The following is a 114,411-nucleotide window of genomic DNA, read 5'->3' on the forward strand; positions in this document are numbered from 1 at the left end:
GACCGGATCCAGGGCAAGGGCACCTTCGTCGCCCAGCCCAAGCTGTACCGCACGCTCCAGCTCACCTCGCACACCGAGGACATGCGGGCGCAGGGCCTCACGCCCGCCTCGCAGACGCTGGACGTCGCAGAGGTGCCCGCGGACGAGAAGCTGGCGGGCCTGCTCGGCATCGGGATCGGCGAACGGGTGCTGCGCATCGAGCGGTTGCGGCTGGCCAGCGGCGACCCGATGGCGATCGAGACGACCCACCTGTCCGTACGGCGCTTCCCCGGCCTGCGCCGCTCCCTGGCCGGCTGCCCGTCGCTGTACACGGCGCTCGCCGAGGTGTACGGCGTCCATCTCACCGAGGCCGACGAGACCATCGAGACCTCGCTGTCGACCCCGCGCGAGGCGCAGTTGCTCGGCACCGACGTGGGGCTGCCCATGCTCCTGCTGTCCCGGCACTCACGGGACGCGGAGGGCTCCCCCGTGGAGTGGGTGCGCTCGGTGTACCGGGGCTCCCGCTACAAGTTCGTCGCCGCCCTGCACCGGCCGGGTGCCCCGGTGGTCCGGCGCAGGACGGTCCCCGTGGACCGGGACGCGGGACCCGGCTGCGCCTGAAGCGGGCGGGGGCGGTCCGGGCGGTGGCCGCGGGCCGGTGAGTCGTCCGGCCGGCCCCCGCGGTGAGGGGCCGGGCGGCGGACGGGCGGGGCCGCCCGGGGTGTCACTCCTGGACGAGCCGGGGTGTCACTCCTGGACGAGCGTGATGTCCTGCCCGGTCACCGCGTGGAAGGCCGGCAGCAGCAGGAAGCCCGAGGGGCGCAGCTCCGTGAGAGTGGCCTCCACGTGCGCCGCCCCGGCATCCAGCACCTCCGAGGAGACCTGCCCGGAGTTCTCCCAGCGGTGTGCAGCACCGTCGCACCGGGCCAGGCCGCCGCCGATGTCGTACCGGACCCGGGGGTCGCCCTGGCTGACCGAGGAGCTGATGAGGACCGGGCCGGTGCCGCCGGCACAGCGGTAGGTGCCCGAGAGCGTCACCGAGCCGTCGGACGCGAGCCGGCCGACGGTGTCGACGGTGACGGTCTCGGAGGGGTCGGTGGCGGTCCCGGCGGGGGCGGCGCCGGCCGGTCCGGCGGCGGCGCACAGCAGGGCGGCGGCGCCGAGGGCCGTGACGAGTGCGGAGCGCAGGGGCATGGGAGACCTCCCGGTTGCGGTGGATTCGATGGGTTCCACCGGTACCGGGCGGCTAAGCGGGCGGGGGTGACCGTCACCCCATCGGTGGTGCGTCATGGCACCGTCCGCGCCGGCCGGGCGGGGGCACGGCGGGTGCGCGGGCCGGGTCGCCCTACGGCAGTACGGCGAACCCGTCCAGCTCGACCAGCGCCCGCTCGTCCCACAGCCGGACGACCTCCACGACGGCCATCGCGGGATAGTCACGGCCCGCCAGCCGGTGCCAGATGCCGCCCAGTTGCCGGGCGTGCGCGCGGTACGCGGCGACGTCCGTCGCGTAGACGGTGACCCGGGCCAGGTCGGCGGGGGTGCCGCCGGCCGCGCGCAGGGCGGCGAGGAGGTTGCCGAGCGCCGTCCCGAACTGCTCGGGGAGCGTGTCGCCGGTGACCTCGCCGTCGGCGTCGAGGGCGGTCTGGCCCGCGAGGAACACCACGCGGGAACCGGTCGCGACGACGGCGTGCGAGAACCCCGTGGGCGGGGACAGCTCGGGCGGGTTGACGCGCTCGGTCGTCACCGGGCCTCCTCGGGTGCCGTGGCGTACAGCTCCTTGGCGATGATGCCCCGCTGCACCTCGCTGGCGCCCTCGTAGATCCGGGGCGCGCGCACCTCGCGGTAGAGGTGTTCGAGGAGGTGGCCGCGGCGCAGGGCGCGGGCGCCGTGCAGCTGGACCGCGGTGTCGACGACGTACTGGGCGGTCTCGGTGGCGAGCAGTTTGGCCATCGCGGCGCGCCGGGGTACGTCGGCGGCTCCCGCGTCGTACGCCGAGGCCGCCGCGTACACCATCAGCCGGGCCGCCTCCGTGCGCAGCGCCATCTCGGCGACCTGGTGGGACACGGCCTGGAGATCCATCAGCCGGCCCCGGAACGCCTCGCGCCGCCTGGTGTGGACGAGGGTGGCGTCCAGCGCGGCCTGCGCCATGCCGACCGCGAAGGCGCCGACACTGGGGCGGAACAGGTTGAGGGTGCCCATGGCGACGCCGAAGCCGCGGTCGGGCTCGCCGAGCACGTCGTCGGCGGTGACGGGCACGGCGTCGAACGCGAGGGCGCCGATGGGGTGCGGGGAGATCATCTCCAGGGGACTGCCGGTGAGTCCCGGCCGGCCGGCGGGGACCAGGAAGGCGGTGACGCCCCGGGCGCCCGCGCCGGGGGTGGTGCGGGCGAAGACGGTGTAGAAGTCGGCCTCGGGGGCGTTGGAGATCCAGCACTTGGCGCCGGTGAGCCGCCAGCCGTCGCCGTCGGGTTCGGCCGCGAGGGCCAGCGCCGCCGCGTCCGAACCGGCCCCGGGCTCGCTCAGCGCGAACGCGGCGACGGCGCTGCCGTCGGCTACCCGGGGCAGCCAGTGCCCGCGCTGGGCCGGGGTGCCGTGCGCGTGCACCGGGTGGGCGCCCAGGCCCTGGAGGGCGAGGGCGGTCTCGGCCTCGGTGCAGGTCTGGGCGAGGGACTCGCGCATCAGGCACAGGTCGAGCGCGCCGGAGTCGAACAGCCGGGCGAGCAGCCCGAGCCGGCCCAGTTCGGCGAGGAGCGGCCGGTTGACGCGGCCGGGTTCGCCCCGGTCGGCGAGCGGGCGCAGCCGGCCGGCGGCCAGCGCGCGCAGCTCGGCGCACCAGGCGGCCTGTTCCGGCCGGAGCGCGAATGCGGACACTGCCGTCCCTCCCTCCGGGGAAGGACCACGAGTCCTCCCCGCGACGCCATGACGCTCGCCGCCCGGGGGCGCGCCCCCACCGACGTGCCGTCACCTTCCGAGGCGGCTTCCCGTCCCCCCATGACGTTATCGCGCACAGTTGACTGCCGTCACCAACACGATACGCTCCAGATGCGAGCCCAGAAGCCCGTCCGGACGTCTGTCACGGCAAGGGGGCGGACCGCCATGCATCGCTCGGCCCACGTCGACACGTTCACGCGCGACCACCTCCCACCGCCGCACGCCTGGCCCGAGCTGCGGTTCGACCTGCCGGAGCTGCGTTACCCCGGCCGGCTGAACTGTGCCGCGGAGCTGGTGGACCACGCCGATCCGGACCGCCCGGTGTTCCGCACCCCCGCCGGTGCCACGTGGACGTACGGCGAGCTGCGGACGCGCGTCGACCGCATCGCGCACGTCCTCACCACCGGCCTGGGCGTGGTCCCGGGCAACCGGGTCCTGCTGCGCGGCCCCACCACCCCGTGGCTCGCCGCCTGCTGGCTGGCCGTGCTGAAGGCGGGCGCCGTCGCGGTCACCGTGCTGGCCCAGCAGCGCCCGCACGAACTGGCGACCCTGTGCGGGATCGCCCGGGTGGGACACGCGCTGTGCGACATACGGGCCGTGGACGACCTGGCGCGGGCCCGGATACCCGGGCTGCGCATCACCACGTACGGCGGCGACACCCCCGACGACCTCCTGCGCCGCCCCGCGCCCGCCGCCCCGTACCCGGCGGTGGACACCGCCGCCGACGACGTCGCGCTGATCGCGTTCACCTCCGGCACGACGGGCCGCCCGAAGGGGTGCATGCACTTCCACCGGGATGTGCTGGCAACAGCCGACACCTTCTCGAAGCATGTGTTGCGCCCCCATGGGGACGACATCTTCGCGGGCAGTCCCCCGCTCGGTTTCACGTTCGGCCTCGGCGGACTGGTGGTCTTCCCCCTGCGCGCCGGCGCCAGCGCGCTCCTGCTGGAGCAGGCGGGCCCCCGGCAGCTGCTCCCCGCGATCGCCGAGCACCGGGTCTCGGTCCTGTTCACCGCGCCGACCGCCTACCGCGCCATGCTGGACGAGACGCACCGCTACGACCTGTCGTCACTGCGGCGCTGTGTGTCGGCCGGCGAGAACCTGCCCGCGGCCACCTGGCGGGCCTGGCACGCACGCACGGGCCTGCGCCTCATCAACGGCATCGGCGCCACCGAGCTGCTGCACATCTTCGTCTCCGCCGCCGACGAGCGGATCAGGCCCGGCACCCTGGGCGTGCCGGTCCCGGGCTGGCAGGCGCGCGTCCAGGACGCCGACGGCAGGCCCGTGCCCGACGGCGAGCCCGGTCTGCTCGCGGTACGCGGCCCGGTCGGCTGCCGTTATCTCGCCGACCCGCGGCAGCGGGAGTACGTCCGGGACGGCTGGAACGTCACCGGGGACACGTGTGTCCGCGAGGCCGACGGGTACTTCCGCCATATGGCCCGCGCCGACGACATGATCATCTCCGCCGGGTACAACATCGCGGGCCCCGAGGTCGAGGACGCGCTGCTGCGCCATCCGGACGTGGCCGAGACGGCGGTCGTGGGCCGCCCCGACGAGGCCCGCGGCCAGATCGCCGTGGCCTACACCGTGCTGCGGGCGGGAGCCCGGCCCGACCCGGAGGCGCTGCGCGCCTTCCTCCGCTCCGAGCTGGCGCCCTACAAGTGCCCGCGCGAGTTCGTCTTCCTCGACGCGCTGCCCCGCACGGCCACCGGCAAGGTGCAGCGGTTCCGGCTGCGCACCCACGTGACCAGCGGCGATGCCGACGACCTAAAATGATCAACGTGTCCGAGCAACACGCCCCCCGGTCCCTCATCGTCACGCTCTACGGCGCGTACGGCCGCTTCATGCCCGGCCCGGTGCCCGTCGCCGAGCTGATCCGGCTGCTGGCCGCCGTAGGGGTGGACGCGCCCTCCGTACGCTCCTCGGTGTCCCGGCTCAAACGGCGCGGCCTGCTGCTGCCGGCCCGCACCGGTTCCGGCGCCGCCGGGTACGAACTCTCCGCCGAGGCACGCCAGTTGCTGGACGACGGCGACCGGCGCGTCTACGCCGCCGCGCCCTTCGGGGACGAGGGCTGGGTGCTCGCGGTGTTCTCGGTGCCCGAGTCGGAGCGGCAGAAGCGGCACGTGCTGCGCTCCCGGCTGGCCCGGCTGGGGTTCGGCACGGCGGCCCCGGGGGTGTGGATCGCCCCGGCCCGGCTGTACGAGGAGGCGGAGCACACTTTGCGCCGGCTGCGTCTGGATCCGTATGTGGACTTCTTCCGCGGCGAGCACCTGGGCTTCGCGCCGACGGGCGATGCGGTGGCCCGCTGGTGGGACCTGGCCGCGATCGCCAAGGAGCACGAGCGGTTCCTGGACACGCACGCGCCGGTGCTGCACGCCTGGCAGCGGCGCACCGGCACCCCGCCCGAGGAGGCCTACCGGGACTACCTCCTCGTCCTGGACTCCTGGCGCCACCTCCCTTACGCCGACCCGGGCCTGCCCGCCCGGCTGCTGCCCGCCGACTGGCCGGGCGTCCGTTCCGCGGAGGTCTTCCGGGGCCTGCACGAACGGCTGCGGGACGCGGGCGCGGAGTTCGCGGGGCTGTGACCCCCGGTGTCCTCCGGCGCCGGGGCGGTGGTGCTCAGCCGCCGAGCGACAGGCGGGGCCTGGGCGCGTCGGTGCGGCCGGTGCGCGGGGGCCGGCTGCCCGCGCGGTAGGGCGCGGGCCAGCCGGCGCCGGGCCCCTCGTACCCCTGCTCGGCCGCCGCGTGCAGGGTCCAGTGCGGGTCGTACAGATGCGGGCGGGCCAGCGCGCACAGGTCGGCCCGCCCGGCCAGGATCAGGGAGTTCACGTCGTCCCAGGAGGAGATCGCGCCGACCGCGATCACCGGGACGCGCGCCTCGTGCCGGATGCGGTCGGCGAACGGCGTCTGGTACGACCGACCGAACTCCGGCCGCTCCTCGGCCACCACCTGCCCGGTGGAGACGTCGAGGGCGTCGGCGCCGTGCGCGGCGAAGGCCCGGGCGATCTCGACCGCGTCCTCGGCGGTCGTCCCGCCCTCCGCCCAGTCGGTGGCGGAGATCCGGACGGTCATGGGCCGTTCCGCCGGCCACACCGCGCGTACGGCGTCGAAGACCTCCAGCGGGAACCGCAGCCTCCGCTCCAGCGAGCCGCCGTAGGCGTCGGTGCGCCGGTTGGTGAGCGGGGACAGGAAGCCGGAGAGCAGATAGCCGTGGGCGCAGTGCAGTTCCAGCAGGTCGAAGCCGGCCCGGGCGGCCCGCCACGCGGCGGCGGCGAACTGCTCGCGTATGTCGGTCAGCTGGGCGCGCGAGAGCTCGCGCGGGACCTGGCCGTCCGGCCGGTAGGGCAGCGGCGAGGCGGCCAGCAGCGGCCAGTTGCCGTCGGGCAGCGGCTCGTCCATGCCCTCCCACATCCGCTTCGTGGAACCCTTGCGGCCGGAGTGCCCGAGCTGCACGCCGATCGCGGTGCCCGGTGCCCGCGTGTGCACGAAGTCGGTGACGCGCCGCCAGCCCTCGGCCTGCCGCCCGGTGTAGAGGCCGGCACATCCGGGGGTGATGCGGCCCTCCTCGCTGACGCACGCCATCTCGGTCATCACCAGGCCGGCTCCGCCGAGGGCGCGGGCGCCGAGGTGGACGAGGTGGAAGTCGCCGGGGAGGCCGTCGGTGGCGCAGTACGTGTCCATCGGTGACACGACGACCCGGTTGCGCAGGGTCAGGCCGCGCAGCCGGAACGGTGTGAACATCGGGGGTGTGCCGGGCGGGCAGCCGAACTCGCGCTCGACGGCACCGGTGAAGTGGGCGTCGCGCAGGCGGAGGTTGTCGTGGGTGACGCGGCGGCTGCGGGTGAGGAGGTTGAAGGCGAACTGGCGGGGCGGCTGGCGCAGGTACAGCCGCAGGTTCTCGAACCACTCCAGGCTGGCCCGGGCGGCCCGCTGGGTGGAGGCGACGACGGGCTTGCGCTCCTCCTCGTAGGCCGCCAGCGCCCTGGGGATGCCGGGCTGTTCCTCCAGGCAGGCCACGAGGGCCACGGCGTCCTCCACGGCGAGTTTGGTGCCGGAGCCGATGGAGAAGTGGGCGGTGTGGGCGGCGTCGCCGAGGAGGACGACGTTGCCGTGCGACCAGTGCTCGTTGACGACCGTGCGGAAGGTGGTCCAGGCCGGCCGGTGGGAGCGCAGGGGCCGGCCGCCGAGCGCGTCGGCGAAGATCTTGGCGCAGCGTTCGACGGACTCCTGGGGGGTGATGTCGTCGAACCCCGCCGCCCGCCAGACCTCCTCGCGCATCTCGACGATGACGGTGGAGGCGTCCGCCGCGTACGGGTAGCCGTGCAGCTGCATCACGCCGTGCTCGGTCTCGGCGACCTCGAAACGGAAGGCGTCGAAGGCCAGGTCGGCGGCGAGCCACAGGTAGCGGCAATGGTGTTCGGCCACATGGGGGCGGAACACATGGGAGTAGGCCGCGCGGACGGTGCTGTGGACACCGTCGGCGGCGATGACGAGGTCGTGTCCGGCGGCCAGGACGTCCGGGTGCGGGGCCTCGGTACGGAAGTTGATCCGCACGCCGAGGGAATGGCAGCGGGCGTGCAGGATCTCCAGGAGCCGGCGCCGTCCCAGGGCCGCGAATCCGTGTCCGCCCGAGCGGTGCCGTACGCCCCGGTGCACGACGTCGATGTCGTCCCAGCGGGTGAAGTCCCGGCCGAGGGCCTCGTGGACGACGGGGTCCGCGTGCTCCATGCCGCCCAGGGTCTCGTCGGACAGGACGACGCCGAAGCCGAAGGTGTCGTCCGGGGCGTTGCGTTCCCAGACGGTGACGTGCCGTGCGGGGTCGCGGCGTTTGAGCAGAGCGGCGGCGTAGAGGCCGCCGGGACCGCCGCCGACGACCGCTATGCGCGCGGGCCGGCCGCCCGTGACCGGTGTCCGCAGGCCGTCGGTGGCCGGTCGCGCGCTCTCCCGCGCCCCTCGGTCCGTTGCGTGCGGGGTCGGCATCACGAACTCACCTTCCCTGCCACTTCGGCGGGCGCTTCTCCGTGAACGCGGCGTGGAACTCGGCGTAGTCCGCGCCGTTCATGAGGAGGGCCTGGGTGGAGGCGTCCAGTTCCACCGACGCGGCCAGCGGCATGTCCAGCTCGGCCGTCAGCAGGGCCTTCGTCTGGGCGTGTGCCAGGGCCGGCCCGTCGGCCAGGCGGCGGGCGAGGGCCTGGGCGGCCTGGTCCGCGCGGCCCTCCTCCGTCAGTTCGCTGATCAGGCCGATGCGCTCGGCCTCGGGGGCCCGAACCGGGTCACCGAGCATGAGGAGACGGGTGGCGTGACCCAGGCCGACGACCCGGGGCAGCAGGTAGGCCGCGCCCATGTCGCCGCCGGAGAGGCCGACCCGGGTGAAGAGGAAGGCGAAGCGGGCCGAGGGGTCCGCGATCCGGAAGTCGGCCGCGAGGGCGAGGACGGCGCCGGCGCCGGCGGCGACGCCGTGGACCGCCGCGACCACCGGGAACGGGCATTCGCGGATCGCCCGCACCACCTGGCCGGTCATCCGGTTGAAGTCGAGCAGCTGGGCCGTGTCCAGGGACAGCGTGGCGCCGATGATCTCGTCCACGTCGCCGCCGGAGCAGAAGCCGCGGCCCTCGCCGGCCAGGACGAGGGCGCGCACCGCACGCTCCCGGGACAGCTGGGCGAGCAGGTCGCGCAGGTCGGCGTAGCCGCCGAAGGTGAGGGCGTTGAGCTTCTCGGGACGCGCGAGGGTGACGGTGGCGACCCCGTCGTCGAGCCGGACGCGCAGGTGTTCCCACTCGGCGGTGCGGGCGGCGGAGCCGGTGAAGGGACTCATGACGTGCGGCCTCCTAGGCGGGGCGGTGCCGTACGTTGCTCTCCCTGACGAAGTTATCACCTGTTTGTGACTGTCGTCACGGGTGCGCGACAAGCCGGGGGCCGTCACCCGGGCTCCGGGGCCCCGGACGACGCCCGGCGACGGCCCGCGGAGCCGGACCCGTACCATTTCCCACAGCCAAAGCGGGACAGCCCGCTCCACGAAACGGACTCACCTTGCCCGAACGCTCCGCCCGACCGGCCTCCTGGCGCATCGCGCTGCCGCACACCACGGCGGCGGTGCCGGTGGCCCGTGCCCTGGTGCGCACCGCGCTCACCGAGGTGGAGCACGTGACCGACCGCGACACGGCGGAGCTGCTCACGGCCGAGCTGGTGGCCAACGCGGTGGAGCACACCGCCGGGCGGGGCCCGATCGAGCTGGTGGTGGAGCTGGCGCCGACCGGCTGCCAGGTCGAGGTGCACGACCCGGACCCGGCGCCGCCCGGCCATCTGACCCGGCCGGTGATCGAGGAGCCCGACGTGTGGGACGAAGGCGGGCGCGGGCTGCTCCTGATCCGCGCCCTGAGTTCCTCGTGCGGGCACCGCCCCACCCCGTCGGGCAAGGCGGTGTGGTTCAGACTGCCTGTGGTTCCCGCTCAGCGGCGTCCGGCGTGACCGCGTCCGGCGCGGCGGCGGCCAGCGTGGAGTGCCGGCGGCCGTAGGCGCCGTAGACCAGCAGGCCGGCCGCGAGGAACACGGCGAACTGGATCCAGGTCCGCCAGCCCGTCTCGTACATCAGGTACAGGCAGAAGCCGACGCCGAGCAGCGGCGCCACGGGGTAGAGCGGCACGCGGAAGCTGCGGGTCAGGCCCGGCTCGCGGCGGCGCAGGGCCATCACGGAGATGTTGACGACGGCCATGATGGCGAGCGTGCCGATGGTGCACAGGTTCATGACGGCGTCGAGGGAGGCGAAGGCCGCCGGGACCGCGAAGACGACGGCGACGATCAGCGTGCCGGCGACGGGCGTGGACGTCCTCGGGGACACCTTCTCGAAGACGGCCGGCACGAGGCCGTCCCGGGACATCGACATCAGAATGCGGGTCTGGCCGTACATCACGGCGAGGACGACGGAGGCGATGGCGACGACCGCGCCGAAGGCGATGACACCGCCGCCGACGGCGGAGCCGGTGACCTCGTTGACAACGTAGGAGAGGGCCGCGGGCCGGCCGGCGACCTGGTCGCCGCCGATGGCGCCGATCGCCGCGACCGCGACGGCGCAGTAGAGCAGGGTGACCAGGCCCATGCAGACGAGGATCGCGACGGGCACGTCCCGGCGCGGGTTCTTCGCCTCCTCACCGGCGGTGGTGATCGCGTCGAAGCCGATGTAGGAGAAGAACGCGGCGGTGGTGCCCGCGCCGATGCCGCCGAGGCCGGCCGGGGAGAACGGGGTGAGGTTGCCGTCCTTGAAGGCGCTGTAGCCGATGGCGCAGAAGGCGAGCAGGATGGCCAGCTTGACGGCGGCCATGGCGGCGGTGGCCCGGGCGCTCTCGCGCACCCCGCGCACGAGCAGCACGGAGGCCATGGCGATGACGATCACCGCGGGGAGGTTCACGGCCCCGCCGTCGCCCGGGCCCGCCGACAGGGCGGCCGGGAGCTGCCAGCCGGTGAGGCTGTGCAGCAGCTCGTTGACGTACTGGCTCCAGCCGACCGCGACCGCCGAGATGGAGATGCCGTACTCCAGCAGCAGGCACCAGCCCACCAGGAACGCGGTGGACTCGCCGAGGCCGGCGTAGGCGAAGGAGTACGAGGAGCCGGAGACCGGGATGGCACCGCCCAGCTCCGCGAAGGAGAAAGCGGTGAAGACGCAGGTCAGTGCGGCGAGGATGAAGGAGACGACGACGGCCGGGCCGGCCTGGGCGACGGAGTCGGAGAGGCCGACGAAGATGCCGGTGCCGACGATGGCGCCGACGCCGAAGCAGATGAGCTGGAAGAGGCCCATGGTGCGCTTCAGGCCGTGCCCCTCGCGGTCGGCGCCGGATTCGGCGACGAGGACGTGCGGGGACTTGATGCGGGGAGCGGGCATGCGGGTGGTGCTCGTTTCTGGTGGTGCGGGCGCCCGTCGTACGGGCGCGGCGGCGGCCCCGGAAGGGGTGGCTCCGGGCCGCCGGCCAGGATAAGGCGGGTCAGGCGAGTGTCGCCACCAGCACCGCCTTGATCGTGTGCAGGCGGTTCTCGGCCTCGTCGAAGACGATCGAGTGCACGGACTCGAACACCTCGTCGGTCACTTCCAGGGCCGTCAGGCCGTGGCGGTCGTGGATCTCCCGGCCGATCTCGGTGCCGAGGTCGTGGAAGGCCGGCAGACAGTGCAGGAACCTGACGTCGGGGTTGCCGGTGGCGCGCAGGACGTCCATGGTGACGGCGTAGGGGGCGAGGGCGGTGATGCGCTCGCTCCACACCTCCTTGGGCTCGCCCATGGAGACCCAGACGTCGGTGGCGACGAAGTCGGCGCCCGCGACGCCCTCGGCGATCTCCTCGGTGAGGGTGATGCGGGCACCGCTGGACGCGGCCAGGTCATGGGCGCGGTCGATGATCTCCTGGGCGGGCCAGTAGGGCTTCGGGGCGACTATCCGGACATCCATGCCGAGCAGGGCGCCGGTGACCAGGTAGGAGTTGCCCATGTTGAAGCGGGCGTCGCCGAGGTAGGCGAAGGCGATCTTCCGCAGCGGCTTGGCGCTGTGCTCGGTCATGGTGAGCACGTCGGCGAGCATCTGGGTGGGGTGCCAGTCGTCGGTGAGGCCGTTGTAGACGGGCACACCGGCGTGCGCGGCCAGCTCCTCGACCTTGGCCTGGCTGTCGCCCCGGTACTCGATCCCGTCGTACATCCGGCCGAGGACCCGGGCGGTGTCCCGCACGGACTCCTTGTGCCCGATCTGCGAGCCGGAGGGTTCGAGGTAGGTGGTGTGGGCGCCCTGGTCGGCGGCGGCGACCTCGAACGCGCAGCGGGTGCGCGTCGAGGTCTTCTCGAAGATCAGCGCGATGTTCCTGCCCCGCAGGTACTGGGTCTCGGCCCCGGCCTTCTTGGCGGCCTTCAGCTCGGCGGCCAGCTCGACCAGGCCGCGGAACTCCTCCTCGGTGAAGTCCAGCTCCTTGAGGAAGTGGCGGCCGGCGAGGGCCGTCGGCACTGTCGCCATGGGGGGCGCTCCAGACGTAACGACTACGGATGACCCTGAAAGTCTATACGACCTTCCACATTTCTATACGGATTCTCGTTCGACGGGACAGCTCATGCACCGCGGGCCGCCCCGGCCCCGGCCCAGCTCACTGCCCGGGATCTCGATCACCTCGATACCGCATTTGCGCAGATGGGTGTTGGTGGTCACGTTCCGCTCGTAGGCGACGACGACCCCGGGTTCCACGGCGAGGACGTTGCAGCCGTCGTCCCACTGCTCGCGTTCGGCGGCGTGCACGTCCTGGGTGGCGGTCAGCACCCGGATCTCGCCGAGGCCGAGCGCGGCGGCGATCGCACGGTGCATGTGCTCCGGGGGATGGTCGGTGACCTTCAGCTCCCGCTCGCCGACGCCCGGTTCGATGGTGTACGAGCGGAGCATGCCGAGGCCCGCGTACTGGGTGAAGATGTCCCCGTCGACCATGGTCATCACCGTGTCCAGGTGCATGAAGGCGCGCCGCTTGGGCATGTCGAGGGCCACGATCGTGCGCGCCGAGCCGGCCGCGAACAGCTTGTGCGCGAGCATCTCGACGGCCTGCGGGGTGGTGCGCTCGCTCATGCCGATCAGGACGACGCCGCCGCCGAGCACCAGGACGTCGCCGCCCTCGATGGTGGAGGGATAGTCGGCCTGTCCCCGGGACCAGACGTGAAACGTTTCGTCACGGAACAGCGGGTGGTGCCGGTAGATCGCCTCGAAGTGCACGGTCTCGCGCTGCCGGGCGGGCCAGCGCATGGCGTTGATGGAGACGCCGTCGTAGATCCAGGCGGAGGTGTCGCGGGTGAACAGGTGGTTCGGCAGGGGACGCAGCAGGAAGTCGTCCAGGTCCATGACGTGGAAGCGGACCGAGGCCGGTTCCGCGTGCGCGTCCAGGAACTCCCGCTTGGTCATGCCCCCGACCAGCGCTTCGGCCAGCTCGGGCGGGGCCATGCCGTCGAAGGCGGCGCGCAGGTGGTCGGTGGCGAGCGGGCCGTACTCCTTCTCGTCGAAGACGCGGTCCAGGACGAGCGCGCGGGCCCCGGGGAGTGCCAGGGTCTCGGCGAGCAGGTCCCCGAAGAGGTGAACCTCGACCCCGCGGTCGCGCAGGACGTCGGCGAAGCCGTCGTGCTCGGCGCGCGCCCGGCGCACCCAGAGCACGTCGTCGAAGAGCAGGGCGTCCTTGTTGCTGGGGGTGAGCCTTTTGAGCTCCAGATCCGGCCGGTGCAGGATGACGCGGCGCAGCCGCCCGGCCTCGGAGTCGACGTGGAATCCCATGCCTCCATCCTGACCACGGAGGGCGGGGTTCACCCCCTGCCCGGCCGGATCCGCGTCGGCGTTCTTCGTCACTCCGGCCACGAGCGGTGCGCGGGGCGGCCTCAGATCGCGGTGCACGGGACCGGCCACCGCCGGATCCGCGGCGGCAGGCTCACCGCCCACCCGCCGGCGGTGAGGACCAGCCGTTCGTCGACGAGCAGTCCGAGCGCCTCGCGTCCGGCAGGGTCCAGGGCGTCCGGGGGCGTCGGCTCCAGGAGGCGGAGGAACGTGGCGACGAGAGCGGGGTGGTCCAGGGTGAGCCGCACGGCCGTGCCCCGCTCGCGGCGGTCCAGGACGGTGACGAAGTCCGGGCCGCGCCGGTGGTAGAGGATGCCGTGGCCGTAGGCCGCCCGCCAGCCCGCCTGCCCGGGGGCGGGCGAGGGGAGCGCGGTGGGCGGTGGCAGGTGGTGGAGCAGGGCGGGGTCGTACGACGGGGTGCCCGCCGCCCGCCAGTCCACGCGCAGGCCGAGGCTCTGGCACTCGCGCAGGAACCGCACCGCCTCCGCCGTCCCGCGCCCGCTGCCGCTCAGGTCCAGGGGTCCGGCCGTCTCCACCCGGTGCCCGGTGAGCCGGTGCGGCACGGTGGCGGGCAGCCCGGTCATCCGGCCCCCTCGGACAGCCGCACCGGTTCGCCCCAGGTCGGCAGGGACACGTAGGTGGCGCCGTCCCGGAACAGCAGGCCGAGCCGCAGGGCCTCCTCGGCCCAGTCCGCCAGCGCGCCGGACGGCGCCTCGTGGCCGTCGGCGGCCAGCAGCCGGTGCAGCGCGGGAACGGTCCGGCCGTCCTCCAGCCGGCGCAGGGCCGCCGCGCGCCAGCCGGTGAAGCGGTGGCCGGCGGGCGGGCGGCCGTGCCGCCGGTCGTGCACCAGCAGGTCCGCGCCGTCCTCCTCGAAGAGCAGCCGGGAGTGCGCGTGCCCGGCCCGCCAGGCGGCCACGGCCTCCCGCAGCCGCCGTTCGACCGGGCCGGTGATGCCCGCGTCCTCGGTGTCGAACAGGTAGACCAGGTCGGCGAGTTCCTCCTCGGGCAGGTCGTAGACGTGCTGGTACATCCCGGCCGGGCGGCGCTTGCCGAAGCCGAGCCGCGGATCGGTGAAGTGGGGGCTGAACCGCTCCAGCTGGATGCGGTGGGCGCCGCTGGGCGGCTGGAGGTGGACCAGGTTGGGGAGCTGGTCGATGACGGGCGTGTAGTCGTCGGCGCTCTCGCCGGGAAAGCCGTACAGCAGGTTCCAGGAGCAGGTCAGCGCGTGGTTCTCGCACTCGCGCAGCGTGCGGACGTTACGGGCGCCGGTGACCCCCTTGTCCATCAGGTCCAGGACCCGGCTGCCCAGGCTCTCGATGCCGGGCTGGATGTGCACCGTGCCGGACGCGGCGAGGAGCCCGAGCTGGTCGGGCGTGAGGTTGGACTTGACCTCGTAGTGCAGCCGCAGGTCCCAGCCGCTGCCGGCGACGCGGGGCAGGAAGTCGCGGAAGTAGGCCATGCCGATGATGTTGTCGACGGTGACCACGTCGAGGAGGCGGTGGCGGCGCACCAGCCGGTCCATCTCGGCCCACAGCCGCTCCCCCGGCTTGGCCCGGAACTCCATGGCCGTTCCGTTCAGGCCGCAGAAGGTGCAGTGGTGCTTCTCGCCCCACCAGCAGCCCCGGGCCCCCTCCACGACCAGCTTGGGGTGGATGTGCTCGCGGACCGGGGAGGCGTCCAGCGCGGCCTGCCACTGGTCGTAGTCCGGTGAGGGGATGTCGGCGGGGGCCACGGTGCGCCGGGTCTCCGTGTTGGCCCGCGCCGTGGTGCCGTCCCACCAGCACAGGCCGGGCACGTCCGCGGGTGCGGTGCCGTCGGCCAGGTGCCGTAACAGGGCGGGGAAGGCGTACTCGGCCTCGCCGCGGACCACGTGGTCGACGAAGCGGTGGTTGCGGTGCAGGGCGTGGCCCATGGGGCCCTCGCAGTTGCCGCCGCCGAAGACGACCGTCAACTCCGGGCATCTCCGCTTCAGTTCGCGGGCCAGCGCCAGGGAGGGCACGTTCTGCATGAAGGTGCTGGTGAACCCGACCACGTCCGGCTCGGCCGCCAGCACCTCGGCGGCACAGGCGTCGACGAAGGGGGCCGCGTGGGGACGCATGGCGACGGCGGTGTCGATGCGGACGTCCCGGCCGGCCGCGTAGTCCCGCAGCCGGGCCAGGCCCCAGCCGGGGTCGCCGTGGAGGACTCCGGAGAAGACCCAGTCGCCCAGGCCGTGGAAGATGCCGTCGCTGCCGACCTCCACACAGTCGCCCGGCAGCAGCCGGCCGCCGGTCCTCTCCAGCAGGAACTCCGCCCACCGCAGCGAGCCGTGGAACTCGGTCACCTCGTCGCCGGGACGCGCCTGCCGCACGATCCGGTGGAGCAGGCCCAGTTGCAGCGAGGGCAGGTCGAGCGGATGCCACGGCATGGTGACGAGGTGGACGCGCATGTTCAGCGGGTCGGCCGCTTCTCCAGGATCGCCGGCCTGCGCGTGGTGCTCTTCGGGTCCTCGCGGACCACCACCTTCTTGATCTCCACGCCCGTCACTCCCCTCACGACGCGCCAACACCCTTGTGCCGCACGGCTGTCCACCATATGGACGGCATGAGTGCGGCACAAGGGCTTTCTGCGCCGGCCCGCCTACAGGCGCGGGTCCACCGGTTCCGACTCCAGCGCCAGCACCCCGAACACCGCTTCGTGCACCCGCCACAGCGGCTCCCCGTCCGCGAGCCGGTCCAGGGCCTCCAGACCGAGGGCGTACTCGCGCAGGGCCAGGGACCGCTTGTGGTTCAGGAACCGCCCCCGCAGCCGGGCGAGGTTGTCCGGCCGGGTGTACTCGGGACCGTAGATGATCCGCAGGTACTCCCGGCCCCGGACCTTGACGCCGGGCTGCACCAGCCGTCCGTCCCGGTTGCGGACCAGCGCGCCGACCGGCTTGACGACCATGCCCTCGCCGCCCCGGCCGGTCATCTCCAGCCACCAGTCGACTCCCGCGCGAACCGACTCCGGGTCACCGGTGTCGACGTACAGCCGCCGGGTGGTCCGCAGCAGTCCGCTGCCGTCGTGCTCCACCATCCGGTCGATCAGAGCCAGTTGTCCGTCGTGCGGCAGCGTGGCGAGGCTGCGGCCCTGGGCGGCCAGGAGCTGGAAGGGGGCCAGCCGGACCCCTTCCAGGCCCTCGGTGGTCCAGCAGTAGCGGCGGTAGGCGGCGGTGAACGCGGCGGCGTCCGCCGCGCGTTCCCGCTGCCGGGCGAGCAGGCCGCCGACGTCGGCGCCGCGCGCGGCCGCCGCCTCCAGGGCGGCGAGCGCGTCCGGGAACACCGCGCCGGAGGCCGCGCCCACCGCCGCGTACTGGCTGCGCAGCAGCCCGGCGGCCTTGAGCGACCAGGGCATCAGCTCGGCGTCCACCAGCAGCCAGTCCGTGCCGAGTTCGTCCCACAGCCCGGCGTCCGTGACCGCCGAGCGCAGCCGGCCGAGGATCTCCTCCGTCATCGTCGCGTCGTCGAAGAACGGCCGCCCGGTACGGGTGTACAGCGAGCCCGTCGGCCCTGCTCCGGTGCCGAAGCGGGTGCGGGCGACGTCCGCGTCCCGGCACACCAGGGCCACGGCCCGCGAGCCCATGTGCTTCTCCTCGCACACCACCCGCGCGACCCCGTCCCGCGCGTACTGCGCGAACGCCTCCCGAGGGTGCTCCAGGTAGCCGTCCACCGCCGAGGTCGCCGTCGGCGCCATGGTCGGCGGCAGGTAGGGCAGCAGGCGCGGGTCGACCGCGAAGCGGCTCATGACCTCCAGGGCCGCCGCCGCGTTCTCCTCGCGGACCGCGACCCTGCCGGCGTGCCGGGTCTCCACGGCCCGGCGGCCGTACACGTCCGCCAGGTCCAGCGGGCGGCCGTCGTGCCCGCCGGGCGCCTCGGAGCGCAGCGGCCTCGCCGGCTCGTACCAGACCCGCTGCGCCGGTACGTCGACCAGCTCGCGCTCCGGCCAGCGCAGCGCGGTCAGCTTGCCGCCGAAGACGGCGCCGGTGTCCAGGCAGATGGTGTTGTTGAGCCAGGTCGCCTCCGGGACGGGGGTGTGCCCGTAGACCACGGCCGCCCGGCCCCGGTAGTCCTCCGCCCACGGATAGCGCACCGGCAGTCCGAATTCGTCGGTCTCCCCGGTGGTGTCGCCGTACAGGGCGTGTGAGCGGACCCGGCCCGAGGTGCGGCCGTGGTACTTCTCCGGCAGACCGGCGTGGCAGACCACGAGCCGGCCGCCGTCCAGGACGTAGTGGCTGACCAGTCCGTCGATGAACTCCCGCACCTGCGCGCGGAACTCCTCGCTCTCGCCCCGCATCTGCTCGACGGTCTCGGCGAGTCCGTGCGTGTGCCGGACCGTGCGGCCCTTGAGGTGGCGGCCGTACTTGTTCTCGTGATTGCCGGGGACGCACAGGGCGTTGCCCGACTTCACCATCGACATCACGCGGCGCAGCACGCCGGGGCTGTCCGGGCCGCGGTCGACCAGATCGCCGACGAACACCGCGGTACGGCCCCCGGGGTGGACCCCGTCGGCGTACCCCAGCTCGGCGAGCAGCGACTCCAGCTCGGCCGAGCAGCCGTGGACGTCGCCGATGATGTCGAAGGGGCCGGTGAGGTGGGTCAGGTCGTTGAAGCGCTTCTCGGTGACGACGGTGGCGTTCTCGGCCTCCTCCGCGCCACGCAGCACGTGCACCTTTCGGAAGCCCTCGCGCTCCAGCCCGCGCAGGGAGCGGCGCAGTTCGCGGATGTGCCGCTGGATGACCCGGCGGGGCAGGTCGGCGCGGTCCGTGCGGGCGGCGTTGCGCTCGGCGCACACCTCCTCCGGCACGTCCAGCACGATGGCGATGGGCAGCACGTCGTACTTCTTCGCCAGTTCGACCAGCTGCCGCCGGCTGTCCCGCTGCACGCTGGTGGCGTCCACGACGGTGCGGCGGCCGGCGGCCAGCCGCTTGCCGGCGATGTAGTGCAGGAGGTCGAAGGCGTCGCCGGAGGCGCTCTGGTCGTTCTCGTCGTCGCTGACCAGGCCGCGGCAGAAGTCGGAGGAGATCACCTCGGTCGGCTTGAAGTGCCGGCGGGCGAAGGTGGACTTGCCCGAGCCGGAGGCGCCGACGAGGACGACCAGGGAGAGGTCGGTGACGGGCAGCACCCGTCCCGTGCGGGTCTCGGTCATGCGGCCTTCGCCTCCTTCTTGTCGTCCTTGTTGTCGTCCGTGGCGGTCGCGAGGGTGAACACGGCCATCTGGGTGGGGGGCCCGACCTCGGGGTCCTCCGGTCCGACCGGGGTGAACGCGAGGTCGTAGCCGTGCCGTCCGGCCACGGCCGCCGCCCAGGCGCGGAACTCCTCACGGGTCCACTCGAAACGGTGGTCACCGTGCCGGACGTGCCCGGCGGGCAGGGTCTCCCAGCGGACGTTGTACTCGACGTTCGGGGTGGTCACCACGACCGTGCCGGGACGGGCGTGCCCGAACACGGCGTACACCAGGGCGGGCAGCCGGGGCAGGTCGAGATGCTCGATCACCTCGCTGAGCACGGCGGCGTCGTAGCCCTTGAGCCGGTTGTCGGTATAGGCCAGCGAACCCTGGACCAGCTTGACGCGGGACGCCTGCCGCTCCCCCATGCGGTCGAGCTTCAGCCGGCGGGAGGCGATGGCCAGGGCCCGTACGGACACGTCGACACCGACCACCTCGGTGAACCGCACGTCCTTCAGCAGTTCCTGCACCAGCTGGCCCTGCCCGCAGCCGAGGTCGAGCACGCGGGCGGCACCGCGGTCACGCAGGGCGGCGAGGATCGCCTCCCGGCGCCGGACGGCGAGCGGAGCCGGCTTCTCCTCGGCCTCCGCGCCGGTGTCCTCCGCGACCGCGTTGTCGATGTCCTCGACCGCGCTGTCGTCGGCCTCGGCCAGACGCACCAGCTCCAGCCGCTCCCGCGCCTGCCGGGTCAGCGACCAGCGGCGGGAGAGATAGCGGCTGGTGATCAGCTCCTGCTCCGGGTGCCCGGCCAGCCAGCCCTCGCCGGCCCGCAGCAGTTTGTCCACCTCGTCGGCGGAGACCCAGTAGTGCTTGGCGTCGTCGAGCACCGGCAGCAGGACGTACAGGTGGCGCAGTGCCTCGGCGAGGGTCAGTGTCCGCGCCTCCAGGCCGAGCCGGACGTACCGCGAGTCGCCCCACGTGGGGAACTCGGTGTCCAGGGGGACCGGCTCGGCGGTCACGCTCCAGCCGAGGGGCTCGAAGAGGCGTCGTACGAGGGCGGCGCCGCCGCGGGCCGGCAGGGCCGGTATCCCGACGCGCAGGGGCAGCGGCGTGGCCGCCCGCTCCGGGCGGGCCGCGCACACCCCCCGCAGGGCGCTGGAGAACACGTTGCTCAGCGCGACCGCGAGCAGCGAGGAGGCCGCGTAGGGGCGGTCGTTGACGTACTGCGCGAGGGCCGCGTCGGGTGCGCCGCCGCGGCCCTTGCCCTTCCCCCGCCGGACCAGCGCGACGGTATCGATCTCCAGCAGGAGCGCGGCCGTGCAGCGCTCGGCGTCCGCCTCGGGGTAGAACACGTGCGCCGTGCCGTACGAGGTGGAGAACGCCTGCGCCTTGTCGGGGTGCTTGTGCAGCAGGTACCCCAGGTCGGTGGCCGGGCTGCCGGGCGCCCCGGTGGTGGAGATCGTCACGAACATGCTGCCGAGTCTCCCGGGCCCGGGCCCCTGTGACCAGAGGTTTTCCGCACCGCGGCGGCCGGCCGGGGCAGCCCGGAGCCGGCCGCCTCGGCCCACAGGTGTCCCGTGTGATCTCCGTTATGGCCCCCGGCGCCCCGGAGCTGATGAAGTGATGCCTCGTCAACTGACCAGTGACTGAAGGGGGAACCATGACCATCGGCCAGGGAGTCCGGGTGCGCGGGAGAGCCGCCGCCGTCGTGGCGGCCGGCGCCGTCCTGGGTGCGGGGGTCCTCGCGACCGCTCCGGCCCGGGCGGCCACGCCGACGTCCGCCGCGCGGGTGGTGCGCGCCGCCGCGGCGGCGCCGCAGGTGCAGGCCCAGGGCGCGTACGCGATGGACGCGGCCACCGGCAAGCAGCTCTTCGGCAAGGCGCCGGACGGGCAGCTGCGGACCGGCTCCACCACCAAGATCATGACGGCGCTCGTGGTGCTGTCCCAACGCAACGTGGACCTCGACCGCAAGGTGAGGATCAAGAAGGAGTACACGGACTATGTCATCGACCCGGTGACCCACGCCCAGCGCTACTCCAGCGCGAACCTGATCCTCGGCGACTCGATGACGGTGCGCGACCTGCTGTACGGGCTGCTGCTCCCCTCGGGCTGCGACGCGGCGTACGCGCTCGCCGACACCTACGGGACGGGCACCACGACGGCTCAGCGCACCAAGTCCTTCATCGCCAAGATGAACGCCGAGGCCCGTGCACTCGGCTTGACGAACACCCACTTCGACGGCTTCGACGGGGTGTCCAACGGCAAGAACCACGCCTCGCCGCGTGATCTGGCCGAGCTGGCCGGGACGGCGCTGAGGAACAAGACGTTCAAGGCGGTCGTCGGCAGGAAGGTCTACGGCGACATGAAGTCCTACCGGCCCGGCGGCGGGACGCACGCGATGGAACCCTGGAAGAACACCAACACGCTGCTCGGCTCCTACCGGGGCGCGATCGGCGTGAAGACCGGCTCGGGGCCGGAGGCGAAGTTCTGCCTGGTGTTCGCCGCGACCCGCGGTTCGAGGACCGTGGTGGGCACCGTGCTCGCCGACACCTCGGTGGACCAGCGGTTCAAGGACGCGACGAAGATCCTGGACTACGGCTTCGCCCAGCGCGGCTGAGCAGGGCCGGGGGGATCACCCGATCCCCCCGGCACCGGCCGGCCCCGGGTCCGGGCTCCCCGGTACCGGGCGGGACCGTCGGGCCCCTACGACAGCTGCGACTGGACCTGGGAGGAGATCAGCTCCAGGTGGTCCAGGTCGTCGAGGTCCAGCACCTGGAGGTAGATCCGCCGCGAGCCGATCGCCGCGTACCGGCCGATCTTGTCGACGACCTCGGCCGGGGAGCCGGCCAGTCCGTTGGCCTTCAGCTCGTCCACCTCGCGGCCGATGACGGCGGCCCGCCGGGCCACCTCCCGGTCGTCCCTGCCGACGCAGACCACGAGCGCGTTGGAGTACGTCAGGTCGTCCGCGTCGCGGCCGGCCTCCACCGCGGCGGCCCGCACCCGGCCGAACTGCCGCTCGCTGTCCTCGATCGAGGCGAACGGGATGTTGAACTCGTCGGCGTAGCGGGCGGCGAGCCGGGGCGTACGGGTCGCGCCGTGACCGCCGATGAGCACCGGCACCTTCCGCTGGGCGGGCTTGGGCAGCGCGGGCGAGTCGGTGAGGTCGTAGTACGTGCCGTGGAAGTCGAAGGTCTTGCCGGCCTCGGTCGCCCACAGCCCGGTGACGATCGCCAGCTGCTCCTCCAGCCGGGCGAACTTCTCCTTCGGGAAGGGGATGCCGTACGCCTTGTGCTCCTCCTCGAACCAGCCCGCCCCCAGGCCCAGTTCGACCCGGCCGCCGGACATCTGGTCGACCTGGGCGACCTGGATCGCGAGCACGCCGGGCAGCCGGAAGGTGCCGGCCGTCATCAGGGTGCCGAGGCGGATGCGCTTGGTCTCACGGGCCAGGCCGGCCAGTGTGATCCAGGCGTCCGTGGGACCGGGCAGGCCGTGCACGCTGCCCATGCGGAGGTAGTGGTCGGAGCGGAAGAAGGCGTCGAAGCCGAGGTCCTCGGTGGCCTTGGCCACGGTGAGCAGGGTGTCGTAGGTGGCGCCCTGCTGGGGCTCGGTGAAGATTCGAAGGTCCATACACCTATCCTGCACGCCACGGGGCGCGCCGGTACCGCCCGGCAGGGCCGTACCCGGTCGGGTGAGCACCCGTCCGGACCCGCCGTCCGTTCGTCCTGCTCGTGGCGCTCGCGCCGCTCGTCGTCACAGGGCGCCGGAGGGGCTGCTCTCGTTGCCGCTCTCCCGTAACACCTCCTCCCGGGCCGCCAGTTTGCGCAGCATCTCCCGGACGCGGTCACGGGACTCGTCGGCCGCGTCGATGGCCTCCATGCACTGCCAGTACGTCGTCTCGTCGGCCGCGGCGCTGGCCAGGCCGACCAGGGCTATGCCGACCTCGCCGAGCAGGCCGCCGAGGCAGAGCAGGGTCTCGCGGGCATCGGCCAGTTCGGTGAGCTGGGCGGCGCGCAGGTCGCCGGGGTCGAGTTCGGGCGGGTCCAGGACGCCGCAGCCCCGGCCCGCCAGCTCCGTCAGCCCCAGCGCCTCGCCGCGCAGCTCCGGCGGGCCGGAGACCGCGAGGCGGCTGCCGATCGCCTGCGCCAGCGCCTGCGCCTGCCAGACCTCCGCCATCATCTCCGCCGCGTCGGCGCCGCCCGCCAGCGCACGCCTGCTCGTGAGGATGAGCCGTACCGCGTCCATCCGGTGCCCCCGTCCGTCCTCCGTGCGCTGTCGCGCCTCTATTGGGACTCTCTGTTATCCACTACCCAGCGTGAGGGGATCCGGATCGAAAAGCTAGAGGAAGACGGAAATTGTGGACAACAATTCGGATTCGGCGGGCCTTTTGACTCCGGAGAGTGATAACGGAATTTAAGACTCCGGTTGTTGCTCCTCCGGCCCCGGCACCGGGAAGCGGTGTTCGTTCCGCTCGATCTTCGCGGCCAGAGCCGCCAGCGGGTCGATGCGCAGGACCTCGCACAGTTGCAGCAGATAGGCCAGCACGTCGGCGACCTCGTCGGTGACCCGGTGCGCGGTGTCCGGGTCCGCCATCACCCCGGCGGACTCCTCCGGGGTCAGCCACTGGAAGATCTCGACCAGTTCGGAGGCCTCCACCGAGAGGGCGGCGACGAGGTTCTTGGGGGTGTGGAAGGGCTGCCAGTTGCGCACGGCGGCGAACTCGGCCAGCCTGCGCTGGAGTCCGGCGAGGTCAGGATGTTCTGTCACGGGTTCATGTGTACCACCGTGACGTCCGGGGTTCCCGTGGCCCACGAGGCGTCGCTCACCGCGGCCACGCAGCGGATGTGCCCGCGCCCGCCCATCCGCGCGGCCAGCCCCAGCAGTTCCGCGCGCTGCACCGGATCCAGGCCGCGGTCGAAACCGTCGGCCAGCACCGTGAGGGTACGCAGGGCGTCGGGCACCTCGCCCGGGGCGTCCACCTCCAGGACGCCGGGTCCGGTCAGCAGCACCAGCGTCAGCGCGAGATAGCGCAGTTCGCCGTCGCCCAGCCGGGCGAGTCCGGTGCGGAGGCCGTCGCCGCGGTCGAGCACCGCCCGGACCGTGCCGTCCGGCAGCGGCTCGGCGACCAGGTCGGCCACCGGTCCGGCGCAGCCCGCGTGCAGCGCCTCGACCAGCTGGGCGTGCCGGCGGCCGCACTCCGCGCGCGTACGCCACAGCACGTCGGCGAGGTTGTCGCAGCCGGACAGCAGCCGGCCCGAGCCCAGGGGGACGGGGGCCCGCATGGACGCGGGGCGGGGATCGCAGGGGAAGACGGAGCGCAGGGCGACGACCATCTGCTCGGCCGCGGCCAGCACATGACGCTGCCCGTCCGTCTTGCCGGCCACGCGCAGCGGCAGCAGGGCGGTACCGAGGCGGTCGTCGGGGAGCGGGGCGCGGGTCACGGGGGCGGACCCCGCGGTGTGCCAGGCGGCCTGGACGGTACGGCGGCCCGGGTCGCGCAGGGCGGTCTCCAGCAGGACGACTCCGCGCGCGGTCAGCCGCTCCCCCACGATGCGGAGCTCGGGCTCGGCCTGTACGGCGATGTCCAGCCGGACCGGGCCCTGCGCGCCGTCGGCCGTACACCCGATCCGGAAGCCCCGCCGTCCCCCGGCGTCGGGGCGCGCCCGTTCCGGTACGCGGGCGGCGGGGTCCGGGAACGCCTCGGCGAGCGAGGCGCCGCCGCCGAGCCGTGCGAGGGCCTCGTAGGCGGCCAGCGCGCTCGTCTTGCCGGACCCGCTGGGCCCCGCGAACAGGGTGACGGGTCCCAGCGGATACCCGGCGCCGCGGTGTCCGGCGAAAGCCGACAGCCGCAGTTCGGTGATCCGGGCGCGGACGTCGAGGGACGGGCGGGACGGCGCGGGAACGGTCCCGGCGGGCGCGGCGACCGCCGGAAGGGCGGCGGACACGGAAGGCACGGCCATATGCGGACCGTAAGACTCCGCCCCACCGGCGAACCGTTTCCCCACCACCCGGTTCCCACGAACGAGCGACCACCGCCCACCGACGCCCACGAGGCAGTGCTGGAACACCTGGAGCGGAAGGGGGCGACAGGGCAGACAGGGGCGGCCGGCGCACACCGACGACACCACTCGAACGACCGCCGCCCGGCTCACGGCGAGTCCCGCCGGACGGGAGCCTGCGGGCGGGATCCGACGCGCATCCCAGACCAGCCCGAGCCGCAGGCCAGCCCGAGCCGCGGGCCAACCTCCGTCGCAGGCCGACCCAACCCGTAGGTCAGCCGGCGCCCTCCATCAGGCCGCTTACCTCCGTGCCGGGCGGGGTGAGCAGGAAGACGTTGCGGTCGACGCGGTGCATGCCGCTGCCCAGGCCGAAGACGACGCCCGTGCTGAAGTCGAGGACGCGCTTGGCGACGTCCCCCTCCGCTCCGGACAGGTCGAGCAGGACCGGCGATCCCGCCATCAGCGTCTCCGCGACCTCGCGGGCGTCCGCGAAGACGTTGACACGCAGGACCACGAACCGGCGCCGGGTCTCCGTCTCGGCGTCGGGCAGTGAGCGGTGGCTCACCGCGGAGGGCCAGGCGTCCCGGCCCCGCAGTGGCACGACCTGGGCGAGCCCCTCCCACTGTTCATCGGTGACGTCGTAACGGCTCACCGGCTCCCCCTGACCTGACTCGCTTGCGATCCGTGCACCAGGCAATTCTTACGCCAAGTCACCTGTTCGGCCCAACAGCGACACGGTCCGCGACCGGCCCGGCCCCCGATCCGGGTCCCGTCTCGCGTCAGATGTGCGCATACGCCCGGTTCTTACCCGGCTCATACCCGACTCTTCACCGGCCTCCGTGCTTCGCTCACCGGTGACCGCTAGCGTGCGGTGCCGTGCACTTGGCAGAAAGACAACAGGTGGCACCCGCTCCGCGGGCTGTGCGCACGGAAGCCCCGGACGGTCCCGCGCAGTGGCACCGTGTGCTGACGCTGCTCGCCGACGTGAGCCTGTTCATCGGCACGCGGTCGGTGTGGACCCAGGCGGCCACGCACCGGCTGGTCCTCGCGGCGGTCATCTCGGTCTGCTACGCCGCGATCCTGGTGACCGGCGTGCTGGCCCTGACGGTCCGCCGGACGCGTTCACTGGCCCGCCTGGACCTGGTGGTGCTGGTGACCGCGGTGACCCTCGCGCTGTGCGCGTGGGCGCTGAACCACGCCGGCGGCGACGAGGCGGTCCTCACCACGCAGGCGGCGCGGGAGCTGGCCGGCGGCCACGCCGTGTACGGGCAGCCCTGGCCCTGGCTGTTCCACGGCCCGGGCGTCGCGCTCACCCCGACGGCCGACGGCGGGTACGACCTCACGTACGGCTATCCCCCGCTGGCCCCGCTGCTCACCGTGCCGCTGCTGTGGCTGGGCCACGGCGGCGCCCCGGCGACGGCGGCGGCCACGGCGGCGCTGATCGTGGGCGCCGTGACGCTGTGGCGGCTGCTGCCGGTGCCGTGGCGCTCGGCGGCGACGATGGTCTGCCTGGGGTTCGGCTTCCTGCCGTCGTACGCCCGCCAGGGCTATCCGGCGATCATCGGCATGGCCCTGCTGATCCCGGTGGTGGTGCGCTGGCCCCGGCTCGGCGCGCACGGCCGGCTGGGCACGGCCGGGCTGGTGCGGGCCGTGTGCCTGGGCGCGGCGTGCGCGGCCCAGCAGCTGCCGTGGTTCGTCACGCCGTTCCTGCTGGCCGGGGTGTACGCCGTGCGCCGCGGCGAACTGGGCGGGCGCCAGGCGGCGCGGGTGGTGCTGCGGATCGCCGGTACCGCGGTGCTCACCTGGCTGCTGATCAGCACGTACTTCATCGTGAGCGAGCCGGGGCCGTGGCTGCGGGGCGTCGCCCTGCCGCTGACGCAGGGCGCGGTGCTGCACGGCCAGGGCCTGGTGGGCGTCTCGCTGTACTTCACCCACGGCAGCGACCGGCTCGACTGGTACGGCCACGCGGGCATACTGCTCGCCCTGGCCCTGCTGGCGCTGTCCGTGCTCTTCGTGCGGCGGCTCGGACCGGCCGTGACGGTGCTGCCGTGGTGCGCGTTCTACCTCGCGACCCGGTCGCAGGACGGCTACTACCTGATGATGACCCCGCTGTGGCTGGCGGCGGCGGTCACCGTGCCCCTGCCGGAGTTCGCCCGCGCCTGGCAGCCGCGGCCCCGCCCGCTGGCCGGCCCGCGCCGCCGGGCCGCCCTGGCCGCGACCGCCGCCCTGCTGCTGACGCCCGCGCTGGTGAGCGCGGCGCTGGCGGTGACGGGGCGGCCGCCGCTGCGGATGGACGTCACGGCGGCCCGGCGCACCTCGCCGTACAGCGTGTCCCGGCTGACCCTGCGGGTCGCCAACACCGGCGGCGACCCGCTGACCCCGCACTACATGCTGACCACCGGCCAGGGCATGAGCCGCTACTGGTCGCTGGTGCGCGGCCCGGCCACCATCCCCGCGCACAGCACGGCGACCGTCGAACTGCGCGCCCCGTCCGGCACGTTCACGGTGTCGTCGAAGAAGACGGCCGGCCTGCGCCTGCGCGCCTTCACGGCGGACCCGCAGACGCTGTCCACCTGGAACGTACGGCGCGCGGAGCTTGGCCTCAGGCCCCCGCCCCGCTGAACCGGAACGCGGCCGGCGCCGGGCGCGCCGGGGCCGCGGGGCGTGACGTCCAGGGCGGGAGAGGCGCCGGTCACCACCGCAAGGGGAGAAACCTCACAGCCCGTGCGCCGCCCCCGGTTGTGCGGCCTGCCCTAGCATCCAGCCATGACGGTCCTGCCTGACGACGGGCTCTCACTGGCCGCCGAGTTCCCTGACGCGACACATGAGCAGTGGCAACGCCTGGTCGAGGGCGTACTGCGCAAGTCGGGCAAGGAAGTCTCGGGCGCGGCAGCTGAGGACGCCCTGTCCACGACGCTGGAGGACGGGCTGCGCACCCGGCCCCTGTACACCGCGCGCGACAGCGCGCCCGACCCCGGCCTGCCGGGCTTCTCCCCGTTCGTGCGGGGCAGCCGCCCCGAGGGCTCCCTCGCGAACGGCTGGGACGTACGGCAGCGGCACACGGCACTCGGCGACGGCACGGCGCACGCCGTGCTCGCCGACCTGGAGAACGGCGGTACGTCCCTCTGGCTGGTGCTCGGTGAGGGCGGCATCCCCGTCTCCGAGCTGGACCGCGCCCTCGACGGCGTCTACCTCGACCTGGCGCCGGTCGTCCTGGACGCGGGCCGCGACACCGAGGCGGCCGCGGAGGCGCTGCTGCGGCTGTACGCGCGCCGGGGTGTCGCCCCGGAGGCCGTGCGCGGCAACCTGGGCGGCGACCCGCTGGGCCACGAGGCCCGTACCGGCACCGCGCTGGACTTCGCGCCGTTCGCCGCGCTGGCCGCGCGCTGCGCCGAGTCCTACCCGGGCCTGCGCGCGCTGACCGTGGACGCGCTGCCGTACCACGAGGCGGGCGGCTCGGCCGCGCAGGAGCTGGGTGCCTCGCTCGCCACCGGCGTGGCCTACCTGCGGGAGCTGACCGAGGCCGGGCTCGGCGTCGAACAGGCCGTGCGGCAACTGGAGTTCCGGTACGCGGCCACCGCCGACCAGTTCCTGACCATCGCCAAGCTGCGCGCCGCGCGCCGGCTGTGGGCGCGGGTCGCCGAGGTGTGCGGGGCGCCGGACGCGGGCGCGCAGGTGCAGCACGTGGTGACCTCGCCGGTGATGATGTCCCGCCGCGACCCGTGGGTGAACATGCTCCGCACGACCGTCGCGACGCTCGCCGCGGGGGTGGGCGGCGCCGACTCCGTGACCGTGCTGCCGTTCGACCACGCGATCGGGCTGCCGGACGCGTTCGCGCGCCGGATCGCCCGCAACACCTCCTCCATCCTGATCGAGGAGTCCCACCTGGCCCGGGTCATCGACCCGGCGGGCGGCTCCTGGTACGTCGAGCGGCTGACGGACGAACTCGCCGATTCCGCCTGGCAGTTCTTCCGTTCGGTCGAGCGGGACGGCGGCCAGGCGGCCGTGCTGCGCTCGGGCCGGCTGCGCACCGACCTGGCGACGACCTGGGCCGAGCGCTCCAAGCGGCTCGCCAAGCGCCGTGAACCCATCACCGGTGTCAGCGAGTTCCCGCTGCTGTCGGAGAAGCCGGTGGAGCGCGCCCCCGCGCCCGAGCCGCCGTCCGGCGGGCTGCCGCGGGTGCGCCGCGACGAGGCCTTCGAGGAACTGCGGGCCCGCTCCGACGCCCACCTCGCGGCGACCGGCGCCCGGCCCCGGATCTTCCTCGCCACCCTCGGCTCGCCCGCCGAGTACACCGCGCGCTCGTCCTTCGCCGCCAACCTCTTCCAGGCGGGCGGCATCGAGACGGTCGCCGAGGGTCGCTTCGAGGACAGCGGCGCGAGCGAGGCGGTGCTGTGCTCCAGCGACGCCGTCTACGCCGAACGGGCCGCCGAGACCGCCCGGTCGCTGCGTGCGGCGGGTGCCCGGCACGTGACCCTGGCGGGCCGGCCGGCCGACCACGCCGGCGTCGACTCCTACGTCCACGCGGGCTGTGACGCCGTGACCGTGCTGTCCGCGACCCTCGACCGCATGGGAGTGTCCTGATGGGAATCCCCGACTTCTCCGACATCGAGCTGGGGACCCCGGTCGCCGCCGGAAGTGACGACGCGTGGCGGGCGGCCGTCGAAGACGCCACCGGTGGCGCGCCGCCGCTGTGGGAGACCCCGGAGGGCATCGGGGTCAAGCCGCTGTACACCGGCCGGGACCTGGAGGGCCTGGACTTCCTGGGCACCTACCCGGGTATCGCGCCGTACCTGCGCGGCCCGTACCCGACGATGTACGTCAACCAGCCCTGGACGATCCGCCAGTACGCGGGCTTCTCCACGGCCGAGGAGTCCAACGCGTTCTACCGGCGCAACCTGGCGGCGGGCCAGAAGGGCCTGTCGGTCGCCTTCGACCTGCCCACGCACCGCGGGTACGACAGCGACCACCCGCGCGTGACCGGTGACGTCGGCATGGCGGGCGTGGCCATCGACTCGATTCTCGACATGCGTCAGCTGTTCGACGGCATCCCGCTGGACCGGATGACCGTGTCGATGACGATGAACGGTGCCGTGCTGCCGGTGCTGGCGCTGTACATCGTGGCGGCGGAGGAACAGGGCGTACCGCCCGAGAAGCTGGCCGGGACCATCCAGAACGACATCCTCAAGGAGTTCATGGTCCGCAACACCTACATCTATCCGCCGAAGCCGTCGATGCGGATCATCTCCGACATCTTCGCCTACACCTCGCAGCGGATGCCCCGCTACAACTCCATCTCCATCTCCGGCTACCACATCCAGGAGGCCGGCGCGACGGCCGACCTGGAGCTGGCGTACACCCTCGCCGACGGCGTGGAGTACCTGCGTGCCGGGCGGGAGGCGGGCCTGGACGTGGACGCGTTCGCGCCCCGGCTGTCGTTCTTCTGGGCGATCGGCATGAACTTCTTCATGGAGGTCGCCAAGCTGCGGGCGGCGCGGCTGCTGTGGGCCAGGCTGGTCGCGCAGTTCGACCCGAAGAACGCCAAGTCGCTTTCGCTGCGCACCCATTCGCAGACCTCGGGCTGGTCGCTGACCGCGCAGGACGTCTTCAACAACGTCACGCGGACATGTGTGGAGGCGATGGCCGCGACCCAGGGCCACACCCAGTCGCTGCACACCAACGCCCTGGACGAGGCCCTCGCGCTGCCGACCGACTTCTCGGCGCGCATCGCCCGCAACACCCAGCTGCTCATCCAGCAGGAGTCGGGCACCACCCGGGTCATCGACCCGTGGGGCGGCAGCGCCTACGTCGAGCGCCTCACCTACGACCTCGCACGCAAGGCCTGGGCGCACATCCAGGAGGTCGAGCAGGCCGGCGGCATGGCGCAGGCCATCGACGCCGGCATCCCGAAGCTGCGCGTGGAGGAGGCGGCGGCCCGCACCCAGGCCCGCATCGACTCCGGGCGGCAGCCGGTGATCGGCGTCAACAAGTACCGCGTCGAGACCGACGAGCAGATCGACGTCCTCAAGGTCGACAACTCCTCCGTACGCACCCAGCAGATCGAGAAACTGCGGCGGCTGCGCGCGGAACGGGACGAACAGGCCTGCCGGGACGCCCTGGACGCGCTCACCCGGGCCGCCGACGGCACCGAGAACCTGCTGGAGCTGGCCGTGCGCGCGGCCCGCGCCAAGGCGACCGTGGGCGAGATCTCCGACGCCCTGGAGAAGGTGTACGGGCGGCACGCCGGCCAGATCCGTACGATCTCCGGCGTGTACCGCAACGAAGCAGGCCAGTCCCCGTCCGTGGACCGCACCCGTGCCCTGGTGGAGGCCTTCGAGGAGGCCGAGGGGCGCCGGCCGCGCATCCTGGTCGCCAAGATGGGCCAGGACGGCCACGACCGCGGCCAGAAGGTGATCGCGACCGCCTTCGCCGACCTCGGCTTCGACGTCGACGTCGGCCCGCTGTTCCAGACGCCGGAGGAGGTCGCCCGGCAGGCGGTGGAGGCGGACGTGCACGTGGTCGGCGTGTCCTCGCTGGCCGCCGGTCACCTCACCCTCGTCCCCGCGCTGCGCGAGCAGCTCGCCGAGGAGGGCCGCGAGGACATCATGATCGTGGTCGGCGGGGTGATCCCGCCGCAGGACGTGCCGACCCTGCTGGAGATGGGTGCCACGGCCGTGTTCCCGCCCGGGACGGTGATCCCGGACGCGGCCCACGACCTGGTCGAGCAGCTGTCGGCCTCCCTCGGCCACACCTCGTAGCGCCGATGGCAGCGATCGGTCTCGACACCTATGTGAAGGGTGTCCTCGACGGGAAGCGGGCCCTGGTGGCCCGTGCCATCACGCTCGTCGAGTCCACCCGCCCGCAGCACCGGGCGCTGGCCCAGCAGTTGCTCACCGAGCTGCTGCCGCACAGCGGCCGGGCCCGGCGGATCGGGGTGAGCGGCGTGCCCGGTGTCGGCAAGTCGACGTTCATCGACGCGTTCGGGACGCTGCTGACCTCGCTGGGGCACCGGGTCGCCGTCCTCGCCGTGGACCCGTCCTCCACCCGCACCGGCGGTTCCATCCTGGGTGACAAGACCCGGATGGAACGGCTGGCGGTGGACCCGGACGCCTTCGTCCGGCCCTCCCCCAGCGCGGGCACGCTGGGCGGCGTCGCCAAGGCCACCCGGGAGTCGATGGTGGTCATGGAGGCGGCCGGCTACGACGTGATCCTCGTGGAGACCGTCGGCGTGGGCCAGTCGGAGACGGCGGTCGCGGGCATGGTCGACTCCTTCCTGCTGCTGACGCTGGCCCGCACCGGCGACCAGCTCCAGGGCATCAAGAAGGGCGTCCTGGAACTGGCCGACGTCATCGCCGTCAACAAGGCGGACGGCCCGCACGAGCGCGACGCGCGGGCCGCGGCCCGGGAACTGGCGGGCGCGCTGCGGCTGATGCACGGCAAGGACGCGTTCTGGACGCCGCCGGTGCTGCACTGTAGCGCCCGGGAGTCCATGGGTCTGGACACGGTGTGGGAGCGACTGGAGCAGCACCGTACGCTGCTGGACTCCACCGGGCGGCTGGCCGCCAAGCGGCGGGACCAGCAGATCGAGTGGACCTGGGCGATGGTCCGCGACGAACTGCTCGGCCGGCTGTACGCCGACCCGGCGGTGCGCGCGACCGCGCCCGGCCTCGAACGGCAGGTCAGGGAGGGGCGGTTGACGGCGACCCTGGCCGCGGAACGCATCCTCGCGACCTTCGAGGACCGCACCGCTTCCCCGACGGAGGACTGAACCGACCGGCCCGGCCCGGCCCGGCCCGGAGGGAGCCTGGCCGGGCGTACCGTCGGTGCCGTACCGCGGCAGCCGCCGGACGGCCGACGCAGGAGGACCGACCTCGTGACGACCCGTGTCACCCTGATCGCGCCGGCGACGACCCCCTCCCTGCGGCGGGCCCGTTTCGACGACGGCGACTCGCTCGACGGCGCGGGGGCGGCCGAGGCCGGGGCGGCGGCGGAGCACGTGCCCGCCGCCGGGCAGGTCCTCACCTCCCCCAGCACCCGCTGCCGGGAGACGGCGTCGGCGCTCGGCCTCGACGCCATCCAGGCGGCGGAACTCGCCGGACTGGACGTGGGCCGGTGGCGGGGCCGGATGCTGGCGGACGTCGGTGGTGCCGAACCGGCGGCGCTGGCCCGCTGGCTGGCCGATCCGGACGCGGTACCGCACGGCGGCGCCTCGGTGCGGGACCTGTGCGAGCGCGTCGGACGCTGGCTGGAGCGGTGCGGCCGCACCGGCGGACGGACGGTGGCCGTGGTGGAGCCGGAGGTGGTCCGCGCGGTGGTGGTGCACGTCCTGGACGTGCCGTTGGCCGCGTTCTGGCGGCTGGACGTGCCGCCGCTCACGGCGACGGAGGTCACCGGCCGGTCCGGGCGCTGGAATCTGCGGCTCGGCCACCCGCTCGGCACCGCGTCCGGCCGCTGACGCCGCCCGCTGACGCCGCCCGCTGACGCCGTCCGCTGTCCGCCGTCCGCCGTTCGCTGTCCGCCGTTCGCTGTCCGCCGTCGGGAACGCGGAGAGGGCCCCTCGGACGGGTCCGAGAAGCCCTCTCGCGTCCGGTGGTGGTTCAGTGTGGTGCGGCGACCGGCCGCCCGGCGGCGGACGGTGCGGGCTCCGGGTGCAGCAGCCGTTGGGCGAACTCGCCGAAGAGCAGGCCGAAACCGGCCCACAGGACGGCCTGGACGGCCAGCGCGGAGAGACGGAACCGCCACAGCAGGGCGGCCGGGAAGTCCTTCGGCACCTCGTTGACGGCCGGCAGGAAGGCGTAGGCCAGTGCCGTCATGAAGGCGAAGGCGGCCACCGCGGCGACGGTGGCGTACCAGGTGCCCAGCCGGGGTGCGAGCCGCTTGCCCAGGAGGGTGGCGGCGACCGCGAGGAGCACGCCGAGCAGCATCATCAGGACGTACAGGCCGGTCCGCCTGCCGATGGTGCCGGGGTCACCGACGGAGGGCGGGTTGGCCGGGTACTTCAGGAACGGCACGACGTACACGGCGAGCAGCGCGCAGCCCGACAGCAGCAGCGCGATCGCCCGCGGGGAGAAGCGGCCGACGCGGCCGAGCGCGAAGCAGAAGGCGAGCGCGGCGATGCCGCCGAACGCGACCCCGTAGACGAGGACGCCGGTGGCGAGGCCGGCGGTGGACTGCACGGAGCGGGAGACGGCTTCCGCCCCGTGCGTGTGGGAGTGGGCGTCCTCGAAGCCGATCGCGCTGTCGACGCTCGGCTCGCCGAGGAAGTAGGCGGTGAGCAGGGCGAGCACGCCGGCGGCCAGGCCGGCGAGCATGCCCCGCACGAGGAGGTTCCTCACCGTCGCGGAGTTCATGGATGGGGGCGTCCCTCGCGTCAGTGGCAGGGGAAGCCGAGCAGATGGCGGGCGTCGTGCACCCACTCGTGGACGTCCGTGCCGTCGAACACGGAGGTGGCGCCCTGTTCGGCGCCGACGAAGTACAGCAGGACGAGCATGAGAATGCCGAAGAAGACCGCCCACGGAGCGATGGCCTTCAGCGGCAGTTTCGCCGGTACGGCAGGGATGGTGGCTGTCGGCCGGGCGACGGTCTGCGCCATGGCAGGACCTCCTCTGGGAGTTCGCGTCCCATCTCGGTGGTGCACAGGACGACGGCCACGGGTCTGACTCACGAACACCCGGAGGCTCTCGCATACAGTGGCGCGACCGTGCCGGAGTTCCACCGGCTTCCGTCGACCGTCGTCGATTCGGACCGACCGTACCGCCTGGTGCCCGTACGGCCAAGGGCGCACTCCCGGCGGACGGGCGGCCGGACGCCGTCGCCCGCGGCATCGGCGTACGCCCCTCGGCCGTACGACGCGACCGGCCGGGGCGAGTCACAGGTGCAGCCCCACATGGTTCACGATCAGGCGCTTGCCCTCGGGATCCAGGGCGAAGTAGATGCGTCCGGCCTCGTTGGGCGACACGGCGTCCCGGACCTTGATGTGCGGCAGCCCGTCCCGGCGCTTGTCCTCGAACGTGAAGTAGCGCTTGTCCTTGTTCTTGCTCAGCTTCTCGTCGCTGTTCGCGAACCTCAGCCCGTGCTGGTCGTAGAACCACTGGTCGAGCCGGGGCCGCTTGCCGGGCTTGGTGTACAGGTCCATCGCGGCCTGCGCGAGGGCGATCAGCTGGTCGGTCATCTCCTCGGGATACGGGTACTGGGAGGCCTTCCAGGCGCGCGCCGCCCGCACCGTGAACACGATGCGCTCCTCCGACGTCCTGGCGAGAGCCTCGAACGTCGGTACGGCGTCGGGGCCCAGGACCGGGATCCCGTGCCAGACGTCCGGCTCGGCGGCCTGTCCGCTCCCGCCCCGCGACAGGTCCAGGTACAGGTTCTTCCAGTAGTCCCGGTCCTGGCGCAGCGCCTCGGCGGCGGTGGCCTCGGACTGCGCCTTGTCACGGTCCTCCATACAGCTCTGGGCCATGTCCTCCCACGACCTGGCGTCCTCCTCCAGCTGCCGCGCGCGTTCCTTCAGCGCCTGGAGTTCGGCGGTCGTGTCGCCGGCCGCCTGCGCGCGCGACAGCCGCTCTGCGGCTCTGCGTGCCCCCTCCCGGTACGAGGCCTGCCGTGCCCGCTCCCACGCCGTGTCACTGCCCCGGGCGATGACGGAGAGATGGGCCAGCGACGGCATCAGCCGCCTGCTCACGAAGGACGGCTGGGACATCTGCTCCCGCGAGTAGGCGGGATGTTCCAGGCCGAGGTTGGGCCAGACCAGCCGGGCCCCGCCGCTGGGGACGGCCACCTGTTCGTGGACCCGGCGCACGGCCTGCGCGGTGACGTAGTTGAGCGTCACGACCTGGGCCAGTCCGGCGAGTTGTCCCGAGGCGTCGGCCGCCGTGGTCCAGGCCGCCTGGTCCCGGGGGTGCATCAGCAGGATGGGAAGGCGTGTGCTCAGCGCGAGCGACTCCAGCAGCACGGCAGCGTGCCCGGGTTCCCGGATCCGCTCGTACCGCCCGGTGGCGCGCTGGCCGAGCACCCGCACATCGAGTTCGCCGTCCGCCAGCACCGCGCGCAGCAGCTGGGGACGTCTGAGCCGCGGGCTCTGCACCGGCGCGATCCAGCCGTCGGGGATCTCCCTGCCCATGACGACCCGGAGTCCCCCGCCGCCGTCCTCCGTCCGGGAGACCGTGACGCGGGTGACGAACTGCGCCGGGCCGTCGGACAGCGGCTGGTGGATGGTCATCCGCAGCGCGCGGGCGCGCTCGTCGCCCGCCACGGACCAGCTCACCTGCCGTTCGCCCTGCCCGGGAACCTTGCTGGTGAGCACCGCCCGCCCGGCGCGGTCGAGATCCGCGGGGTACGGGGCCGGTAACCGGCCACGGTCACCGAGCCAGGCGGCGAGATGGTCGCGGAGCCGCTCGTACACGTGTCCCGGCCACCGGGCGGACCGGGCGTCCTGGACGTCGAAAGCGACGGCATACAGCACCTGCACGGTGGCTCCCCTCGGCCCCGGACGCCCCGGTGAGCGGACCGGGTCCCCCCTCGAACACGGTCAGGGCATCGCTTGAGGGGTCACCGTAGTACCGCCGCACCCGACCGGCCATGACTTCGCAGCGCTCAGCGTCCCTCACGATCGGTGCCCGGGTTCCGCGGGGGCGCCGGGGAGCGTCGCGGGACCGGCGGAAAACGATCGTCGCGGGCTGTCCGGCGTGCGTGCACGGCCACGGATCATGCAACCCTCTGCGACGGCGCGGTGTTTTAGTCCGTACCAAGTCCCACCCGGCTGGGCCGGCTCCTGGTACGCCGGTCCACGCATGCCAGTGTTGTCGAGGAAGGAAACAGTGATGAGCGATTTCGAGGCGCTGACGGCGCTCCAGCTCGCTGAACTCGTTCGTTCCCGGACCGTGTCACCGGTGGAAGTGGTGCAGAACTCCCTGGACCGCATCGAGCGGCTCAACCCCGCGGTCAACGCGTTCGTCACGGTCTGTGCCGACCAGGCGCTCGCCACCGCCAAGGAAGCCGAGCGGGCCGTGCTGTCCGGAGCCGAGCTGGGTCCGCTGCACGGCGTGCCCATCGGCGTGAAGGACCTGGACCCCGTCGCGGGCGTGCGCGTCACCCGCGGGTCGAAGATCTTCGCGGAGGAGGTCGCCCAGGACACGATCCTGTGCGTCGAGCGGCTGACCGACGCCGGCGCCATCGTGGTCGGCAAGACGAACACACCGGAGTTCGGGTTCAAGGCCACCACGGACAGCGCCCTGCTCGGGCCGGCGTCCACGCCGTTCAACCTGACGATGAACGCGGGCGGCTCCTCCGGCGGCAGCGCGGCGGCCGTCGCGACGGGCATGGTCCCGCTGGCGCAGGGCTCGGACGCGGGCGGTTCGCTGCGCGTACCCGGAGCCTTCTGCGGTGTCTTCACCATGATGACGACCTTCGGGCGGGTGGCGGTGCCGGCCCGGCCCAACGCGTTCCGCCGCCTCAACCCGATGGTCTGCTACGCGCCGCTGGCCAGGACCGTGGACGACGCCGTCCTGGGACTCGACCTGATGTCGGGCCCGCATCCCCGCGACCCCTACTCCTTCCCGGTGGGTGAGCCGCTGGCCGCGGCGCTCTCGCCGTCGCTGGCCGGGATGCGGATCGCCTACACGCCCGACCTCGGCGGATACCCGGTCGAGCCGGAGGTCGAAGCGCTGGTGCGGGCCGCGCTGCCCGCCCTGGAGGAGGCCGGCGCGGAGATCGTGGAGGTGGACTTCCGGCTGCCGCTCCCCGCCGCCGAGCTGACCAGGATGTGGCGCCGCTACCTGTCGATGGCCCACGCGGAGTCCGCCGAGATCAGCCTGCGGCAGGGCATCGACCTGCTGGGCGAGCAGGGCCGCGTCGTGGACCCCGGCTATCTGGACAGCGTCCGCACCGGCGCCGCGCTGAGCGCGGTGGACTTCCGCCTCGGCGACCTCGTGCGCACCCAGGTGCTGGACGCGTTCGAGGACCTCTTCGACGGCTACGACCTGATCGTCAGCCCGGTGAACTGTGTGGCGGGCATCCCCAACGACACCACGCGCACCACCGTCGGCCCCCGCCAGGTCAACGGCCAGGACACCGACCCGTTCGTCGGCTGGTCCATGACGAGTCCGTACAACCTGATCGGCAGCCCCGCGGCCACGGTCCCGGTGGGCCGGGCGGCCAACGGCGTCCCCGTCGGCATGCAGCTCGCGGCCCGCCGGCACCACGACGCGGCCGTCGTCCGCGGTGCCGCCGCCTGCCAGCAGCACCTCGACTGGCAGCACCTGTACCAGGAGTTCGACCCGGCGCTCACCGCCCGGTGACGTCCCGGCCGGCCACTGTGCCCCACACCCGCCCCCCAGGGACAAGGATGGTTGACACCGATGACCGCACGACCTGCCGGCGCTGAGCCGGTCCGCGCCGCGCTGTTCGATCTCGACGGCACGCTCGTGGCCACCGAGCACCGCAGCCGTGCCGCGTGGACCAGGCTGTTCCGCGCCCACGGGCTGGAGGTCGACGACGCTCTGCTGGCCACCTTCGTCGGCCGCCGTGGCCAGGAGGCGCTGGCCGACCATGTGCACCGCTTCCCCGGCGGTTCCGTCCCCGACCTCTTCGAGGAGGCCGTCGGCTACCTCAACGGCCCCGACATCCCGCCGCCCTATCCCGTACCGGGGGCCGAGGTGCTGGTGAAGAAGCTGCACGCCGAGGGGGTGCCGATGGCCGTGGTCACCTCCGGGCTGCGCGAACACGCCCGCGCGCTGCTCGACCACGTGGGCGGCGCGGGCCAGTTCACCGCGCTGATCACCGCCGAGGACGTACGCCTGGGCAAGCCGCACCCCGAGGGCTTCCTCGCCGGATGTGCCGCGCTCGGTGTCTCCCCCGCACAGGCGGTGGCGTTCGAGGACGCGCCCGCGGGGATCGCCGCGGCCAAGGCGGCCGGGCTCAGGTGCGTCGCGGTGACCACCACGCACGCCGCCGAGGCGCTCGGCGCCGCCGACCTGGTCGCCCCCGACCTCGCCGACATCAGCTGGCCGCGGCTGTTCGCCGCCTGATCCACTGCACGGACGGACCCACCATGCGCAGCAAGGACGCCGACCCGGACCGTTGCCCCGCACCGCCGCGGACGGACGATCCGGTGCCCCCCGGGGGAAGCGGTGCGCCGGCCCTGCCGGCCGCCCACCGCTGGCGGCTCCTCGCTGTGCTGCTCGCGGCGCAGTTCATGGCCAACATCGACACCGCGATCGCCAACATCGCCGCCCCGGCCATCCGCGGCGACCTCCACGCGTCCGGCGGACAGACCGGCCTGGTGATCTCCGGTTACGTGGTGGCCTACGCCGTCCTGCTCGTCACCGGCGCGCGGCTCGGCGCCAGCCACGGCCACCGCCGGGTCTTCCTGGCCGGGATGGCCCTCTTCACCGTCGCCTCGCTGGCCTGCGCGCTGGCCCCGGGCGCGCTCGTGCTGATCGCCGCACGCGTCGCGCAAGGGGCCGGCGCGGCACTGATGGTGCCGCAGGTGCTCAGCGGCATCCAGACGCACTTCGCCGGCCGGCAGCGGATCAAGGCGCTGGGCTACTACGCCGTCGCGCTCTCCGGCGGCGCGGTGGCCGGCCAGGCCCTGGGCGGCGTACTGATCGCGGCCGACCTGTTCGGTACGGGCTGGCGCCCCATCTTCCTGATCAACGTGCCGGTCGGCATCCTGCTCAGCTGGGCGGCACTGCGCTGGATGCCGGCCGAGGAGCGCAGCGGCGGCTGGGACGACGTCGACGCCCGCGGCATGCTCCTGCTGTCCGTCGCGGTCCTGTTGCTGATCGTCCCGCTGCTCCTCGGCACCGACCGGGGCTGGCCCGCCTGGACCTGGCTGTGCCTGGCCGCGAGCGTGCCGGTCGCGGTGGCCTTCCGGCGCGGCCAGCGCCGGCTCGCCGCGCGGGGCGGCCGGCCCCTGATCGCCGAGGAGGTGGTCCGCGAACCCGCCGTCCGCTGGCTGCTGGCCGCCCACGGCGTCACCACCATGACCTACTTCGCCCTGCTGTTCGTCCTGGCGGTCTACCTCCAGGACGGCCTGGGACACGGGCCCGCCTACGCCGGGCTGGCGATGGTCTCGTGGGTGGCGGCCTTCGGCCTGGGCGGCCCCCTGCTGGCCGCCGTACCCGAACGTCACCGACCGGCGATGCCCGCGCTCGGCTGCCTGGTCCTCGCCGCCGGCTACACCGCCGTGTGGGGCTACCTGGCCACCGGACACCGCTCCGGACCCGCCCTGTTCCTGCTGCTGGGCATCGGCGGACTGGGCCTGGGCATCAGTTCCAACTCCCTGATCGGCCAGATGACGTTCACCCTCCCGGACCGCTACGCCGCCGACCTGTCCGGGGTCATCAGCACCAACGCGCAACTCTCCGGGGCGCTGGGCGTCGCGACACTGGGCGGCATCTACCTCTCCCTGTCCGACACGTCCGGCGCCACGGCCGGACCGGCGGCCCACGCCCTCCGATGGATGCTCTGCGCGTCGGCCGCCCTGGCGGTCCTGTCCGCGGCGGCGGCCCACCGCGGCAGCCACCCGCGCACGAAGTGAACTACGCGCTGTAGCCGAAGCGTTACGATACCGCCCTCGGACCCGAGGGGAGCCAGCCGTATGTCGCAGCGACGCGTCGTCACCGGCCGCAGCCAGGAACCACGCCAGCGCTTCGCCGAGGAACTACGGACCCTGCGCACCGGCAGCGGGACCAGCCTGCGGCAGCTCGGGGAGCGGCTGGGCTGGGACTGGTCCCTGTTCGGCAAGTTGGAGAAGGGCGAGACGCTGGGCAGCCCCGAGGTCGTCCAGGCCCTCGACACGCACTACGGCACGCCGGGACTCCTGCTCGCGCTCTGGGAGTTGGCGGCCGGGGACCATACGCAGTTCCGCGAGCGGTACCGGCGGTACATGGCGCTGGAGGCCAAAGCGGTGAGCCTGTGGCACTTCGCGGTGAGCGTCCTGCCGGGGCTGTTGCAGACACCGGGCTACGCGCGGGAGGTCCTGGCGGCCGGTGGGCTGAAGGGACGGGAACTGGAGCAGCAGGTCAAGGCGCGGATGGGGCGGCGGGAGCTGTTGGAGGGAGAGAGTGCTCCGAGGTTCCGGACGATCCTCTCCGAGGCGGTGCTTCGTATGGCGCTGCTGGACGCGGACGCCTGGCGCGCGCAGTTACAGCTCTTGATCGAGATGGCGGGACGGCCGAACTTCGCGGTCCAGGTGCTGCCGTTCAGCGCGGGCCCGTACGGTCTTGATAGCACTGACGTGTGGTTCCTGCGGCTGCCTGACGGACGTACGGTGGCATACACGGAGAACGCACACCGAGGCGAACTGATCGAGGACAGCACGGCAGTTGAGAGACTGCAAGGCGCTTACGATGCAGTGCGTGACCTGGCTCTGTCCCCAGCCGAGTCGCGGAAGTTCATCCTGCGCATGTTGGAGGAAGTACCGTGCGAACCATCGACGTGAGTGTCCTGGCCTGGCACAAGAGTTCCTACAGCAACTCGGACGGCGGCGCGTGCCTCGAGGTTTCTCACGACCTCGACGCCCTCGTTCCCGTGCGGGACAGCAAGGTCCCGCACGGGCCGGTGCTCGTGTTCCCCGCCGACGGCTGGGCCACCTTCGTGACCGCCGTCGGCAAGGACCGGCTGCACGACGGGCGCTGAACGCGCGCCTGTTCAGAGCGTGCTGTCGTCCCCGTGACTGCGGACGATCTCCTTGACCTTGGCCATCGCGAAGCCCCAGCCCTGCTCGACGGTCGGCTTGGCCGGTACCGCGATCTCGTCCGGGTTGGTGAGCACGTCGAGCAGGACCGGCCCGGGGGTGTCGAAGGCGTGGCGTACGGCCTTCTCCAGTTCGGCCGGGTCGGTCACGCGGATGCCGGGGATGCCCATGGCAGTGGCGACGGCGGCGAAGTCGGGGTTGTCCAGGACGGTGCCGAACTCGGGGAGCCCGGCCTGTTCCTGTTCCAGTTTGACCATGCCCAGGCGGCGGTTGTCGAAGACGACGAGCTTCACGGGGAGGTTGTGCGTCTTCAGTGTCATGAGGTCGCCGAGGAGCATGCTCAGCCCGCCGTCCCCGCAGAAGGCCACGACCTGCCGCTCGCGGTCCAGGCTCTGCGCGCCCAGCGCCTGGGGCATCGCGTTGGCCATCGAGCCGAGGTTGTAGGACCCGATGAGCTGCCGTTCGCCCCGCATCTCGACGAAACGCGAGAGCCATACCGTCGCCATACCGGTGTCGGAGGTGAAGACGGCGTCGTCGTCGGCCAGCCGGTCCACCACGGCCGCCAGCGCCTCCGGCCGGATGTCGTGGGTGCGGTTGTCGAGCGAGGAGCGGACGCGGCCGATCAGCCCCTTGTCGTGTGCCGGGTCGGCCAGCCGCGCCTGGCTCTCGCGCCACTGCTGGAACCGCTCGCGTGCCTTGTCGAGGTGCGAGCGGTCCCGCGCGCCTTCCGTGCCGGCCGGAGGGGCGGCGAGGTGGGTGAGAAGGTCTCGGACGGTGACGCCGGTGTCGCCGACGAGCCCGACGTCGACCGGTACGCGCCGCCCGATGTGGGCCGCCTCGGTGTCCACCTGGATGACGGTCCTGCCCTCCGGATACCAGTCCCGGTAGGGGAAGTCGGTTCCCAGGAGCAGCAGGGTGTCCGCGTCGTGCAGGGCCGACGCGGCGGCCGGGTTGCCGATCAGTCCGGTCTGGCCGACCTGGAACGGGTTGGTGTCGCCCTCGAAGCCCTCCTTGGCCTTGAGGGTGAGCACCATCGGCGCCGCCAGCCGGTCGGCGAGGGTCAGGACGTCCTCGCGCGCGCCGCGTGCGCCCCGTCCGACGAGCAGCGTGACGCGTTCCGAGCCGTCGAGCAGTTCGGCCGCCCGGCGCACGCCGGATTCCTCAGGCCGGCTGAGCGGCGGGTTGAGGGAGAACCTGGCCGGGCGGTCCGTGGTGAGTTCGCGTTCGCCCAGGTCGCCGGGCACCGTCAGGACCGCGACCCCCTTGCGGCCCAGGGCGTGGCGCACCGCCGTCTCGAGCATCTGGGGCAGCTGGTCGGGTGAGGTGATGGTCGCGCGGAAGACGGCCACGTCGCTGAAGAGGGCGTCGTTGTCGACTTCCTGGAAGTAGTCGGTGCCGAGTTCGGCGAGCGGCACCTGGCCGGCGATCGCCAGGACGGGCGTGTGGCTCTTGGCGGCGTCGTACAGCCCGTTGAGCAGGTGGACGGAACCGGGTCCGACCGTGCCCATGCAGACGCCGAGGGTGTCCGAGAGCTGTGACTGGGCGCTCGCGGCGAAGGCCGCCGCCTCCTCGTGCCGGCAGCCCACCCACTCCAGGTCCTCGGTGGTGCGGATGGCGTCCGTCAGGGGATTGAGCGCGTCTCCCACCACGCCGAACACCTGGCGCACGCCGAGTTCGCTCAGTGCGTCCACGATGACGCGGGCGACGGTACGGGCCACTTGAGTCCTCCAGTCAGACGGTGAATCGGTCGGGGTCGGCGGCCTGCCAGTCGGCCGCCCAGGCGGCAGGGGGCTCGGCGAGCAACTGCCCGGGGTGGAGCCACTCGTACAGTTCGTCGTAGGAGCGCTCGGTGTACGGGTCGATGCGCCGGCGGAGCATGTGCGGGCGTAGCTCGGCGGGGTCGGTGACGCCCATGGACGCCATGAGCTGGAGGGCGCCGGCCACGGTCGCCTCCTGGAAGCGCTGGACGCGCGGCGTCTTGTCCCGCACGTCGAGGGCGCGGGCACGGTGGGGGTCCTGGGTGGTCACACCGGTGGGGCAGGTGTTCGTGTGGCACCGCTGGGCCTGGATGCAGCCGACGGCGAACATCATGGCCCGTGCCGCGTTGCCGTAGTCGGCTCCCTGCACCAGGCGTTTGACCAGGTCGGTACCCGTGGCGATCTTGCCGCTCGCCCCGATCCTGATGCGGTCGCGCAGGCCCGCGCCGACGAGGGCGTTGTGCACGGTGAGCAGGCCCTCGGTCAGCGGGGTTCCCATGTGGTCGGCGAACTCCAGGGGCGCGGCCCCGGTACCGCCCTCGCCTCCGTCCACGACGATGAAGTCGGGGGTCGTGCCCTCCTCCAGCATGGCCTTGCACACGGCCAGGAACTGCCGGCGGGAGCCCACGCACAGTTTGAACCCGGTGGGCTTGCCACCGGACAGCTCTCGCATCCGGGCGATGAAACGGACGAGTTCGCGCGGGGTGGAGAACACCCGGTGGTACGGCGGTGAGATCACCGTCCGCCCCTGGGGCACGTCCCGTACCTTCGCTATCTCGGCGTTGACCTTCGCCCCGGGCAGGACGCCGCCGATGCCCGGTTTGGCGCCCTGGGAGAGTTTCAGGGACACACACTTGACGTGGTCGTGCGCGGCCTTGTCGGCGAACTCGGCGGGGTCGAAGTCACCGTCCTGGGTACGGCAGCCGAAGTAGCCGGTACCTATCTCCCAGACCAGGTCGCCACCCGGCCGCAGGTGGTACTCCGACAGACCGCCCTCACCGGTGTCATGGGCGAATCCCCCGGCCGCCGCGCCACCGTTGAGCGCGAGGATGGCGTTGCCCGACAGCGAGCCGAAGCTCATCGCCGACACGTTGAGCAGCGCCATGTCGTAGGGGCGGGTGCAGTCGGGGCCGCCGATCCGCACCCGCGGGGGCGTCTTCGGCACCGGGCACGGGGCCATCGACGGCACGAGGAACTCGTAGCCGGGCTCATAGACGTCCCGTTCGGTGCCGTACGGTTGCTCGGCGTCCGTGCCCTTCGCCCGCTCGTAGACGATGGTGCGGACGTCCCGGTCGAAGGGGCGCCCGTCGAAGTTCCGCTCGACGAAGTACTGCTGCAACTCCGGGCGGATCCGCTCCAGAAGGAAGCGGGCATGCCCCAGGACGGGATAGTTGCGCAGCACGGAATGCCGGCGCTGCACCAGGTCCGCCGTACCCAGCAGACCGAGCAGGAGGAGCGGTACGGCGGCCACCCACCACCAGGGGGACAGGCCGACCGCCGCGGCGGCCGCCACGATGCCGGCGACCAGGGTCAGGGCCACGATTGCCATACGAGTCACTTCTCGCTCCTTGCCCTGGGCCGCCCTTCCAGTCCTGCGGTTTCGTCAAGAAACCGGTAAGGGGCCACACAGCGGAGGCGGTGGCGAGGCGCCGACGGGGAGCGTCGCGGTGCCTGGCTGTCCTGGGGGCTAGATGGTCAGGAACGTCGGCCGGGACGCCGGGCAGCCGATCACGCAGACCCAGAGCCGGAACGGCAGCCCCCGGTGCCGCACCTCGGCCAGCACCCGCCCGCTCCCTCCCAGCGGGCGGGCGCAGACGGCACAGTCGATGGCCATCTGCTGGCGAGGCAGGAGCTGGGCGATGTCGGGGAAGGACGTGAGCGCTGTGACGGAACTGTTCACCCGGCGTACCCGCGCAGTCCGGCCCGCACCCGTTCGCCGCGCGGGCACCCTGTGCCGGGGGTGTCCTGGCTGAGCCCGTGCCCGGTGGCGGCCGTGAGCGGCGCGCGCCGCGAGGTCCGGCCACCGGCGGAGTGGGCGCCGGACGCTGTCCGGGCTGGAGTGATGGAACTCGTCATCGATGTGGAGACCTCGGCTGTCGGCAGGCGGTGATCGGCTCGGCGGGTGATGCCTCGGTGCGCCGCAACGGGTTCACCGGATGTCGCCGGTCCGTCCGAAGGGGCGTGGATCACCGAGGCGCTGGCCGTAGGCCGCTTGACCCCCGGAGCCGAACTGTCCCGGCTCGGTCTGCCGGGTGAGACCCGTGGTGGTCACGTCGTGCGGCGTCACCGGCCCGCGACCGGGAGAGCGGGCATCCCGCGGCCCGCGCTCGTCCCTGGTGAGGTCACCGTATGCCGAGGGCGCACAGCCCTGTGGCAGCCGCCCGTCCGGCGCCTCCTCGGCGGGCGCCCTGGGAAGCGGCGACCGGTGCCGGGGCAGCGTCCGCCGGGGCGGCCTCGTCAGGGTGATCTGCCGCACCACCTGCTGGAAGCAGGCCAGCGAGGCGAAACACGGCAAGGCGGCGGCCGCGACGCCGATGAGGTTCCTCGGAGCCTGCGCGACGCACAGCGCCATGGCGATGGCGGAGAAGACCAGGAGCATGGACCAGGAGTGCAGGGCCCGACGCTGATGCAGCGCCGCCCGGAGAATGGACAGCGACGCCACCAGCCACGGCCCGAACACCAGCAGAGGCCACCAGGAGACCGCGCTGCTCTGCATCCGCGACACGGCCACCAGCCGCAGCGGATCGTAGGCGATCAGCCCGCCGAAGATGCTCACGGCCGAGGCGATGGCGGTCACCAGCGCGGCGATGAAGCGGGTGGCGATCCTGATGTTGCTCGGACGCTGCCGCGTTCGCACCTTCCGATGGCCCCGAGGAGGAGACTTCACCGGCAGCGGTTCCGCTGTGACGTCCACCAGGGTTTCGCCGGAGGACATCGGACCCGTACCGGCGAAGACGTCCTCATGGCATGCCGTCGGGACCCTCGACTGCTGGTCGATGGCGTCCCGCAGCATGAAGGCCAGCTCTTCCGCGGGGTCCCAGTTCGAATCGGGAGGAGTCAAGTTCGACGGGAATTCGTCGGCGGCCGCCCGATGCCGTCCGCCGCCGTGCTGAAATCCGTCCGGATATTCGACGGGGGGCTCTGGGTAATACCCCATATGTTCACCGTACATGACGCCGCCCGGTCATTCCGCCGGCACGCAGGACCCGGTTTCCGGACTCGGCCAACGTCTCGACATGTCCGTTTCCAGGGAGCTCATGGCGTCCATGAATTCCTGAAGCGTCCCCTCGATGACCTCGAGCGTGACGGGAAGGTCACCCTTCACCAGCACCCCCTTGGTGGACCCGGCCGTGTTCGGTGCAGGCAGATACATGTAGGAGCCCAGCCGTGCGGGTCGCCTTACAGTCGAGTACGACCACCCTGGGGTGACTTCGAGTGCCCGTCCTCTTGGTGCCTTCGTCATATTGCAGATAACGCCGCCATTCGATGATGGATGCGGGGGCGAACGGGTGACACATTAGCCCGACTAGCACCTAGGTCAGGTATCGTCTGGACCTATATGAAGTTGTATTAATAAAGACAAGCGCCGGCCGTCGAGCGGCGCGCACACCGCCGACCCGAAATCCCTCAGGCCCGGACGACATCCCGGCAGTACCCGAACGCCGTACAGTCATGCACTGCTCAACTCGGCCACCAGGAGACGCTCGGCCGGTACGCGCGATCCGCGGCTGCCGTCCGGCGGGCATGGACGCCATCACCAGGGCGGCAGGCCCCTGCCCGGCAGCCTCCCGGAGTGCGCCGCGGTCACGGCTACCGCTTCGGTCACGGTCACCGTTTCGTCCGGGCGGCCGAGGCCTGCCGCGTGTCCGCTCCGGAGCTGACGTGTCGCTGGGTGTCCTCGGGGCCGTGCCAGTCCAGGCACACCACGGTGGCATCGTCCTCGAGCCGGCCACCGGCCGCGTCCAGGACCGCGTACGTCAGGGCCAGCGCGACCTCCCGCGGGTGCAGATCCCGAGTCCTCTCCAGCAGGTCGGCCAGGTCGACCTTCTCCCCGTGATGTTCGAGCATGCCGTCGGTCAGCATGAGCAGACGGTCGCCCGGGCGCAGATCGATGTCCTGAACGCGGTAGGGATGGGGCACGCGCACGGCCAGCCCGAAGGGATGGTCCACCTGGCAGGTGATCGTCTCCGCGGCACCCTCGCGCACGCGCAGCGGCCAGGGGTGACCTGCGTTGACGAGCTGGGCCAACCCGGTGTGCAGGTTGACGCGCAGCAACTGCCCGGTGGCGTGACCGCGGTTGTGGTCGACCAGAGCCTGGTCGGCCCGGTGGGCCTGCTCGGCCAGGCCGGCTCCCGCGCGGCGGGCGCCGCGCAGGGCACCCACCAGGACGGTGGCGGCCAGGGCGGCATCGGTGTCGTGGCCCATGGGATCGGTCACCGACACATGCAGGGTGTCGCGGTCCATGGTGTAGTCGAAGGTGTCGCCGCTGAGGTCTTCGGAGGGCTCCAGGCTCCCGCAGAGGGTGAACTGTGCGGCCTCGCAGGACAGCGACGGGGGCAGCAGCTGGTACTGGATCTCCGCTGCCAGGGTGGGGGGCTGCGAGCGCTTGCCCCAGGTGTACAGGTCGGTGAAGCGCCCGTTGGCGATCACCACGTAGGCCAGCACATGAGCCGCTTCCCCGACCTCTTCCAGGACACCTTCGCCGGGGGCATCCGGCAGGAGGAGCTCCAGCAGCCCGATGGCCTCTCCACGGTTGGTGACCGGCACGATCACCCGCTGCCCCTTGCCGGTCGACTCCTGATACAGCCGCTGGGTACGGATCACCAGTTCGTAGACACTGCCGAACAGGGGGATCCGCTCGGCCTGCCACCCGCCCTCCGCTTCCCCGGCGGTGGACAGCCGGGCCACCGCCCTTCCCGTCAGGTCCGCGATGAGGAAGGACACCTGGGTGGCTCGGAAACGCCGCAGCAGATCCCGCGCGATGACGTCGACGGCATCGACAGGCGCCGCCCTCTCAGCCGCCGTCAGCAGCCGGGGATATCCACTCTGCCCATCGCCCACGGCCGCGATTCCTTCCGACGACCCCCTCACCAGCTTGGGAGCCGCCACGGTGAGCGTCAACCGGGCCGGTCACGGTGAGCGCTTCGCACGCGACCCGGCCCATGGCGCAGGCGGGGTGGCCGTCGTCGTCAGGACGGCCGCGGGTGCCGTCCGCCGTCATCGCGGGTCGGCACGGAACGCTCGGAGGGGCCCTGGTGCCATACCGGCACCAGGGCCCCGAAGGAAGTGTTACACCATCTGCCGACCCTGGTTCTGCGTCGGCCTTCTGTTTCCGCCGACCCGGCCTGAATCCTGCCGGGGATGCGGGGATCGCGGACGTGTGACCGGAGACCACCTGCCTATCGATGTCCTGCGGTACCCGGACCGAGCGCTGCCGTCCGGGCGATCCTGATGGCGTCCGACTCCTCCGTTCTTCCCTCTGAAATCACTTACCGAAGGGGTACTGCGTACTGCTGGTACCGCTGATGGCGGCCCCTGATCACCGCGGGCCACCCGGTCCGGCCGTCAGTCCCGTCGCCGTCCTGCAACCGCTCTGGCTCCGACACTCCACCGCCGCACCGTCCTACGTGCTGCGACTGCGTGTACTGCTCCCGGCAGTTCATCTCTGCCGGGCTCTTCTCGATCTCGACTACGACAGAAACCCTAACCGCGCCCCGGCTCGATGTCTACTCTCGCCACTAGAGATTTTCGGGTGTCCCGCAGCGAGGTAGTCACCCTCCGGCAGCACGGGGCAGCGAGGGTCGGTGCTTCCGGGCCCCGGACCGGACACACCCCGCCCCGTCCGGGAGCGGTACCGCTCAAGCAGCCGGCCGGCAGGCAAATACAATCGGCCTCATGTCGAAGCCTGACGAGTTGCTTGTAGACGTCGCCACCCTGGTGGAGTCCGGGCGGAGCAACCAGATGTCCCTGACCGTGGTCACCGGTGGCGCTGTCATCACCGGCCGGCTGGCTCCCGAAGCAGTGTGGAGGCAGCGGGTGTCGGATGTGCTGACGGATTCCGACCGCCTGGGCGAGTTCTCCGGCGTCTTCGGCCCACCAGAGAAGAAGGACGGGCCGCCTACGCATCTGCACTTCCACGTCGCCCGGATCTTGCAGGGCACGGTGGGCATCCCGGACTCGGGCGGGATGTACCGGGTGTCGATCGAGGACGTCAGCGCCTGGACGGTGGGCGACTTCAGCTATTCCGACCACTGATCCCGCCGCAAGCGGTGTTGGGGCCCGCCGGCGCGCGCCGCCGGGCCCCAACACCGCTGCCACAGTTCCCTCGCCGGCCTCCAGCGTTCCGCGAGCCCGGTCGGCCCGTGCAGCGTGGGATACAACTCTCCCCCCGAACACGTTGGTCCGGGTCTTGGCGCCGGACTCGGCCCATGCCTCAGCGCCGCAACTCCTTCGCGGCGCAGCATCGTGATCAGCTTGCAGCCGGTGGACGCAGCTGTCCAAGACGGCTCCGGCGCCATGATCACTGCCGTCACATCAAGATCGTCTCACCGCGTTGAAGGCCGCACTCGCGTAGATCGTTACCTGCCGCTACTTCACTGGGCGGTCTCGTCGTCGGCCGGTACCGTGCGATGCAGAACGGTGAGGGGGTGGGTCGGTGCGCCCAGTGCTGTTGGTCGATGTGGACGGGCCGCTGAATCCGTATGCCGCGGAGCCGCATCGACGGCCCGAGGGTTATCAGACGCACCGGCTTCTGACGCCCCGCTGGGAGGCCGCCGAACGGCGCCGGCTGGCTGAGTGGGGGCTGCCTGACAAGCCGGTGAAACCGCTGCGGGTGTGGCTCAACCCGGCTCACGGCCCGGCATTGGGCGCGCTCCCCTTCGATCTGGTGTGGGCGACCACGTGGGAGGAAGAAGCCAACGCTTTCATCGCGCCCGTCCTGGGGTTGCCCGAACTGCCCTTCATCGCCTGGCCCTCGCCGTGGGACGAGCCCGGGGACGGTGTGTTCTGGAAGACGCCGCAGATCGTCGCGTGGGCGAAAGGCCGGGCGTTCGCCTGGATCGACGACGAGATCACCCAGGCGGATCGCTCCTGGGTGAACGACCATCACAGCGGCCCCGCCCTGCTGCACCGGGTCGATCCCCGCTGTGGTCTCACCAGCAGCGACTTCGCCACACTCACGGCATGGGCGAGCGGTCTGAGCTGACCCACGGCCAGCCGGCAGCCGGCAAGCCGTCACCACCCAGACGGGGCGGCCCGCCCTTGTGCGGGCCGGAGAACAGGGCGCTGCAGGCTGCTGTCCTGAGCCATGCGGCTTCGGCGACCGCGGAGCATGCCACTGAAAAAGGTCAAGCCAGTAGGACCTCGACAAAGATCGTCACCGCCAACACGACATAAACGGCGCACGCAATGTAGTTCAGCACAGCCGTCGCTTTTGTCGAGTCGACAAGACGTGCATGAAAGAATCCCGACAACACCCCAATGCTTCCATAAAGAATCACCTCCATCAGAATGTCAATCGCACCAAGCATTGCCATCTGCACTCCAGGATTCTCCGCGCCGCCTATGAACTGCGGGAGTATCGCAAGGAAAAAGAGGATGATCTTCGGATTCGTCAGGCTGACGAGTGCGCCTCGCAGATACCATCGACCTGTCGGGATATCGCCATGCCCACTGATCGCACGACGCGCATGCCGCATCGTCACGTACGCCAACCACAGTAGATACGCTGCACCCAAAATCCTCACTGCATCAAGTATTGATGGGTGCGATTGGGCGATCTTTCCTACCCCGGCAACGACTGCGGCAGCGTAGACACTCATGCCTGTTGCGATGCCGAGGATGGCTTTCAGCGCGGACCGGCGACCGCCTTCGAGGCCCACTGCGAGCATATAGGCCATATCAGGCCCGGGCGGACCCAGGAAAAGCATGATCACTGCGACGTAGCTCGGCAGTACCGTCAAATCCACCATCGTCAACGACCTCCGGCCCTGGCGTGGCGTGCGGGAGCTCCGCAGCGCTGGTAGCGATCGTTCCGGGCTAAGTTGCCACAGCCGGCGGCCGAGCACCCAGTGCTGACCTGGGAGGGTGTCATGAGATCTCCGAGTCGACGTAGAACCACGTAAGACGGTTCTACCATGCCTGCGCTTCAGGAAGCAACCGGCTAAGCCGGTTCCATGTTCGTCAGACAGTTCCCCGAGTTCCGTATTCGAAACGTGCCGGCAACTGGCTTCACGGGACCCTGACGGGGCGTTGCGGCAAGGCACTGGAGCGCATTCCTGTGCCATCCCGATTCGCGGACCGATTGGCGGCCAATCGGCGTTTTTCCAACCTGAATGCCGCAGGTGTGCCTCGGGCAGATCGCTCGCCGAGGGGTGACAAGCACGCGAAGCTCCTGGTGAGCATGGGTGACCTTGGTCGTGAACCCATCCACCAGGAGCTTCGTCGTTCCGCAGAACCGCCCGACGCACGGCCTGCACCGTCAAACCGGAAACGACACCGAACGTGATTCAGGAACGCGGGGTGAAGGTGATCGGCAATTTGTTCGCACCTGTGTTGCCGGAATCAGGCAGCCACTCAGCATCTTCCCCTACACGCAGATCGGTCATCCGCGTAGCCAACGCCGAGAGAGCCACATTGATGTCCGCCCTGGCGACGAAATGCCCCAAACAGTGATGCATGCCGCCACCGAACGCGAAATGAGGCGACCGCTCGGCGTCGAGGTCGATACGGTCCGGGTTGTCGAATTCGGCGGGATCGGTGGCCGACGAAAGGGTGAACAGGTGGACCGTTGTACCCTTTTCGATCGTGCGCTCCTTGTGATCGAACGTTTCTGCCGCTTCACGCGAGATCCATCGACCTATCGGATTGATGCGAAGCACTTCTTCGACCGCCTTGACAGAGTAGCGATCGGGGTCTGCAGCCAGCTTCTCCCACTGATCCGGCTGTTTGGAGAACGATGCAACAGCCAGAGCCAGCTGATTTCGAGTCGTGTCTATCCCTGCGAATATAAGCAGGATGATGAGATTGATCAGTTCCTGATCCGAAAGCTTGCCGGCATCCTCGTCCCTCGTCTCCACCAAAGTGCTCAGAATGTCGTTCTGAGGCGATTCCCTCCTGCTTCGAACCAGAGACTCCGCATACCGAGTAAGTTCGACAATAGCCTCGTCGATCTGTGCGATATTCTCTTCGATAGTGATTCCGAGACCGAGCCCGATCGTGGAGGCGAGCTCATGGATCTTCTTCCAGTCGTGCTCATCGATGCCCAGCATCATGCACAGGATCCTGGTGGCATAGGGTGCCGCAAAGCGACTGGCAAAGTCGGTTCGCCCATCTCCGATCCATTCGTCTATCAGGCTGTCCGCCAGGCTTCGAAACCGTGAATGCAACGGCTCTATCCGGCGCGGGGAGAACGCGGGATTGACCAGGCGTCGGATCCTATTGTGCTCATCACCCTCCAACACAAGCAGGGTCTTCCGCCACCAACTGTCGAAGTGCCCGTCGACTACTCCGTGTTGAGATGGCCATTTAGCTGACCCTTGCGTCAGACGAGGATTCTTCAGGAGGAAACTACTGTCCTCGTAAGACAGGACGGCAATGCCCCAGTCAGTTCGTGCGTACCAATGTGCAGCTCGGGCCTTCCGCATTTCTTCGGAGTCCATGCGAAAGTGCTTGTCACCGATGTCGAGGTGCAGAGGTGTGGATTGCTGCGCCATAGCGAACGACTCCCAATCGTGGAAACATCGTGCTGATCGAATCTTCTATCGATTGACGTTGCCTGCCCCCTCGAATCGGTGCGGCACGCGGATTCGGCCGGGGCAGGCAGACAGGAATCAATCGGCAGTCAACGGGCCGATACGGTAGAGGACCTCGTCGTGGTGACTGTCGGAGAAGAGGCTGCTGGGGAACAGCACGCGCGTCTCAACATGGGCCGAGTGCTTTTTGGCGAACTGCTTCAGCACCATAAGGATCGCCTTGTTCTCGGCGGAGACCGTGGCTTCGACATAGCGGGCACCATTGGCCACCTGCTGGTCGGCCGCGGCCTGGAAGAGCTTCACCCCGAGGAAAGGGATGCCGTGGCGCGGGTTGACGGCGGTCTGCCAGACGAAGTAGGTGTCGGGCTCGTCAGGGCGGCGGTAGCCGGTGAGGAAGCCGACGAGTTCGTCGTCCACGGTCGCAACCAGCGAACCGTCAGCGAAATCCCGGAACCAGAGCGTGTAGTAGTAGACGCTGTTGGAGTCCAGGCCGGGGGTGTTCTCGACCAGCTTCCACACGGCCGGACCGTCCTCGGGCACCGGTGCTCGGAAGACCGCCTGCTTCTTCGCGACGGTGCCCTGCTCCGCGCCGGCTGCGGGGGTGGTGATGCTCGTCATGGTCAGACCGCCTCGGTCTCTGTCAGCAAGGGGTGGACACCGTTCTCGTCGTGGTTCTCGCGGCTGCTCACCGGCGAGTCGAAGACGCACACGACGTCCTCGAAGGAGCGGACGATCATGGTGGGGTGGATCCTTTCTCCATCGGCGGTACCGGGTGCGGTCATGCCGTTTCGTAGACGGCACGTTGTGCGATGCGCAGCCCTCGGTCGAGTTCGTCGGTGGTGATGGTCAGTGCGGGCAGCAGCTTGACGACCTGGTCATGCACTCCGGACGTCTCGATGAGGAGTCCGAGTTCGAAAGCCCGGCGTGCGGCACGGCCGGCGTGCTGGGGATCGGAAAGCTCCAGACCCCAGACCATCCCGCGGCCGCGGTAGGCGGATCCGCTGTGGTGCGCGGCGGTGTCGCGCAGCGCGGCTTCGATGGTCTGGGCATGCGCCAGGGTCTGCTGCTTGAGCTTGTCGTCGGCCCAGTAGGCATTGAGGGCGGCGGCGGCGGTGACGAAGGCGGGGTTGTTGCCGCGGAACGTGCCGTTGTGCTCGCCCGGCTCCCAGATGTCCAGTTCCGGTCGGAACAGGCATAAGGACATAGGCAGTCCGTACCCGCTGATGGATTTGGAGACGGTGACGATGTCCGGGGTGATGCCGGCCTCTTCGAAGGAGAAGAATGCTCCGGTGCGGCCGCAGCCCATCTGGATGTCGTCGACGATCAGCAGCATGTCGTGCTGCTGACAGAGCTGGGCGAGGGCACGTAGCCACTGCGGGCGAGCCACGTTGATGCCACCCTCGCCCTGGATCGTCTCCACGATCACCGCGGCCGGCTGGTCCAGCCCGGATCCGTGGTCCCCGAGCAACTGCTCGAACCACAGGAAGTCGGGTGTCTTCCCGTCCATATAGTGGTCGAAGGGCATGGGAGTGGTGTGCACGAGCGGGACGCCGGCGCCGGCCCGTTTGAAGGCGTTGCCGGTCACTGCCAGGGAGCCCAGCGACATACCGTGGAAGGCGTTGGTGAAGGAGACGACCGTCTCGCGCCCCTTGACCTTGCGCGCCAGCTTGAGGGCGGCTTCGACGGCGTTGGTGCCCGTCGGGCCCGGGAACATGACCTTGTAGGGCAGTTCCCGCGGGCGCAGGATCATGTTCTGGAAGAACTCGAGGAACGCGCGCTTGGCCGTGGTCGACATGTCCAGGCCGTGAGTGACGCCGTCGCGCTCCAGGTAGTCGAGCAGGGCGCGCTTCAACACCGGGTTGTTGTGGCCGTAGTTGAGGGATCCGGCGCCGGCGAAGAAGTCCAGGTACTCGTGCCCGTCCTCGTCGTACATCCGGCTGCCCTGCGCCCGGTCGAACACGGTGGGCCAGCTGCGGCAGTAGCTGCGTACCTCCGACTCCAGGGTCGTGAAGACGCTCAGGTCGGGCTGGATGATCGTCATGCCGAGGCCTGCTCGAGCTGTGTGGCGAGTACGAAGTCGGTGAAGGTGTCCACCGAGATGAAGTCGTCCGCCTCCAGGTCCTCCGGGTCGACGACCAGGCCGATGGAGTCCTCCAGGGCCATCAGCATCTCGAGCATGGTGGTGGAGTCCAGGTGCAGGTCGTCGAAGAGCTTCACGTCGCCGGTGAGGCCGGTGACGGGGCGCTCCAGGACGTCGGTGAGGGCGTTCTCGAGGGCGGTGACAACGTTCTGGCGATCCATGGTCATGTCCTTGCTTCTGGTGGATTTGCCGGGGTCGGGTGCGAGGGAGGATCAGTGGGCGGGGCGGGCCTACAGGGCCTGGGCGGTGACCGAGGCGGCCGGGGTCCGCTCGATCAGAGCGGCCAGCTTCTTGCGGTCGACCTTGCCGTTGCCGTTGGTCGGCAGGGCGTCGAGGCGGACGCAGCGCCGCGGGATCTTGAAGGGCTCGATGTGGTCGCGCATGCCCTCGCGCACCTCGTCCGCGGTGATGTCGGCGACCACCGCGAGGAGCGCGGTCCGCTTGCCCTCGGGCGGCAGTACGGCGGCCGAGGTCACCCCGTCGACGCGGGTCGCGGCGGCTTCCACCTCGGTGGCGCTGAGACGGAATCCCCGCTCCTTGTACAGGTCGTCCCGGCGGCCGGAGAAGTAGAGGTAGCCCTCCTCGTCCAGCCGGCCGTAGTCGCCGGTGCGCAGCTCGGGGAACAGTCCCTGCGTGCGGGGGAAACGCTCGGCGGTCAACTGGGGGCGTTTCCAGTAGCCCGCCATGACGTTCGGGCCTCGCACGACGAACTGGCCGATCTGTCCGGGAGGCAGCCGGTTCCCGTCGTCGTCGATGACGAAGACCTCGGTGCCCGGCAGCGGCAGTCCGCAGGATCCCGGATGGTCGAGGTCTCCGTCCGGTGGCATGATCGCCGTGCGCTTGCACTCCGTGAGTCCATACATGACCTGGATCCGCAGGTGGGGCAGTGCGGCCCGCAGCCCGGACATGGTGGCTTCGGACAAGGCCGCTCCGGTGTTGGTCAGCAGCCGCAGCCGGCTCGGTCCTCCGTTGCTGCGGCGTAGCAGCCAGGCGAGCCGGTCGGCGATGGAGGGCACGGCGGGCAGCACGGTCGCCCCCGCCTCCTCCAGGCTGCGCAGCAACGGGGGACCTGCCTCGGCGACCGTGCCCAGGTGTAGTCGGGCGCCGCTCAGGGCCGCGAGGTAGACCTGGTAGAGGCCGTAGTCGAAGGAGAGCGGCAGCGGGCAGTACACGACGTCGTCGCCGCGATACTCCAGACACTCCTGAATCGCGGAGACGGCGAAGATCACCTGCTGGTGGGTGCTGACCACGGCCTTGGGCAGCGAGGTGGTACCCGAGGTGTAGATCAGGCTGACGGGGTCCACGGTCAAGGCGTTCTGGCCCGTGGGAGCGAGTGAACCATCGGTGTCCGCGTCGAGCGCGGCCCGGACGAGCTCGTCGAGCCCGAGGAATCGCACATCGTGCTCGGCGGCCGTCTGCCCTGCAACGGGGTCGTCGGAAACCAGCAGCTTCGGTTCGCAGTCTCGCAGCACATGTTCCAGTGGCCCGCCGCGTACCTGTTCGTGCAGCACGCTGAAGACGGCGCCCAGGCGGGAGGCCGCGTAGACCAGCACGGCGATGCCGATCCCGTCGGCTGCGGTGACAACGATCCGGTCGCCGCGCCGCAGTCCTTCGCGTTGCAGGAACGCGGCCATCCTGGTGCTGGCAGCGGCGAGTTCTCCGTAGGTCAAGCTGCGGTTCCGCGAGCTCAATGCGGCAGATCGGGGGCTGCGGTCAGCGGCCGTGTCCAGGAGTTCGTGCAGCAGCTGCGCCGTGCGCGCCATCAGCTCTCCTCGGCAACGGGATTGAGGGCGGTCGCCGTGTCCGTCCTGCGGTAGGGGACGACAGTGGTGGCGGTGGCGGTGCACACGAGCTGGGGCACGTCGAGGACCGTGGCGGCGCTCTCGCCCGCTCCTGGGCGGGCGCTGAGGACTTTGTGTGCCTGGAGTTCCACCACCCGGCGCAGCCTGGTCTGTCGTACCAGCCGGCCGCGTGCCTCGATGTAGTCGCCTGGCTTCACGGGTGCGGCGAAGCGGACGTCGCTGTACTGGGCCAGCAGCCCCTCGTCGCCGTCCGTGCGGATGGTGATTTCGGTGACCAGATCGCCGAACAGTCGCAGAATGCGGGCGCCGTCCACCAGGTCACCCCCGTAATGGGCCTCGTCCTGGCCGATTCGCACGCGGAGGAAAGCTGTGGTCTCCGGGGCTTGTTCACCACGGGCACTCTGCTGGACGGGGGCGGTCGTATGGATGCTCGGCGGCGACACGGCGTCAGGCTCCTTCGATTCTGTGGATTCTGTTCTTCCGTTTTCGGCTGCCGCACCGGAGGTCCAGGGGAGGCCGATGGCGACTGCGGCTACGACGTTCTGTTTGTGGCTGATGGACACTGAGACCGAGGAAGGGCTCAATTGGGCGGCTCGCCCTTGGAAGTGGACGACGGGGGCACCGTGCGGTGTGTGCTCCACGCATATCTCCCGCGGCGCCACGCCCTGGAGGAAGCCAATTCCCAGGACCTTGAGGATGGCCTCCTTGGCGGCGAACCGGCCGGCCAGGAACTCCAGGCGCCGATCAACGCCGAGGGTCTCGGCGTGGGCCAGTTCCTCCGGGGCGAAGCTGAAGCGCAAGAACCAGGGTCGCTCGACCAGGCGGCGGAGTTCTGAGCAGTCGAGGACATCCACCCCGACCCGGGCTGCCTGACTTGCTGCGTCGTTCATCCGGAGGCTGTGCGGAAATCGACGAGGTGCTGCTTGGCCAGCAGATCTTCCGTGGTGTCGCGTTCCCGGACCAGATGGGCCCGGCCGCCATGCACCAACACCTCGGCCGGGAAGCCGTGGCTGAGGAAGAGCCCGGGTGAGGCGGTAGGCCCGTAGGCCCCGGACCGCTCCACTGCCAGCAGATCCCCCGGCCGCACTTCCGGCAGCTGGACCTTCTTGGCGATCACGTCGTTGGGCGTGCACAGCGGCCCGGTCACGCTGTAGGGCCGCAGCGCTCCAGCGGCCCGGTTCCCCAGGTGGCGGATCGGGAAGTTGCGCTTGACGAAGCTCCCGACACCGACGGCGGCCATGTGGTGGTTGGTGCCACCATCGGCGACCACGAAGCTCTCCCCCATGGAGTCCTTCACATAGCGGGCCCGGACGATGTATGTGCCGGCCGTGGCCGTCAGGAACCGGCCCAGCTCCATGATCATCCGGCAGTGCGGGTTGCGCGCGGAGAAGGGGGAGAGAACTTCCGCCAGTCCGGTTCCCAGCGCGGCGAGGTCCAGGTCCTCCTCGTTGTCGAAGTAGGCGACGCCGAGCCCGCCGCCGAAGTCCACCGTTTCCAGGGGGAAGCCGAGCCGTCCGGCCAGCTCCTCCGCGGTGGCGAGGATCTGCCGGGTGTTGTGGACGACGTCTTCATGGTTCAGAAACCGTGTCCCCATGTAGGCGTGCACCCCCTTCACCCGGATGTTGCGCAGGGCTGCGAGCCGGTGCTTGGAGTCACGCAGTTCGGCTTCGTCGATGCCGAACTGTCGGGGCTTACCCCCCATGGCCAGTCCGGACCCCTTGCTGCCGAAGGCAGGGTTCACTCGCAAGAGCACCGGGAACTCGTCACGGCCGGCCCTTGCCAGCAGCGAGTCCAGCAGGTCGAGTTCGTCCAGCGATTCGCAGACGATCGCGTGGATTCCGGCTTCGATACACGCGGTGAGTTCCCGTTCGTCCTTTCCGGGGCCGAGAAAGATGATGTCCTGGGGGGCGACCCCGGCTCGTAAACTGGTGACCAGTTCGGCGTAGGAGGAGACTTCGGCACCGGTACCCAACGAGTTCAGCAGTGCACAAACGCTCACGTTCGGGTTGGCTTTGAGCGAATAGAAGACATCGACACTGGCGGGGAGCACGCCGCGCAGCTTGCGATACGTGCCCTCCAGAATGTCCGCGTCGTAGACGAACAGCGGGGTGCCGAACTCCTCGGCGAGTGCCGTCATCGTATGTCCCTGGAGGTGGACCTTCGAGGTAGCCATACAATCACTGCCATCCGCCATCATCGAGCCAGCGGCTTACGGTCCGCTGCTCTGCGAGTGAGCTGCCTGGGGTGGATATTCGCTCTTTCATCGCTCGCCTCTCTCGCTGGTTCGTTGTCCAGCGATCACGATTCTGCGAGCTTTCGCGCGGCGAAGGAAGAAGTGACGGGTGGACTGAATCGGTCCTGACCTATTCAGGCCCTACTAGGACTTGGTATCCACCCAATGAGATGCCGGCGATCGCTACATTCCCCGTGCAGACTGAATCAAACTGATTAAAAAGGCTGGTTTCCCACGTTGGCCGACAGGCGTCTGAGCAGCTGACTTGGCCCGAGACCGACCGGCATCGCGGCTGCCGTTCGTGCTCGTCCCGCAAGCGCTGGTGGATCGTGGTCACCGTCACCGCAGTCAGCAGGCTCTCCATATCCGGGCGTTCGTGATGGTGCTGCCGTGCTCGCACCACATGTTCGTTCACCCCGTCCTCCACCTGCACCAACACGCCTAGGCGCGGCGCACGTTGCCGCGTTCCGCTTCTTCGGCGGGGCCTCACGCCGGCTGGTGCCGGACAAGAGGTGTGGCGGGGCCGCTCCGATGGGGGTCTTCGCAGCCCTGGAGGCGGAGACGCTGCCGCTACCGCCCACCCCGTTGGTGTTGGCCCGCTGGTCGACCGCGACAGTCGGCCCGGACCTCCACAGCGAAGGATGGCCGCGTCCTCTACTCGGCGCCCACTACAGCGGGAAGCACAAGACCCATGGCCAGTTGCTTCTCGCGCTCACCGACGAGAGGGGCAACCTGATCCGGACCTCCTCGGCGAGGGACGGCCGGTTCAGCGAGGTCACCGCTGCTCGCCGCGACAGGCACCGCGCGCCTCCGCGAGGTCGGCCACGGCACCCTGGCCGACCTCGGCCTCGTCGGCCTGGACGCGACCCGCCCGACGACGACCCGGTGAGCGTTACCGGTCGCAGGGCCGCCCGGAACCACAGGCTCACCCACGCAGAGAAGGAAGCGAACCGCCTGCTGAGCCGCGAACGCGCCGCCGTCGAGAGCACGGCTTCGCCGACCTCAGACCTGACGCATGATCACCATGGTCTGCGTGAACGCCCGCTACGCAACCGCCCTCCTGCGGGCCCTCCTCGTCCTCGCGAACGCCGAAGTCATTCCAACTCGTAGAAGAGGAGAGGCGCTTCAGCGCGTCGCAGGCACCACTCAGCCAGCTGCGGGCACACAGCGGCAGCGCTCACCCAGATTTGCTCCGCGGTCGTCTCGGCCTCGTCCAGGGAGGCGACGCGGAGGAAGAGACCGATGACAGGGTGAGGCCGTGCCTGGGGATGCACGCTGACGTGTTCGAGAACGTCCGGTGCGGTGGCTTCGAGCATCTGCCTGATCTCAGCAGGCAGGGAGGCATCGCCTGAGGGGGCAATAGCGAGATGGACGAGGTACATGAGGCAACTGTCCTATTCGAATTGTCAATCCCTCCGGCTGCTTGTCGACCAGCGACCGTACGGACCATCAAGGCCGGATGAGTCCCCTCGCGACCGCGTGCACACCAGCCTGGAAGCGGCTTCGCGCGCCAAGGTGGTCCATGAGTTTCGTGGCAATGCGGCGTGCCGTGCGAGCCGACACACCCAACCGCGCCGCGACGGATTCGTCGGTGTGCCCCAGAGATAACAGCCGCAGCACTTCCGTCTGCTGGGGACTCATCCTCTGCGCATCCGCGGGTAAGGGGGTCGCACCCATCGGCTGGGCGGACTGCCAGACGCTCTCGAAGAGGGCGTACAGCGATGAGACTACTCCTGCCGTCTGTATGACCACTGCCCCGGCGGCGGTGTCATCGCAGTCAGCGGCGACGACGGCGATCCTGCGGTCGCAGATGATCATGCGGTTCGGTAACGAGGGGACGGTACGTATTCGCCCGCCGAGCGCGGCCAGCCAATCCGCGTGCGCCATCGTGGCAGGATCGTTGCGGGCGCTGTCCAGATACACTGTGCGCATCCGCACGCTGCGCTCCAGCAGGTCCTCGGCGAGCGGCCGCGAGCTGCGTACATTGGCTGCTGTCTGGGCTCCGCCCGGAGCGAATGTCAACAGCTCGTCCTGAACCCTGTCGTACAAAGTCGCCAGGTAGTCGCGGACGCAGTCGACCCCCTTGAGGCGCTGCACCTCGTCTTTGTCCTGGGTGAACTCTGATTTGAGTTGTACGGCGGCAGCCTGAGCCTCTTGCACACGTTGTTGTTGCGCGGCGAGCTCGGCTCGTTGCCTTGCGAGTAAGATGTCTGCGGCCAGGTGCGGGTCGACTGCGTGGAAGTTCTGGGGGTCTTCGGAGGAACACCGCACCAGAGCCAGTTCGCTGAGAGTGTCGAGTGCTGTCAGTACCGCCTGCTCAGGCATCTGGAGGCGGCGCATCAGATCGGCCACACCGTCGTGCGGGTGCGCCAGCATCTCGCGGTAGACCACCTCGGCCGTGGCGTCCATTCCCAGAACATCGAACATGCGATTCCACCTCTTAAACAGCGTGCGATAGCAAGACTACGGAGCGCGGCAGTCCGAACACTACGAAGAGTGCCGCCACGAATTCACAAGAACCAGCGATCGCGAACCGCACCGAGGTGTAGGTGGCGGCCGTGTCGCGGGCCACTCCGGCCAGCAGTGCCGCCGGCCCGGCGCCGACTTGGTGGACAGCATCAACCGAGCCGAAGACGATCGTGCTGTCCTCGCCGTACGAGTCGCGGCGTACAAGGGATGGCGGTCAGCCGGCAAGGCTTGAGTTTTTACGCTTGTTGGCGAGGAAGCGTGCCTTTTTCTCACGATTCCCACACGTATTCATGTCGCACCATCTTCGGGTGCAGCCCCGGCTGGTGTCGAAGAACGCGGCTCGGCACGTTGGTGAGGCGCACAAGGAAATTTTTCCTTCTCGTTCTCCGGCAAGGAGACTGATCGCATCGGCGGCGATCACACTGAGCGCATCTTCTACAGACGCAGAACTCAGCAGCCACTCCCGGCTGCCCTCGGCCGTCACGATTGCCGAGGCCAGACCGTGAGTACTGCAGTCATTGATGACTTGGACAGCTGAAGAGGGAAGCGGATCCTGGTTTGCGACGGCGGTGGCAGCTGCGTGGATTGATTCCCGTAGTTCCCGAGCGCGGTCGAGCTGCGACTGGGTGCAGGAGTCGACCGCGAGCCCATTGATTGCCAACCAGTCCACGAGCCGGGATGGCACAGGAATGCGCTCCAGTGCCTCGCCGCAACGCTCCGACAGGGTCGCCGTGAAGCTGGTCGCTAGCACCTTGCCCAGACGGAACTCAGGAAAATAGACGACAGCCATCGAACCAGCTTAGCTGGTTACTTTCTGAAGCGCAAGCATGACAGAAAACATCCGCAGATGGTTCTACGTCGACTCGGAAATCTCATGGCACCCTCCAAGGTGAGCATTGGGTACCCGGCCGCCGGCTGCGGCAACCCAGCGCGGAGTGATGGCTACCAGGACTGAGGAGTTCCCGCGCACACCAGGGTGCTCACTCTGCTCAGCGTCACCCGCGAGGGTGACTGCCGCTACAAGCTCCTGCCCCACCAACGTGCTCTCGTCGGCCTGATGCGTCCTGCGCCGACACGACAGCTTGCCCGGCGGGCCGGGAGGACCCCCATCGGAGCGGCCCCGTGGCCCCGGCGAGCGGGCGGCATGGCCGCCGGCCTGCAACGTTCAGTCTCAAACCACTTGGCACGGGGAATATCGCGATCGCCGACAACTCAATGGTCGGATGCCAAATCCGACTGCGGGCCTGAATAGGCCAGGACCGATTCAGGCCACCTGTCGCTTCTTCCTTCGCCGCGCGGAGGTCCGTAGGATCATGATCGCTGGGGAAAAAACCAGCGAAACAGACGAGCGGCGAAAGAGCAGGGAATCATGAAGATCTTTGTTGACAGGATCAAGTGCGAGAACCATGGGCAGTGCGCAATTTCGGCTCCGACCAACTTTGAGCTCGACCCCAATGGGGAGCTTCAGTACCAGGAGTCGTTCGATGAAGAAAATGCCGACGACATCGAGGATGCTATCGACTCTTGCCCCCTCCAAGCAATCTTTTTGAAATCGTGATGCCGCCAATGACTGACGGAGAGCCACGTATCGGAATAGTCGGTTCCGGTATAGCGGGATTGCGAGCGGCCAACGCGATACTTAAATGCAAGGTTGACGCCAGGATCGTCATTTTCGGAGACGAGACTCACCGTACGTACAATCGGCCGGGTCTGACAAAGAAACGGTATCCAGTATCGGATGCCCTTGAAATGACTATCGCCGAAGATCTGAAGGTGAACGGCGCCGAGAATAACGCTCTAACCTGGCGTCTCGGCACTAAAATCGAAACCGCGGACCTGCGTAACAGGGTTCTGCGTTTGAGTACAGGTGAAACATTCGAATACGATCGTCTAGTGATTGCTGCGGGTGTACGCCCGCGCACCTCGGCCGAGGGCAACAGGGAGTGTGCGTTTCACACGCATAGGACCCTGCGCGATCTAGGCGATGCACAATATATGCATAATCAACTCCAGACAAGCGAGAAGGTGACGATAGTTGGCGCCGGATTCGTTGCTTGCGAGCTTGCTTCGCTAGCCAAAGATTACGGCTGTGAAGTTCTTATGCTCGAAGCGCTACGATGCGGGCCATTCGAGAGTGTTTTGGGTAAGCGGATATCAATTGCGCTTGGGCGTTGGGTCGTTCAAAATGGTGTCACGTTCCTGACAGGCGATTCCGCAAGGGAACTGCTTTGCGATCGTACTGTCGTGTCCGCAAGAGATGTGAGCGCTTCAGAAGCGTCCAATCTTGAGTCTCCATCAGATCGATCTCTTTTTGTTGAAGCGATCGGAAGTGTTCCCAATGTCGAATGGCTGCGCGGGAACGGTCTAGATTTGTCTGATGGGGTGCGCGTCGATGAACACATGCGCGTGTCTCAGTGTGAGGACGTGTTCGCGGCCGGGGATATTGCTCGTTACCCTGACCCGTGGATGGCGGGGAACCACACGCGTATGGAATTCTGGAAGAATGCGATCGACACCGGTGATCTTGCGGGTAGGTCTTTGGCGTCATCTTTGGGTTATGATGCAAAAATTTCCCAGATCGGATACTTCCCCAGCATAGCTACTGAAGTATTCGGACTGCGTATCCAGGTTGCCGGCAACCCGAAGATATCAGATTCTATGGAGATTATCTGTGGGGATCTGGATCAGCTGGACCACGGAGTGCTCGTTGCGTTCCTCCGGGAGGGCGTAACAGTCGGGGCTGCCTATATGGACAAAGGTGCTCGGCTCAACAGTACCTATATAGCGCTTTTGAAGTCGTTGAAAGCGCGCTAAGAACTGCCCCGTAACCGCAGATCATCTCCGGCAGGAGACCGCCTGCGGCGGTCAGCCGAGTGATCACGGCGGCGGAGCCCTCCCGGATAGCTCCGTTCACCGGGCTGAGCCCGCGCAGTTCGACGAGCTGATCACCGCGCTGCGGCGCCAGAGCGTCGACCGGGTCCGCAAGGGGCGGCCCTGGCGCCTGCCGCTGGAGGACCGGGTGCTTCTGATCGCCGCGTACTGGCGGACCGACAACCCTGCGCCAACTCGCCCCGTTGTTCGGGGTGTCCAAGTCCACCCGGCCTCGTCGTCACCGTCGGCCGGCCATTGCCCGGCAATCGATGCAGCCAATGCGGTGGCGTCCGACGGCGACACGTGGGCCACTCGTCGGACTCGCCGGCCGTGCCCGGGTTCACCCGGGACGTGTCCGGACCCAGCCACTACGGGACCGGTGCTTCGGAGGGCCCACCCCCATGGCCCGGTCCGGGTTCACCTCAGCTGCCGAGCCAGGCGAGGGCGGCCACCGTCAGGGCGCTGACGCCGGTGTCCAGGGTCGGCTGCACGACGGGGGCGAAGGCGGGGCTGTGGTTGACCGGGACGTCCTGGGCGATGGTGCCCTTCTTGGCGGCCTCGGCGTACAGCTCGGCGTCGATGCCGCCGATGCCCCAATAGGTGAACGGCGCGCCGAACGCCTGGGGGATCTCGCTCATGTCCTCGCTGGCGGTCTGGAGGTCGATGGTGTGCGCGTCGTCGCCGAAGTGGGCCGCGAACGCCTCGGCGACGCGCCGGGTCGTTTCCTCGTCGTTGACGGTGGGCGGGAAGGCGGCCGTTCGCTCGATCTCGGGTGCCCGCGGCGACCCGGACGCCTCGCTCTCGGTCCGGACGATGCGCTCGACCGCCGTCAGGACCTGGCTGCGCGTGGCAGCGTCGTAGGTGCGGATGTTGAGCTCGATGACGGCGCTGTCGGGGATGACGTTGGGGCCGGTGCCGGCGTGGATGCTGCCTACGGTGACGACGGCGGGGGTGATGGCGGCGAGTTCCCGGGAGACGATGGTCTGTAGACGCACGACGATCATGGCGGCCATCACCACGGGGTCGACCGCGGCCTGGGGCATGGAGCCGTGGGCTCCTCGGCCGTGGACGGTGATGCGCAGGCTGTCCGCGGCCGACAGGAAGGACCCCGGACGGGTGCCCACGTAGCCGGCCGGATAGGGCAGGACGTGCTGGGCGAGTACCACGTCAGGCTGGGGCGCCCTTGCCGTGAGACCGTCGTCGATCATGGCGCGGGCGCCGTCGCCGTTCTCCTCCGAGGGCTGGAAGAGCGCCACGAAGGTACCGCGCCAGGCGTCCTTGGCCTGACTCATCAGCTGTGCGCAGCCGAGCAGGGCGGTCACGTGCACATCGTGTCCGCAGGCGTGCATGACCGGCTGCTCGGCGCCGTCCGGACCGGTCAGGGTCACGGTGGAGGCGTAGGGCAGACCGGTCTGCTCGCGTACCGGGAGGGCGTCCATGTCCGCACGGGCCATGACGGTAGGTCCGTCGCCGTTGGCCAGCACGCCGGTGACGCCCGTGCCGCCGATGCCGTCGGTGACCTCGTAACCGAGATCCCGCAGGGCGTCGGACACCTTCTTCGCCGTGCGGTGCTCCCGCAGGCCGAGTTCGGGATGCCTGTGCAGATCCCGGTAGAGGTCCTCGAGATCGGAGCGGATACCGGCGAGGCCGGACAGCACTGCGTGGTTCCGGTCGGTCACGACGTCTCCTTGCGCGGGCGGGGCTGCTCTTCCTTCCCGTTCCGGGCGGCGGTGCCGGTGCCGTGCAGCAGCGTCGCGGCCGTCACGGACCGGGGTTGCCAGTCCAGGCTGTTCGGCAGGTTCCAGCCGAGCCGCACGGCAGTGAGCCGGAAGGCCAGGGCCAGGGTGATGCCCAGGACGGCGCCGATCGCCGGTACGCCGAGGTACACGCAGATCACCGTGACTCCGGCGACCGCGAGGGCCACGGTGGCGTACAGACCGTTGCCCCCGAAGACAGCCGGCACCCGGCCGAGGACGACATCGCGCAGGGCGCCGCCGCCGACGGCGGTCACGGTGCCCAGGAGGACCGCCGGAAGCCACCCCAGCCCCACGGCGAGCGTCTTGTTGACCCCGGTGACCGCCCACAACCCGAGGACGGCGGCGTCGAGGACGGTGAAGAGCCGCGTCCAGGACGCCTCACTGATCTTGATGAGAAAGACCACCACGGAACCGGCGATGGCGGTCGACAGGTAGGCGTAGTCCGTCAGCGCGACCGGTGTGCCGTGCTGGAGCAGCACGTCCCTGATCATGCCTCCGCCCAGACCGGAGATGATGCCCACCACCAGGAACCCGAACAGGTCCAGGCCGGCCGTGCGGGCCACAGCGCCCCCCAGCAGTGCGCACGAGAAGACACCGGCAAGGTCGAGGTAGCGCGTCGCGAGCGTGAGTCCGGCGGGGATCAGGGAAGCCGACATCACGCACGCGGTGGACACGATGACGAGCCTAGTGACTCGGCGTCTCCTCGGCACCACGTGGGCGGCCCGGGGTGGTGCATGGCGAAGGGCCGCAGCGAGCCGTTCCGGGAGTCCGGCATGACCGACCGCTGCCGCCTTCACCGTGTCGACGCTCGCTGTGCGCCCGGCTGGCCGTCACCGACCCGCGGCTCGGCATCTTCGTGGCGCCCGCCCTGCTGATCGGCGTCGGATTCGCCACTCAGCGCCTCTGCCGTTGCCCCAGCAGGTTTGAGAGTGGCTGGGATCGGTCCTCGTGCATGGACAGCAAGGTCACGATCGCTGCGAGGGCTCCAGCCGCGCCGAGCGTGTGTCCGATCGCTGGCTTGATCGCGGTCACCGCCGGGTGCGGGCCAAGCACCTCGGCGATGGCCCGGACCTCCGCGTAGTCACCGGCCGGAGTGCCGCTGGCGTGTGCCGCGTCTGCTGGAGACGGGCCGGCCGCCGCAAGTGCGCGACGGATGGCGCGGGCTTGTTCGGACCCCACAGGGGTCGTCAGGTGGTGGCCGGTGCTGGTGATGCCCTGCCCGGCGAGAATGCCCAGGACACGGGCGCCGCGGGCGCGTGCGTGGTCGGCGCGTTCCAGAACCGGAGCGGCTGCGCCCTCGGCGAGCACGAAGCCGCAGCGGTGGGCGGCGAACGGGCGGCCGGCGCCGGCCGGGTCGTCGTTGCCTCGGGCCGGAACTCCGCTCCGATCGAAACCGCTGCTCGACAGAGGTCTGATACAGGTGTCCGCGCCGGCCACGACCACGTCCGCACGGCCCCGAGCGACCATGTCTGCCGCCGTGGCGAGTGCCTCGGCGCCGGCGGCGCACGCGCCGACCGGGGAGTGCATACCAGCGCGTGCGCGCACGTCCGGTGAGACGGCCGTGGCTGGGCTGCTGGGCAGCGTCATGGGAGGACGGCGCGTGGTCGCGCTGAGGATCTCCCCCGCACCAGGCTCGGCCTGGCACCTACCCGTCCTCGCCGGCGAGCGCGGCCGCCAGGACGGGTCCGATCTGGGTCAACGCCACGGGGCGCATCATCCGGAGATGGGTGGTGGCGATCTCGTGGGTCGTGATGCGGCCGCCGATGTGCGGGCGCCAGTCGTCGGCCAGTGCGCTCGGTCCAGCCGTGTACAGCAGCAGATCGCCGCCGAACCGCCCGGGGGTGAAGCGGTCACGGAGCCGGCTGCTGTACCGGACGGTGGCGGTCATCCGGGCGATCGTCTCCTCGGGCAGGCTGGCATCGCCGATCACCTCCGCGACTGCCTCTTCGAGCGTGTCGTCGGCAAGGCCCTCCGCCTGCGTGCCGTCGGTCTCTGCGGCCGTCGGCGACACGTCCAGAACGGCCAGCAACTCCACCTGTTGCCCTTCCCGCTCGAGTCGGACCGCGATTTCGTGGGCGACCAGACCACCGAACGACCAGCCGAGCAACCGGTACGGTCCCCTCGGTTGCACCGTACGGATGCGGCGCAGGTAGTCCGCCGCCAGCTCCTCGATGGTCTCGGGCAGGGCGGAGTCACCGGCCACGCTGGGTGCCTGTAGTCCGTACAGCGGCGTCTCCGGATCGAGGTGGTGCAGCAGGCCGGCGTACGACCAGCTCATCCCGCTGGACGGATGCATGCAGAACAGCGGTGGCTGACTGCCGTGCCCGCGCAGTTCGAGCAGTACGTCATGGGCCCCGCCCCCAGTGGTGTGACCCGCGACCAGCCGCGCGAGCGCGGCCGGTGTCGGTGCCTCGAACACGGCGCTGACTCCCAGCTCCACCCCCAGCGCGGACCGCACCCGGTTCACCAGGCTCATCGCCACCAGCGAGTGCCCGCCGAGGTCGAAGAAGCCGTCATCGGGGCCGACTTCGTCAAGACCGAGCACGTCGGCGAACAGCGTGCACAGCACCGCCTCCGCCGGCGAGCGGGGGCGACTGGCCGACACCTCGAACACCGGTGCGGGAAGCGCCCGCCGGTCGACCTTGCCGGTGGGTGACAGCGGGAACTCCGCGGAGACCATGACCACCGCCGGCACCATGTGGGCGGGAAGGTGCCGGGAGGTGAACTCCCGCGCGGCGACGCCCAGCTGTGACGGGTTCACCGAGCCGTCCGGCCTGCCCGGCGTGACATGCCCGACCAGGCACCGCTCGCCCCGGCCGTTCGTGCCGGCGACGACCACGGCGTCCGCCACGCCAGGGCACCGGGCCAGCACCGACTCGACCTCGCCCAGCTCGATCCGGAACCCCCTGATCTTCACCTGGTCGTCCATCCGCCCCGAGTACTCCAGACCCCAGCGCCCCCAGCGCACGAGGTCGCCGGTCCGGTACAGCCGCTCGCCGACACCACCGAACGGATCCGGCACGAACCGGTCGGCCGTCAACCCGCCACGGCCCCAGTAGCCCCATGCCACGCCCACGCCACCCACGTACAGCTCACCCACCACACCGGGCGGTACCAGGTTCAGCCTGTCGTCCAGGACGTAGCAGCGAACGCCGGGCAGTGGCCGGCCGACCAGGCCCGCCGCGGCCGTCCGGTCGGGGTCGAGGGCGGTGAAGGTGACATGCACGGTGGTCTCGGTGATGCCGTACATGTTCACCAGCTCGGGCTTGCCCGGTCCGTGCCGCTCGTACCACTCCTCCAGCCTCGCCAGGTCGAGCGCCTCACCGCCGAAGACCAGGTAGCGCAGAGCCAGCTGGCTGGAGGTGACCGGGTCCTCGGCATCGGCTCGTGCCAGTTCGTAGAACGCCGACGGGGTCTGGTTGAGGACGGTGACCCGCCGGTCGGCCAGCAGCCGCAGGAAGTCCGGCGCGGACCGGGCGGTGTCGACCGGGACCACCACGAGCGTGCCACCGTGGAGGAGCGCGCCCCACAGCTCCCAGACCGAGAAGTCGAACGCGTAGGAGTGGAACAGCGTCCAGACGTCGTCCGGGCCGAAGTCGAACACGTCGCGGGCGGCGGTGAACAACGCCATGACGTTGGCGTGCGCGACCACGACTCCCTTCGGCCGGCCCGTCGACCCGGAGGTGTAGATCATGTAGGCGGCGTCGCCGGGGTCCCGCACGACCTGCGGGGCGCCGTCAGGGGTGTCCGCGAGCCGGGCCGCCACGACCGGGTCGTCCAGCAGCAGCCGGTTTCCGGACCGGAGCACCTCCGACGTGCCGACGACCACGACCGGGTGCGCGTCCTGCACCATCCACGCGACACGTTCCGCGGGGTAGCTCGGATCCAGCGGCAGGTAGGCCGCGCCGGTCTTCAGCACGGCGAGCAGTGCCACCGGCAGGTCCAGGGACCTCGGCAGGCACACCCCGACGAACACGCCGGGGCGGGCGCCGGACCCGGCCAGCAGGTGGGCCAGCCGGTTCGCCCGGCTGTCGAGTTCCCGATAGGACAGTGAGCGTTCACCGCACACCACCGCGACGGCGTCCGGTCGTCGGCGCGCCTGCTCCTCGAACAGGTCGATCAGGTTCGCAGTCGTCATCGAAGGCACTCCCTTTTGCTCGGCGCCACATCGGAAGAAGCACTGAGGCGGACCCAGGTGGCCTCCGCCCGGCCGAACTCGGCGCCGTCCGGACCGAACAGCGCGCTGACCACCCGCGCGGTCCGTCCGGCGGTCGCGATGTGCTGGGCCACGACGATCGCGGGCCGGCCGGACGCAGGGAGCGCGTGGACGCGCGCGGACATCCTGCCGAGCACGTAAGGAGAGCCGCTCTGGTCGAGGGTCCAGCCGCCGGGACAGTCCAGCACGGCCCACACGGTGTCGAGGTCCGGGTCACCGGTGGGGACCCAGGTGCACGCGACGACACCCGGAAGACCGTCCACACCCCCGGGAGTCAGGTGCAGGGCAGCCGGGTCGGTCCTGGCGGTCCCACACACCAGGCACTCGGGGAAGGGGTGTGCCGCCGCACCCGCGAAGAACGCGCTCGCCCGTTCCGCGGCGGAGAAGGTGACGAACGGCGCCACTGCCGGCTGGTCGTGCGCCGCGGTGGAAACGGTTGCGACGAGTTCGTCCTCGTGCCAGACGAGCGCTCGTCCGCGATGCGCGCGGACGGCCAGTTCGGTGTCGAGCGGTGGGGCCGCGTGCAACTGGACCACCGCGGCCGGCCCGACCACGTCGACGGCTGTCCTGGCGAACATCCCGCACGCGTATCCACCGTTCGCGCTGCCGGGTGGGCCGTTGTGGGTCCGGGCGATCCGGCAGGTGCGCACCTCAGTCATCCGAGGCCATCCCGTCGGCGAACTGCGTCAGCAGCGCGGCCGGGGCGTCGAGGAACGTGTGGTGCACGCCCGGCAGCACCACCGGGTGGACCCGCTTGGAGTACTGGTCCCACCCGCTCATACGCTCGGGGGCGACCTCCTGGTCGGCCGACCAGCCGATCGTGGTGATCGCGGTGTCCAGCAGTACCGGCTCGGCCGGCCGGTACGCCTTGTTGGCCTCGACGTCCGCTCTCAGCACCTCGGTGACGACGTCCAGGACGGTGGCGTCGAGCTTGCCGTCACTCAGCGCGACCAGCTCCGCGCGCAGTTCGTCGTCGGTCATCGTCAAGTAGCTGCCGTACGGTCCTTCGTGCGGGGCGACCTGGGAGGAGCAGAACAACCGCCGTGGCATCGGCAGCCCTTCGCGGTGCAGCACGACGGCGACCTCGAACGCGATGAGCGCGGAGCTACAGTGCCCGAACAGTCCGAAGGGGCGGTCCATGGCGGGCAGCAGCGCCTCGACCACGTCCTGCGCGAGCTGTTCGTAGGTCCCGAAGTGCGGTTCCCGCAGCCGGTTCTCCCGGCCCGGCAACTGCACCGGGCAGAGTCCGGTGTCGCCCGCGGCGTCCGGCCACCGGCTGAACATGGAGGCACCCGCGCCCGAATACGGCAGGCAGAAGATCCGCGACTCGGTCTCGTGCAGCGGCCGGGGCAGCCACCTGCGGAGGGGAACAGTCGATCCGCTCGTCATGGCCGTACTCCTCGTGCCGTCACCGGCAGGCTGGTGTATCCCGCGATGAAGTTCGACCGCAGCCGTACGGGTGCGCCGACGACCTCGATGTCGGCGAAGCCGGTCAGCAGCTCGTGGAACAGGACCCGCAGCGCGACCCTGGCGACGGTGTGCCCGACGCAGTAGTGCGGGCCGACGCCGAAGGCGATGTGCTTGTTGGGGCGCCTGCGGATGTCGAACGTGTCCGACCGCGAGAACACGGCCTCGTCCCGATTGGCCGAAGCCAGCCACGCGACGACCGCGTCGCCCGCGTGGATCGTGACGTCACGGATCCGCACGTCGCGCGTGGCGTAGCGCATGAAGTGCTGCGCGGGCGAGGACCAGCGCAACGCTTCTTCCACCCCGCTCATCAGCAGGTCCGGATGCGCCGCCCAGTCGGCCAGCGCGTCGGTTCCGGCGAGTTCGAGCAGTGCGGCGCTCGGTGGCTGGGCGGTGGTCACGTTGGCACCGAGCAGCAGGCTGTAGCAGTTGGACACGATCTCGCTGGGCGTGAGCCTCGCCCCGTCGACACGCATGCCCAGCAGCACGCCGATCAGGTCGTCGCCGGGGGCGGTGCGCCGTTCCGCGACCACGTCCTGGAAGTAGGCGAACAGCTCACGGTGTGCTCTGACGAGTGTCCTGTCCGGACCGCCCGGGCCGGTGTAGGCCGGGTCGTCCGGCGCGATGGACGCGCCCGTCAGCCGGGTCAGCTCGGGCCAGTCCGACCGGGGAAGCCGCATCCAGGAGCCGATGACCGCCATCGGCATGGCCGCCATGGCCGCGGCGAAGTCGAACACGCCGCCGTCCTTCATGGGCGCGAGCAGTTCCCGGACCAGGGACCGGATACGCGGCAGGTCGCGCTCCACCTCCTTGATCGACAGGGCGCGTTGCAGCGGTTCCCGCAGCCTCGCGTGCCGGGGTGGGTCGGTGACCGCCATCTGCCGGCCGCCGGCCGGGTCGCCCTTGCCGAGGAGGGTGAGCAGCGATCCCTGTTCGGAGGTGAACGTGCCGTGGTCGCGCAGCACGTACCGCACGTCGTCGTACCGGGTCACGGACCAGAACCCGTTGTCGCCGACCGGGTGCCAGCTGACCGGCGCCTCACGTCGCATGGTGCGCCAGACGGCGTGCACGTCCGTGGTGGCGAACGTGCCCGACTCGAACAGGTCGGTCTCCGGGGTGGCGTGCATCGGGCAGCGGCCCGGCTCCACGGCGACGGTCATCGCTGCGCTCCGCTCCGGATGGCGGTTTCCAGCTGCTCGCCGAGCTCACGGATGGTCGGTTGCAGGTAGAGGACGCGCGCCGGAAACGCGACACCGAACTCCGTCCGCAGCGAGCCGAGCAGGTCCGCGGCGTTGAGCGAATGGCCGCCCAGATCGAAGAAGTCGTCGTCGGCGCCGATCGGCTCCACACCGAGCACGCGTGCCCACAGCTCGGCCAAGCGGTGCTCCACGTCGGTCCGCGGTGCGACGTACTCGTTCGGCACGTTGCGTGCCATCAGGTCCACCGCCGGCAACGCGTCACGGGCGATCTTCCCGTTGCTGGTCAGGGGCAGGGTGTCCCGGACCAGGACAGCCCACGGGATCATCGGCGCCGGCAGGGTGGCGCGCAGCTGTTCGCGCAGTCGCTCACCCCAGTGCGGCGGTGGCTCCTCCTCCGGGACGACGTAGGCCACCAGCCGTTTCGTGCCGTCGGCGGCGGTCCGCACGACGACGGCGGTTCGGCTCACCCCGGGCAGGCGGTGCAAAGCGGTCTCGACCGCGCCCGGCTCGACCCGGTGGCCGAGGATCTTGACCTGGTCGTCGACCCGGCCGACGAACTCGCAGGCTCCGTCGGGCCGCAGCCGGACGATGTCGCCGGTGCGGTACATCCTCGCCCCCGGCTCATCCGCGAACGGGTCGGGAACGAACCGGTCGGCCGTGGCGCCCGGCTGACCGAGGTAACCGAGGGCGAGCCCGGCTCCTGACACGTACAGCTCACCGCAGGCACCCGCTTCGACCGGCCGCAGTCCGTCGTCCAGCACCGCTGTCCGGGTGCCGTTGACGGGCGTTCCGATCGGGATCGTGTCGAGGTTGTCCCGGGCGGCGGCGCTGGTCGTCCAGGTCGTGGTGAAGGTCGTGTTCTCGGTGGGCCCGTATCCGTTGGTGAACGTGATGCCGGGATGCGCCGCGAGCAGACGCGCGACCGGGCCTGACTGGATCACGTCGCCGCCCGCGACGAGGTGACGTACGCCGGCGAACGCGTCGATGTCGTGCGCCACCATCTCGTGGAACAGGCCGGCCGTCAGCCACAGCACCGTCACACCGTGCTCACGCAGGGTTTCCCCCACCACGTCCAGGGTGATCCGGCCGGACGGCGCCATCACGAGGTGGCAGCCGTGGGTCAGCGGTGCCCAGATCTCGAAGGTGGAGGCGTCGAACGCCAGCGGAGCCGCCTGGAGGAACACGTCGTCCCGGCGAACGGTCATCCAGTTCATGTCCGTGACCAGCCTGAGGACCGCGCGGTGCGGAACCATGACGCCTTTGGGCTCACCGGTCGAGCCGGACGTGAAGCTGACGTAGGCGAGGTCGTCGGCGGTGGTGCTCGCCGGAGCGCTGGAGGTCTCGCTCACAGCCGACGGCGAGAGCGTGGTGAACCGGCTGGGAACGCACTCGCGGAGCTGGTCGTCCGCCACGACGAACTCCACGCCGGCGTTCGTCAGCAGGTCGTTCCGCCGTTGTGGCGGGTCGTCGGGGCTGACCCCGACGTAGGCGGCGCCGGCACGCAGGATCGCCAGCAGCGCCGGGATCATGTCGGTGGACCGCCTCATCAGGACACCGACGACGTCACCCCGCCGGACGCCGGCCGTCGTCAGTGCGTCCGACAACCGGTCCGCTCGGCGGACGAGCTGGTCGTAGGTCAGGGTCTCGCCGTCGTACGTGACCGCGGGAGCCGAAGGATTCCGGAGGGCCTGCCGGGCGACGCGTTCGTACAGCATTTTACTTCCCGTCCATTCGCCTGCGGACACTCAGCGGCCTCATGTCGGTCCACACACGGTCGATGTGGTCCAGGCATTGCTGCCGGGGTCCGCGGAATCCTTCGGCGGCCCACCCTTTCGGAACTTCGCGCCCGGCCAGGAGAATTGAGTACTGCTCCTCGCCGTTGAGCACGACGATGTAATCGACGCTGTCATCGATGTCCGCCATGATCGACCTCCGTATGTCGTCGGAAAACGCTGTGAACTGCCGCGGGACACCGCCCGCTCGCACTTTTCGGCTCTCTCTAATTCCGTCCGACGCGCGTCGTTGTCACCACTACGACCGCGACCAGTGGTGCCAGTGCCGCCAGGAGCAGACCCGCCCCGGCGCCGTATCGCGTCACGAACCAACCGGCCACCGGGCTGGCAAGGGCGATACCCACGTAGCCGATGGCGGAGAAGTATCCGAACGCCTCCGCCAGCCGGGCCTTCGGCGCCTGTTCGGAGACCAGCAGGATGACCGCGCTGTCGCCCGGGGCGAAGGCCAGTCCGGCGACCAGGAGACAGACCACGGCAAGCCACAACCGGGGTGCCGCGACAGCGCTTGCCATGACAATGCCGTACGCGGCGATCAGTGCGCACGCCACCGTGCGGGTCGTCACCTTCCGCAACGGGTGCGTCGACGGCAACGCGGCGTAGACCGAGCTGCTGATCGCACTCGTGGCGAAGAGGCCGGCGAGCACCAGACCGCCGTTCGTCGCGGGCTTGCCGTGATCGACCATCAGGGCCGGCAACGCCACGTCGAGCGCGCCGAGGTTGATCCCGATACCCGCGTTGAGCACGAGCGGCGCCCACAGCCGGCCGAGCAACGCGCGCACCGAGGAGTGCTGCTGCGTCGGACCTCCCGGTTCTCTCCTCGGCAGCGTCCAGCTGAGCACGGCACCCCCGGCCGTCACAGCGGCCACGACGCCGACACATGCCTGCGGTCCGACCGCGGCAGCCACCACGGCCGCCAGCGCCGGCCCACCGATCCACGCCACCTGCACCGCCACCGCGTCGACCGCGTATGCCTGGGCAAGCTGGGTGGAGGGGAGGAAGTGGGGCAGGAGCGACCGGTAGGCCCCGCCCACCCCGGCGCCGGCGGACGCGGCCAGGACGACGAACACCAGCAGCAGCCACAGGGGAGCACCCGCGGCCGCCGCGATCGACGTGGCGACGAGCCCGGCGGTCGCCGCGAGCAGCGACCACCCGAGGGCCTTGGGCAACAGGGCCCGGTCCATCTGCCGGCCCCGCCACGGAGCGCACAGCGCGTAGGTCATCGCGCTCGCGCCGCTGAGCAGTCCACTGCTCACGAACGACCCGGACGCCTGGTGTGCGGTGAGCACCAACGCGACCGGAAGCGAGGTCTGCGGCAGCCTGGCCAGAGACGCCGCGACCAGCCACCGGTACCAGACCGGATTGTGCCGCAGCAGCTTGGTCGGTGTGTTCACCGGTGGACCGGCAACAGTGGTCTGCACGTGCTGGCTCCTCTTCTCAGATCGGCATCGCGCCGCTGAGCAGCGCTTCGCGCTCGCTGGGCAGCATCACGTCGGCCGTGTCGAGCCGGGCCGCCGGATCGGCCACCGCGGCCCGCATCACCTGGACCAGACGCTGGGTCAGCGCGACGACCGTCTCCTGGTCGAAGATGTCGTCGGCGAACTCGACCAGCCCGGCCATGCCTTCCGGACTGCCGTCGGGGCCGCGCCGCTCGGTGAACGAGAACGACAGGTCGAACTTGGCTGTCTGCACATCGACCTGCCGCCTGGTCACCGCGACGCCGGGGAGGTCGAGCGCGGCCTCGCCAGCGCCTTGCAGCGTGAGCGTCACCTGGAAGAGCGGGTTGTGGCTCAACGAGCGTGTCGGCTTGAGCGCCTCGACCAGCCGCTCGAACGGCACGTCCTGGTGGGCGTACGCGGCCAGGTTGGTCTCGCGCACCCGCGCCAGCAGTTCGGTGAACGTCGGATTGCCACTGGTGTCGGTGCGCAGTACCAGGGTGTTGACGAAGAAGCCCACCAGATCGTCGAGCGCGTCGTCATTCCGACCGGCGATCGGCGCGCCGATCGGGATGTCGGCACCCGCGCCGACCCGGGTGAGCAGGCCGGCCAGAGCCGTCTGGAGTGCCATGAACAGGCTGGCGCGTCCGGCACCGGCGAACCGGGCGAGACCGGCGTGCAGCTCGGCGTCCAGTTCGAAATGCACGGTCCCGCCCCGATGACCGCGCACGGCCGGGCGTGGCCGGTCCAGCGGCAGGTCCAGTCGCTCGGGCAGGCCGGCCAGCTGCTCGGTCCAGTACTCCACCTCGTTCGTGGCGGCCCCGCCGTCGGCGCCGAGGATCTGCCGCTGCCACAGCGTGTAGTCCGCGTACTGAACCGGCAACGGCGTCCACTGCGGTGCGTCGCCCGCACGCCGGGCCGCGTATGCGGTGGACAGGTCCCGCAGCAGCGGTCGCATCGACCAGTGGTCGGTGGCGATGTGGTGCAGGCAGACCAGCAGCACATGCCGGTTCGGGCCGAGCCGGAAGAGCACTGCCCGCATCGGCGGCGCGTCTGCGAGATCGAACCGGCGGTCCACTTCGGATGCCATCGCGTCGGCGATCTCGGCCTCCGAGGAGTCCACCGTGGTCAGAACAGGGCTCCCGGGGTCGAGGACGCGCTGCCACGGCTCGTCGCCGGACACCGGGAACGCGGTCCGCAGACTTTCGTGCCGGGTCATCACGTCGCCGAACGCCGCGCGCAGTGCGGCCTCGTCCAGCTCACCGGTCAGCGAGAAGGCCGACGGGAGGTGGTAGGCGGAACCATGACCCGCCGACCTCTCCAACTGCTCCACGAACCACAGCCGGCGCTGCGCGAAGGACAGCGGCACCCGCTCCGGGCGGGGCATGACGCTGACGGCCGGCCTGCTCGCCGCCAGGTCGTCGATGGCGTTGGCGATGCCTGCGACGGTCTGTCGTTCGAAGATCACTCGCACCGGCAGGTCCACGCCCAGCACCGCACGCACCCGGCTCGCCACCCTGGCGACCTGCAACGAGTGGCCACCGAGCTGGAAGAAGTCGTCGTCCACCCCGACCTCGGCGATCTTCAGTACGTCGGCGACCAGCCGGCACAGCAGCTCTTCCTGCGGGGTGCGCGGGGCGCGGCCGACGGCCGTCCACTGCGGGGCCGGCAGCGCCGCGACGTCCACTTTGCCGTTGACGTTGACCGGCATCCGGTCCAGTACGACGAACGAAGCCGGGACCATGAACGCGGGAAGGGTGTCGGAGAGGTAGCGCCGCAACCGCGCCGGCACGAGCCGGGTGCCGTCCACCCCCACCGCGTACGCCACCAGCCGGACGTCGCCCGGCGCCGGCTCGACCGCGGTCACGACCGCACGTGCCACGTCGGGGTGCTTGAGCAGAGTCGCCTCGACCTCTCCCGGCTCGACCCGGTACCCCCGGACCTTGACCTGCTGGTCGGCCCGGCCGACGAAGACCAGGGTGCCGTCGCCGGTCCACCTGGCCAGGTCGCCCGTGCGGTACATCCGCTCACCGGTGTCCACGAACGGATCGGGCAGGAACCGCTCGGCGGTGAGTCCCGGCTTGGCCAGATAGCCGCGGGCGACGCCCGCACCGGCGATGAAGATCTCACCGACCACTCCCGGCGGGACCGGCCGCGACTCCCCGTCCAGCAGGTAGATCCGCTGGTTCCACACCGGACGACCGATCGGCACGGCCGGGGACCGACCCCCGGCGGCCACCCGGCCGGACTGGACGAGCATGGTCCCGGCATGCGTCTCGGTGGGACCGTAGTAGTTGATCAGCCTGCGTTCCACGGGACCGCTCAGCAGCGCACGCATGTCATCGCTCAACATCAGGGCGGATCCTGCCTGCGCGACGTCGGTGAACGCGGGCAGTTCGAGGCCCTCGGCGACAGCGGCCGAGCAGATGCTGTCGATCATCAGTGTCGGCGCGATGACCATCGTCACCCGGTGCCGGTCCATCCAGTGCACCAGTCGTACCGGGTCGGTGCGCACATCCGGTTCGGGGATGGCGATCGTGCCGCCGCTGACCAGGGCGGGCAGGGTTTCCTCCAAGGACACGTCGAACCCCACGCTCGCCAGCTGCGCGACGACGCCGCCGGAGCTTCCCGTGCCGCGGTCCGCCTGCCAGCACACCATGTTGAGCAGACCGGCGGCCGGCATGACCACGCCCTTGGGCGCACCGGTCGAGCCTGAGGTGTAGATCAGGTAGGCCGCGGCGGCGGGGTCGCCGGTGCGGCATTCGTCCTGGGTGAGTGCCGTCGCCGGGTGCCGGTCGATCCGCGCCATGTCGTCGGGGGAATCGATGACCAGCGCGCCGGGCACCCGGTGTGCGTGCTCGCGGTGGGTCACCACGACCACCGGCGCGGCATCACCGATCATGAAACCGAGTCGTTCGTCGGGGTAGTCCGGATCCACCGGCAGGTAGACCGCACCGGCCTTGACCGTGGCCAGCAGCGCGACCAGGAGGTCCACGGACCGCTCCAGCAGGACCGCGACCACCCGCTCCTGGCCCGCACCCCGGCTGATCAGCTCCCTGGCCAGCTGGTTGGCCCTGGCGTGCAGCTCCGCGTACGTGACGCTGATCGTGTCCGTGACGGCGGCGACCGCCGACGGCGTGCGCGCGGCCTGGCGGTCGAGCAACGTCACCAGGTCGGCGGCCGGAAGGGACCGGGCGGAGTCGTTCCATTCCGTCAGCACCCGGTGCCTGCCGGCCGCGGACAGCAGTTCGCCCTGTAGCACCGGCCGGTCCGGATCGGCGACGGCCTGTCCCAGCACCTGGCAGAACTGCTCGACCATGGCCTCGACGGTGCCCTGGTCGTACAGGTCGGCGGAGTACTCGACCGTTCCGTCGATGCCGCACGGCGTGCCGTCGGCGGATCGCCGTTCCTGGACCGAGAAGAACAGTTCGAACCGGGACACTCCGATGTCGACGGGGTCGAACCGGGAGCCGACGCCGGGCGCGTCGAGCGCGGGATCGACGTGCGTCTGCACCGCGAGCATCACCTGGAACAGTGGGTTCAGGCCGAGCGAACGAACCGGGTTGAGCGCCTCGACCACGTGCTCGAACGGCACGTCCTGCGCGTCGAACGCGGCGAGATCGGTCGCCCGGACGCGCTCGATCAACTCACGGAAGGTCGGCTCCCCGGAGGTGTCGGTGCGCAGCACCAGCGTGTTGACGAAGAAACCGACGAGATCGTCGAGTGCCGCGTCCGTCCGCCCGGCGGCAGGTGCGCCGATCGGCAGGTCGGTGCCCGCGCCGAGCCTGGTCAACAGAGCACCGAGGCCCGCATGCAGGAGCATGAACAACGTCGACTGGTGCTCCCGGCCGAGATCGGTGAGTTGCTGGTGCAGAGCCGCGTCGAGGTGGAAGGGCACACGTCCGCCGCGGTAGCCGGTGGCGGCGGAACGGGGGCGGTCGGTCGGCAGGGCGATCTGCGCAGGCAGGTCTTCGAGCGCCGTCAGCCAGTAGCCCAGTTGCTTGGCCAGCATCCCGTCGGTGTCGTCGTCGGCGAGTTGCCGCTGCCACTGGGCGTAGTCGGCATAGTGCACGGGCAGGTCCGGCCACGTCGGAGCTTCGCCGGCCAGCCGGGCACGGTAGGCGGTGGACAAGTCGTGCCGCAGCGGCTCGAACGACCAGCCGTCGACCGCGACGTGGTGGAACGACAGCAGGAGCACGTGCTCCTGCGGGCCGAGGACGAACAGACACGCCCGCAGGGGCACGTCGACGGTCAGGTCGAAGCCCTCGGCCGCACGCCGACGGACCGCCTCCGGCGCCTCGCCGGGCTCGACGTGGATCTCCGGCATGACGGTTGCCAGGTCAGGGACATCCAGGACCTCCTGTCGCGGTGTGCCCGACTCGGCCGGGAAGACCGTCCGGAGGGTCTCGTGCCGGGCGATCACGTCGCGCACCGCGTGCCGCAGTGCGTCGCGGTCCAGCTCGCCCGACAGCCACAGCGCCACCGGGATGTTGTAGCCGGCCCCACCGCCGGCGACCTGGTTGAGGAACCACAGTCGTTGCTGCGCGTACGACAACGGGACGTGCGCGGGCCGTTGTATCGGTTCGACGGGCGGACGTGTCGTCCGGTACGAGTCGAGTCTGCCCGTCAGACCGATCGGAGTCGGCGAAGCGAAGAACTCCCGCGCCGTGACGTCGACCCCGAACGCGGCACGCAACCGGCCGAGAACGCGGGAGGCCAGCAGCGACTCACCGCCCAGTTCGAAGAAGTCGTCGTCCGGAGCCACCGCAGGCAGGCCGAGGAGCTCGGCGAATATCGACCGGACGAGATCGGTTCTCGGGTCCGTTCCCGATCGCTCCCTCGTGGAGTCGTAGTACACGGACATTGAAGCCCCCTTGTGCGGCAACATAGTGCTGGGCATTTCAGCGACTGTTCACGTTCCGACCGGCCGGGCAGTGCCTGGAAAAGGTCAGTTGAGCAGGATCACCGGGAATGGAACGCGAGAGGCAGGGACTCGAGACTGTTCGTGACATAGGACGGCGCGCGTCGCGGCTCACCGACCTGCTCGATCCTCGCCACGCTGTGCATGGTCTCTTCGAGGAACACACCGATCATCACCCTGGCCAGCGGTGCACCGATGCAGAAATGGCGACCGCCGCCGAAGCTCACGTGCCGGTTCGGGTTCCTGTTCAGCTGGAGCTCCATCGGCCGGTCGAACACGTTCTCGTCCCGGTTGAGCGACGACAGCCACACGCTCACCGCCTGACCCGCCTTGATCTCGACGTCACCGAGGAGCGTGTCGGCGACAGCGGTGCGCATGAGGTGGTTCACCGGCGTCGTCCAGCGCACCAGCTCCTCGATGGCCGACCGGAGCGGGACCGCCCCGGAGCGCAGCGCAGCCAGCTCCGCGGGGTCGGCGAGCAGCGCGAGCAGACCGCCGGCCAGCACCTGGCGCGTCGTCTCACCGGCTGCTACGGCCAGGTTGTCGCAGGTCAGGATGATCTCGTCGTCGGTGATGTCCAGCCCGTCCGCCTGCGCGAGCACGAACGCCGAGACCACGTCGTTCGTCGGTCGCGCCCTGCGCTCCTCGATCACCTCGGCGTAGTAGGCGAGCACCTCGAGGTGCGCCTGCTGCGCGGCCGTCCCGTCCAGGTCCACGATGTTGCCCACAGCCGCTTCGGCGTAGCCGGCCATCCGCTCCACATCCTCACCCGCGACGCCGAGCAGGCCGGCGATAACCTGAAGCGGGTACGGGGCGGAGACGTCGTTGACGAAGTCGTGGGGACCGGCATCGATGACGCCGCGGAGCAGGGACCGCGAGACCTCTGTCGCCCTGGCCCGGAACCCGGCGGCCGCCTTGGGCGTGAAGAGCGCGGCTGCCGCCTTGCGGAGCACATCGTGCCGGGGCGGGTCGGAAAGCGTCATCATCACGCCCGCACCCGGGTACGGATCGGAGAGATTGGGCCGCAGAAACGTTCCGCTGGCCGAGCTGAACCGCTTCCAGTCGCTCAGTACCTCGAGTCCCTCGTCATAGGTCGTGACCGCCCAGAACGGATCGTGATCCGGTTCGTCGTGCCAGGAGACCGGGCATTCTCTGCGGAGCCGCGCCCAGACGGCATGCGGATCGCCGTGGGAATAGAGATGGGGGTCGGTCAACCTGGTGATGGCCGGGGCACCCACGTGTGAGCTCCTTCGCGTGGTGAGTGTCAGTCGCTTTCTTCGGCGGAGACCGCTTCGGTCACTCAGGACGTCCTGCCTGCCTGGAGCCGCCGTCGGCCGGTCAGGGGTCCGGGCCGGCCGGCCCGGACCGCATCGACGCCGACGGCGTCCACTTCCCTAGGACCGTCCGGAGGGCGCGATCATCCCGGTCTCGATGGCCAGCCGGTCGAAGAACGCGGTCCAGTGACGCCACATCTCCTCGGCGGAGTCGAGGACCTGCCGCTCCTCCTCCGGGGTGAGTCCCGAGAACAGGGCGTTGGTCGCCTGGTCGACGTGGTCGGGTTCCTGTGTGACGTGGATGTCGACCCACGCGTTGCGCTCCGCGCCGGACTCCCGCTTGACCGCCTCGCCGATCGCGGAGACCATCAGCAGGTCCGTGACCTCGGTGGCGTAGATGCCGCCGAGAGCGGAACACCGGTCCGTCGAGCACTTCTCGTACCAGGCCACCAGCGCGGCGGTCTCCGCGAACGGCGCTGAACCGGTCACCGTCCGGCGGTCGTAGCCCGCCTTCTCCATGCTGTCGGCATAGATCACCTCGTGGGCGGCCTTGGCCGACCGGACACCGACCTCCTGCGACAGAATCCGTGTGATCGCGCTCTTGGACTCGATGTCGGGCAACGCCGAGATGCAACGCGCGAGGAAGGTCGGGAAGTAATGCAGCGGGTGCCACCACTGGCCGAGGAAGACACCCACGTGCTCGTGCGAAAGTGTGCGGCCGTGCACCTGCTTGAAGAACTCGTGGTCGGCGAAGGAGCGGTGCACCTCGTTGCCGACGAGTCGATCGGATATCGATTCCACGATTGCGACTGTCATGACGTTCGTCTCCTTCTGCTCGTGTATCTCACTGCGACGGTGACGGTGCATTCCCCTGCGCCGAGCACCAGTGTTGGGGCACCGGTGGAACGGAGACAGAGACATCAGGCTTATCCGGTGTAGTCGTGACGACTACGCGACGCCGCGTGCGCATGGTGAACGCGGCCCCGGCGGGGGTTACCGGTCTCCCGCCCGCGCGTCGGCCATGCCCGCGGCGAGCGTCGACCCGTCCTGCGGGTCGACGAGCAGGAACGAGCCGGTTCGTCTGTTCTCCGCGTAGTCGTCGACGGCGAGGGGCTCGGCGGTGCGGATCCGTACGCCGCCGATGTCGTTGGCGGACAGACCGTCGTCACAGGGCAGCCGGCGGGCGTCGGTGACGTCCATGCCGTAGTGGATCCGCTCCACCACCGCCTGGACCGTCCGGGTGGTGTGCTTGAGCAGCACACGCTGTCGTGCCCGCAGCGGGCGGTCGTGCAGATGGCACACGTGAGCGGTGATGTCCCGCAGCAACTGCGGAGCGGGGCCTGCGGTCAGCATGTCGCCCCGGGAGATGTCGATCTCGTCGGCGAGCCGAACGGCCACCGACTGCGGTGCCCGCGCGCTGTCGGTCTCCTTGCCGAGCACGCTGAGACCGACGACCGTGCTGGTCTCCCCGGACGGCTGCACGACGACACGGTCGCCGACCCTGATGACGCCGGAGGCGAGTTGTCCGGCCGGCCAGCGCTCCACCACCTGCCGCGGCTCCGCGGAGTGCCGGATCACGTACTGCACCGGCAGGCGCAGCGGCTTGCCGGCCGGATCCGCAGCGACCGGCACGTTCTCCAGATGGGACAGCAGTGTGTCGCCGTCGTACCAGTCCATCCTGGTCGACGGTTCGACCACGTTGTCGCCGGTCAGCGCGGACATCGGGATGGCGGTGACGTCCGCGACGCCCAACTCGCCGGCTCGCCGGGCGAACTCGTCCGCGATCGCGGTGAAGGCGGACTGCCGGTAGCCGACGGTGTCCATCTTGTTGACCGCCAGCACGACGTGCGGCACCCGCAGCAGTGCCGCGATCGCGCCGTGCCGCATCGTCTGTGCGACCACGCCGTTGCGCGCGTCGACCAGGATCACCGCCAGGTCGGCGGTCGAGGCGCCGGTGACCATGTTGCGCGTGTACTGCGCATGACCGGGGGTGTCGGCGAGGATGAACCGCCGCGCGGGCGTCGCGAAGTAGCGGTAGGCCACGTCGATGGTGATGCCCTGTTCCCGTTCCGCCCGCAGGCCGTCGGTGAGCAGAGCGAGGTCGGGGCCGTCCTGACCCCGCCTGCGGGACACCTCCTCGATGGCCGCCGCCTGGTCGGCGAGGACGGACTTGGTGTCGTACAGCAGCCGCCCCACCAGGGTGGACTTGCCGTCGTCGACCGACCCGCAGGTGGCCAGCCGCAGCAGGCCGCCCGCGGGCCGGCCGGTGGAGCCGGTCTGATCTGCCGCTTCCGCGACGCCCGTTGACATGTCTAGAAGTACCCTTCTCGCTTGCGGTCCTCCATGGCGGCCTCGGACAGCCGGTCGTCGGCCCTGCTGGCGCCGCGCTCGGTCACCCGGCTGGCGGAGATCTCCGCGATGACCTCTGCCACCGTCGAGGCGGACGAGTCGATCGCGCCGGTGCAGGACATGTCACCGACCGTGCGGTACCGAACCCGGCGCTCGCACAGGGACTCGTCGTCCCGGGGGCCGCCCCAGTCGCCGGGAGCCAGCCACATGCCGTCGCGCCGGAACACCTTGCGCCAGTGCGCGAAGTAGATCTCCGGCAGTTCGATGCCCTCCTGCTCGATGTACTGCCAGACGTCCAGCTCGGTCCAGTTGGACAGCGGGAAGACGCGGAAGTGCTCGCCGGGCAGGTGGTGACCGTTGTAGAGCTGCCACAGTTCGGGCCGCTGGCGGCGCGGCTCCCAGGCACCGAACTCGTCCCGCAGGCTGAACACCCGTTCCTTGGCCCGTGCCTTCTCCTCGTCGCGCCGGCCGCCCCCGAACACGGCGCCGAAGCGGCCGTCGCGGATGGCGTCCAGCAGGGGGAGGGTCTGGAGCGGATTGCGGCTGCCGTCCGGCCGCTCGCGGAGCGTTCCGTCGTCGATGTACGACTGCACGGAGGCCACGTCGAGCCGGAGGCCGTGCTCCGCGACGATCCTGTCGCGGTAGGCGATCACCTCGGGGAAGTTGTGGCCGGTGTCCACGTGCAGCAGGGAGAACGGCAGCGGCGCCGGGGCGAACGCCTTGAGCGCCACGTGCAGCATGACGATCGAGTCCTTGCCACCGGAGAACAGCAGCGTCGACCGGTCGAACTCCCCCGCCACCTCGCGGAAGATGTGGGCGGCCTCGGCCTCCAGCGTCTCGAGGTGCGTCAGCGGGGACACCGGTTCCCCGCGCGGGACGGTGCCTCCGGGACGGCCGGCGGGCACGACCCGCGCCGGGGCGGTCATGACAGACCCCGGTTCGTGAGCAGCGCGCGCACCTGGTGGACCGACTCCTCGACCGTCCGGTGCTGCGTGTGGACCCGCAGATCGGGATCGACCGGCACCTCGTAGGGGTCGTCCGCGCCGGTGAGACCGCTGATTTCACCTGCCGCCTGCCTGGCGTAGAGGTTCTTGACGTCCCGGTCGGCACAGATCTCCACCGGGGTCGCCACATGCACCTCGACGTAGGGGACGCCGCGCGCCGCGTGCAGGTCCCGGACCGCGGCGCGGGACAGCGCGTAGGGGGCGATGACCGGCACCAGCACGGTGACGCCGTGCCCGGCGAGCAGCCCGGCCACGTAGCCGATCCGCCGCACGTTGGTGTCCCTGTCCTCCTTCGAGAATCCCAGTTCCGCGGAGAGTGCGGCACGGACCTCGTCACCGTCGAGCACCTGGACCCGGTGTCCACCGGCGCGCAACTGCTCGGCGAGACCCACCGCGATGGTGGTCTTTCCCGCGCTCGGCAGGCCGGTCAGCCAGACCGTGCCGCCCTGCCACTCGGCCGGTGTGCCTTTAGGTTCGCTCATGTGCGGATCTCCCTTTCGCGCGCGCTCCGGGTGGGCGCCCCCGCACCGCAGGCGCGCACTGTGGTGCCGGTCCCCGTGCGTGCGCGTGACGACGGTCGGCGGATGGGTGGTCACGGTCTCTCCCTCCGGTCGGCCGGCTGTCACAGCGGGTGCAGACCGGGGAAGGTCAGGCCGAGGTTCTCGGGGCGTCCCATGCGGATGTTGAGGCACTGGAGGGCGTTGCCGGCGCCGCCCTTGACCAGGTTGTCCAGGGCGGCGATCGTGGTCAGGCGACCGCTGTCCTCGTCGACCGCGTAGCCGACGTCGCAGTAGTTGGAGCCCAGGAGGATCTTCGGGTCGGGGTAGCGGAAGGTGCCGCGTTGGTGCGCGACGACCCGGACGAAAGGTTCCTCGGAGTACTGCTCCCGGAAGGCCCTGCGCACGGTCTGCTTGTCCACGCCGGGGCGCAGCGTGGCGTGGCAGATGGTCTGGACCCCGCGGACCGCTTCGACGCCGGTGGCGGTCATCGCCGCCGACAGGCCCAGATGCCGCGAGATCTCCGCTTCGTGGCGGTGCCCGGTCGGCGCGAACACCCGCATGGAACCGCTGCGTTCGGCGTGCAGATTGGCCGGGCCGGCCGTGGCCCCCGAGCCGCTGGAACCGGTCCGGGCGTCGAACTGGGCTCCTTGCGCCGGATCGATCAGATCCCGGGCCACCAGGGGGTACAGGGCGAGTACGCCGGCCATGGCCATGCAACCGGGCACGCTGATCAAGTCCGCGGTGCGCAGACGGTCGCGGTGCAGTTCGGGAAGTCCGGGCACGAAATCACCCAGCAGATGCGGGGCCTGGTGCTGCTCGCCGTAGTAACGCCGGAAGACCTCGGTGTCGTCGAGCCGGAAGTCCCCGGTCAGATCGAGGACGAGCTTGGACCGCTGCGTCCAGTGATCGATCTGGGTCATCGCCACCCGGTGCGGCAGCGCCAGGAACACCGCGTCGCACTCTCCGACCTCGTCGGCCGAACAGAACGTCAGATCGGTGGTGGACCGCAGATTCGGATGCACACCGTCGACCCGTTTCCCAGGGAAACGGGACGAGACCGCGCCCACCACCTCGACCTCGGGATGTCCCAGCAGCAGCCGCAGCAACTCCCCGCCGATATAACCGGCCGCACCGGCCACCGCCACCCGCATCACGACCGCATCCCCCTCACTGCAATACGCCGGCGCATCATCACGACTCCTTCCGGTCCGAACCGACGGGCCATATGGAAAAAACTACGAACCCGTACGCCTCACCCGCGTCCGCAGCGAACACAGCACCGAGGAGGCGTCCGACTTAGATTCCTGTCGCGCGACTAAGCGCCCCGATTACCTGACGTGAGTGCCGTGTGTGCCAGTCTTGAGATCGGCCCCTATGTGTCGTGGAGTCAATGCGGTGTTCGCAGCGCTGCCATCACGCCATGAGAGAGAGACGGACCAGATGAGGGTGACTCAGAACCCCGACTTCCGGCGGCTGCGGGCCGCGCAGGGCGTCAGTCAGATAGGCAGCCAGATCGGCTTCCTGGCGCTGCCGCTCGCCGCTCTCCAGGTGCTCCACGCCAGTGTGTTCGAAGTCAGTGTGCTCACCGCCACGCAGATCGTGCCGTTTCTGCTGATCGGTCTGCCGGCCGGGGTGTGGGTCGACCGGATGCCCCGACGGCCCGTCCTGATCAGCACCGACATCTTCCGCGGGCTGCTGCTGCTCACCGTCCCGCTGGCCTACGCGCTGGACACGCTCACCCTCGGCCAGCTCTACGCGGTCGCGTTCGGGCAGGGTGTCGCCACCGTGTTCTTCGACGTCGCCTACCAGTCGTATCTGCCGGACGTGGTCGAGGCCGATCAACTCACGGAAGGGAACGCCCAGCTGGAGCTGGCGCGGTCCGCGTCGCAGTTGATCGGTCCCAGCGCGGGCGGCTGGCTGATCTCGGCGTTGCGGGCCCCGGTCGCGCTGGGCGCCGATGCTCTGTCCTTCCTGTACTCCGCGTTCATGGTGTCGCGCATTCCCGCCGAGCGGGAGAAGCCGGTGGCGACGGACGGCAACCGGACGACCTGGTCGGTGCTGTGGCGGGAGGTGGGTGAGGGGCTTACCTTCGTAGGCCGCCACCGCCTGCTGGCGCCGCTCGCCGGGGTCGGGGGGCTCCTCAACTTCTCCTACGGCATGGTCGCGGCGATCTTCACCACCTACACGGTGCGTGAACTGGGCTTCTCTGCCGCGAAACTGGGCACCCTGATGGCGATCGGGTCACTCGGCGTCGTCCTGGGAGCCGTCGTGGCCCGCGGGCTGTCACAGCGCCTCGGAACCGGACCGAGCATCGTGCTCGGTGCGCTCCTCAACGGCGTCGGCCCGCTCGCCACGCCCGCCGCGCCCGCCTCGGCCCCCGAAGTCGTCATCTGCTGCGGCCTGTTCCTGCAGTCGTTCGGCGTGGTGCTCTTCAACGTGAACCAGGTCAGCCTGCGGCAGAGCATCACCCCGCGACCGCTCATGGGCCGCATGACCGCGACGATCCGGTTCGTCATGTGGGGCACGCTTCCCGTCGGATCGCTGTGTTCCGGTGCGCTCGCCACGAGCATCGGCCTGCACCCCGCCCTGTGGGTGTCGGCGGCGGTCGGCGCCCTGGCGTTCCTCGGGGCCCTGTTCTCCGGCATCCGCACCGTGGGCACGGGGAAGGTTCCGCCGCCGGGCTCGGCAGCCGGTACCGCGGCCACCGCCGAGCCGGCGGAACTGTGCGACCGCACCGACGTCGGGTGAGTTCGCGGGCAACGCGGTCACCAGCGTGTTGACCCGGCTCTCCCGCGGTTGAGCCCCTCGATTACCACGAAGCGATCCCAGTCCTGCCATTTTCGATGCTGGCCCTGTTTCTCGATGCCAGACCTGGATCTGAAAATGGAGGTCCCTACGTGAAATCCGTACTCGTCCTTTCCAAATGGAATGTCGGCGCGGTGGCCCCGGCGGCCGAACAGCTAAGAGCCCGCGGACTCCGGTCGGTACTGGTATCCGAGATTCCGGACACCGCCCTCCGCGACACATGCGACGACCATGTCGTGGTGGACTGGGACAGCGAGGACCTGTCCGCGCTCATCGCCCGGCTCGACGCGCGCGGCATCGCCCCCGTCGGCGTCGTCAATGTGCTCGAACCGCTGCTCCTCTGGCAGAGCGGCCTGGCCGCGCACTACGGCCTTCCGGGCGCCGGCGTGGGCCTCGACGTGCTGGCCAGCAAGACGCTGGTGCGAGAGCGTATGCGCGAGCTGGGGCTGTCCTCCATCGGCTTCTGCGCCGACCCGGCGGAGGTCGATTTCTTCCCCGCCATCGTCAAGCCCTCACGTGAGTCCACGGCCTCGCGGCTGGTTCGCCGGGTGGACGGTCCGGCCGAGCTCCTCGCCTACGGGCGCCACCTGGCGGAACGCGGCTTCGGCGACACGGAGATGATCATCGAGGAATATCTGCCCGGTGTCGAGTTCTCCGTGGACGGACCGGTCGTGGACGGCCGCTTCCATCCGGTCCTGGCGGTCGAGAAACCCGACCACGACGACGTCAGGCACCACGACGCGGGACTTCGGGTGCATCCCCCGCAGCAGGATCACGTGCGTGCCGGGGTGCCCGTCCTGACCGAGATGCTCAACGTGCTCTGCGCCGACCTCCGCCTCGACCACGTCTGGCTGCACGTCGAGGGCCGGGCCGACGAGGACGGCCGGACGGAGCTGGTGGAGATCAACCCCCGGTTCGGGGGCGGCATGTATCCGACGGCGATCGAGGAGATCAGCGGGATCGACCCGGTGGAGGCGGTCGTCTCCATGGCACTGGGCGAGTTCACGCCGGACCGGCTGGGTCCGCTTCGCGACCGGACGATCATCGGGTGGGTCGACGTGGAAGCCGACGAACTCGGCCGGGTGGAGATCAGCGCCACGGAGGACGACCTGTGCGCACTGCCGGGCGTCATCAAGGCGGTGGTCGTCAACGGCTACCAGGTGACCGACCTGGAGAAGGAGAACTACTTCCTGCGTTTCGCGGTCACCGCGGATTCGCCGGGTGAGTTGCGGGCTCGCGCGGCGAACGTCCTGAGTGCCGTCGGTGAATGGCGCGTCGTATGAAGTTCCCGAAAGGTCGCCGCGATGCGTCGCGGCGGTGAATCCGTCACGGACGCGCGACGCACCGCGCGCCCGTGGCGTCGCAGCAACACAGCAGCTCGCATTTCCGCCCCCCACCCGGAGGAGACTGAGAGAATGGATGGGCTGAAGTTCACGCTCGGCAACGCGCGTCACGACCTGCTACGAGACAGCGGCGACTGGGACAAGTTCAGCCGGTTCTGGGAGGACCTGCCGCGGGATCCGTGCATGGGGGACGGCGGCACCTATCGCCGCCGTAAGCACTCCGTGATTTCGTACAACGTCGCCGACGGCACGGTCGCGTCGGTCGACCAGGACGGATTCCTCCAGAGCAAGGAGATAAACCGTCTGAACGGCGGCATCGTCCGTCGCTTCGAGCCGGTCGACCAGGCCCTGCTGGACACGGCCGTGTTCCGGCTGCTGCTGGCCCAATTCGTCCCGCGCATCGCGGAGCTCGCGCCCGCCGGCGAACCTTCCGCTCCTGTCCGTCGGATCAACATCCATCAGCACCGCATCGTCGCCACCGAGAGGGAAGCCGGGAAACCGACCCCGGAGGGAATTCACCGGGACGGTGTCGAGCACATCGTCATGATGCTGATCGCCCGGAAGGACGTCACCGGCGGGGTCAGCACGCTCCACGACAACACCGAGTCACCGGTACTGACCCACACCCTCAGCGATCCCGGAGACTACATATTCCTGGACGACCGCACGGGCCTCCATTCCGTGTCTCCGGTACGGGTCGCCCCGGGTGCCGTGGAGGGGTACCGCGACATGTTCTTCCTGGAGTTCTGCTGACGAGGAAGACCTTCCGGGCGAGCGCCGGGGCGCCGGTGCCGGGGGCCCGGCGCACGGCTCAGCCGATGCCCGGCCGCCCCCCGGCCCTCGTTCCCGGCCAGGGGGCGCTCGATGCAGAATGCCTCCTCCACCGCTCAGTCCGCGTTGCCGTCAGGACCCGCGACGTACGCGGCGGGCCCTGACTCAGCGGGCCGGTGAGGTGGTCGCCCGGGTTCCGTTCGCGTAGCCGGCCAGCACGGCCTGAGCGTCTCCGTTCTTGAGAGCGGACAGCAACTGGGACACCTGCTCCTTGCCGCGCACGACCCGGACGGTGCGGCACTGACGGGTGATCAGGACGGCGTCCTCGTGGAGCTGCTGGTAGCCGAAGAGGCGTGAGGCGCGCATGGTTCTCCAATCGACGAGGGCCGAGGGTCATCAGCTCGGACGGCCGTCTCCGACCGTCCTGCCGCGCAGAAAAGCTACGCGCAGATCAGCACCGTGTGCGTCCGCGGCAAAGGTAACGACGGAGATGCACGGCGTTGCTCCGAGGTTCTTCGGGCTGCGAGTTCTGTTTACCGGGGTGAGCGACACGCTCAGCCGCAGGAGAGAAAGATCAGCATGCCGGGTATCCGCGGATGCGTTCACCGGGGACGCACCTGACGCCGGCGCGACCGTACCGTCTTGCTTCGACGTGACAGACCGGCGGCCCCCGCCGGAACGATCGACGGAAAGGAAGTCACCCCATGCCCACCATGCAGGCGTGTCCTGAATGTGAGGACGAGGTGCAGGTCAGCCCGTCGGCGCGGCTCAACGAGATCATCGATTGTGCGGGCTGCCGAAGCGAACTGGAGATCGTGGCGCTGAGTCCGATGGTGCTCGCCCGCGCACCCGAGGTCGAGGAGGACTGGGGAGAGTAACGCCCGCGGGCAGGCATGCCTCACCCCTCGGGGCTCGACCACGGCCCGCGCAGGGACGGTCGGCCCTTCCCGCCCCGTATCCCATCCGATTCCCGGCGAACTGGAGACACTGTGACCACCAGACCGCTCATGGTCGTCAAGTGCGGCGGCAATCCGTCCGTCGACGCCGCGGGCATCTGCGCCGACGTCGCCAGGCTCGCCCGTGAAGGACAGTCGGTCCTCCTGGTGCACGGCGGCTCCGGGGAGATCGCACGACTGGCCGGGAGACTCGGTGTCCCGCAACGCACCCTTGTCGCACCGGACAAGGTGGCCACCCGGTACACCGACCCGGCCACACTGGAGGTGGTCGTCCTCGCGCTGGCCGGCGGGGTCAAACCGAGGATCGTGGCGGAGCTGTCCAGGCTCGGGGTGCCCTCGGTCGGCCTCACCGGCCTGGACGGCGGCATGCTGCGCGCCCGCCGCAAGTCCGTCGTGCGCTCGGTCGTGGACGGCCGCACGACCCTGGTCCGGGACAACCTCAGCGGCCGGCTCGAGGAGGTGCGTACCGAGCTCCCCGAAGCCCTGCTGCGCTCCGGCTTCGTGCCGGTGGTCTCGCCGCCCGCGATCGACGAGCACGGTCAGCCGGTGAACGTCGACGCCGATCGGGTCGCGGCCGCGCTCGCGGCGGCACTCGGCGCCGACCAGCTGGTACTGCTGACCGGCGCACCGGGAGTGCTCGCCGACCCCTCCGACGAGACCAGCGTGCTGGGCACCTACGAGGTACCCGCGGCCGGTGCGCCCGGTCGGCGCATCGGCGGCGGCATGGCGCTCAAACTCGTCGCGGCCCGCGAGGCGCTGACCGGCGAAGTAACGTCGGTGCGTATAGCGGATGGACGAGTGCCGGATCCGGTCAGCCGAGCCCTGGCCGGATCCGGCACCGCCGTGACGCTGAGTCCGCGATCCGGTGACCGGCTCGGCCAAGCCCTTCCGCCCGCGGTATCCGCCCCACAGGGAAAGTAGCTGACGATGCCAACCAGTTCCTCGGCGCCCACCAAGCGCGTCGCGTTCGTCGACGCCTTCGCGATGGGACGCCTTCTCATGCCCGTCATGAACCGGCTGGGCATAGAGTGCGTGCACGTGCAGTCCCCGAACCCCGACGTCCACCTGGTCCGGCTGCCGTTCCCCGAGGGTTTCGTGGCCGATGTGCGGCACCGGGGTGACGTCCCGGCCACCGCCTCCGCGCTGCGCGAGCTCGGGGTGGACTTCGTGATCTCCTCCGGGGAGTCGGGCGTCGAGCTGACCGACCGGCTCGCCGCCGAACTCGGCACTCCGGGCAACGGGATGAGCCGGCCGACGTCCCGCCGCAACAAGTACGACATGGTGCTGGCCCTGCGCGCCGCGGGAGTCGAGTCGGCGGCGACGATCGTCTCGGCCGATGCCGACGAGATCATCAAGTGGGCCGAGACGACCGCGGGTTATCCGGTCGTCCTGAAGCCGGTCTCCAGCTGCGGCACCGACAACGTCGTGGCGTGTTCGTCCGCGGATCAGGTGCGTGCCGTCCACGAGAAGATCATGACCACTCCCGACCGCCACGGCCTGCCCAACACGGTCGTCCTCGCCCAGGAGTTCCTGGACGGGGACGAGTACTTCGTCAACACGGTCAGCCGGGACGGCAGACACCACACCGTGGAGGTCTGGCGGTACTACAAGACGCGGCTCCCCGGCGGCAACATCATCTACGACTACAACGAGCCCCTCGCACCGGACGATCCCGTGGCCAAGAGGGTGGAAGCCTATGCCCACCAGGTGCTCGACGCCCTGGAGGTCCGGAACTGGGCCAGCCACACCGAGGTCATGATGACCGCCAGGGGACCGGTGCTCGTCGAGTGTGCCGCACGCTTCGGCGGGGGGCAGGTTCCGGAGATCGCCCGTCGCTGCCTGGGCACCAACCAGATCGAGCTCGTGGGCCTGTCCGTCGTAAATCCCGACGCGTTCGACCGACTGCCCACCACCGCGTACCAGTTGCTGGAACGTCTGCGGTACGTGCATCTCATCAACCCGAGCGATCACGGTGTGGCTCCGTCCGACGAGGCGATGGCCGCCGTCCGGGCGCTCCCCTCCTACGTCCACGCCGTCACGACGCATCCGGCGGGGGACCCGCTCCCCCGGACGGTCGACGTCGCCACCCAACCGGGGTACGTGATCCTCATCTCCGAGGATCCGGAGCAGCTTCGGGCGGACTACCGCAGACTCCGGGAGATCGAACGCGACCACCTGTACGCCGACAGCCCGCGCTAGACCAGGGCGCCGAGACGAGTGCGGCGCACCAGAGGGAGGAGCCATTGTCCAGCAACGTCGTACCCGCCGGCCGGCTGCCGGCCGCGGCGGTCCACGTGCGCGCCGGGTCGGCAGCGTGAGTACGGAGACGGGGGGCCGGGCGCGCACCGGTGAGCCGCGATTCCGTGACGCCCTGCGCGGTCTGCCCCGCCAGGTCTGGATCATCAGTCTCGGCAACCTGATCCTTCAGGCCGGCACGTTCCTGCCGGTGTTCATCGTGCTCTACGTGACCCAGCACGGCCATTCCGCCGGGGCCTCGGGGCTCGTGCTGGGCGCGTCCGGTCTGGGCCGGGTCCTCGGCAACGTCATCGGGGGCCATCTCACCGACAGCATCGGCCGGCGATGGGCCATCCTGCTGTCCGTCCTGGCCACCTCCGGGCTGACGGCGTCCGTGCCGTTCCTCGGGCCACTACCGGCGATCATCGCCGTGGTCGGTCTCATCGGCCTGGTGTCGCAGATCTACCGGCCGGCCATGGCGGCGGTGCTGATCGACTCCGTCACGTCCGCCCAGCAACGGCTCGCCGCCTTCGGAGTGCTCCGGTTCGCCCAGAACGTCGGCTCCACCCTCGGCGGGGTGCTCGGTGGCGTGCTGGCGAGCATCTCCTACACGGATCTCTTCCTGGTGGAGGCTGCCACGCTCCTGCTGTTCGGCGTGATCGTGGCCGTGCTGCTGCGCGACGCACCGCAGCCGCGGCCCGATTCCGGCACCGCGGAAACGAGGGCGGCCCCGGCGGTCGGGTACCGGCAGGTGCTCACCGACCGCATCCTGGTGCGCTTCCTGCTGATGACCGTGTTCTCCATGTTCGCCTACATCCAGACCGCGGTCGGCCTGCCCCTGCATGTGGACGACGTCGGGCTGAGCGCCCGTGACTTCGGTCTTCTCATGGGGCTCAACGGTCTGCTGGTGGTGCTGCTGGAGCTGCCCATCACCAGCGTGATCTCGAAGTACCGGCCGGAGTACGTCCTGGCCGTCGCCAACCTGCTCACGTGCGGCGGTCTCGCGCTGTCCGGGTTCACCGCCTCCATGGCCCTGCTGGCGGCGACGGTGGTGATCTGGACGTTCGGCGAGATGGCGTACTCCTCCATCGTCCAGGCCCACCTGGCGAGTCTCACTCCGCCCGGGATGGTAGGGCGTTACCAGGGGCTGTACGGCGCCGCGTACGCGCTCGGCACTGGTGCCGGACCGGTCGTCGGCGCTGCCGTGTACGCGATCGGCCCCTGGATGCTGTGGACCCTGGTCTGCGTGCTGGGGCTGGTGTGCGCCCAGCTCAGTCTGGGGCTGCGCGGCCCGGACGCCGCAGCCGGCGAACCGGTTGCCCAGCCCGGCGGCGCACCACCTGGGCGCACCACCTGACGGAGGCACTCCGTCCGCGGCCGGGGTCGGCATGCCGACCCCGGCTTCGGCTTCCCCGGAGCACCGGGGGGGCGGTACCGGCGTCGTACGCCTTCTCGTCGCAGCGATGGGTCCACTTCCGGTCGCTGCCGTGGGTCCGCTCCCGGTCGCTGCCGTGTGCCACGAAAACGCCGCGGGCCGCAGGGGGTTGTCTTCCCCTGCGGCCCGCGGCGGCGTGTTCCGGTCCGGCCCGCCGGCCTATGCCTGGCTCCGGGGCCGCAGCCGCAGGCCGTGCATGCCGTTGTCCACGGCGAGCACCGTGCCCACCGAAGCGCTCGACAACGGGCTCGCCAAGTAGGCGATGGCACCCGCCACCTCGTCGGCCGTCACCAGCCGACCCGTGGGCTGGAACGCGTCGAGCGCGGCGCGGGCGGCCACCGGATCCGCCGCCTGCTCCAGTGACCTGCCGATCCACGGGGTGTCCGCGGAGCCGGGGGCGACGCAGTTGACCCGGATGCCCTCGCGGACGTGATCTGCCGCCATGGCCAGCGTCAGCGCGTACACGGCCCCCTTGCTGGCCGAGTACAGCGCCCGCTGCTCCACCCCGGCCCACGCCACGATGGAGCAGGTGTTGACGATCGACGCGGCGGGTGAGTGCCGCAGGTGGGGTATCGCGTGCCGGGCGACCCTGACCATCCCGACCACGTTGACGTCCAGGACGCGCAGCCACTCGTCGTCACCGTTCGCGGTGACGTCCCCTACGGCGCCGATCCCGGCGTTGTTCACCACGACGTCCAGCCTGCCGAACCTCTCGGCCACGGCATCGACGGCGGCCTGGACCTGGACGTCGTCGGTGACGTCGGCCTGGACCCCCATGATGCCGTCCGGGAGCCCCTCCGGCTTCAGATCGAGAGCGGCGACCCGGGCTCCCCTGCTGCTGAGCAGATTCGCCGTGGCCAGACCGATTCCCGACGCACCGCCGGTGACGATCGCGACCAGTCCTGCGAAGTCACTCATGAGTTCTCTCCAGTCCACTCGATGGTCAAGTCGGCCCGAGACGGCGGTCCGGTTCAGGCCAGCACGTCGGCGATCATGTCGATGCCGAGGTCGATCTCCTCGCGGGTGACGACCAGCGGGGGCGCCACCCGGAGGTGCCCCTTGGCCTCCTTGCACAGCAGGCCGCGCTCGGCCAGCGCCTCGGTCACCCGGCGCCCGGCCACTCGCTCTTCGCTGAGCTGTACACCGGCCCACAGTCCGCGCCCACGGACCTCGGTGACGCCGTCCAGCTCGCTGAGGCGGAAGTGCAGGTGTGCGCCGAGTTCGCGGGAGCGCTCCTGGAACTCCCCGGTGGCCAGCAGCCGCACGGTCGCGCGGCCGACCGCGCACGCCAGCGGGTTGCCGCCGAAGGTCGAGCCGTGGTCTCCGGGCGTGATCACACCGAGGACATCGGCGCGGCCGATCACCGCGGACAACGGCAGGAGTCCGCCGCTCAGGCTCTTGCCCAGGGTGTACATGTCCGCACGGACACCCTCGTGGTCCAGCGCCAGGGTCGTGCCGGCGCGGGCCAGTCCGCACTGGACCTCGTCGGCGACGAACAACGTGTCGGTCTCGTCGCAGAGTTCCCGGACCTCGGCGAGATACCCCTTCGGCGGGACGACCACGCCGGCCTCGCCCTGGATCGGTTCCAGCAGGACCGCCGCCGTGTTGTCGGTGACCGCCGAACGCAACGCCTCGATGTCGCCGAACGGCACCACCTTGAAGCCGGGCGTGAACGGGCCGAAGCCGGCCTGGTGGTTGGGGTGCGTGGAGAACGAGACGATGGTCGTGGTGCGGCCGTGGAAGTTCGCGCCCGCGACGATGATCTCGGCGGCTCCGTCGGGCACGCCCTTGACCTGGTAGGCCCACTTCCTGGCGATCTTCACCGCCGTGTCGACGGCCTCGCCGCCGGAGTTGGAGGGCAGGACCATCTCGGTGCCCGTCAGCTCGGCCAGTTCGCGGCAGAACGGCGCGTACTGGTCGTGGTGAAACGCACGGGTGCTCAGCGTGAGCCGGTCGAGCTGTGCCTTCGCCGCGGCGACGAGGTCGGGGTGCTGGTGGCCGAAGTTGACCGCGGAGTAGCCCCCGTGGAAGTCGAGGTAGCGCCGGCCGTCCAGATCGGTCGTCCAGGCGCCTTCCCCATGAGTGAGCACCACGGGGAAAGGCGCGGAGTCATGAGCCCCCCAGCGCGCGGCAAGGTCCATGTGGTCCTGAGAGGAGAGGTCCACAGTCATGGCGATACTCCTTTTGCAGGCTCCCTGACGGGGCCGTTGTCGTCGACAATCTGTGCCACATGGGGAAACTACGAACCCACCCGCGACGCACGCGTCCGCGGCAAACGCACCGCGACTGCGCACTCCGATTACTCGCGTCGAATACGTGGTGTGTGCGGGGAAGGACCGGCCGCGCAAGGAGTGAACCGAAACCCACCGCGGTAAGCGAGATGTTCAGTCGCCGGAGAGAGAAGTCAGCGGGATGTGTCCCCGCGCATGACATTGCCGCGGACGCACATGGTGTCGCCGCGGCCATAAGGTCCTGCGTGGCGCGGCAGACCGGTCGTGTCGGCCCACCAACCCATGGTCCTGTTACGGAGGTCACGTGTCAGCAGTGTCGACGATCGAGTGGACCGAAGAATTCGCCCGGGCTGTACGCAGACTCATTGACGTCTCTGTCGACGACTACTACAACCCGTACCGGACCTTTGACTGGCCCGAATCCATCACACCGGACGGTCTGTGGATGAGCCGGGAGCTGCTGTCCGTCCACGGCACCGCCGCGGAGAAGCAGCTGAGCCACGAACAGCTCGTGGAGCTCTCGCGCTGGGAGAGCGTCAACCTCTACAGCCTGATCGCCCACGGCATCAGGGAGCTGCTCATCGAGGTGATGCGCCGCATCCACACGCCCGGCTACGAGATCCCCACGCCGTACTTCCACCACTTCATCGGTGAAGAGAACGAGCACATGTGGTTCTTCGCCGAATTCTGTCTGCGCTATGCCGGCCGCATCTATCCGGACCGGCGGATGGTGTTCCCGACGGAAGAGCGGGCGCCGGAGATGAACAACTTCATCGTCTTCAGCCAGATCCTCATCTTCGAGCAGATCGGCGACTACTTCAACGCCCACATGGCGGCCGACGAGAAACTCCCGGACACGGTGCGGGCGGTGAACCGGATCCACCACCGCGACGAGTCCCGGCACATCGCCTTCGGCGGCAAGCTCGTGAAGGCGCTCTTCGACGAGGTTCGCCGGACGCACTCCGCCGAGGAGGTCGAAGAAGTCGGCCACTATCTGCGCGGCTACATCGACCTGATCATCCAGATGCTGTACAGCCGCGACGCCTACCAGGATGCCGGTATCCCGGACCCGGCGCGCTTCCGTGCCTCCGTCATGGCTGATCCGGCGAGGGCGCCGATCAATGCTCGCATCATCGAACGAACCAACAACTTCTACCGACGCATCGGCCTGTTCCACTGACGGGAGATCTCATGCCGACGTTTGTCGCACCTGGAATAGCGGTCCTCGAATCCGAGGAAGCCGCCCTGTTCGACGCCCTTGAGGCCCGATTCCAGGACATCGCTCTCGCGCTGGGGGCCCGACCGGTGGCCGGCCCGGCCCTGCTCCCCGAGGAGGACCTGGTACGCCTCGACTTCTTCCGCAACTTCCCCCACCTCGGGCTGCCCGTGGCCACGCTCACGGACCGGGCCCGCGAGGAACTGGCGCGTGGGGAGGCCACGACTCCGTCCCCCGAGCACCCTCTCGTCCCGACCGGCTGCTATCTGCCCACGGCGACGTGCTACGGCCTGCTGGCGTCGCGGCAGCGACGGGACATCGAGACCCCCGAGGTCATCACGGGGATCGGTCGCTGCTTCCGGAACGAGGAGCACTACGACGGCCTGCGCCGGCTCCGTGCCTTCCACATGCGCGAAGCGCTGTACATCGGCAGCCAGGACGGTGTGGTGGACCATCTGAGCCGGTCGACCGAAATCGTCCTGGGCCTGGCCGACCAGCTCGGGATCAAGATACGCAAGGAGCCTGCGACCGACCCGTTCTACCTCGGTGACGGCGCGCGGTCGGTGCTCAACCAGCTGGACCCGGTGAAGTTCGAGTTCGTGTCGGACGACGGTACCGCCATCGCGTCGGTCAACCGCCACCGCAACTTCTTCGGTGAGCGCCTGAACATCTCCTTCGGGGGCGAGTCCGCCTACAGCGGGTGTCTGGCGTTCGGTGTGGAGCGCTGGGTCCATGCGCTCCTACAGGTGCACGGCGACGCCCGGCGGGCGCTCGTCGCAGTCAACGAATCAGCAGCCTAGGAAGGTTGGACATGGAGGAAATCGTCACCTGGATCCGGTCCAAGAACCCGGATCTGGACGGAGAGATCGCCAACGACACCGATCTCATCGAATCCCGGCTCATCGCGTCGGTGTCGTTCATGGAGTTCATCGGTCTTCTGGAGGAGCTCACCGGAAGGAGCATCGACGTCACCAGGTTGAGCGTGGCCGACTTCCGCACCCTCGACCGGATCAACGAGAACTTCTTCGCACCGGTGGCCTGAACCGCCGGCCCGAACGAGAGAGACGGAAGAGCGTCGTGCGACGTGTGCCCGGGCGCCGGCTGGTGCGCTCCCCCGATGCCTCGCTGCGGTGGCTCGCCGGGCCGCCCGGGCCGGTGCGCGGAGGAAGGGGCGGGATCGCCGGGTCGAGTGCCAGGCCCGGACCCGGCGATCCGCACCGCACGGTGGAGCGGAGCGTCCGTGACTGACGTCTGGTACGTCGGCGTCGACCAGGTGCCCGAGTCGCTCGCCGTACTCCTGGACGGGCGCGACCGCGCCCGCCGTCGACGGATCCTGTGCGAGGCGGACCGCAACCGCGCTCTGGCCGCATGGGTGCTGGCGCGACTCGTCCTCGGCGAGAAGCTGGGCCGGGATCCGGCGGACTTGAGCTTCGACCGGACCTGCGCCCACTGCGGTGACCCGGGGCACGGGAAACCGGTCGTGGAGTCCGCCGACCCGGGTCTGGACTTCTCGCTCTCGCACGCCGGAGGGCTCGCCGTGGTCGCCGTCTCGGACCGGACCGTCGGCCTCGACATCGAGGACGCCACGGCCGGGGTGCGGCCGCCGGCTGCGGCGCTGACGGAGCGGGAACGCGCGGTCTGCTCGGACTATGCCGACTTCGCACGGCTGTGGACGTGCAAGGAAGCCGTGCTCAAGGCCGCCGGCAAGGGACTTCAGGTCCATCCGGGGCGCCTGGAGGTCCTCGGCTCCACGCTGCGTGCGCTGCCCGAGGAACTCGGCCGCCCGGAGGACTACACGCTCCGGGACCTCCCGCTGCCCGCCCCGTACGTGGGCACGCTCGCGGTGCTCGGGCCTGCACCCCCTCCCTCCGTCCGCAGCGGCACGGATCTCGTCGGGGCCGCCGCGCAGGTGTTCCCGTCACCGCTCCCTCACCCGCGCGTCCACCGGTAACCGTGCGTGGACGCATCCATCGCGTGGTCGCACGAAAGCACCGCGGGCCGCAGGAGGAATCCCCTGCGGCCCGCGGCCGTGTTCCTGCGACACGTTCCGCCCGGCGGCTCAGATCTTGCGGGCGACTCCGCCGTAAAGGGCGGCTTCGGGAGACCCGGCGGTCTGTCCCGTGGGATGCCATTGCGACGCCGGCACGACACCGGGCGCGACCAATTCCCAGTCGCCGAAGAAACGAGCGACCTGTTCACGGGTCCGCGGATACATGTCCTCGAAAGCGCGCCTAAGCGTCTCCTCATTGTTGGAGTCCCCCCAGGGAATGTCGCCTGCGATGTGGGAGACGACAAGACAGCTGCCCTGCGGCAGGGCTTCGCGCAGGGCCGCGGTGATCCGGAGCGGATCCGCGCTTTCCGGCACGAAGTGCAGGACCGCGCCCAGCACACAGGCCACCGGACGGCCGGAACGGATCAGCGCCTGGACGGCCGGCTGGGCCAGCAGCTCGTCGGGGTTCTGGATGTCGCCCAGGACGAAGTCGGTTCCCTGCTGATCGGCGATGAGTTCACGCGTGCGCCGCCCGACCGCGGGATCGATGTCGCAGTAGACGACGGAAACCGAAGGGGACTCCTGCCGGGCGATCTCGTGCGTGTTCGGCGACACGGGGAAGCCGGAACCGATGTCGATGAACTGGTCAACGCCCTGTTGGGCCAGCCGGCGCACCGCCCGTGACAGAAAGGCGCGGTTCGCCCGCATCGTCGTCAGCAGGTCGGGGGCCTGCATGCCGATCCAGGCGCCTGCCGCCCGGTCGGCCTCAAGACCGTTCTCGCCGCCTATGAAGTAGTCGTAGACCCGTGCGGGGTGCGCTTCCGGGCGTTTCTCAGGGTTTTCGATGGTCATGAGTCGGCGTACTTCCCCTCAATTCCGTATGACGCTCTGGATCGCTGCCGAGGAAAGGGTGGCAAGGAGGGAGGCCATACGGGAATAAGCGGCATGCTTAGGCACGGAGGCGAAAGATCAACGCGATGTGCCCCGCACCTGAACTTGTCGCGGACGCGCACGGTGTCGGCCCGATCATAGCGTGCTTCTCGGTGCGGCTCCCGTACCTCGTTCTGCACCGTCGACACCGAAGAAATGGGGGCGCTTCAATGCCGCTTCATCCCGTCGTTGCGGGCATCAGAAACTATCGTCTGGCAACCGGGTTCACCCCTCTCTACACCATGTCGGTGGAAGAGGCCCGAAAAGCGGACGCCGCGACGGAAGCCTCGGTCTGGGACTGGATCGAACAACCCAAAGAGATATTCGACATGGATATCGCCGGTCCGGCCGGCCCGATGACGCTCAGGGTCTACCGCCCGCCGACCGAGAGCAAGGGCCCGCTCCCCGTACTGGTCTATTTCTTCGGCGGCGGTTTCGCCGTCGGCTCCCTGGACACGTCCGAGGCGTTCTGCCGTGCGCTGTGCAGCATGGTTTCCTGCGTGGTCGTCTCCGTGAGCTACCGACTGGCGCCCGAGCACCCGTTCCCGGCAGCCATCGACGACTGCTACGCCGCCGTGACCTGGGTGGCGGAGAACGGGTCCCGGATCGGCGTCGACGGTTCACGCATCGCCGTCGCCGGGGACAGCAACGGCGGCACCCTGGCCGCGGCGGTCTCCCTATTGGCCAGGGACCAGGACGGACCGCGGATCAGCGCCCAGGTGCTCGTCTACCCGGCGATGCGCTACGGCTCGGAGACGGATTCCATGCGTGAGAACAGGGATCCGATGTTCTTCAACGGCCACTCGGTCCCCTGGTTCTGGGACCTCTACCTCGCCGATCCCGCCGACGGCGACTCGCCCTACGCCTCACCGCTCAACGCGACCGACCACAGTGGACTCCCCCCCGCACTCATGATCACGGCCGAGTTCTGCCCGCTGCGCGACGAGGGAAACGACTACGCGGAGGCACTCGCGCGCGCCCAGGTTCCGGTGGAGCACCGTCAGTACGCGGATCTGCCGCACGGCTTCCTGTCCATGGCGGCCGTACTCGACGTTGCACGGGAGGCACTGGACGGGATCGTCGGATTCCTGCGCCTGCGTCTGGGACTGAACGAACGGGGAAGTGAGCGCAGTGGCACCTGAGACACCGGCGACGTCCGGGCCGGAAGACGGCCCGACCGACGTCGACCTCGCCATCGTCGGTGCCGGCCCCACCGGCCTGTACGGCGCGTACTACGCGGGCTTCCGCGGCCTGAGCACCGCGGTCGTCGACGCGCTGTCCGAACCGGGCGGTCAGGTGGCCGCGATGTATCCCGAGAAGCTGCTGTACGACATCGCCGCGCACCCCGCCGTCACGGGCCGCGAACTCATCGACAACCTGGTCCGCCAGGCGGCGCCCTTCAAGCCCCGTTACCTGCTCGGCCATACGGCCACCACCCTGGCGGCGGACGGCCCCCGCTGGATCCTCGGCACCGACCACGGTGCCCGGATCCGCGCCGGGGCCGTCCTCGTCGCTGCCGGTCTGGGCAGGGTCACCCCGCGCAAGCTGCCCTGTGCCGTTGCGTACGAGGGCCGAGGCGTCGTCTACCACGTACCGCGCCTGGAGGAGCACCGGGCCCGCGACGTGGTGATCACCGGCGGTGGTGACAGCGCGGTGGACTGGGCACTGGCGCTGGCCCCGATCGCCCGGTCGGTCACCCTCGTCCATCGCCGGACGTCCTTCCGCGCCCACGAGCACAGTGTGCGGCAGCTGTACCGCTCCCCCGTACGCGTCCTCACCGACGCCCAGGTGATCGCCTGTCACGGAACCGGCCGCCTGGCCTCCGTGGACGTCCGCACCGAGAACGGCGGCACCCTGAACCTGCCCGCGCACACACTGATCACGGCACTGGGCTTCGTCACCAACCTCGGTCCCCTGGCCGGCTGGGGGATGGAGCTGGAGTACCGGCAGATCCGTGTGGACGCCACCATGCGCACCAGCCTTCCCGGGGTGTACGCCGTCGGTGACGGGTGCACCTATACAGGCCGCGTTCCCCTCATCTCGGTCGGCTTCGGCGAGGCCGCCACCGCCGTCAACCACGCCGCCGTGGCACTGCGCCCCGGCGCCCGCCTCGCCCCCGGCCACTCCTCTGACGCCCATCCCGCACTGGTCCCTGCGTAGGAGCTGAGACAGCGTTGGTTTCGCACAAACTCACCCTGATGCCACACGGCCTGGAGGTCCTCCTCCCGGCCGGCGCACCGCTCACCGACCTGGAGAACGAGACCTCTCACCGGGTCATCCCCTTCGGTTGCCAGTCGGGCGCCTGTGGCGCCTGCGTCATCGAGGTGCTGGACGGGGCCGGCTCGCTCGGGGAGATGAACGCCGACGAGCAGGACTTCCTGGAGGACCTGGGACGGACAGGCGGCGCTTTCCGTCTCGCGTGCCAGTGCCGCCTCATGGACTCCGCGACCGTCCAGGTCGCGGAGGAGCAGTAAGGGCCCGACGGGGCGGCGGCAGAGGTTCCGGTCCGCCGCGTCGTCCTCCGGCACGGCCCGCCTCGTCCGTCCCGGCTCGCACCACCACACCACCTTCACGTCCTGTCTCCTGCAAGCAGAGGAGTTTCTCCATGAGCCTGCTCGACTCGTCGACCCCCAGGGTGGCCACCACCGCACCGCCGGCGTCCCCGCCGGCCACGTCGTCCGACCCCCGGGAGACCATGCGGCGCCTGCCCCGGCTGCTACAGCTCCCGGCCACGCTGTTCACCGGCAAGGCACTGCCGGGGCAGCGGTCCCCGGGCTGGACACCCGGCTTCCACCTGGCCACCGCCACGGTTTCGCTGGTGCTGGGAACGCTGGTCAGCGTGCTCGCCCACACCCTCGGCCACGGCCTGCTGCTGCCTGTCGGCTGGGCGGTGACCCTGCACGGGATGCGCAACCTGCGCATGATGGTCTACCACCAGTGCTCGCACCGGAACATGTACCGCCGGCGTCGAGTGGACCGGGCCATCGGCCACGCCATCTCCAGCGTGCTCATCATCCAGAACTTCCAGCGCTACAGCCGGGAGCACGTCCGCGACCACCACGCGGCGCAGCACATGACGCTCAAGGACCCCACCGTCCAGGCGTTCCTGGTCAGCCTCCAGATGCATCCAGGCATGACACGCCGGCAGATGTGGCGCAGGCTGCTGCTGAAGCTCGTCTCACCGCGGTTCCACTTCAGCTTCGCGGTGTCCCGCGTCCGCTCCTTCTGGAGCGAGTCGGCGCGCAGCGAGCGGACGTCGGCGCTCCTGCTGTACGGCACGACCGTCACCGCCACCGTGCTCACCGGCACCTGGCAGACCCTGCTCGTCGTCTGGTTCGTGCCGCTGTTCCCGTTGTTCCAGATCAGCAACACCCTGCGGCTGTGCGTCAAGCACACCTTTCCCGTTCCGGGCACCGCGATCCGGCACGGCCGCGCGTACTTCTCCAGCCTGACCAACGCCATCTTCATCGGTGACGCGCTGCCCTCCCCGGACCTGCCCCTCGCCCGCCGCGCCGGCGCCTGGGTCCGCTGGACACTGCGCCTGGTCTTCCTGCACGCCCCGTCGCGCTACCTGGTCCTGACCGGTGACACCGTCGTCCACGATTTCCACCACCGCTACCCGGCCGCCCCCCAGTGGGCGGACTACGTCTTCGCCCGCCAGCAGGACATCGACTCCGGACACCAGGGCTGGCCGCCCTACCACGAGGTCTGGGGGCTGATCCCGGCGATCTCCCACGTCTTCGACTCGCTGGCGGCCGCCGATGCCGAGGAGTTCGACGTGAAGCGGCTGAAGGCGGTCAGCAAGCGCGAGCTGTTCGCGGCCTTCGACGACTGACGCATTCGACCCGGACGATGAGGAGCTTCTGATGTCTTCGGTACCGAACCGGCTCACCCGCTCGACAGCCGCCCGCAAGGTCGTCCTGGGCGTGGCGGCCAGCGACAGCCACGCCGTGGCCAACCACCTGATCGCCTTCTTTCTGCGCGGCCTCGGCTTCGAGGTCGTCAACCTCGGCACGTGCACCTCCGTCGAGGAGTTCGCCGAGGCGTGCGTCCGCCACCCGGAGGCCGAGGCCGTCATCATCGGCAGCCTCAACGGCCACGTCCACGAGGACCTGCGCGGACTCGACCGGGCCAAGCAGTCCGGCCTGATCACCTGCCCCGTGATCGTCGGCGGCAACCTGTCGGTCGGCAGTCACAAGGACGGCTCCTCGCACGACCGCCTCTATGCTGCCGGCGTGGACCACATCCTGGGCGACCCGTCCGAACTCCCGGACCTGCTGGACACGTTGCATGCCGGCCGCGAGCGCGCCGTGGTGGCCCTCGGCCTGGTGGCGTCATGAGCCTGACGTCGCTCCCGGCACTCGGCACGGGGTCGCGCCCCGACCCGGCGGCGGGGGCGCTGCCGACGCCGGCCGAGTCCGCTGCGTACATCACCTCGCTCGGCAAGCCCACCGCTGCCGAGGTCCTCGACCGGTGCCGCACGCGGGGCAGGGTGGCGATCCAGCCGCGCTGCGGCGTCGGCGGGCACGAGGAGATGAAGGCCCTCCTCGCCACCCTGGAGGCCGAGGTCGCGCCCGACATCCTGACCCTCACCATCGACTCGCACACCCGGCTGCTGCGCTTCGAGGAGGCGCTGCGCACCCTCAATCTCCGCCCCGCCGACCTCAACGGCTACCCGATGGTGGCACACGGCTGGCGGCGCGGCCGCGAGCTCAACGAGCTGATCGCGGCGCCGCTGGAGATCCGGCACGGCTCCCCGGACGCCCGCGTCCTGTTCGACGTGGCCGTGGCCTCCGGCATCACCTCCTTCGAGGGCGGCGGGATCTCGTACAACCTGCCGTACTCGAAGGCCGTGCCGCTCGCGGCGTCCCTCGGCGCCTGGCAGGACGTGGACCGGCGATGCGGAGAACTCGCCGAGCACGGGGTGGTCATCGACCGTGAACTGTTCGGCACGCTCACCGCCGTACTCGTGCCCCCCTCCATCAGCCTCGCCGTCAGTGTCCTGGAGGCGGTGCTCGCCGCCCGCGCCGGTGTCCGCTGCATCTCCGTCGCGTATCCGCAAGGCGGCCATCTCGCCCAGGATGTCGCGGCCCTGCGGAGCATCCCCGTGCTGGCCGAGCGCTACCTCCCCGCCGGCAGCACCGTCCACGCGGTGCTCCACGAGTTCATGGGCGTCTTCCCCCGGCAGCGCGGCAACGCGGAGGACCTGATCTTCTACGGCGCGCTGGTCGCCCGGCTCGGCGGTGCCTCCAAGCTGATCACCAAGACCCACCAGGAGGCGTACGGGATCCCCGACACGACTGCGAACGTGGAGGGCCTGCGGCTCGCCGCCCGCGCCAACTCGCCGCTCCTCGACTTCATCACCGTCGACGAGGACCAGGTGAGCCGGGAGATGGAGTGGATCCTCGCCGAGGTCGCCGACCTCGTCGAGCCGCTCCTGAAGCAGCCGGATCTGATCGGGGCGATCGTCGAGGCGTTCGCGGAGGGACGCCTCGACATCCCCTTCAGCGCCAGCCGGTACGCCCGCTCCGACCTCATCCCGCGACGCGACCGCTCCGGCGCCATCCGCTACCTGTCGACGGGCGCGCTGCCGTTCTCGCCGGCCCATGTGCGCCGCAACACTGAGCTGCTGCACGCGATCGACGGCCCGGAATCCGGCCTGGAGGGGTTGATGCGGGGCCTCACCGACGACATCAACCACTTCCGCCGCGTGTTCCAGGAGCAGGAGCCGCCCGCCGCTCCGTCCCGTTCCGCCCCCGCGCCCGTCTCCGCCCCCCGCACCCCGCGAATCGAGGAACCGATCTGATGCGAGCCGTCCACGTCACCGATGCCGGTGCCCCCTCCGCCCTCGCCCTCACGCAGCTCCCCGAACCGGTCGCCCACCCCGGCCATGCCGTCGTCCGCAACGCCGCCATCGGCCTCAACTTCATCGACGTCTACTACCGCAACGGCACCTATCCGGCCCCGTACCCGCTCGTCCCCGGCCAGGAGGCCGCCGGCATCGTCACCGCCGTCGGCGAGGGCGTCGACGACGTCGCCCCGGGCGACCGCGTCGCCTACGCGACCCAGCTCGGCGCCTACGCCGAGTACACCGCTGTCCCCGTGGCCAAGCTGGTCCCCGTCCCCGAGACGGTGCCCCTCGACGACGCGGCCGCCGTCCTGCTCCAGGGCCTCGCCGCGCACTACCTCAGCCACACCACCCACCCGGTGGCGCCCGGCGAGACCGTCGTCGTCCTCGCCGGTGCCGGCGGCCTGGGCCAGCTCCTCGTGCAGCTGGCCGCGCACCGCGGCGCGAACGTCGTCGCCGTCGCGTCCAGCAAGGAGAAGCGGGAGACCGCCCTGGCGGCCGGCGCCCACCACGCCGTCCCTTACGAGGAGTTCGCGCAGGCCGTGCGCGAACTCACCGGCGGCGAGGGGGCGCACGTGGTCTACGACTCGGTCGGCGCTGCCACCTTCGAGACCAGCGTCAGGGCCCTGCGCCGGCGCGGCACCCTCGTCGTCTGCGGCCTGTCCAGCGGCCCCCTCCCGCCCATCGACGTGGAACTGCTGCGCACCTCCGGCTCGCTCCACCTGACCCGTCCCACACTCGCCGACCACGTGCCGGACGCGCCGTCCCTGCGGGCCGCGGCCGCCGACCTGTTCCGCTACGTCGCCCAGGGCGTCGTACGCCCGGACGTGCGGGCGCGGCTGCCGCTGGCCGAAGCGGCTCGGGCCCACGAGCTGATCGAAGGCCGCGGTACCACCGGCAAGGTGCTGCTCACGCCATGAACGTCGACACCGCAACGCGCGCGAGCGCTGTGACGAGCCCGAACGCGGGCGTGGGAACGGGTGCCGCCGCCCGCCGGGGCATCGGCGTGGTCCCGGCGCCGGCGCTGATGCTGATCGGCATGGTCAGCACCCAGCTGGGCGCGGCCTTCGCCAAGCACCTGTTCGGCACGGCCGGCCCGGCGACGGTGACCCTGATGCGGCTCGGCTTCTCGGGCCTGGTGCTCCTGCTGTGGTGGCGGCCCTCCGTGCGCCTCGACCGGCGTACGGCGGGCACCGTGGCCGCCCTCGGCGTGGCCATCGCGGGCATGAACATCTGCTTCTACCTCGCCATGGCCCGGATGCCGGTAGGGGTGGCGCTCACCGTGGGCATGGCGGGACCGCTCACGGTCGCCGGCCTGTCCTCGCGCCGGGCCGGCGACCGGCTGTGGATCGTGCTCGCGGCCTCCGGCATCGCGCTCCTCGGCTGGCAGGGCGGCGCGGCGGGTTTCACCGGCCTGCTGATCGCCCTCGCCTGCGCCGTCTTCTGGGGCTCGTACGTGCCGCTGTCGGCCAGGGTGGGGGCGGTACTGCCCGGCGGGGGGCTGGCGCTCGCCATGGCCTTCGGCACGCTGTGCTCCTTGCCGGCCGGGCTCGCGGAGGGGGCGCAGGCGCTCGCCCGTCCCGAGGTGCTCGCCTTCGGCTTCGGTGTCGCGATGCTGTCCTCGCTCGTCCCGTACACCTGCGAGATGGAGACCCTGCGCCGGGTGTCCACCCTGGTCTTCGGGGTGCTGCTCAGCCTGGAACCCGCCATCGGCGCCCTGGTCGCCCTGCTCGTCCTGCGCGAGACCCTGTCCCCGGTCCAGGTGACGGGCCTGATCGCGGTCGTGGCCGCCTCGATCGGCGTCATCCGCGGCTCCCGCGGCACCCCCGCCCCCGACCCGGCCCCCACCCCCTCTCCCACCCTCAGCGAAGGAACCCGGAAGTCATGATCTCCACTGGCAGGAACGCCGCCCTCGCAGGCCGTCCGGAGGGTCTGGAGCAGCTCAGGAGCCTCCTGGACACGGCCCTGGGCGCCCTCGGTGACGCCGCCCTCAAGCGGAACGGCCCGGTGGCACCCGGCGGCCCCGAGGCGGCCGTCGCCGCGGTGCGCGAGGTGCTGGGCGGCGGGCGCTTCCTCGCCGACGAGCCCAGCGCGCAGCGGGTGCGGGCGCTCTTCGAGGCGTACGCGATGTGGGCCGTCGATCTCACCCACCCCTCGGCTGTGGCCCGGATGCAGTGCGCGCCCACCGCCGCGTCCGCCGCCGCCGAACTGCTCGCCGCCGCGCTCAACCAGTCCCTGCACGCCTGGGAGAGCGGCCCGTTCGCGCTCGAACTGGAGCGGCGGCTCGTCCAGGAGATGGCCTCCTGGATCGGCTTCGACGCGCAGGCCGGCGGGACCCTGACGCCCGGCGGCTCCATCTCGAACCTGATGGGCCTGCTGTTCAGCCGGGACCGTGCGCTGAAGGACACCGGAGAGGTGTCGGCGACGGGGCTCGCGGGGCGCCCGGTCCGCCCCCGGATCCTGTGCTCCGAGGCCGCTCACTTCTCGGTCGCGCGGGCCGCCGGTTTCCTGGGGCTCGGCCGGTCCGCCGTGGTGAAGGTGCCGGTGGACGACCGGGGCCGGATGCTCGCCGCCGAAGCCCGCCGGATCGTCGAGGGCTTCGACGCCGACGAGGTCCCCGTCGCTGTCGTCGCCACGGCCGGCACCACCGACCACGGCTCGTTCGACCCGCTGCCCGAACTGGCGGATCTCGCCGCCGAGTACGGGATCTGGCTGCACGTCGACGCCGCGTACGGCATCGGCGCGCTGTTCTCGCCGAGGCTGGCCCCGCTCCTGACCGGCCTCGACCGGGCCGACTCGGTCGCCTTCGACCTGCACAAGTTCGGCTGGACCCCGGCCTCTTCGAGCGTGATCGTGGTCCGTGACCGCGAGCACATGGAGTGCCTCGACGAGCAGGCCGTCTACCTGAACCCGTCCGACGACGAGACCTTCGGCTTCACCTCCCTGCTCGGCACCTCGCTCCAGACCACCCGTCGCTCCGACGCCTTCAAGATGGCCGCCACGCTCCTCACGGTCGGCCGGGAGGGCATGGCCGACTGGGTGGACACCTGCCACGAGCTGGCGCGCTACGCCGCGAGCCGGATCGCGGCCACCGACGGCCTGGAGCTTGTGGCGGACCCGCTGCTCACCACGGTCATCTTCCGCTGTGCTGCCGAGGACGGGACCCCGGCGGCGGACGAGAACGCCTTCAACGCGGCGCTCCGCCGCAAGCTGATGGCGGACGGCCGCGCGCTGCTCGCCCGTACGAAGATCCCGGGACCGGACGGCACGCCGCGGGTCCATCTGAAGCTGGTCTTCCTCAATCCGACGACGACCGAGGCCGACATCGACGCCCTGCTCACGGACGTCACCGCCACGGCCCGGGAGCTCGCGCGGCAGGAGACGGCGGAGCGTTAGCGGCACCCGGACAGGGCCGCGCCGGAAGGCGGAGCCGGCACCGAACGCGGTGCCGGCCGGTCCTGTTCACCACCGCCCGAGGCCGCCCGTCGACCGCGGAACGTGCACGACACGGAAGCCCCGCGGGTCGTAGACCCGCGGGGCTTCCGGTCCAGGTGGGTCGCCGGCGAGACTCGCCGCCGGACGATCAGGCCGTACGGTCGCGGACGAGGGCGGCGAGCCGTGCGAGACCCTCCTCGATCCGTTCGGGGGTGAGCACACTGAAGGAGAGGCGGATCTGGTGCGTACCTCCGCCCTGGGGATAGAAGTAGCGCATCGGGGTCCACAACACGCCGAACCGGCTCGCCGAGTACTCGAGCATCGCGGCGTCGGCTTCGAAGGGCAGGGAGACCACCGCGAACATGCCACCGCCCGGAACGTTCCAGGTCGTCCGGGGACGCGAGCCGTCGTCCGGAGCGGGGAAGTGCCTGTCCAGGCCGGCCAGGACCGCGGCGAGGTTGCGGCGGTAGATCTCCGCCTCGCGCTCGGTGGCCCTGGTCATGCTGCAGTCGTTCGCCAGCAGCTTTCCGCCGATCACGGCCTGGGAGACGGTCGACGTGTTCAGCGTCAGCATGCTCTTGAGCTTGGCGAGCTGGTCGGCCAGCAGCGGGCCCTCGCCGGCACCGGTGCCCGTGACCGGTTGGTCGGCGACCAGATAGCCGACGCGAGCACCCGGGAAGGCCGTCTTGGCGAACGAGCCCACGTAGACGACGCGTTGAGCGGTGTCCAGCGACTTGAGTGAGGGCAGGCGCCGGCCGTCGGCGTTGAACAGGGAGTACGGGTTGTCCTCGATGATCAGGACGTCCTCCCGCTCCGCCACGTCGAGGAGCCGCCGGCGATCGGCGAGGCTCATGCTGAGCCCACTGGGATTGGCGAAGTCCGGCACCACGTAGCAGGCGCGCGGGTTGAGTCCCCGCCGCCGGGCCCGGCCTATCTGTGTCACCAGGTCCTCGACGTCGATGCCCCCGGTGCCCTCCGCGACGGGCAGGACCGGCATGTCCATCAGGCGCGCCGCCCCGAGGAAACCCACGTAGGTCGGTGCCGGAGCCAGGATGACGTCCTCGCTGCCCGTGCGCAGGGCGCGCAGCAGCAGGATCATCGCCTCCTGGCAGCCGGTGGTCACCACGACGGACTCGGGGACGACGCTCACCCCCTCGTCGGCGGCCAGGTGCCGCACCAGGAGGTCCGTCAACAGCCCCTTGGTGTGTCCGTACTGGAAGAGCGCTGTCCGTACCTGGTCGGGGTCGAGGCCGCGCTCCACCTCGAGATACTTGCGGAACCGCTCCAGGTGGTCGTGGATCTGCAGCGGATCGTAGAACTCCTCGTAGGGCCGCCCGGCCGCGAAGGAGACGGCTTCCGGGAATCGCCCCGTGATCTCGTTGAGGAGCGTCATGGAACTCAGCACCGGGTCGGACAAGGAGCCGTGCAGATCCTCCAGTCGCAACGTGGCACCGCCGGCACTGCCTGTGCTCATGAGTGGATCCTCCGGGGAGTTGTCTCGAGGGAATAGGAGGCGGCCAGCCGCCGTATGTCCCGCTCGACTTCCGCCGTGGTCGCTCCGGAGAACGCGAATCTGCCGGCGGTGGGGAAGACCGTGATGTCGTCGTTGAGCGTCTGGCCGATGTTGGGGGTGTCGGACAGCACCACGGAGTCCGGGCACGTGTCGAGGCCCCGGATGCGCCTGACCACGCAGGGCTCGCTCTCCGGCAGTGCCGAGTAGAGCCAGCCGGAGGCGCCGACGCCCTCGTGGTCCAGGATGCCGGTGACGGCCCCGACCTCGGACGGCAGGCCCATGCAGGCGAGGACGGACTCGCGGACCAGATCGACGCCGTAGACCGCGCGGATGGAGTCGCTGATGTAGGCGCCGCCGAAGCGGTTGCCGACCTCGAGGAAGACCAGTTCGTCGTCGGGGGTGAGAAACAGCTCCAGGTGGAAGGTGCTGGTGTGCAGCCCCAGTGATTTCAGCACGCGTGCGGTGAAATCGGTGATCTGTGCCAACGTCGAGGCGTCGTCGAAGGTGACGGCCGAGAGATGCTGCTCGCCGTTCTGGAAGGTCAGGCAATCGCCGATGTATCGGGAGGCGCTGATGAAACGGATCTCACCGTCGCGTACCACTCCGTCGACATGGCAGACGTCGCCTTCGACGAACTCCTCGACCTCGTGATCGTCGGGGATCCCATGGGCCCGGGCGTGCGCGAGGAACTCCGCCCCGTCGCGGAAGACCAGGATGCCGAAGCTGCCGGCCTGCCGTTGCGGCTTGAGGACGATCCGGCCCGGCACGGCCTCGGCGATCTTCTCGAGGTCGGCGTACGGAGTGCTCGCGTCCACCGCCCAGAACGCGGGGACGCGTATGCCGCCGCTCCGCATGGCCTCCTTCATCCGGACCTTGTCACGGCAGAGCAGCGCGGTGTCGGTGTCGACTCCCTGCACACCGAAGTGGTCGCGCAGGCGCGCCGCGGGCAGAGTGACCTGTTCGTACATGGCGACGACGGCGGTCGGCGGGCCGAGTTCCGCGGCGAACTCCTCGACCAGGCGGATCATCTGGTCAAGGGCCCGGTCGTAGTCTTCGAAGTCCAGCGTGTGCGGCACGTCGAGAACGCCGATGCGGGCGAACCGCTGCCGCGCCGCGTGTGACATGCGCTCGGCGACATGCCGGTGCACCAGCAGGGACACCTGGTGTTCACCGAACTCGATCGAGTCGATGTGCTGCTCGGCGAAACCGATATGGACTACATGGCTGCGCGTGGGGTCCACGGCACTTGCCTCCTTCGGGGGTCCACGTGTCACGAGGGGGAGGGGACGAGGTCGGCGCGGCCGCGGTCGAGGGCGGTACGGACCGTCCTCACCACCCGCTCCGCGGTGAGGTCGTAGTGGTTGACGAGGTGTTCCTGGTTGCCGACCGTGTCGACGAACTGATCCGGCATGCCGAGTCGCAGCACTCTCCTGGGCACCGTCTCCGCCAGTGCTTCGGCCACTGCGCCACCGAGACCGCCGCCGCGCCAGTGCTCCTCCAGCGTCACTACGAGCGAGGCCGGCCGGGCGGCCGCCACCAGCGTCTGCGTGTCGAACGGCCGCAGGGTGTGCATGTTCAGCACGGTCGCCCCGATCCCCTGCGCAGCCAGGACTTCCGCCGCGGCTAGGCAGGCGAGCACGGGGTACGGACCACAGCTC

General features: G+C 70.5%; 99 protein-coding genes, 2 pseudogenes and 1 riboswitch (2 of these 102 running past the window's edge). Of the genes and pseudogenes, 40 read left to right on the plus strand and 61 right to left on the minus strand.

Annotated features, from left to right (window positions below):
- Positions 1-600: the 3' portion of a GntR family transcriptional regulator gene (locus AB0F03_RS17880; protein ID WP_361992354.1), read on the plus strand. The gene continues 222 nt to the left of window position 1, outside the view; 600 of the gene's 822 nt are visible here — the last part of the coding sequence; its start codon lies off the left edge, out of view; it ends in the stop codon at positions 598-600.
- A 126-nt stretch (positions 601-726) separates the two neighbouring features.
- On the opposite strand, the gene AB0F03_RS17885 is transcribed toward AB0F03_RS17880, so the two are convergent.
- The 3 genes from AB0F03_RS17885 to AB0F03_RS17895 all read right to left on the minus strand — a co-directional run bounded on the left by AB0F03_RS17885 (position 727) and on the right by AB0F03_RS17895 (position 2,850).
- Entirely contained in the window at positions 727-1,173 is a 447-nt protein-coding gene (locus AB0F03_RS17885) for a DUF6299 family protein (RefSeq protein ID WP_361992357.1), read from the minus strand.
- Between the two features lie 151 nt (positions 1,174-1,324).
- Complete coding sequence (locus AB0F03_RS17890; RefSeq protein WP_361992360.1) at positions 1,325-1,723, minus strand: RidA family protein; 399 nt, start codon at positions 1,721-1,723, stop codon at positions 1,325-1,327.
- Entirely contained in the window at positions 1,720-2,850 is a 1,131-nt protein-coding gene (locus AB0F03_RS17895) for an acyl-CoA dehydrogenase family protein (RefSeq protein ID WP_361992363.1), read from the minus strand. The genes AB0F03_RS17890 and AB0F03_RS17895 overlap by 4 nt, the downstream gene beginning before the upstream one ends.
- A gap of 225 nt (positions 2,851-3,075) precedes the next feature.
- Here AB0F03_RS17895 and AB0F03_RS17900 point away from each other — a divergent pair, with 225 nt between their 5' ends.
- Positions 3,076-4,686, plus strand: a complete 1,611-nt coding sequence (locus AB0F03_RS17900; RefSeq protein ID WP_361992366.1) for an AMP-binding protein — start codon at positions 3,076-3,078, stop codon at positions 4,684-4,686.
- Positions 4,683-5,495, plus strand: coding sequence for a PaaX family transcriptional regulator C-terminal domain-containing protein (locus AB0F03_RS17905; protein WP_361992369.1), 813 nt, complete (start codon positions 4,683-4,685; stop codon positions 5,493-5,495). The genes AB0F03_RS17900 and AB0F03_RS17905 overlap by 4 nt, the downstream gene beginning before the upstream one ends.
- A gap of 34 nt (positions 5,496-5,529) precedes the next feature.
- Here the strand turns inward: AB0F03_RS17905 and AB0F03_RS17910 are convergent, their stop codons facing one another.
- Complete coding sequence (locus tag AB0F03_RS17910; protein WP_361992373.1) at positions 5,530-7,890, minus strand: bifunctional salicylyl-CoA 5-hydroxylase/oxidoreductase; 2,361 nt, start codon at positions 7,888-7,890, stop codon at positions 5,530-5,532.
- 7 nt (positions 7,891-7,897) lie between these two features.
- Entirely contained in the window at positions 7,898-8,725 is an 828-nt protein-coding gene (locus AB0F03_RS17915) for an enoyl-CoA hydratase family protein (protein WP_361992375.1), read from the minus strand.
- Positions 8,726-8,940: 215 nt separating this feature from the next.
- Between AB0F03_RS17915 and AB0F03_RS17920 the strand changes: the two genes are divergently transcribed.
- On the plus strand, positions 8,941-9,378 hold the full coding sequence (locus AB0F03_RS17920) for an ATP-binding protein (RefSeq protein WP_361992378.1): 438 nt from the start codon (positions 8,941-8,943) through the stop codon (positions 9,376-9,378).
- On the opposite strand, the gene AB0F03_RS17925 is transcribed toward AB0F03_RS17920, so the two are convergent.
- The 7 genes from AB0F03_RS17925 to AB0F03_RS17955 form a co-directional block, all read right to left on the minus strand.
- On the minus strand, positions 9,338-10,786 hold the full coding sequence (locus AB0F03_RS17925; protein WP_361992381.1) for an amino acid permease: 1,449 nt from the start codon (positions 10,784-10,786) through the stop codon (positions 9,338-9,340). The genes AB0F03_RS17920 and AB0F03_RS17925 overlap by 41 nt on opposite strands.
- Before the next feature lie 100 nt (positions 10,787-10,886).
- Positions 10,887-11,894: an ornithine carbamoyltransferase gene (gene argF, locus AB0F03_RS17930; protein ID WP_361992384.1), complete on the minus strand. Its 1,008-nt coding sequence runs from the start codon at positions 11,892-11,894 to the stop codon at positions 10,887-10,889.
- Positions 11,895-11,957: 63 nt separating this feature from the next.
- Positions 11,958-13,181, minus strand: a complete 1,224-nt coding sequence (locus AB0F03_RS17935) for an arginine deiminase (protein ID WP_361992387.1) — start codon at positions 13,179-13,181, stop codon at positions 11,958-11,960.
- A 101-nt stretch (positions 13,182-13,282) separates the two neighbouring features.
- Entirely contained in the window at positions 13,283-13,822 is a 540-nt protein-coding gene (locus AB0F03_RS17940; RefSeq protein ID WP_361992390.1) for a DUF5825 family protein, read from the minus strand.
- On the minus strand, positions 13,819-15,666 hold the full coding sequence (locus AB0F03_RS17945) for a RiPP maturation radical SAM C-methyltransferase (protein ID WP_361992391.1): 1,848 nt from the start codon (positions 15,664-15,666) through the stop codon (positions 13,819-13,821). Before AB0F03_RS17945 ends, AB0F03_RS17940 begins: the two co-directional genes overlap by 4 nt.
- 191 nt (positions 15,667-15,857) lie before the next feature.
- Positions 15,858-18,401, minus strand: a complete 2,544-nt coding sequence (locus AB0F03_RS17950; protein WP_361992394.1) for a polynucleotide kinase-phosphatase — start codon at positions 18,399-18,401, stop codon at positions 15,858-15,860.
- Complete coding sequence (locus AB0F03_RS17955) at positions 18,398-19,891, minus strand: 3' terminal RNA ribose 2'-O-methyltransferase Hen1 (protein ID WP_361992396.1); 1,494 nt, start codon at positions 19,889-19,891, stop codon at positions 18,398-18,400. The genes AB0F03_RS17950 and AB0F03_RS17955 overlap by 4 nt, the downstream gene beginning before the upstream one ends.
- Before the next feature lie 188 nt (positions 19,892-20,079).
- Between AB0F03_RS17955 and AB0F03_RS17960 the strand changes: the two genes are divergently transcribed.
- Entirely contained in the window at positions 20,080-21,036 is a 957-nt protein-coding gene (locus AB0F03_RS17960) for a serine hydrolase (RefSeq protein WP_361992399.1), read from the plus strand.
- An 86-nt stretch (positions 21,037-21,122) separates the two neighbouring features.
- Here AB0F03_RS17960 and AB0F03_RS17965 read toward each other — a convergent pair whose 3' ends face one another.
- The 5 genes from AB0F03_RS17965 to AB0F03_RS17985 all read right to left on the minus strand — a co-directional run bounded on the left by AB0F03_RS17965 (position 21,123) and on the right by AB0F03_RS17985 (position 25,067).
- Complete coding sequence (locus AB0F03_RS17965) at positions 21,123-22,046, minus strand: LLM class F420-dependent oxidoreductase (protein ID WP_361992402.1); 924 nt, start codon at positions 22,044-22,046, stop codon at positions 21,123-21,125.
- Between the two features lie 123 nt (positions 22,047-22,169).
- The gene (locus AB0F03_RS17970; protein WP_361992404.1) at positions 22,170-22,661 is read right to left on the minus strand and encodes a DUF6099 family protein; all 492 of its coding nucleotides are present in this window, start codon (positions 22,659-22,661) and stop codon (positions 22,170-22,172) included.
- A gap of 168 nt (positions 22,662-22,829) precedes the next feature.
- Positions 22,830-23,183 (minus strand): nucleotide pyrophosphohydrolase, encoded by a 354-nt coding sequence (locus tag AB0F03_RS17975; RefSeq protein WP_361992407.1) that lies wholly within the window; start codon positions 23,181-23,183, stop codon positions 22,830-22,832.
- On the minus strand, positions 23,180-24,376 hold the full coding sequence (locus AB0F03_RS17980; RefSeq protein ID WP_361992410.1) for an ATP-binding protein: 1,197 nt from the start codon (positions 24,374-24,376) through the stop codon (positions 23,180-23,182). The genes AB0F03_RS17975 and AB0F03_RS17980 overlap by 4 nt, the downstream gene beginning before the upstream one ends.
- A 313-nt stretch (positions 24,377-24,689) precedes the next feature.
- Positions 24,690-25,067: a cell division protein SepF gene (locus AB0F03_RS17985; RefSeq protein WP_121786420.1), complete on the minus strand. Its 378-nt coding sequence runs from the start codon at positions 25,065-25,067 to the stop codon at positions 24,690-24,692.
- 269 nt (positions 25,068-25,336) lie between these two features.
- Between AB0F03_RS17985 and AB0F03_RS17990 the strand changes: the two genes are divergently transcribed.
- From AB0F03_RS17990 to AB0F03_RS18010, 5 genes are all read left to right on the plus strand, one after another.
- Entirely contained in the window at positions 25,337-27,037 is a 1,701-nt protein-coding gene (locus tag AB0F03_RS17990; RefSeq protein ID WP_361992413.1) for a hypothetical protein, read from the plus strand.
- Between the two features lie 144 nt (positions 27,038-27,181).
- Entirely contained in the window at positions 27,182-28,999 is a 1,818-nt protein-coding gene (locus AB0F03_RS17995; protein WP_361992416.1) for a methylmalonyl-CoA mutase family protein, read from the plus strand.
- Positions 28,999-31,173: a methylmalonyl-CoA mutase gene (gene scpA, locus AB0F03_RS18000; RefSeq protein ID WP_361992419.1), complete on the plus strand. Its 2,175-nt coding sequence runs from the start codon at positions 28,999-29,001 to the stop codon at positions 31,171-31,173. Before AB0F03_RS17995 ends, scpA begins: the two co-directional genes overlap by 1 nt.
- Positions 31,174-31,178: 5 nt before the next feature.
- Positions 31,179-32,183, plus strand: coding sequence for a methylmalonyl Co-A mutase-associated GTPase MeaB (meaB, locus tag AB0F03_RS18005; protein ID WP_361992422.1), 1,005 nt, complete (start codon positions 31,179-31,181; stop codon positions 32,181-32,183).
- A 105-nt stretch (positions 32,184-32,288) separates the two neighbouring features.
- The gene (locus AB0F03_RS18010) at positions 32,289-32,870 is read left to right on the plus strand and encodes a histidine phosphatase family protein (RefSeq protein ID WP_361992425.1); all 582 of its coding nucleotides are present in this window, start codon (positions 32,289-32,291) and stop codon (positions 32,868-32,870) included.
- 142 nt (positions 32,871-33,012) lie between these two features.
- Here the strand turns inward: AB0F03_RS18010 and AB0F03_RS18015 are convergent, their stop codons facing one another.
- From AB0F03_RS18015 to AB0F03_RS18025, 3 genes are all read right to left on the minus strand, one after another.
- Complete coding sequence (locus AB0F03_RS18015) at positions 33,013-33,765, minus strand: CbtA family protein (protein WP_361992428.1); 753 nt, start codon at positions 33,763-33,765, stop codon at positions 33,013-33,015.
- 20 nt (positions 33,766-33,785) lie between these two features.
- Positions 33,786-34,007 (minus strand): CbtB-domain containing protein, encoded by a 222-nt coding sequence (locus AB0F03_RS18020; protein WP_361992431.1) that lies wholly within the window; start codon positions 34,005-34,007, stop codon positions 33,786-33,788.
- A 35-nt stretch (positions 34,008-34,042) separates the two neighbouring features.
- Positions 34,043-34,179: riboswitch (cobalamin riboswitch) on the minus strand.
- A gap of 104 nt (positions 34,180-34,283) precedes the next feature.
- A complete protein-coding gene (locus AB0F03_RS18025) occupies positions 34,284-35,879 on the minus strand; it encodes a hypothetical protein (protein ID WP_361992434.1) in 1,596 nt (531 codons plus the stop codon).
- A 352-nt stretch (positions 35,880-36,231) separates the two neighbouring features.
- Between AB0F03_RS18025 and AB0F03_RS18030 the strand changes: the two genes are divergently transcribed.
- The 5 genes from AB0F03_RS18030 to AB0F03_RS18050 are packed head-to-tail and all read left to right on the plus strand — an operon-like array spanning position 36,232 to position 41,050.
- Entirely contained in the window at positions 36,232-37,707 is a 1,476-nt protein-coding gene (locus tag AB0F03_RS18030; protein ID WP_361992437.1) for an amidase family protein, read from the plus strand.
- A gap of 60 nt (positions 37,708-37,767) precedes the next feature.
- A complete protein-coding gene (locus AB0F03_RS18035; RefSeq protein WP_361992440.1) occupies positions 37,768-38,436 on the plus strand; it encodes an HAD family phosphatase in 669 nt (222 codons plus the stop codon).
- Between the two features lie 23 nt (positions 38,437-38,459).
- The gene (locus tag AB0F03_RS18040; RefSeq protein ID WP_361992443.1) at positions 38,460-39,950 is read left to right on the plus strand and encodes an MFS transporter; all 1,491 of its coding nucleotides are present in this window, start codon (positions 38,460-38,462) and stop codon (positions 39,948-39,950) included.
- 60 nt (positions 39,951-40,010) lie between these two features.
- Entirely contained in the window at positions 40,011-40,853 is an 843-nt protein-coding gene (locus AB0F03_RS18045; RefSeq protein WP_361992446.1) for a helix-turn-helix transcriptional regulator, read from the plus strand.
- The gene (locus AB0F03_RS18050) at positions 40,835-41,050 is read left to right on the plus strand and encodes a DUF397 domain-containing protein (protein WP_361992449.1); all 216 of its coding nucleotides are present in this window, start codon (positions 40,835-40,837) and stop codon (positions 41,048-41,050) included. Before AB0F03_RS18045 ends, AB0F03_RS18050 begins: the two co-directional genes overlap by 19 nt.
- 12 nt (positions 41,051-41,062) lie before the next feature.
- Here the strand turns inward: AB0F03_RS18050 and AB0F03_RS18055 are convergent, their stop codons facing one another.
- The 5 genes from AB0F03_RS18055 to AB0F03_RS18075 all read right to left on the minus strand — a co-directional run bounded on the left by AB0F03_RS18055 (position 41,063) and on the right by AB0F03_RS18075 (position 47,926).
- A complete protein-coding gene (locus AB0F03_RS18055) occupies positions 41,063-42,826 on the minus strand; it encodes a thiamine pyrophosphate-dependent enzyme (protein ID WP_361992452.1) in 1,764 nt (587 codons plus the stop codon).
- A 13-nt stretch (positions 42,827-42,839) separates the two neighbouring features.
- Positions 42,840-44,423 (minus strand): FMN-binding glutamate synthase family protein, encoded by a 1,584-nt coding sequence (locus AB0F03_RS18060; RefSeq protein ID WP_361992455.1) that lies wholly within the window; start codon positions 44,421-44,423, stop codon positions 42,840-42,842.
- Between the two features lie 129 nt (positions 44,424-44,552).
- The gene (locus AB0F03_RS18065) at positions 44,553-44,765 is read right to left on the minus strand and encodes a hypothetical protein (protein WP_361992457.1); all 213 of its coding nucleotides are present in this window, start codon (positions 44,763-44,765) and stop codon (positions 44,553-44,555) included.
- Between the two features lie 249 nt (positions 44,766-45,014).
- Positions 45,015-46,022, minus strand: a complete 1,008-nt coding sequence (locus AB0F03_RS18070) for a DUF2637 domain-containing protein (protein WP_361992460.1) — start codon at positions 46,020-46,022, stop codon at positions 45,015-45,017.
- Between the two features lie 671 nt (positions 46,023-46,693).
- Complete coding sequence (locus AB0F03_RS18075; protein ID WP_361992463.1) at positions 46,694-47,926, minus strand: PP2C family protein-serine/threonine phosphatase; 1,233 nt, start codon at positions 47,924-47,926, stop codon at positions 46,694-46,696.
- 834 nt (positions 47,927-48,760) lie between these two features.
- On the opposite strand from AB0F03_RS18075, the gene AB0F03_RS18080 reads away from it, so the two are divergent.
- Positions 48,761-49,120, plus strand: a complete 360-nt coding sequence (locus AB0F03_RS18080; RefSeq protein ID WP_361992465.1) for a hypothetical protein — start codon at positions 48,761-48,763, stop codon at positions 49,118-49,120.
- 409 nt (positions 49,121-49,529) lie between these two features.
- Entirely contained in the window at positions 49,530-50,069 is a 540-nt protein-coding gene (locus AB0F03_RS18085) for a hypothetical protein (RefSeq protein WP_361992468.1), read from the plus strand.
- Positions 50,070-50,211: 142 nt separating this feature from the next.
- Here the strand turns inward: AB0F03_RS18085 and AB0F03_RS18090 are convergent, their stop codons facing one another.
- The 12 genes and pseudogenes from AB0F03_RS18090 to AB0F03_RS18145 form a co-directional block, all read right to left on the minus strand.
- Positions 50,212-50,835: a LysE family translocator gene (locus tag AB0F03_RS18090; protein ID WP_361992470.1), complete on the minus strand. Its 624-nt coding sequence runs from the start codon at positions 50,833-50,835 to the stop codon at positions 50,212-50,214.
- A 537-nt stretch (positions 50,836-51,372) separates the two neighbouring features.
- A complete protein-coding gene (locus tag AB0F03_RS18095) occupies positions 51,373-52,578 on the minus strand; it encodes a cytochrome P450 (protein ID WP_361992473.1) in 1,206 nt (401 codons plus the stop codon).
- Between the two features lie 117 nt (positions 52,579-52,695).
- Positions 52,696-53,241, minus strand: coding sequence for a diaminobutyrate acetyltransferase (ectA, locus tag AB0F03_RS18100; protein WP_361992815.1), 546 nt, complete (start codon positions 53,239-53,241; stop codon positions 52,696-52,698).
- Positions 53,238-53,327, minus strand: a pseudogene (ectC, locus tag AB0F03_RS18105) (L-ectoine synthase); the annotation flags it as partial. The gene ectA and the pseudogene ectC, both read right to left, overlap by 4 nt.
- Before the next feature lie 68 nt (positions 53,328-53,395).
- Positions 53,396-54,658 (minus strand): diaminobutyrate--2-oxoglutarate transaminase, encoded by a 1,263-nt coding sequence (gene ectB, locus AB0F03_RS18110; RefSeq protein WP_361992477.1) that lies wholly within the window; start codon positions 54,656-54,658, stop codon positions 53,396-53,398.
- The gene (locus tag AB0F03_RS18115; RefSeq protein WP_361992480.1) at positions 54,655-54,918 is read right to left on the minus strand and encodes a phosphopantetheine-binding protein; all 264 of its coding nucleotides are present in this window, start codon (positions 54,916-54,918) and stop codon (positions 54,655-54,657) included. The genes ectB and AB0F03_RS18115 overlap by 4 nt, the downstream gene beginning before the upstream one ends.
- Positions 54,919-54,987: 69 nt before the next feature.
- Positions 54,988-56,520, minus strand: a complete 1,533-nt coding sequence (locus AB0F03_RS18120) for a class I adenylate-forming enzyme family protein (protein ID WP_361992483.1) — start codon at positions 56,518-56,520, stop codon at positions 54,988-54,990.
- Positions 56,520-57,449: a 4'-phosphopantetheinyl transferase superfamily protein gene (locus AB0F03_RS18125; RefSeq protein ID WP_361992485.1), complete on the minus strand. Its 930-nt coding sequence runs from the start codon at positions 57,447-57,449 to the stop codon at positions 56,520-56,522. Before AB0F03_RS18125 ends, AB0F03_RS18120 begins: the two co-directional genes overlap by 1 nt.
- The gene (locus tag AB0F03_RS18130; protein ID WP_361992488.1) at positions 57,446-58,696 is read right to left on the minus strand and encodes a diaminopimelate decarboxylase; all 1,251 of its coding nucleotides are present in this window, start codon (positions 58,694-58,696) and stop codon (positions 57,446-57,448) included. Before AB0F03_RS18130 ends, AB0F03_RS18125 begins: the two co-directional genes overlap by 4 nt.
- 1,190 nt (positions 58,697-59,886) lie before the next feature.
- Complete coding sequence (locus tag AB0F03_RS18135; RefSeq protein WP_361992491.1) at positions 59,887-60,174, minus strand: hypothetical protein; 288 nt, start codon at positions 60,172-60,174, stop codon at positions 59,887-59,889.
- Between the two features lie 67 nt (positions 60,175-60,241).
- On the minus strand, positions 60,242-61,219 hold the full coding sequence (locus AB0F03_RS18140; protein WP_361992494.1) for a LuxR C-terminal-related transcriptional regulator: 978 nt from the start codon (positions 61,217-61,219) through the stop codon (positions 60,242-60,244).
- 256 nt (positions 61,220-61,475) lie between these two features.
- A complete protein-coding gene (locus AB0F03_RS18145; RefSeq protein ID WP_361992497.1) occupies positions 61,476-62,051 on the minus strand; it encodes a CGNR zinc finger domain-containing protein in 576 nt (191 codons plus the stop codon).
- A 579-nt stretch (positions 62,052-62,630) separates the two neighbouring features.
- On the opposite strand from AB0F03_RS18145, the gene AB0F03_RS18150 reads away from it, so the two are divergent.
- The 3 genes and pseudogenes from AB0F03_RS18150 to AB0F03_RS18160 form a co-directional block, all read left to right on the plus strand.
- Positions 62,631-62,819: a ferredoxin gene (locus tag AB0F03_RS18150; RefSeq protein WP_361992499.1), complete on the plus strand. Its 189-nt coding sequence runs from the start codon at positions 62,631-62,633 to the stop codon at positions 62,817-62,819.
- Between the two features lie 8 nt (positions 62,820-62,827).
- Positions 62,828-64,075 carry an FAD/NAD(P)-binding oxidoreductase gene (locus AB0F03_RS18155; protein WP_361992502.1) on the plus strand — a complete coding sequence of 416 codons (1,248 nt, stop codon included), beginning with the start codon at positions 62,828-62,830 and terminating at the stop codon, positions 64,073-64,075.
- Positions 64,076-64,098: 23 nt separating this feature from the next.
- Positions 64,099-64,356 (plus strand): annotated as a pseudogene (locus AB0F03_RS18160) (transposase family protein); the annotation flags it as partial.
- 198 nt (positions 64,357-64,554) lie between these two features.
- On the opposite strand, the gene AB0F03_RS18165 reads toward AB0F03_RS18160, so the two are convergent.
- The 17 genes from AB0F03_RS18165 to argC form a co-directional block, all read right to left on the minus strand.
- Complete coding sequence (locus AB0F03_RS18165) at positions 64,555-65,811, minus strand: M20 family metallopeptidase (RefSeq protein ID WP_361992505.1); 1,257 nt, start codon at positions 65,809-65,811, stop codon at positions 64,555-64,557.
- On the minus strand, positions 65,808-66,563 hold the full coding sequence (locus AB0F03_RS18170; RefSeq protein ID WP_361992508.1) for a trimeric intracellular cation channel family protein: 756 nt from the start codon (positions 66,561-66,563) through the stop codon (positions 65,808-65,810). The genes AB0F03_RS18165 and AB0F03_RS18170 overlap by 4 nt, the downstream gene beginning before the upstream one ends.
- A 220-nt stretch (positions 66,564-66,783) precedes the next feature.
- Positions 66,784-67,476, minus strand: coding sequence for a beta-ketoacyl synthase N-terminal-like domain-containing protein (locus AB0F03_RS18175; RefSeq protein ID WP_361992511.1), 693 nt, complete (start codon positions 67,474-67,476; stop codon positions 66,784-66,786).
- Between the two features lie 58 nt (positions 67,477-67,534).
- Positions 67,535-70,027, minus strand: a complete 2,493-nt coding sequence (locus AB0F03_RS18180) for an amino acid adenylation domain-containing protein (protein ID WP_361992514.1) — start codon at positions 70,025-70,027, stop codon at positions 67,535-67,537.
- A complete protein-coding gene (locus AB0F03_RS18185; protein ID WP_361992517.1) occupies positions 70,024-70,683 on the minus strand; it encodes a hypothetical protein in 660 nt (219 codons plus the stop codon). Before AB0F03_RS18185 ends, AB0F03_RS18180 begins: the two co-directional genes overlap by 4 nt.
- 73 nt (positions 70,684-70,756) lie before the next feature.
- Positions 70,757-71,494, minus strand: coding sequence for a thioesterase domain-containing protein (locus AB0F03_RS18190; RefSeq protein ID WP_361992520.1), 738 nt, complete (start codon positions 71,492-71,494; stop codon positions 70,757-70,759).
- Positions 71,491-72,732 carry a cytochrome P450 gene (locus tag AB0F03_RS18195; RefSeq protein ID WP_361992523.1) on the minus strand — a complete coding sequence of 414 codons (1,242 nt, stop codon included), beginning with the start codon at positions 72,730-72,732 and terminating at the stop codon, positions 71,491-71,493. The genes AB0F03_RS18190 and AB0F03_RS18195 overlap by 4 nt, the downstream gene beginning before the upstream one ends.
- Positions 72,729-74,486, minus strand: coding sequence for a non-ribosomal peptide synthetase (locus AB0F03_RS18200; protein WP_361992526.1), 1,758 nt, complete (start codon positions 74,484-74,486; stop codon positions 72,729-72,731). Before AB0F03_RS18200 ends, AB0F03_RS18195 begins: the two co-directional genes overlap by 4 nt.
- Before the next feature lies 1 nt (position 74,487).
- The gene (locus tag AB0F03_RS18205; protein ID WP_361992529.1) at positions 74,488-74,694 is read right to left on the minus strand and encodes an MbtH family NRPS accessory protein; all 207 of its coding nucleotides are present in this window, start codon (positions 74,692-74,694) and stop codon (positions 74,488-74,490) included.
- A 76-nt stretch (positions 74,695-74,770) separates the two neighbouring features.
- Positions 74,771-75,982 carry an MFS transporter gene (locus tag AB0F03_RS18210; protein WP_361992532.1) on the minus strand — a complete coding sequence of 404 codons (1,212 nt, stop codon included), beginning with the start codon at positions 75,980-75,982 and terminating at the stop codon, positions 74,771-74,773.
- A 16-nt stretch (positions 75,983-75,998) separates the two neighbouring features.
- Positions 75,999-80,861 carry an amino acid adenylation domain-containing protein gene (locus tag AB0F03_RS18215; RefSeq protein WP_361992535.1) on the minus strand — a complete coding sequence of 1,621 codons (4,863 nt, stop codon included), beginning with the start codon at positions 80,859-80,861 and terminating at the stop codon, positions 75,999-76,001.
- Between the two features lie 98 nt (positions 80,862-80,959).
- Complete coding sequence (locus AB0F03_RS18220; RefSeq protein WP_361992538.1) at positions 80,960-82,156, minus strand: cytochrome P450; 1,197 nt, start codon at positions 82,154-82,156, stop codon at positions 80,960-80,962.
- A 156-nt stretch (positions 82,157-82,312) separates the two neighbouring features.
- The gene (locus AB0F03_RS18225; RefSeq protein ID WP_361992541.1) at positions 82,313-83,008 is read right to left on the minus strand and encodes an iron-containing redox enzyme family protein; all 696 of its coding nucleotides are present in this window, start codon (positions 83,006-83,008) and stop codon (positions 82,313-82,315) included.
- Between the two features lie 177 nt (positions 83,009-83,185).
- Positions 83,186-84,502: a GTP-binding protein gene (locus tag AB0F03_RS18230; RefSeq protein ID WP_361992542.1), complete on the minus strand. Its 1,317-nt coding sequence runs from the start codon at positions 84,500-84,502 to the stop codon at positions 83,186-83,188.
- A 2-nt stretch (positions 84,503-84,504) separates the two neighbouring features.
- Positions 84,505-85,467: a sulfate adenylyltransferase subunit CysD gene (gene cysD / locus AB0F03_RS18235; protein ID WP_361992545.1), complete on the minus strand. Its 963-nt coding sequence runs from the start codon at positions 85,465-85,467 to the stop codon at positions 84,505-84,507.
- The gene (gene cysC / locus AB0F03_RS18240) at positions 85,464-86,027 is read right to left on the minus strand and encodes an adenylyl-sulfate kinase (RefSeq protein WP_361992548.1); all 564 of its coding nucleotides are present in this window, start codon (positions 86,025-86,027) and stop codon (positions 85,464-85,466) included. Before cysC ends, cysD begins: the two co-directional genes overlap by 4 nt.
- A gap of 140 nt (positions 86,028-86,167) precedes the next feature.
- A complete protein-coding gene (gene argC, locus AB0F03_RS18245) occupies positions 86,168-87,196 on the minus strand; it encodes an N-acetyl-gamma-glutamyl-phosphate reductase (protein WP_361992818.1) in 1,029 nt (342 codons plus the stop codon).
- Positions 87,197-87,485: 289 nt separating this feature from the next.
- Between argC and AB0F03_RS18250 the strand changes: the two genes are divergently transcribed.
- From AB0F03_RS18250 to AB0F03_RS18260, 3 genes are all read left to right on the plus strand, one after another.
- Complete coding sequence (locus AB0F03_RS18250) at positions 87,486-88,793, plus strand: MFS transporter (RefSeq protein ID WP_361992551.1); 1,308 nt, start codon at positions 87,486-87,488, stop codon at positions 88,791-88,793.
- A gap of 149 nt (positions 88,794-88,942) precedes the next feature.
- Positions 88,943-90,133 carry an ATP-grasp domain-containing protein gene (locus tag AB0F03_RS18255; RefSeq protein ID WP_361992554.1) on the plus strand — a complete coding sequence of 397 codons (1,191 nt, stop codon included), beginning with the start codon at positions 88,943-88,945 and terminating at the stop codon, positions 90,131-90,133.
- A gap of 132 nt (positions 90,134-90,265) precedes the next feature.
- Positions 90,266-90,946, plus strand: a complete 681-nt coding sequence (locus tag AB0F03_RS18260) for a 2OG-Fe dioxygenase family protein (RefSeq protein ID WP_361992556.1) — start codon at positions 90,266-90,268, stop codon at positions 90,944-90,946.
- A 183-nt stretch (positions 90,947-91,129) separates the two neighbouring features.
- Here AB0F03_RS18260 and AB0F03_RS18265 read toward each other — a convergent pair whose 3' ends face one another.
- Positions 91,130-91,330 (minus strand): hypothetical protein, encoded by a 201-nt coding sequence (locus AB0F03_RS18265; protein WP_361992559.1) that lies wholly within the window; start codon positions 91,328-91,330, stop codon positions 91,130-91,132.
- Positions 91,331-91,668: 338 nt separating this feature from the next.
- Between AB0F03_RS18265 and AB0F03_RS18270 the strand changes: the two genes are divergently transcribed.
- The 4 genes from AB0F03_RS18270 to AB0F03_RS18285 all read left to right on the plus strand — a co-directional run bounded on the left by AB0F03_RS18270 (position 91,669) and on the right by AB0F03_RS18285 (position 95,512).
- Positions 91,669-91,842: a lysine biosynthesis protein LysW gene (locus AB0F03_RS18270; RefSeq protein ID WP_361992562.1), complete on the plus strand. Its 174-nt coding sequence runs from the start codon at positions 91,669-91,671 to the stop codon at positions 91,840-91,842.
- A 111-nt stretch (positions 91,843-91,953) separates the two neighbouring features.
- Positions 91,954-92,841 (plus strand): [LysW]-aminoadipate kinase, encoded by an 888-nt coding sequence (locus AB0F03_RS18275; RefSeq protein ID WP_361992564.1) that lies wholly within the window; start codon positions 91,954-91,956, stop codon positions 92,839-92,841.
- Positions 92,842-92,847: 6 nt separating this feature from the next.
- Complete coding sequence (locus AB0F03_RS18280; protein ID WP_361992567.1) at positions 92,848-94,119, plus strand: ATP-grasp domain-containing protein; 1,272 nt, start codon at positions 92,848-92,850, stop codon at positions 94,117-94,119.
- 115 nt (positions 94,120-94,234) lie between these two features.
- A complete protein-coding gene (locus AB0F03_RS18285) occupies positions 94,235-95,512 on the plus strand; it encodes an MFS transporter (RefSeq protein ID WP_361992570.1) in 1,278 nt (425 codons plus the stop codon).
- A gap of 237 nt (positions 95,513-95,749) precedes the next feature.
- Here AB0F03_RS18285 and AB0F03_RS18290 read toward each other — a convergent pair whose 3' ends face one another.
- Both AB0F03_RS18290 and rocD read right to left on the minus strand, forming a co-directional pair.
- The gene (locus tag AB0F03_RS18290) at positions 95,750-96,508 is read right to left on the minus strand and encodes an SDR family oxidoreductase (protein WP_361992573.1); all 759 of its coding nucleotides are present in this window, start codon (positions 96,506-96,508) and stop codon (positions 95,750-95,752) included.
- A 53-nt stretch (positions 96,509-96,561) separates the two neighbouring features.
- Positions 96,562-97,761, minus strand: coding sequence for an ornithine--oxo-acid transaminase (rocD, locus tag AB0F03_RS18295; RefSeq protein ID WP_361992576.1), 1,200 nt, complete (start codon positions 97,759-97,761; stop codon positions 96,562-96,564).
- Between the two features lie 364 nt (positions 97,762-98,125).
- Between rocD and AB0F03_RS18300 the strand changes: the two genes are divergently transcribed.
- The 4 genes from AB0F03_RS18300 to AB0F03_RS18315 all read left to right on the plus strand — a co-directional run bounded on the left by AB0F03_RS18300 (position 98,126) and on the right by AB0F03_RS18315 (position 100,988).
- Positions 98,126-99,001: a diiron oxygenase gene (locus AB0F03_RS18300; protein WP_361992579.1), complete on the plus strand. Its 876-nt coding sequence runs from the start codon at positions 98,126-98,128 to the stop codon at positions 98,999-99,001.
- An 11-nt stretch (positions 99,002-99,012) separates the two neighbouring features.
- Positions 99,013-99,837 carry an aminoacyl--tRNA ligase-related protein gene (locus tag AB0F03_RS18305; RefSeq protein ID WP_361992581.1) on the plus strand — a complete coding sequence of 275 codons (825 nt, stop codon included), beginning with the start codon at positions 99,013-99,015 and terminating at the stop codon, positions 99,835-99,837.
- A gap of 11 nt (positions 99,838-99,848) precedes the next feature.
- Entirely contained in the window at positions 99,849-100,079 is a 231-nt protein-coding gene (locus AB0F03_RS18310) for an acyl carrier protein (RefSeq protein WP_361992584.1), read from the plus strand.
- Between the two features lie 198 nt (positions 100,080-100,277).
- Positions 100,278-100,988, plus strand: coding sequence for a 4'-phosphopantetheinyl transferase superfamily protein (locus AB0F03_RS18315; RefSeq protein ID WP_361992587.1), 711 nt, complete (start codon positions 100,278-100,280; stop codon positions 100,986-100,988).
- Between the two features lie 108 nt (positions 100,989-101,096).
- On the opposite strand, the gene AB0F03_RS18320 is transcribed toward AB0F03_RS18315, so the two are convergent.
- Positions 101,097-101,879, minus strand: a complete 783-nt coding sequence (locus tag AB0F03_RS18320) for an SAM-dependent methyltransferase (protein WP_361992589.1) — start codon at positions 101,877-101,879, stop codon at positions 101,097-101,099.
- 320 nt (positions 101,880-102,199) lie between these two features.
- On the opposite strand from AB0F03_RS18320, the gene AB0F03_RS18325 reads away from it, so the two are divergent.
- The 9 genes from AB0F03_RS18325 to AB0F03_RS18365 all read left to right on the plus strand — a co-directional run bounded on the left by AB0F03_RS18325 (position 102,200) and on the right by AB0F03_RS18365 (position 111,201).
- Complete coding sequence (locus AB0F03_RS18325) at positions 102,200-103,099, plus strand: alpha/beta hydrolase (RefSeq protein WP_361992591.1); 900 nt, start codon at positions 102,200-102,202, stop codon at positions 103,097-103,099.
- On the plus strand, positions 103,089-104,117 hold the full coding sequence (locus AB0F03_RS18330; protein WP_361992593.1) for an NAD(P)/FAD-dependent oxidoreductase: 1,029 nt from the start codon (positions 103,089-103,091) through the stop codon (positions 104,115-104,117). The genes AB0F03_RS18325 and AB0F03_RS18330 overlap by 11 nt, the downstream gene beginning before the upstream one ends.
- Before the next feature lie 38 nt (positions 104,118-104,155).
- Complete coding sequence (locus AB0F03_RS18335) at positions 104,156-104,431, plus strand: 2Fe-2S iron-sulfur cluster-binding protein (protein ID WP_361992595.1); 276 nt, start codon at positions 104,156-104,158, stop codon at positions 104,429-104,431.
- A 131-nt stretch (positions 104,432-104,562) separates the two neighbouring features.
- Positions 104,563-105,792: a fatty acid desaturase gene (locus AB0F03_RS18340; protein ID WP_361992598.1), complete on the plus strand. Its 1,230-nt coding sequence runs from the start codon at positions 104,563-104,565 to the stop codon at positions 105,790-105,792.
- A 31-nt stretch (positions 105,793-105,823) separates the two neighbouring features.
- On the plus strand, positions 105,824-106,297 hold the full coding sequence (locus tag AB0F03_RS18345; RefSeq protein ID WP_361992600.1) for a cobalamin-dependent protein: 474 nt from the start codon (positions 105,824-105,826) through the stop codon (positions 106,295-106,297).
- On the plus strand, positions 106,294-107,763 hold the full coding sequence (locus AB0F03_RS18350) for a methylaspartate mutase (RefSeq protein ID WP_361992603.1): 1,470 nt from the start codon (positions 106,294-106,296) through the stop codon (positions 107,761-107,763). The genes AB0F03_RS18345 and AB0F03_RS18350 overlap by 4 nt, the downstream gene beginning before the upstream one ends.
- Positions 107,763-108,725: a quinone oxidoreductase gene (locus AB0F03_RS18355; RefSeq protein ID WP_361992606.1), complete on the plus strand. Its 963-nt coding sequence runs from the start codon at positions 107,763-107,765 to the stop codon at positions 108,723-108,725. Before AB0F03_RS18350 ends, AB0F03_RS18355 begins: the two co-directional genes overlap by 1 nt.
- The gene (locus tag AB0F03_RS18360) at positions 108,722-109,693 is read left to right on the plus strand and encodes an EamA family transporter (protein ID WP_361992609.1); all 972 of its coding nucleotides are present in this window, start codon (positions 108,722-108,724) and stop codon (positions 109,691-109,693) included. The genes AB0F03_RS18355 and AB0F03_RS18360 overlap by 4 nt, the downstream gene beginning before the upstream one ends.
- Entirely contained in the window at positions 109,690-111,201 is a 1,512-nt protein-coding gene (locus AB0F03_RS18365; RefSeq protein ID WP_361992612.1) for a pyridoxal-dependent decarboxylase, read from the plus strand. Before AB0F03_RS18360 ends, AB0F03_RS18365 begins: the two co-directional genes overlap by 4 nt.
- 187 nt (positions 111,202-111,388) lie before the next feature.
- Here the strand turns inward: AB0F03_RS18365 and AB0F03_RS18370 are convergent, their stop codons facing one another.
- The 3 genes in view from AB0F03_RS18370 to AB0F03_RS18380 are tightly spaced (at most 29 nt apart) and all read right to left on the minus strand, a layout consistent with a single transcriptional unit that may run on beyond the window.
- On the minus strand, positions 111,389-112,714 hold the full coding sequence (locus AB0F03_RS18370; RefSeq protein ID WP_361992615.1) for a PLP-dependent aminotransferase family protein: 1,326 nt from the start codon (positions 112,712-112,714) through the stop codon (positions 111,389-111,391).
- Positions 112,711-113,994 (minus strand): ATP-grasp domain-containing protein, encoded by a 1,284-nt coding sequence (locus tag AB0F03_RS18375; RefSeq protein ID WP_361992618.1) that lies wholly within the window; start codon positions 113,992-113,994, stop codon positions 112,711-112,713. The genes AB0F03_RS18370 and AB0F03_RS18375 overlap by 4 nt, the downstream gene beginning before the upstream one ends.
- A gap of 29 nt (positions 113,995-114,023) precedes the next feature.
- Positions 114,024-114,411: the 3' end of a transketolase C-terminal domain-containing protein gene (locus tag AB0F03_RS18380; RefSeq protein ID WP_361992621.1), read on the minus strand. Its footprint extends 569 nt past the window's final position; only the last 388 of its 957 coding nucleotides appear in the window; its start codon lies beyond the right edge, outside the window — the gene reads right to left on this strand; its stop codon occupies positions 114,024-114,026.

This window comes from Streptomyces sp. NPDC028722 (assembly GCF_040637655.1).
Taxonomy (GTDB): Bacteria; Actinomycetota; Actinomycetes; order Streptomycetales; family Streptomycetaceae; genus Streptomyces.

What these genes read in the sequence shown, in the direction of transcription:
- AB0F03_RS18140 (WP_361992494.1), bottom strand. Translation starts at nt 61,219, where the DNA reads ATGTTCGATGTTCTGGGAATGGACGCCACGGCCGAGGTGGTCTACCGC.
- AB0F03_RS18020 (WP_361992431.1), bottom strand. Translation starts at nt 34,007, where the DNA reads ATGGCGCAGACCGTCGCCCGGCCGACAGCCACCATCCCTGCCGTACCG.
- AB0F03_RS17885 (WP_361992357.1), bottom strand. Translation starts at nt 1,173, where the DNA reads ATGCCCCTGCGCTCCGCACTCGTCACGGCCCTCGGCGCCGCCGCCCTG.
- AB0F03_RS18205 (WP_361992529.1), bottom strand. Translation starts at nt 74,694, where the DNA reads ATGGCGGACATCGATGACAGCGTCGATTACATCGTCGTGCTCAACGGC.
- AB0F03_RS18045 (WP_361992446.1), top strand. Translation starts at nt 40,011, where the DNA reads ATGTCGCAGCGACGCGTCGTCACCGGCCGCAGCCAGGAACCACGCCAG.
- AB0F03_RS18345 (WP_361992600.1), top strand. Translation starts at nt 105,824, where the DNA reads ATGTCTTCGGTACCGAACCGGCTCACCCGCTCGACAGCCGCCCGCAAG.
- ectB (WP_361992477.1), bottom strand. Translation starts at nt 54,658, where the DNA reads ATGACGATCATCCAGCCCGACCTGAGCGTCTTCACGACCCTGGAGTCG.
- AB0F03_RS17970 (WP_361992404.1), bottom strand. Translation starts at nt 22,661, where the DNA reads ATGGACGCGGTACGGCTCATCCTCACGAGCAGGCGTGCGCTGGCGGGC.
- argF (WP_361992384.1), bottom strand. Translation starts at nt 11,894, where the DNA reads ATGGCGACAGTGCCGACGGCCCTCGCCGGCCGCCACTTCCTCAAGGAG.
- AB0F03_RS18070 (WP_361992460.1), bottom strand. Translation starts at nt 46,022, where the DNA reads ATGGGGTATTACCCAGAGCCCCCCGTCGAATATCCGGACGGATTTCAG.
- scpA (WP_361992419.1), top strand. Translation starts at nt 28,999, where the DNA reads ATGGGAATCCCCGACTTCTCCGACATCGAGCTGGGGACCCCGGTCGCC.
- AB0F03_RS18135 (WP_361992491.1), bottom strand. Translation starts at nt 60,174, where the DNA reads ATGTACCTCGTCCATCTCGCTATTGCCCCCTCAGGCGATGCCTCCCTG.
- AB0F03_RS17980 (WP_361992410.1), bottom strand. Translation starts at nt 24,376, where the DNA reads ATGGCCGTGCCTTCCGTGTCCGCCGCCCTTCCGGCGGTCGCCGCGCCC.
- AB0F03_RS18175 (WP_361992511.1), bottom strand. Translation starts at nt 67,476, where the DNA reads ATGACGCTGCCCAGCAGCCCAGCCACGGCCGTCTCACCGGACGTGCGC.
- AB0F03_RS18095 (WP_361992473.1), bottom strand. Translation starts at nt 52,578, where the DNA reads ATGGCGCAGCAATCCACACCTCTGCACCTCGACATCGGTGACAAGCAC.
- cysD (WP_361992545.1), bottom strand. Translation starts at nt 85,467, where the DNA reads ATGACCGCCCCGGCGCGGGTCGTGCCCGCCGGCCGTCCCGGAGGCACC.
- AB0F03_RS18035 (WP_361992440.1), top strand. Translation starts at nt 37,768, where the DNA reads ATGACCGCACGACCTGCCGGCGCTGAGCCGGTCCGCGCCGCGCTGTTC.
- AB0F03_RS18350 (WP_361992603.1), top strand. Translation starts at nt 106,294, where the DNA reads ATGAGCCTGACGTCGCTCCCGGCACTCGGCACGGGGTCGCGCCCCGAC.
- AB0F03_RS18260 (WP_361992556.1), top strand. Translation starts at nt 90,266, where the DNA reads ATGGATGGGCTGAAGTTCACGCTCGGCAACGCGCGTCACGACCTGCTA.
- AB0F03_RS18270 (WP_361992562.1), top strand. Translation starts at nt 91,669, where the DNA reads ATGCCCACCATGCAGGCGTGTCCTGAATGTGAGGACGAGGTGCAGGTC.
- AB0F03_RS18090 (WP_361992470.1), bottom strand. Translation starts at nt 50,835, where the DNA reads ATGGTGGATTTGACGGTACTGCCGAGCTACGTCGCAGTGATCATGCTT.
- AB0F03_RS17995 (WP_361992416.1), top strand. Translation starts at nt 27,182, where the DNA reads ATGACGGTCCTGCCTGACGACGGGCTCTCACTGGCCGCCGAGTTCCCT.
- AB0F03_RS18335 (WP_361992595.1), top strand. Translation starts at nt 104,156, where the DNA reads ATGCCACACGGCCTGGAGGTCCTCCTCCCGGCCGGCGCACCGCTCACC.
- AB0F03_RS18195 (WP_361992523.1), bottom strand. Translation starts at nt 72,732, where the DNA reads ATGACCGTCGCCGTGGAGCCGGGCCGCTGCCCGATGCACGCCACCCCG.
- AB0F03_RS18185 (WP_361992517.1), bottom strand. Translation starts at nt 70,683, where the DNA reads ATGTTCGCCAGGACAGCCGTCGACGTGGTCGGGCCGGCCGCGGTGGTC.
- AB0F03_RS17915 (WP_361992375.1), bottom strand. Translation starts at nt 8,725, where the DNA reads ATGAGTCCCTTCACCGGCTCCGCCGCCCGCACCGCCGAGTGGGAACAC.
- AB0F03_RS18320 (WP_361992589.1), bottom strand. Translation starts at nt 101,879, where the DNA reads ATGACCATCGAAAACCCTGAGAAACGCCCGGAAGCGCACCCCGCACGG.
- AB0F03_RS18340 (WP_361992598.1), top strand. Translation starts at nt 104,563, where the DNA reads ATGAGCCTGCTCGACTCGTCGACCCCCAGGGTGGCCACCACCGCACCG.
- cysC (WP_361992548.1), bottom strand. Translation starts at nt 86,027, where the DNA reads ATGAGCGAACCTAAAGGCACACCGGCCGAGTGGCAGGGCGGCACGGTC.
- rocD (WP_361992576.1), bottom strand. Translation starts at nt 97,761, where the DNA reads ATGACTGTGGACCTCTCCTCTCAGGACCACATGGACCTTGCCGCGCGC.
- AB0F03_RS17925 (WP_361992381.1), bottom strand. Translation starts at nt 10,786, where the DNA reads ATGCCCGCTCCCCGCATCAAGTCCCCGCACGTCCTCGTCGCCGAATCC.
- AB0F03_RS18280 (WP_361992567.1), top strand. Translation starts at nt 92,848, where the DNA reads ATGCCAACCAGTTCCTCGGCGCCCACCAAGCGCGTCGCGTTCGTCGAC.
- AB0F03_RS18155 (WP_361992502.1), top strand. Translation starts at nt 62,828, where the DNA reads ATGACTGACGGAGAGCCACGTATCGGAATAGTCGGTTCCGGTATAGCG.
- AB0F03_RS18325 (WP_361992591.1), top strand. Translation starts at nt 102,200, where the DNA reads ATGTCGGTGGAAGAGGCCCGAAAAGCGGACGCCGCGACGGAAGCCTCG.
- AB0F03_RS18040 (WP_361992443.1), top strand. Translation starts at nt 38,460, where the DNA reads ATGCGCAGCAAGGACGCCGACCCGGACCGTTGCCCCGCACCGCCGCGG.
- AB0F03_RS18355 (WP_361992606.1), top strand. Translation starts at nt 107,763, where the DNA reads ATGCGAGCCGTCCACGTCACCGATGCCGGTGCCCCCTCCGCCCTCGCC.
- AB0F03_RS18305 (WP_361992581.1), top strand. Translation starts at nt 99,013, where the DNA reads ATGCCGACGTTTGTCGCACCTGGAATAGCGGTCCTCGAATCCGAGGAA.
- AB0F03_RS18200 (WP_361992526.1), bottom strand. Translation starts at nt 74,486, where the DNA reads ATGCTGTACGAACGCGTCGCCCGGCAGGCCCTCCGGAATCCTTCGGCT.
- AB0F03_RS17940 (WP_361992390.1), bottom strand. Translation starts at nt 13,822, where the DNA reads ATGACCGGGCTGCCCGCCACCGTGCCGCACCGGCTCACCGGGCACCGG.
- AB0F03_RS18115 (WP_361992480.1), bottom strand. Translation starts at nt 54,918, where the DNA reads ATGGATCGCCAGAACGTTGTCACCGCCCTCGAGAACGCCCTCACCGAC.
- AB0F03_RS18130 (WP_361992488.1), bottom strand. Translation starts at nt 58,696, where the DNA reads ATGACGGCACTCGCCGAGGAGTTCGGCACCCCGCTGTTCGTCTACGAC.
- AB0F03_RS18190 (WP_361992520.1), bottom strand. Translation starts at nt 71,494, where the DNA reads ATGACGAGCGGATCGACTGTTCCCCTCCGCAGGTGGCTGCCCCGGCCG.
- meaB (WP_361992422.1), top strand. Translation starts at nt 31,179, where the DNA reads ATGGCAGCGATCGGTCTCGACACCTATGTGAAGGGTGTCCTCGACGGG.
- AB0F03_RS18120 (WP_361992483.1), bottom strand. Translation starts at nt 56,520, where the DNA reads ATGGCGCGCACGGCGCAGCTGCTGCACGAACTCCTGGACACGGCCGCT.
- AB0F03_RS18015 (WP_361992428.1), bottom strand. Translation starts at nt 33,765, where the DNA reads ATGAACTCCGCGACGGTGAGGAACCTCCTCGTGCGGGGCATGCTCGCC.
- AB0F03_RS17945 (WP_361992391.1), bottom strand. Translation starts at nt 15,666, where the DNA reads ATGCGCGTCCACCTCGTCACCATGCCGTGGCATCCGCTCGACCTGCCC.
- AB0F03_RS17935 (WP_361992387.1), bottom strand. Translation starts at nt 13,181, where the DNA reads ATGGGATTCCACGTCGACTCCGAGGCCGGGCGGCTGCGCCGCGTCATC.
- AB0F03_RS18080 (WP_361992465.1), top strand. Translation starts at nt 48,761, where the DNA reads ATGTCGAAGCCTGACGAGTTGCTTGTAGACGTCGCCACCCTGGTGGAG.
- AB0F03_RS18225 (WP_361992541.1), bottom strand. Translation starts at nt 83,008, where the DNA reads ATGACAGTCGCAATCGTGGAATCGATATCCGATCGACTCGTCGGCAAC.
- AB0F03_RS18215 (WP_361992535.1), bottom strand. Translation starts at nt 80,861, where the DNA reads ATGTCCGTGTACTACGACTCCACGAGGGAGCGATCGGGAACGGACCCG.
- AB0F03_RS18290 (WP_361992573.1), bottom strand. Translation starts at nt 96,508, where the DNA reads ATGAGTGACTTCGCAGGACTGGTCGCGATCGTCACCGGCGGTGCGTCG.
- AB0F03_RS18310 (WP_361992584.1), top strand. Translation starts at nt 99,849, where the DNA reads ATGGAGGAAATCGTCACCTGGATCCGGTCCAAGAACCCGGATCTGGAC.
- AB0F03_RS17950 (WP_361992394.1), bottom strand. Translation starts at nt 18,401, where the DNA reads ATGACCGAGACCCGCACGGGACGGGTGCTGCCCGTCACCGACCTCTCC.
- AB0F03_RS17965 (WP_361992402.1), bottom strand. Translation starts at nt 22,046, where the DNA reads ATGGACCTTCGAATCTTCACCGAGCCCCAGCAGGGCGCCACCTACGAC.
- AB0F03_RS17955 (WP_361992396.1), bottom strand. Translation starts at nt 19,891, where the DNA reads ATGTTCGTGACGATCTCCACCACCGGGGCGCCCGGCAGCCCGGCCACC.
- AB0F03_RS18125 (WP_361992485.1), bottom strand. Translation starts at nt 57,449, where the DNA reads ATGAACGACGCAGCAAGTCAGGCAGCCCGGGTCGGGGTGGATGTCCTC.
- AB0F03_RS17910 (WP_361992373.1), bottom strand. Translation starts at nt 7,890, where the DNA reads ATGCCGACCCCGCACGCAACGGACCGAGGGGCGCGGGAGAGCGCGCGA.
- AB0F03_RS18250 (WP_361992551.1), top strand. Translation starts at nt 87,486, where the DNA reads ATGAGGGTGACTCAGAACCCCGACTTCCGGCGGCTGCGGGCCGCGCAG.
- AB0F03_RS18145 (WP_361992497.1), bottom strand. Translation starts at nt 62,051, where the DNA reads ATGGCTGTCGTCTATTTTCCTGAGTTCCGTCTGGGCAAGGTGCTAGCG.
- AB0F03_RS17900 (WP_361992366.1), top strand. Translation starts at nt 3,076, where the DNA reads ATGCATCGCTCGGCCCACGTCGACACGTTCACGCGCGACCACCTCCCA.
- AB0F03_RS18180 (WP_361992514.1), bottom strand. Translation starts at nt 70,027, where the DNA reads ATGACGACTGCGAACCTGATCGACCTGTTCGAGGAGCAGGCGCGCCGA.
- AB0F03_RS18370 (WP_361992615.1), bottom strand. Translation starts at nt 112,714, where the DNA reads ATGAGCACAGGCAGTGCCGGCGGTGCCACGTTGCGACTGGAGGATCTG.
- AB0F03_RS18230 (WP_361992542.1), bottom strand. Translation starts at nt 84,502, where the DNA reads ATGTCAACGGGCGTCGCGGAAGCGGCAGATCAGACCGGCTCCACCGGC.
- AB0F03_RS18150 (WP_361992499.1), top strand. Translation starts at nt 62,631, where the DNA reads ATGAAGATCTTTGTTGACAGGATCAAGTGCGAGAACCATGGGCAGTGC.
- AB0F03_RS17905 (WP_361992369.1), top strand. Translation starts at nt 4,683, where the DNA reads ATGATCAACGTGTCCGAGCAACACGCCCCCCGGTCCCTCATCGTCACG.
- AB0F03_RS18360 (WP_361992609.1), top strand. Translation starts at nt 108,722, where the DNA reads ATGAACGTCGACACCGCAACGCGCGCGAGCGCTGTGACGAGCCCGAAC.
- argC (WP_361992818.1), bottom strand. Translation starts at nt 87,196, where the DNA reads ATGCGGGTGGCGGTGGCCGGTGCGGCCGGTTATATCGGCGGGGAGTTG.
- AB0F03_RS18265 (WP_361992559.1), bottom strand. Translation starts at nt 91,330, where the DNA reads ATGCGCGCCTCACGCCTCTTCGGCTACCAGCAGCTCCACGAGGACGCC.
- AB0F03_RS18365 (WP_361992612.1), top strand. Translation starts at nt 109,690, where the DNA reads ATGATCTCCACTGGCAGGAACGCCGCCCTCGCAGGCCGTCCGGAGGGT.
- AB0F03_RS17960 (WP_361992399.1), top strand. Translation starts at nt 20,080, where the DNA reads ATGACCATCGGCCAGGGAGTCCGGGTGCGCGGGAGAGCCGCCGCCGTC.
- AB0F03_RS18030 (WP_361992437.1), top strand. Translation starts at nt 36,232, where the DNA reads ATGAGCGATTTCGAGGCGCTGACGGCGCTCCAGCTCGCTGAACTCGTT.